This is a genomic window from uncultured Polaribacter sp. (assembly GCF_947503875.1).
Classification (GTDB): domain Bacteria; phylum Bacteroidota; class Bacteroidia; order Flavobacteriales; family Flavobacteriaceae; genus Polaribacter.
In genome coordinates this window covers 172,566-287,908 of record NZ_CANNFH010000001.1, presented here as the reverse complement: position 1 = coordinate 287,908, position 115,343 = coordinate 172,566, and the positions used below count along the sequence as shown (strand labels likewise).

At 30.4% G+C, this 115,343-nt stretch carries 99 protein-coding genes, 1 other RNA gene and 1 pseudogene (1 of these 101 only partly in view); 51 read left to right on the top strand and 50 right to left on the bottom strand.

What is annotated here, in order from left to right:
- The 3 genes in view from Q0684_RS01255 to Q0684_RS01245 are tightly spaced (at most 32 nt apart) and all read right to left on the bottom strand, a layout consistent with a single transcriptional unit that may run on beyond the window.
- Window positions 1–1,223: the 5' portion of a DUF5723 family protein gene (locus Q0684_RS01255; protein ID WP_299012228.1), read on the bottom strand. Its footprint begins 145 nt before the window's first position; only the first 1,223 of its 1,368 coding nucleotides appear in the window; it begins with the start codon at window positions 1,221–1,223; its stop codon lies beyond the left edge, outside the window.
- 1 nt (window position 1,224) lies between these two features.
- Complete coding sequence (locus tag Q0684_RS01250) at window positions 1,225–1,773, bottom strand: hypothetical protein (protein ID WP_299012227.1); 549 nt, start codon at window positions 1,771–1,773, stop codon at window positions 1,225–1,227.
- Window positions 1,774–1,805: 32 nt separating this feature from the next.
- Entirely contained in the window at window positions 1,806–2,489 is a 684-nt protein-coding gene (locus Q0684_RS01245; protein WP_299012226.1) for a YjjG family noncanonical pyrimidine nucleotidase, read from the bottom strand.
- 76 nt (window positions 2,490–2,565) lie between these two features.
- Between Q0684_RS01245 and Q0684_RS01240 the strand changes: the two genes are divergently transcribed.
- A complete protein-coding gene (locus Q0684_RS01240) occupies window positions 2,566–3,690 on the top strand; it encodes a glycosyltransferase family 4 protein (protein ID WP_299012225.1) in 1,125 nt (374 codons plus the stop codon).
- A 4-nt stretch (window positions 3,691–3,694) separates the two neighbouring features.
- Window positions 3,695–4,960 (top strand): polysaccharide biosynthesis C-terminal domain-containing protein, encoded by a 1,266-nt coding sequence (locus Q0684_RS01235; RefSeq protein ID WP_299012224.1) that lies wholly within the window; start codon window positions 3,695–3,697, stop codon window positions 4,958–4,960.
- Here Q0684_RS01235 and Q0684_RS01230 read toward each other — a convergent pair.
- Genes Q0684_RS01230 through radC form a run of 3 tightly spaced genes read right to left on the bottom strand, consistent with a single transcriptional unit; the run spans window position 4,930 to window position 7,846 of the window.
- Window positions 4,930–5,784, bottom strand: a complete 855-nt coding sequence (locus tag Q0684_RS01230; RefSeq protein WP_299012223.1) for a hypothetical protein — start codon at window positions 5,782–5,784, stop codon at window positions 4,930–4,932. The two genes, Q0684_RS01235 and Q0684_RS01230, sit on opposite strands and share 31 nt — an antisense overlap.
- Window position 5,785: 1 nt before the next feature.
- The gene (locus tag Q0684_RS01225) at window positions 5,786–7,090 is read right to left on the bottom strand and encodes a polysaccharide deacetylase family protein (protein WP_299012222.1); all 1,305 of its coding nucleotides are present in this window, start codon (window positions 7,088–7,090) and stop codon (window positions 5,786–5,788) included.
- Between the two features lie 60 nt (window positions 7,091–7,150).
- Window positions 7,151–7,846, bottom strand: coding sequence for a DNA repair protein RadC (gene radC, locus Q0684_RS01220; protein WP_299012221.1), 696 nt, complete (start codon window positions 7,844–7,846; stop codon window positions 7,151–7,153).
- Between the two features lie 205 nt (window positions 7,847–8,051).
- Between radC and trkA the strand changes: the two genes are divergently transcribed.
- The 4 genes from trkA (at window position 8,052) to Q0684_RS01200 (ending at window position 13,379) form a co-directional block, all read left to right on the top strand.
- Complete coding sequence (gene trkA / locus Q0684_RS01215; protein WP_299012220.1) at window positions 8,052–9,398, top strand: Trk system potassium transporter TrkA; 1,347 nt, start codon at window positions 8,052–8,054, stop codon at window positions 9,396–9,398.
- A gap of 1 nt (window position 9,399) precedes the next feature.
- Window positions 9,400–10,899 carry a potassium transporter TrkG gene (locus Q0684_RS01210; protein WP_299012219.1) on the top strand — a complete coding sequence of 500 codons (1,500 nt, stop codon included), beginning with the start codon at window positions 9,400–9,402 and terminating at the stop codon, window positions 10,897–10,899.
- A 286-nt stretch (window positions 10,900–11,185) separates the two neighbouring features.
- Window positions 11,186–12,325: a hypothetical protein gene (locus tag Q0684_RS01205; protein WP_299012218.1), complete on the top strand. Its 1,140-nt coding sequence runs from the start codon at window positions 11,186–11,188 to the stop codon at window positions 12,323–12,325.
- A complete protein-coding gene (locus tag Q0684_RS01200) occupies window positions 12,315–13,379 on the top strand; it encodes a nucleotidyltransferase family protein (RefSeq protein ID WP_299012217.1) in 1,065 nt (354 codons plus the stop codon). Before Q0684_RS01205 ends, Q0684_RS01200 begins: the two co-directional genes overlap by 11 nt.
- Here the strand turns inward: Q0684_RS01200 and Q0684_RS01195 are convergent.
- Window positions 13,376–14,728, bottom strand: a complete 1,353-nt coding sequence (locus Q0684_RS01195) for a Mur ligase family protein (protein WP_299012216.1) — start codon at window positions 14,726–14,728, stop codon at window positions 13,376–13,378. The two genes, Q0684_RS01200 and Q0684_RS01195, sit on opposite strands and share 4 nt — an antisense overlap.
- Before the next feature lie 355 nt (window positions 14,729–15,083).
- On the opposite strand from Q0684_RS01195, the gene Q0684_RS01190 reads away from it, so the two are divergent.
- The 4 genes and pseudogenes from Q0684_RS01190 (at window position 15,084) to Q0684_RS01175 (ending at window position 17,359) form a co-directional block, all read left to right on the top strand.
- Entirely contained in the window at window positions 15,084–15,329 is a 246-nt protein-coding gene (locus Q0684_RS01190; protein ID WP_299012215.1) for a hypothetical protein, read from the top strand.
- Between the two features lie 181 nt (window positions 15,330–15,510).
- Window positions 15,511–15,864 (top strand): annotated as a pseudogene (locus tag Q0684_RS01185) (hypothetical protein); the annotation flags it as partial.
- A gap of 90 nt (window positions 15,865–15,954) precedes the next feature.
- Window positions 15,955–16,398, top strand: coding sequence for a hypothetical protein (locus Q0684_RS01180; RefSeq protein WP_299012214.1), 444 nt, complete (start codon window positions 15,955–15,957; stop codon window positions 16,396–16,398).
- A gap of 667 nt (window positions 16,399–17,065) precedes the next feature.
- Window positions 17,066–17,359: a T9SS type A sorting domain-containing protein gene (locus Q0684_RS01175; RefSeq protein ID WP_366140172.1), complete on the top strand. Its 294-nt coding sequence runs from the start codon at window positions 17,066–17,068 to the stop codon at window positions 17,357–17,359.
- A gap of 70 nt (window positions 17,360–17,429) precedes the next feature.
- Here Q0684_RS01175 and Q0684_RS01170 read toward each other — a convergent pair whose 3' ends face one another.
- Window positions 17,430–18,437 (bottom strand): M28 family peptidase, encoded by a 1,008-nt coding sequence (locus Q0684_RS01170; RefSeq protein ID WP_299012213.1) that lies wholly within the window; start codon window positions 18,435–18,437, stop codon window positions 17,430–17,432.
- A gap of 121 nt (window positions 18,438–18,558) precedes the next feature.
- Between Q0684_RS01170 and kdsA the strand changes: the two genes are divergently transcribed.
- Both kdsA and Q0684_RS01160 read left to right on the top strand, forming a co-directional pair.
- The gene (gene kdsA, locus Q0684_RS01165; protein WP_299012212.1) at window positions 18,559–19,377 is read left to right on the top strand and encodes a 3-deoxy-8-phosphooctulonate synthase; all 819 of its coding nucleotides are present in this window, start codon (window positions 18,559–18,561) and stop codon (window positions 19,375–19,377) included.
- A gap of 220 nt (window positions 19,378–19,597) precedes the next feature.
- The gene (locus Q0684_RS01160) at window positions 19,598–20,551 is read left to right on the top strand and encodes a transglutaminase domain-containing protein (protein ID WP_299012211.1); all 954 of its coding nucleotides are present in this window, start codon (window positions 19,598–19,600) and stop codon (window positions 20,549–20,551) included.
- Here the strand turns inward: Q0684_RS01160 and Q0684_RS01155 are convergent.
- A complete protein-coding gene (locus tag Q0684_RS01155) occupies window positions 20,548–20,922 on the bottom strand; it encodes a DUF1801 domain-containing protein (RefSeq protein ID WP_299012210.1) in 375 nt (124 codons plus the stop codon). The two genes, Q0684_RS01160 and Q0684_RS01155, sit on opposite strands and share 4 nt — an antisense overlap.
- 49 nt (window positions 20,923–20,971) lie before the next feature.
- Between Q0684_RS01155 and Q0684_RS01150 the strand changes: the two genes are divergently transcribed.
- Together Q0684_RS01150 and Q0684_RS13500 are read left to right on the top strand one after the other, a co-directional pair.
- Entirely contained in the window at window positions 20,972–21,547 is a 576-nt protein-coding gene (locus Q0684_RS01150; RefSeq protein WP_299012209.1) for a hypothetical protein, read from the top strand.
- Between the two features lie 41 nt (window positions 21,548–21,588).
- Window positions 21,589–21,750, top strand: coding sequence for a hypothetical protein (locus Q0684_RS13500; protein ID WP_366140171.1), 162 nt, complete (start codon window positions 21,589–21,591; stop codon window positions 21,748–21,750).
- On the opposite strand, the gene Q0684_RS01145 is transcribed toward Q0684_RS13500, so the two are convergent.
- Window positions 21,747–21,971: a DUF3820 family protein gene (locus tag Q0684_RS01145; RefSeq protein WP_299012208.1), complete on the bottom strand. Its 225-nt coding sequence runs from the start codon at window positions 21,969–21,971 to the stop codon at window positions 21,747–21,749. The two genes, Q0684_RS13500 and Q0684_RS01145, sit on opposite strands and share 4 nt — an antisense overlap.
- Before the next feature lie 593 nt (window positions 21,972–22,564).
- Between Q0684_RS01145 and ssrA the strand changes: the two genes are divergently transcribed.
- Window positions 22,565–22,958, top strand: a transfer-messenger RNA (tmRNA) gene (gene ssrA, locus Q0684_RS01140).
- Window positions 22,959–23,139: 181 nt separating this feature from the next.
- Window positions 23,140–24,228, top strand: coding sequence for a glycosyltransferase (locus Q0684_RS01135; protein ID WP_299012207.1), 1,089 nt, complete (start codon window positions 23,140–23,142; stop codon window positions 24,226–24,228).
- Here Q0684_RS01135 and Q0684_RS01130 read toward each other — a convergent pair.
- Entirely contained in the window at window positions 24,199–25,068 is an 870-nt protein-coding gene (locus tag Q0684_RS01130; protein WP_299012206.1) for a glycosyltransferase family A protein, read from the bottom strand. The genes Q0684_RS01135 and Q0684_RS01130 overlap by 30 nt on opposite strands.
- Window positions 25,068–25,763, bottom strand: a complete 696-nt coding sequence (locus Q0684_RS01125) for an ATP-binding cassette domain-containing protein (RefSeq protein WP_299012205.1) — start codon at window positions 25,761–25,763, stop codon at window positions 25,068–25,070. The genes Q0684_RS01130 and Q0684_RS01125 overlap by 1 nt, the downstream gene beginning before the upstream one ends.
- A 161-nt stretch (window positions 25,764–25,924) precedes the next feature.
- On the opposite strand from Q0684_RS01125, the gene Q0684_RS01120 reads away from it, so the two are divergent.
- From Q0684_RS01120 to Q0684_RS01095, 6 genes are all read left to right on the top strand, one after another.
- The gene (locus tag Q0684_RS01120) at window positions 25,925–28,963 is read left to right on the top strand and encodes a tetratricopeptide repeat protein (RefSeq protein ID WP_299012204.1); all 3,039 of its coding nucleotides are present in this window, start codon (window positions 25,925–25,927) and stop codon (window positions 28,961–28,963) included.
- On the top strand, window positions 28,963–30,723 hold the full coding sequence (locus Q0684_RS01115; RefSeq protein ID WP_299012203.1) for a hypothetical protein: 1,761 nt from the start codon (window positions 28,963–28,965) through the stop codon (window positions 30,721–30,723). The genes Q0684_RS01120 and Q0684_RS01115 overlap by 1 nt, the downstream gene beginning before the upstream one ends.
- Window positions 30,724–30,830: 107 nt before the next feature.
- Complete coding sequence (locus tag Q0684_RS01110) at window positions 30,831–32,261, top strand: M20/M25/M40 family metallo-hydrolase (protein WP_299012202.1); 1,431 nt, start codon at window positions 30,831–30,833, stop codon at window positions 32,259–32,261.
- A 1-nt stretch (window position 32,262) separates the two neighbouring features.
- Complete coding sequence (locus Q0684_RS01105; protein WP_299012201.1) at window positions 32,263–32,625, top strand: MauE/DoxX family redox-associated membrane protein; 363 nt, start codon at window positions 32,263–32,265, stop codon at window positions 32,623–32,625.
- A 15-nt stretch (window positions 32,626–32,640) separates the two neighbouring features.
- Window positions 32,641–34,254, top strand: coding sequence for an amidohydrolase (locus Q0684_RS01100; RefSeq protein WP_299012200.1), 1,614 nt, complete (start codon window positions 32,641–32,643; stop codon window positions 34,252–34,254).
- 41 nt (window positions 34,255–34,295) lie between these two features.
- Window positions 34,296–35,096, top strand: a complete 801-nt coding sequence (locus tag Q0684_RS01095; protein WP_299012199.1) for an FKBP-type peptidyl-prolyl cis-trans isomerase — start codon at window positions 34,296–34,298, stop codon at window positions 35,094–35,096.
- A gap of 155 nt (window positions 35,097–35,251) precedes the next feature.
- Here Q0684_RS01095 and trpA read toward each other — a convergent pair whose 3' ends face one another.
- From trpA to Q0684_RS01025, 14 genes are all read right to left on the bottom strand, one after another.
- Window positions 35,252–36,019: a tryptophan synthase subunit alpha gene (gene trpA, locus Q0684_RS01090; protein ID WP_299012198.1), complete on the bottom strand. Its 768-nt coding sequence runs from the start codon at window positions 36,017–36,019 to the stop codon at window positions 35,252–35,254.
- A gap of 69 nt (window positions 36,020–36,088) precedes the next feature.
- Window positions 36,089–37,276 (bottom strand): tryptophan synthase subunit beta, encoded by a 1,188-nt coding sequence (gene trpB / locus Q0684_RS01085; protein ID WP_299012197.1) that lies wholly within the window; start codon window positions 37,274–37,276, stop codon window positions 36,089–36,091.
- Between the two features lie 76 nt (window positions 37,277–37,352).
- Complete coding sequence (locus tag Q0684_RS01080) at window positions 37,353–38,039, bottom strand: phosphoribosylanthranilate isomerase (protein WP_299012196.1); 687 nt, start codon at window positions 38,037–38,039, stop codon at window positions 37,353–37,355.
- A gap of 17 nt (window positions 38,040–38,056) precedes the next feature.
- Window positions 38,057–38,536 carry a DNA-deoxyinosine glycosylase gene (locus Q0684_RS01075; protein ID WP_299012195.1) on the bottom strand — a complete coding sequence of 160 codons (480 nt, stop codon included), beginning with the start codon at window positions 38,534–38,536 and terminating at the stop codon, window positions 38,057–38,059.
- A complete protein-coding gene (gene trpC, locus Q0684_RS01070; protein WP_299012194.1) occupies window positions 38,536–39,324 on the bottom strand; it encodes an indole-3-glycerol phosphate synthase TrpC in 789 nt (262 codons plus the stop codon). The genes Q0684_RS01075 and trpC overlap by 1 nt, the downstream gene beginning before the upstream one ends.
- Window positions 39,325–39,635: 311 nt before the next feature.
- Window positions 39,636–40,625 carry an anthranilate phosphoribosyltransferase gene (trpD, locus tag Q0684_RS01065; RefSeq protein WP_299012193.1) on the bottom strand — a complete coding sequence of 330 codons (990 nt, stop codon included), beginning with the start codon at window positions 40,623–40,625 and terminating at the stop codon, window positions 39,636–39,638.
- A gap of 155 nt (window positions 40,626–40,780) precedes the next feature.
- A complete protein-coding gene (locus Q0684_RS01060) occupies window positions 40,781–41,362 on the bottom strand; it encodes an aminodeoxychorismate/anthranilate synthase component II (RefSeq protein WP_299012192.1) in 582 nt (193 codons plus the stop codon).
- A 19-nt stretch (window positions 41,363–41,381) separates the two neighbouring features.
- Window positions 41,382–41,666 carry a hypothetical protein gene (locus Q0684_RS01055; protein WP_299012191.1) on the bottom strand — a complete coding sequence of 95 codons (285 nt, stop codon included), beginning with the start codon at window positions 41,664–41,666 and terminating at the stop codon, window positions 41,382–41,384.
- A gap of 103 nt (window positions 41,667–41,769) precedes the next feature.
- Window positions 41,770–43,161 carry an anthranilate synthase component I family protein gene (locus Q0684_RS01050; protein WP_299012190.1) on the bottom strand — a complete coding sequence of 464 codons (1,392 nt, stop codon included), beginning with the start codon at window positions 43,159–43,161 and terminating at the stop codon, window positions 41,770–41,772.
- A 585-nt stretch (window positions 43,162–43,746) separates the two neighbouring features.
- Window positions 43,747–43,998 carry a hypothetical protein gene (locus tag Q0684_RS01045; protein WP_299012189.1) on the bottom strand — a complete coding sequence of 84 codons (252 nt, stop codon included), beginning with the start codon at window positions 43,996–43,998 and terminating at the stop codon, window positions 43,747–43,749.
- A gap of 334 nt (window positions 43,999–44,332) precedes the next feature.
- Window positions 44,333–47,671: a bifunctional amidotransferase subunit GatB/aspartate--tRNA ligase AspS gene (gene gatB/aspS, locus Q0684_RS01040; RefSeq protein WP_299012188.1), complete on the bottom strand. Its 3,339-nt coding sequence runs from the start codon at window positions 47,669–47,671 to the stop codon at window positions 44,333–44,335.
- Entirely contained in the window at window positions 47,671–49,068 is a 1,398-nt protein-coding gene (locus Q0684_RS01035) for an amidase family protein (protein WP_299012187.1), read from the bottom strand. Before Q0684_RS01035 ends, gatB/aspS begins: the two co-directional genes overlap by 1 nt.
- 65 nt (window positions 49,069–49,133) lie before the next feature.
- On the bottom strand, window positions 49,134–49,382 hold the full coding sequence (locus Q0684_RS01030; protein ID WP_299012186.1) for a hypothetical protein: 249 nt from the start codon (window positions 49,380–49,382) through the stop codon (window positions 49,134–49,136).
- 354 nt (window positions 49,383–49,736) lie between these two features.
- Window positions 49,737–52,220 carry a glycoside hydrolase family 9 protein gene (locus Q0684_RS01025; RefSeq protein ID WP_299012185.1) on the bottom strand — a complete coding sequence of 828 codons (2,484 nt, stop codon included), beginning with the start codon at window positions 52,218–52,220 and terminating at the stop codon, window positions 49,737–49,739.
- A 559-nt stretch (window positions 52,221–52,779) separates the two neighbouring features.
- Between Q0684_RS01025 and gyrB the strand changes: the two genes are divergently transcribed.
- From gyrB to obgE, 8 genes are all read left to right on the top strand, one after another.
- Window positions 52,780–54,717: a DNA topoisomerase (ATP-hydrolyzing) subunit B gene (gyrB, locus tag Q0684_RS01020; RefSeq protein ID WP_299012184.1), complete on the top strand. Its 1,938-nt coding sequence runs from the start codon at window positions 52,780–52,782 to the stop codon at window positions 54,715–54,717.
- A 176-nt stretch (window positions 54,718–54,893) separates the two neighbouring features.
- Entirely contained in the window at window positions 54,894–55,937 is a 1,044-nt protein-coding gene (locus Q0684_RS01015) for a DUF6588 family protein (protein ID WP_299012183.1), read from the top strand.
- Window positions 55,938–56,070: 133 nt separating this feature from the next.
- Window positions 56,071–56,997 carry a malate dehydrogenase gene (gene mdh / locus Q0684_RS01010; protein WP_299012182.1) on the top strand — a complete coding sequence of 309 codons (927 nt, stop codon included), beginning with the start codon at window positions 56,071–56,073 and terminating at the stop codon, window positions 56,995–56,997.
- A gap of 102 nt (window positions 56,998–57,099) precedes the next feature.
- Window positions 57,100–59,211, top strand: a complete 2,112-nt coding sequence (gene recQ, locus Q0684_RS01005) for a DNA helicase RecQ (RefSeq protein WP_299012181.1) — start codon at window positions 57,100–57,102, stop codon at window positions 59,209–59,211.
- A 39-nt stretch (window positions 59,212–59,250) separates the two neighbouring features.
- On the top strand, window positions 59,251–59,847 hold the full coding sequence (locus tag Q0684_RS01000) for a hypothetical protein (protein ID WP_299012180.1): 597 nt from the start codon (window positions 59,251–59,253) through the stop codon (window positions 59,845–59,847).
- Between the two features lie 158 nt (window positions 59,848–60,005).
- On the top strand, window positions 60,006–62,996 hold the full coding sequence (secDF, locus tag Q0684_RS00995; RefSeq protein ID WP_299012179.1) for a protein translocase subunit SecDF: 2,991 nt from the start codon (window positions 60,006–60,008) through the stop codon (window positions 62,994–62,996).
- A gap of 285 nt (window positions 62,997–63,281) precedes the next feature.
- Entirely contained in the window at window positions 63,282–64,400 is a 1,119-nt protein-coding gene (locus Q0684_RS00990; RefSeq protein WP_299012178.1) for an adenylate kinase, read from the top strand.
- Between the two features lie 84 nt (window positions 64,401–64,484).
- Complete coding sequence (obgE, locus tag Q0684_RS00985; protein WP_299012177.1) at window positions 64,485–65,474, top strand: GTPase ObgE; 990 nt, start codon at window positions 64,485–64,487, stop codon at window positions 65,472–65,474.
- A gap of 140 nt (window positions 65,475–65,614) precedes the next feature.
- Here the strand turns inward: obgE and ade are convergent, their stop codons facing one another.
- Entirely contained in the window at window positions 65,615–67,234 is a 1,620-nt protein-coding gene (gene ade / locus Q0684_RS00980) for an adenine deaminase (protein ID WP_299012176.1), read from the bottom strand.
- A gap of 80 nt (window positions 67,235–67,314) precedes the next feature.
- On the opposite strand from ade, the gene Q0684_RS00975 reads away from it, so the two are divergent.
- Entirely contained in the window at window positions 67,315–68,061 is a 747-nt protein-coding gene (locus Q0684_RS00975; protein WP_299012175.1) for a peptidoglycan DD-metalloendopeptidase family protein, read from the top strand.
- Between the two features lie 138 nt (window positions 68,062–68,199).
- On the top strand, window positions 68,200–71,469 hold the full coding sequence (locus Q0684_RS00970) for an amidohydrolase family protein (protein ID WP_299012174.1): 3,270 nt from the start codon (window positions 68,200–68,202) through the stop codon (window positions 71,467–71,469).
- Window positions 71,470–71,476: 7 nt separating this feature from the next.
- Here the strand turns inward: Q0684_RS00970 and Q0684_RS00965 are convergent, their stop codons facing one another.
- The 8 genes from Q0684_RS00965 to Q0684_RS00930 all read right to left on the bottom strand — a co-directional run bounded on the left by Q0684_RS00965 (window position 71,477) and on the right by Q0684_RS00930 (window position 81,222).
- Entirely contained in the window at window positions 71,477–72,025 is a 549-nt protein-coding gene (locus Q0684_RS00965) for a 5-formyltetrahydrofolate cyclo-ligase (RefSeq protein ID WP_299012173.1), read from the bottom strand.
- Between the two features lie 10 nt (window positions 72,026–72,035).
- Complete coding sequence (locus Q0684_RS00960; RefSeq protein ID WP_299012172.1) at window positions 72,036–73,283, bottom strand: FAD-dependent oxidoreductase; 1,248 nt, start codon at window positions 73,281–73,283, stop codon at window positions 72,036–72,038.
- 17 nt (window positions 73,284–73,300) lie between these two features.
- Window positions 73,301–73,561: a DUF3781 domain-containing protein gene (locus Q0684_RS00955; protein ID WP_299012171.1), complete on the bottom strand. Its 261-nt coding sequence runs from the start codon at window positions 73,559–73,561 to the stop codon at window positions 73,301–73,303.
- Window positions 73,558–75,816 (bottom strand): DPP IV N-terminal domain-containing protein, encoded by a 2,259-nt coding sequence (locus Q0684_RS00950; RefSeq protein WP_299012170.1) that lies wholly within the window; start codon window positions 75,814–75,816, stop codon window positions 73,558–73,560. The genes Q0684_RS00955 and Q0684_RS00950 overlap by 4 nt, the downstream gene beginning before the upstream one ends.
- A gap of 34 nt (window positions 75,817–75,850) precedes the next feature.
- Window positions 75,851–76,861, bottom strand: a complete 1,011-nt coding sequence (locus Q0684_RS00945) for a 4-hydroxyproline epimerase (protein WP_299012169.1) — start codon at window positions 76,859–76,861, stop codon at window positions 75,851–75,853.
- Window positions 76,854–78,590: a DUF885 domain-containing protein gene (locus Q0684_RS00940; RefSeq protein ID WP_299012168.1), complete on the bottom strand. Its 1,737-nt coding sequence runs from the start codon at window positions 78,588–78,590 to the stop codon at window positions 76,854–76,856. The genes Q0684_RS00945 and Q0684_RS00940 overlap by 8 nt, the downstream gene beginning before the upstream one ends.
- Window positions 78,591–78,593: 3 nt before the next feature.
- Entirely contained in the window at window positions 78,594–80,177 is a 1,584-nt protein-coding gene (locus tag Q0684_RS00935; RefSeq protein WP_299012167.1) for an aldehyde dehydrogenase (NADP(+)), read from the bottom strand.
- An 88-nt stretch (window positions 80,178–80,265) separates the two neighbouring features.
- Window positions 80,266–81,222 (bottom strand): dihydrodipicolinate synthase family protein, encoded by a 957-nt coding sequence (locus Q0684_RS00930; RefSeq protein WP_299012166.1) that lies wholly within the window; start codon window positions 81,220–81,222, stop codon window positions 80,266–80,268.
- 254 nt (window positions 81,223–81,476) lie between these two features.
- On the opposite strand from Q0684_RS00930, the gene Q0684_RS00925 reads away from it, so the two are divergent.
- Window positions 81,477–82,316: an AraC family transcriptional regulator gene (locus tag Q0684_RS00925; RefSeq protein ID WP_299012165.1), complete on the top strand. Its 840-nt coding sequence runs from the start codon at window positions 81,477–81,479 to the stop codon at window positions 82,314–82,316.
- Here the strand turns inward: Q0684_RS00925 and Q0684_RS00920 are convergent.
- On the bottom strand, window positions 82,311–82,679 hold the full coding sequence (locus Q0684_RS00920) for an MmcQ/YjbR family DNA-binding protein (RefSeq protein ID WP_299012164.1): 369 nt from the start codon (window positions 82,677–82,679) through the stop codon (window positions 82,311–82,313). The genes Q0684_RS00925 and Q0684_RS00920 overlap by 6 nt on opposite strands.
- Before the next feature lie 46 nt (window positions 82,680–82,725).
- Here Q0684_RS00920 and Q0684_RS00915 point away from each other — a divergent pair, with 46 nt between their 5' ends.
- Window positions 82,726–83,706 carry a CorA family divalent cation transporter gene (locus Q0684_RS00915; RefSeq protein ID WP_299012163.1) on the top strand — a complete coding sequence of 327 codons (981 nt, stop codon included), beginning with the start codon at window positions 82,726–82,728 and terminating at the stop codon, window positions 83,704–83,706.
- A 29-nt stretch (window positions 83,707–83,735) separates the two neighbouring features.
- Here the strand turns inward: Q0684_RS00915 and Q0684_RS00910 are convergent, their stop codons facing one another.
- The 4 genes from Q0684_RS00910 to ruvC all read right to left on the bottom strand — a co-directional run bounded on the left by Q0684_RS00910 (window position 83,736) and on the right by ruvC (window position 86,600).
- Window positions 83,736–83,936, bottom strand: coding sequence for a DUF2007 domain-containing protein (locus tag Q0684_RS00910; protein WP_299012162.1), 201 nt, complete (start codon window positions 83,934–83,936; stop codon window positions 83,736–83,738).
- 92 nt (window positions 83,937–84,028) lie between these two features.
- Window positions 84,029–84,778, bottom strand: a complete 750-nt coding sequence (locus tag Q0684_RS00905; protein ID WP_299012161.1) for a cyclase family protein — start codon at window positions 84,776–84,778, stop codon at window positions 84,029–84,031.
- 59 nt (window positions 84,779–84,837) lie between these two features.
- Entirely contained in the window at window positions 84,838–85,965 is a 1,128-nt protein-coding gene (gene hemW / locus Q0684_RS00900) for a radical SAM family heme chaperone HemW (protein WP_299012160.1), read from the bottom strand.
- 80 nt (window positions 85,966–86,045) lie between these two features.
- Window positions 86,046–86,600 (bottom strand): crossover junction endodeoxyribonuclease RuvC, encoded by a 555-nt coding sequence (gene ruvC, locus Q0684_RS00895; RefSeq protein ID WP_299012159.1) that lies wholly within the window; start codon window positions 86,598–86,600, stop codon window positions 86,046–86,048.
- Between the two features lie 205 nt (window positions 86,601–86,805).
- Here ruvC and Q0684_RS00890 point away from each other — a divergent pair, with 205 nt between their 5' ends.
- The gene (locus tag Q0684_RS00890; protein WP_299012158.1) at window positions 86,806–87,615 is read left to right on the top strand and encodes a hypothetical protein; all 810 of its coding nucleotides are present in this window, start codon (window positions 86,806–86,808) and stop codon (window positions 87,613–87,615) included.
- A complete protein-coding gene (locus Q0684_RS00885) occupies window positions 87,612–88,739 on the top strand; it encodes a glycosyltransferase (RefSeq protein ID WP_299012157.1) in 1,128 nt (375 codons plus the stop codon). Before Q0684_RS00890 ends, Q0684_RS00885 begins: the two co-directional genes overlap by 4 nt.
- A gap of 187 nt (window positions 88,740–88,926) precedes the next feature.
- Here Q0684_RS00885 and Q0684_RS00880 read toward each other — a convergent pair whose 3' ends face one another.
- The 3 genes from Q0684_RS00880 to Q0684_RS00870 are packed head-to-tail and all read right to left on the bottom strand — an operon-like array spanning window position 88,927 to window position 90,296.
- Window positions 88,927–89,058 carry a hypothetical protein gene (locus tag Q0684_RS00880; protein ID WP_299012156.1) on the bottom strand — a complete coding sequence of 44 codons (132 nt, stop codon included), beginning with the start codon at window positions 89,056–89,058 and terminating at the stop codon, window positions 88,927–88,929.
- Window positions 89,059–89,082: 24 nt separating this feature from the next.
- Window positions 89,083–89,751: a tRNA (5-methylaminomethyl-2-thiouridine)(34)-methyltransferase MnmD gene (mnmD, locus tag Q0684_RS00875; RefSeq protein ID WP_299012155.1), complete on the bottom strand. Its 669-nt coding sequence runs from the start codon at window positions 89,749–89,751 to the stop codon at window positions 89,083–89,085.
- A 26-nt stretch (window positions 89,752–89,777) separates the two neighbouring features.
- The gene (locus Q0684_RS00870) at window positions 89,778–90,296 is read right to left on the bottom strand and encodes a DUF4920 domain-containing protein (RefSeq protein ID WP_299012154.1); all 519 of its coding nucleotides are present in this window, start codon (window positions 90,294–90,296) and stop codon (window positions 89,778–89,780) included.
- A gap of 117 nt (window positions 90,297–90,413) precedes the next feature.
- Between Q0684_RS00870 and Q0684_RS00865 the strand changes: the two genes are divergently transcribed.
- The 5 genes from Q0684_RS00865 (at window position 90,414) to Q0684_RS00845 (ending at window position 94,467) form a co-directional block, all read left to right on the top strand.
- Window positions 90,414–91,472, top strand: a complete 1,059-nt coding sequence (locus Q0684_RS00865; protein WP_299012153.1) for a branched-chain amino acid aminotransferase — start codon at window positions 90,414–90,416, stop codon at window positions 91,470–91,472.
- 99 nt (window positions 91,473–91,571) lie between these two features.
- Window positions 91,572–92,270, top strand: coding sequence for a hypothetical protein (locus tag Q0684_RS00860; protein WP_299012152.1), 699 nt, complete (start codon window positions 91,572–91,574; stop codon window positions 92,268–92,270).
- 5 nt (window positions 92,271–92,275) lie between these two features.
- Window positions 92,276–93,214, top strand: coding sequence for an MBL fold metallo-hydrolase (locus tag Q0684_RS00855; RefSeq protein WP_299012151.1), 939 nt, complete (start codon window positions 92,276–92,278; stop codon window positions 93,212–93,214).
- Window positions 93,215–93,313: 99 nt separating this feature from the next.
- A complete protein-coding gene (locus Q0684_RS00850) occupies window positions 93,314–93,853 on the top strand; it encodes a DUF4252 domain-containing protein (RefSeq protein ID WP_299012150.1) in 540 nt (179 codons plus the stop codon).
- 2 nt (window positions 93,854–93,855) lie between these two features.
- Window positions 93,856–94,467 carry a DUF1684 domain-containing protein gene (locus tag Q0684_RS00845; protein WP_299012149.1) on the top strand — a complete coding sequence of 204 codons (612 nt, stop codon included), beginning with the start codon at window positions 93,856–93,858 and terminating at the stop codon, window positions 94,465–94,467.
- Between the two features lie 132 nt (window positions 94,468–94,599).
- Here the strand turns inward: Q0684_RS00845 and gldN are convergent, their stop codons facing one another.
- The 6 genes from gldN to topA form a co-directional block, all read right to left on the bottom strand.
- Window positions 94,600–95,454, bottom strand: coding sequence for a gliding motility protein GldN (gldN, locus tag Q0684_RS00840; RefSeq protein ID WP_299012148.1), 855 nt, complete (start codon window positions 95,452–95,454; stop codon window positions 94,600–94,602).
- A 15-nt stretch (window positions 95,455–95,469) separates the two neighbouring features.
- Entirely contained in the window at window positions 95,470–97,005 is a 1,536-nt protein-coding gene (gldM, locus tag Q0684_RS00835) for a gliding motility protein GldM (RefSeq protein ID WP_299012147.1), read from the bottom strand.
- 41 nt (window positions 97,006–97,046) lie between these two features.
- Complete coding sequence (gldL, locus tag Q0684_RS00830) at window positions 97,047–97,688, bottom strand: gliding motility protein GldL (protein ID WP_299012146.1); 642 nt, start codon at window positions 97,686–97,688, stop codon at window positions 97,047–97,049.
- Window positions 97,689–97,716: 28 nt separating this feature from the next.
- Window positions 97,717–99,087, bottom strand: coding sequence for a gliding motility lipoprotein GldK (gene gldK, locus Q0684_RS00825; protein WP_299012145.1), 1,371 nt, complete (start codon window positions 99,085–99,087; stop codon window positions 97,717–97,719).
- A 105-nt stretch (window positions 99,088–99,192) separates the two neighbouring features.
- Window positions 99,193–100,353, bottom strand: a complete 1,161-nt coding sequence (locus tag Q0684_RS00820) for a formimidoylglutamase (protein ID WP_299012144.1) — start codon at window positions 100,351–100,353, stop codon at window positions 99,193–99,195.
- 36 nt (window positions 100,354–100,389) lie between these two features.
- Window positions 100,390–102,909, bottom strand: coding sequence for a type I DNA topoisomerase (gene topA, locus Q0684_RS00815; RefSeq protein WP_299012143.1), 2,520 nt, complete (start codon window positions 102,907–102,909; stop codon window positions 100,390–100,392).
- Window positions 102,910–103,111: 202 nt separating this feature from the next.
- On the opposite strand from topA, the gene miaB reads away from it, so the two are divergent.
- The 7 genes from miaB to groL all read left to right on the top strand — a co-directional run bounded on the left by miaB (window position 103,112) and on the right by groL (window position 109,808).
- Window positions 103,112–104,569, top strand: a complete 1,458-nt coding sequence (gene miaB / locus Q0684_RS00810; protein WP_299012142.1) for a tRNA (N6-isopentenyl adenosine(37)-C2)-methylthiotransferase MiaB — start codon at window positions 103,112–103,114, stop codon at window positions 104,567–104,569.
- A gap of 92 nt (window positions 104,570–104,661) precedes the next feature.
- On the top strand, window positions 104,662–105,888 hold the full coding sequence (locus tag Q0684_RS00805; protein WP_299012141.1) for a sigma-54 dependent transcriptional regulator: 1,227 nt from the start codon (window positions 104,662–104,664) through the stop codon (window positions 105,886–105,888).
- A 64-nt stretch (window positions 105,889–105,952) separates the two neighbouring features.
- Entirely contained in the window at window positions 105,953–106,459 is a 507-nt protein-coding gene (locus Q0684_RS00800; RefSeq protein ID WP_299012140.1) for an LptE family protein, read from the top strand.
- A 63-nt stretch (window positions 106,460–106,522) separates the two neighbouring features.
- Complete coding sequence (locus Q0684_RS00795; protein ID WP_299012139.1) at window positions 106,523–107,257, top strand: hypothetical protein; 735 nt, start codon at window positions 106,523–106,525, stop codon at window positions 107,255–107,257.
- A gap of 3 nt (window positions 107,258–107,260) precedes the next feature.
- Entirely contained in the window at window positions 107,261–107,593 is a 333-nt protein-coding gene (gene secG / locus Q0684_RS00790; RefSeq protein ID WP_299012138.1) for a preprotein translocase subunit SecG, read from the top strand.
- A gap of 176 nt (window positions 107,594–107,769) precedes the next feature.
- Window positions 107,770–108,045, top strand: coding sequence for a co-chaperone GroES (locus tag Q0684_RS00785; RefSeq protein ID WP_299012137.1), 276 nt, complete (start codon window positions 107,770–107,772; stop codon window positions 108,043–108,045).
- Window positions 108,046–108,170: 125 nt separating this feature from the next.
- Window positions 108,171–109,808: a chaperonin GroEL gene (gene groL / locus Q0684_RS00780; protein WP_299012136.1), complete on the top strand. Its 1,638-nt coding sequence runs from the start codon at window positions 108,171–108,173 to the stop codon at window positions 109,806–109,808.
- 301 nt (window positions 109,809–110,109) lie between these two features.
- Here groL and Q0684_RS00775 read toward each other — a convergent pair whose 3' ends face one another.
- A complete protein-coding gene (locus Q0684_RS00775) occupies window positions 110,110–111,657 on the bottom strand; it encodes a glycine--tRNA ligase (protein ID WP_299012135.1) in 1,548 nt (515 codons plus the stop codon).
- 152 nt (window positions 111,658–111,809) lie between these two features.
- On the opposite strand from Q0684_RS00775, the gene Q0684_RS00770 reads away from it, so the two are divergent.
- From Q0684_RS00770 to Q0684_RS00760, 3 genes are all read left to right on the top strand, one after another.
- Window positions 111,810–112,496, top strand: a complete 687-nt coding sequence (locus tag Q0684_RS00770; RefSeq protein WP_299012134.1) for a ComF family protein — start codon at window positions 111,810–111,812, stop codon at window positions 112,494–112,496.
- 54 nt (window positions 112,497–112,550) lie between these two features.
- Complete coding sequence (locus tag Q0684_RS00765; protein ID WP_299012133.1) at window positions 112,551–114,158, top strand: Ig-like domain-containing protein; 1,608 nt, start codon at window positions 112,551–112,553, stop codon at window positions 114,156–114,158.
- A gap of 88 nt (window positions 114,159–114,246) precedes the next feature.
- Complete coding sequence (locus Q0684_RS00760; RefSeq protein WP_299012132.1) at window positions 114,247–114,990, top strand: hypothetical protein; 744 nt, start codon at window positions 114,247–114,249, stop codon at window positions 114,988–114,990.
- Window positions 114,991–115,343: the final 353 nt, after the last annotated feature.

Here is a 115,343-nt window from a genome sequence, read left to right as displayed (position 1 = left end):
GAATAATCATCTACAGTATAAGTTAATTTGGCACGCAAGTTATTAGAAAATGCTTTTTCGTAAAACCCTGTAAACGCTATTTGAGGTGCTAGTGGTCTAAAAACCGAAAATAATTGCGCGCCAAAGGCATCTGTGTAATAATTATTTTGGTTATTATTGTAACAAACTTTGCTTCTTCGTTTACCAAAACTATATTTAACTGCCGTAAATAATTTTGCAGGTCTCAGAGAAACGTAGCCTTCTTCATTTTTTTCAGTATCTAATTGCTCTTTAAACACTTCATCTAACTCATCCCAATAATTGATATTTTCACCATTGAATTTTAAATCAATTCCGTCAAAAATAAAATCACCTTGAGTAACTGTATTGTCTATATTTTTATTATAGTTTATAAAGCCAAAATCTATTAAACTCCCAGAAAACTGTAATTGAGGGTTAACTTTATATGAAAATCCAACATCTACTCCTAAACCCAAATTCCCGGCTAAAAACGTATTTTTTAAATAGGTACTTGGTTCTCTTATAAATTCATTATTTTCAACAATACCCGCAGTTCTAAAGTTTACATTTAAATTTTGAAACCTGTGCGTAAAAATATTATTTTCACCCAAATTTGTTGTAATTGTACCTGTATTATTTCTAGATTCTAAGTTTACTGCAGAAGAATACAATTTAACCCTACCTCCTACTATTAACTTTTCGTTCACTTTTCTAGAAATACCAGCATGAATAACTCCTATAAGATCTACTTTATATAGTAATTGCGAAGCGCTAAAACTTCTATTTAAAAACGGTTGGTTACCCTTTCTGGCTAAATCTAAAACATCTTTTGGAAAATAACCTATAGCATCTAACTCCTGATAAAAACCAAAGCTGATATAATTTTTACGATCTACTCTAAAACCACCACTTAAAACTTCTATTTGTGTGTTTATTTTAATGTGATCTCTTGCGTCTGTATTTTGAATAAAGTTTGTGATTTTATCATTAATATTAACATTATCTGCAGCAAAAATATCTGATAACACAAAATTAGTAGCACCAATATCTGCAGATAAACCTGATAAAAGTGGAAGGCCAATATGCATATTATAGTTTACATCTGCTCCTGGATTTAATAATAAGGTTTGTGGCAATGCTGCAAAATCATATAAAGCAGGCCTATTTTGAGAAATACAAACAAAGTTTAAAAAGCATATAAATAATAACGTTATTTGTTTCATTCTAAATAGAAGTTTCTAAATGAACAGTTACCGCAGATTTTAATTCTAAGAAACCAGAATCTAAATTATCTATTGGTAAAGAAGTATTACCCAAACGAACACTGAGTAATACTTGAGTAACATTAATTATATTAGGGTTTTGCTGAATTGTTATAATTTCTTCTTGCTTAAAATCTATATTATTTGCAACAATATTTAATTCTTGAAATTCATGAATTGTGTTATCATCATCATCTAACAAAGTAATTTGAAGGTTAAAATCTCTATTAAACTGATTTACAAGTTCAAAATTAAATCCAAGTTGCGTTAAATTATCTCTTATAAAACTATTTTCAAAAACACGAAACTCTGTAAGTTCTTCTATTTCATTAGCACTACTTATACCTATAAAAGTATCTAGAGCCTCTGCTTCTAGTGCAAAAGAAACAAGGGCTACACTAAATACTGGTGCAACTTCATAATCATTTATCTGTTCAAAATCTAATGTCTGAGAACAGGATAATAAAAAAATTGAAAATATTAAATAACTTGTTTTTTTAAAAATGCTCATCTTTTATTTGTACCCTAAAAACGTAACCAAGTCTAAAGATATTGTTTTAATTGTAATAGACTATTAATGCTAGTAATGTTTTTATCAGTTGGTGTAAAATTATCGAACACACAATGTATGGCTTTTAAACCAATATTCATAGCACCTTTTATATCTGCTTCTAAACTATCTCCAATCATTATAGCATTGTTAGTTTTTGCGTTGGCAACTTCTAATGCATAATTAAAAACTTTAGGGTTTGGCTTTTTTACACCTACAGATTCTGAGGTAATAACTGCTTTAAAATAATGATCAATTTTAGAATTCTTCATTTTTTTACTTTGAATTTCTGCGAAGCCGTTTGTAATAATATGCAAAGTATACTTTGGTTTTAAATACTCAAGTATCTCTATAGTGCCTTCAAATAAATGATTAAAGTTTGATAAATTATCTATATATGCATCTGCAATTTTGTTTATTAAATTATCTTCAATTGTGTAATTTACAGCATCAAAAGCACTTTTTAAACGTTCATAACGCAATACTTCTTTCGTTATTTTTTCGTCTCTATAAAGTCTCCAATATTTTAAATTTAAAGGAACATAAATCTTAAGAAAATCTTCAATGGGTATATCAATATCATTTTCTTTAAATATTTTTTTAAAAGTAAGTGCAGAATTTTTTTCAAAATCCCAAAGTGTATGATCTAAATCAAAAAAAACGTGTTCTATCTTCATCTGCTAAAAGTATTACTTTTTAAGAATAAAGTAAGACATTCTGCGTTATATTTGCGTTAACCAAAACTACTTTTATTTGCACAAAAAACTAAACGTCTTATTTTTATGTGGCTGGTATCCTTCTAAAATATTGCCTACTAATGGAGATTTTATTCAGAGGCATGCAGAGGCAGTTGCGCTAAATAATAATGTATTTGTTTTGCATATTATCTCTAAAAATAACGCCAATAAAAAAACAACATTTACAAGCGAAACTGTTAATGGAGTACGCGCAAATATTGCATACATACCTTCTACTAAAAACCCGTTTTTAAAGTTCTTTTATTTTACCATGGCCTTTAAAAAACTTTTAAAGAATATTGGTAATTTTGATGTAGTGCACCTAAATGAAATTTATCCTTTTGGTATTTTTAGCCTTTATCTAAAATGGTTTCAAAAAAAGAAATACATTATTACAGAGCATTTTACAGGCTATTACAAAACTGAAAATATTTCTTTTTTTAAAAAGAAAATATGCCAAATAATTACGAGTAACAGTAGTTTTATTTGCCCTGTTTCTAAAGAATTAGAACAAAAACTAAAACAATTACATTTTAAAGGGAATTATAAAATTGTACCAAATGTTGTAGATACTAATTTATTTAAAGTTGGAGTTAAAAAACATGATTTCTTAAGATTAGTACATGTTTCTAGTTTAAAAAACAGTCATAAAAACATTAAAGGAATGCTGCGTGTTGCAAAACTTTTAGATGACAAATTAGAAAAATTTGAATGGAATTTTATTGGCAATAATGGAGAAGAATACAAAAATTTAGTAAGCGATTTAAATCTAAAAAATGGTGAAATTATTTTTTTAGAACACATTTCACAAAAAGCCTTGGTAAAGCATCTACAAGCGGCCTCAATTTGTATTTCTTTTAGTAATTTTGAAACTTTTGGCATTGTTATTCCTGAAGCTATTGCTTGTGGCACGCCTGTAATTAGCACAAAAACAGGAATTGCTTTAGATTTACAGGCCAAAGATTATTGCGAAGTTATTGCTATTAAGGATGAAAATGCATTATTAAAATCAATTTTAAACGCAGGACAAACATTTAAAAACATTGACGCCACAAAAATGCATTTGTTTATAAAAAAGCATTTTGAACAACAGGTTGTTTGTAAAAGCTTTACAGAATTGTATAAAAATCTGATACCATAAAAAATTGAAACTAATAAAATCTTTTATTCAGAATTTTTTAAAAAGAAAAGGCGGACATGTCTTTTTTGCTACTATCATTAGTAGAGTATTGTCTTTTTTAGCAGCTCTCTTTGCTTTAAAATTAATACCTAATAAAGAGTTGGGCGAAGTGCTTTTTGCGTACAATATTATACTATTTGTTTTACCTGTAAGCGGTTTAGGCTTACACCAAAGTTTTATAAGATATGGCGCGCTCTTAAATACACCTAACGAAAAAAACAACTTACTGGTCTATGTATTAAAAAAAGGAGTATTAGTTTCTGCATTTTTAATATTGCTAATTTCTATAATTAGCTATTTTATTAATTTTCAGTTTCCAAAAACAAAACTTTACTTAGTTTTATTATCTTTTTTAATAATACCCGCTTTTTTACTAGAGTTGATTAAAGCACAACTCCGTTTAAACCATAACAACAAAAAATTTGCCTATGTAGAAATTATACAAAGTATTTTGTTAGTTACAACTGTTGTAATTTTAAGTTATTTTTTTGAAGAATTGGGCTATGCTTTAGCTTTAGTTATTGCACCCATTTTAACTTCAATTTTATTTATAAATAAAATAAATATCAATTTTAAAGTACACGAAAAACTAGCTATAATTAATTTGAAATTTTGGAAATATGGCTTTTTTGCTAGTTTATCTAACGTAGTAACTCAACTGCTATTTGTAATAGATATACTGCTTATTGGTTACTTAATGATGAATACAGAAATGGTAACCAACTACAGGTATGTTTCTATAATTCCGTTTAGTTTATTGTTTTTACCACGCGTTTTTATGGCTACAGATTTTGTGGCTTTCACAGAAAAAATCTACGATAAATTATATATTTACAAGTATATAAAAAGCTATATGTTACTTTTTTTTGGCATTAGTATTGGCCTGCTCCTCTTTTCTTTTTTCTTTGGAAAAAAAATCATCTATCTTCTAGACCCAAATTTTATAATTTATACGGATACTTTTTTAATTTTAATGCTAGGTGTAACGGGTATCTTTATTTTTAGAGGTCTTTTTGGCAACCTACTTTCTTCTATAGGTAAAGCTCATATTAACTATTATATAGCTACTATTGCATTACTTTTTAATGTATTGAGCAATTATTATTTAATACCAAAATTAGGTATTAAAGGTGCTGCCATAACATCATCAATTTTAATGTGGTTTACTGGAATTTTATCTGCAATTTGGTTTTATTCACTTTATAAAAAAGTTCTTTTAAAGCAAGAATAAAGTTCTTCTTTAGCACCAAAACTTCTATAAAACTTTCCAATACTTGGTTTGTTTCCTCCTTCAAAATCGAATATTATTCCTGTTTTTTCATATTTTTTAAGAATCGATGAAATTAAAAAACTAGAAGCCTGAAAAGTTCTACCTTTATCTGAAAACGCAGCAAATAAATAGGTAATGCTATTGTTACTTTTTATAAATAAACCTCCTCCTAGTAATAAGCCTTCTTTAAAAACACCTAAAACTTCAGATTTGCTATTCTCTAAACAATAATTCTCTAAATCTTTTAAAATATTCTTTGCAATTTTATAATCGTAATTCTTAGTATAAATCTCTAATAATTTATCTAAAGTTATAGGTAAAACCTCTAGTTGATTTTTCTCAGCTACTTTAATGGCGTGTTTCCTTCCTTTAGAAAACGTTTTTTTTATTTCTAAATAACTCTTATCCAAAACAATAATATGATTTTTCAAAATCGTTAATTGCTTTAAAGAAGTATCTTTTACGTTTAAATTTAAGGTAACTTTTAAAAATGATTTGGGTATTTTATTTAAGAACTCTAAAATATCAGCTTTAGCTATTTTTTCCGGAGAAAAAACACCTAATTGCTGGCTAAAATCTGGCTGCGTACTATATTTAATTCCGTATTTTTTTTTCCAAGGAATTGGCATTACCGCTTTATAATCTTCTAAAACCAAAACATCCCAATGATCTGCAACAATATCTAAATACCAAGAAAAAGCGTATACCTTAGATTGCAATGCTTTTTCTACACATTTATTATACTTAATGGTATCTAAATCTTGTCTTTTAATATATTCAATCATCTTATGAAGTGGCTATTTTAAGCATAGACTCATACAATCTGCGCCAACCTTTCCAACGCAAATGGTCGCTTAAACTTTCATTATGAAACAAAGTAATAAAAACACCATTAACCGCTTTTACTTCGTTTTTTAAATCTCTAATTTTACCTAAAGATTGTTTTGGTGTAATTTTTAAATAATCATTTAAAGTAGTATCCATTACTGCAAAGGGAAACACTTTTAATGGGGTTTGAATTTCAAAATCTAAATCGTAAAAATAGAAAGGTGTGCAAGTACTTGCTCTAAAACCAACATTACTGGCATACCCCATAGAATAATCTTCTGCTATTTCTAAATCTATTAAATTTTGATAGGTTTCCGGCAAATTAAAACGCAAATAATGCTGCCTAGATCTTTTAACAGGAAAATTTGTAATACTTTCTAAACGTTCTTTTTCTTTTTTTAGCATGCCTACATTTTGCATCGTAAAATAAGAGGGATGTAGACCTACTTTTGCATAGTCAACCAAATTTTTAATTAGTAATTTGTATTTGGTTTTTGATGCTGAAATATTGGTATCAAAAGTAGTATAATCTCCAATAGAACAAAAAAACAAGGTATTGATATTGTATTTTTTTTGTCCTTCTAATATTTTTGAAAACGTATCAAAAGGATCTTTTTTAATTCTTAAAATTACCGCTAATCTATATCCAATAGTTAACAAACGAAACTTAAAAATATCATTTGCAAAACCACCTAAAGTTCTTATTAAACTTTTGTATTTATAGGCAAAGGCATTGTCTATATCTATAGTTGATAAAAATGAATATTCCCGCTTTTCTACAATTAAATCTGGAAATTTTTCTTGTAATTTTTCTAGTAGTTTATATGCCCAAATATCTACCACAGGTTTTTCTAAAAAACCATTTTTATAAGCCAAACTTTCGGCTGCTGTATATCTAGAATACCCATCTTTTACATGAGGTAAATATTCTTCATATCTAGAAATTAAGTAAAAACTAGCTGCAAAAATATCAAAAGGAATAGAAGATTTTGCACCTGCCACAAAAAAGCAAGGAACATTGTCCCATTTTTGAATATTTATCTCTAAATCATTCACACCTTGCTCAAATAATAAGGCATTACTTTTTACAAAAAACTCATTACCCAGAGCTGTTTTTGTATAGGTAATTTTAGGCCCATCATAAGCCACAAACTCTTCCACTTTAGTGGTAAAACTTACATTTATTAAAAGAATTCTTGTAAATATATGCTTAAAAATATAGCGAAATCTAGGTGTTATTTTATGCGTGTAAATTAATATCATTTTACTTTAGTTGGCAGGTTTCCAATAGAATTTCTGTTCGGTACTTAAATTTTAAATCTTTTATAAAATTCCTTCGTCTGCAAAGCTAAAATAAGCTTTTTCGGTGATTATTAAATGATCTAAAAGTTTAATATCTAAAGTAACACCTGCTTCTTTTATTTTTTGGGTAACTTGCTTATCTGCCATGCTTGGTTTTAATTTTCCTGAAGGATGATTATGACAAACAATTATACCTACACAAGCCAATTCTAAAGCTCTTTTAAACAACAAACGTACATCTACAATTGTAGCGGTTAAACCTCCTTTGCTTATTTGATATTTAGATAGAACTTTGTTTGAATTGTTTAAAAATAGCACCCAAAACTCTTCATGTTCTAAATCTGCAATAACAGGTTGCATTAAATTAAAAACAGCTGTACTACTTGTAATTTTAGGTTTTTCTAAAGCCGTTTCTAGCTGCCTTCTTTTCCCTAATTCTAGTGCTGTAATAATTGCTATGGCTTTTGCCTCTCCTATTCCTTTAAAAATACTTAAATTTTCTACAGATAATCTGGCAAGCTCATTTATATTTCCGTTTACAGATTGTAAAATTCTTTTAGCCAAAGCTACTGCACTCTCATCTCTATTACCAGAGCCAATGAGTATGGCTATTAATTCTGCGTCAGACAAGGCTGTTTTACCTTTTGCAATTAATTTTTCTCTTGGCCTATCATCTAAAGCCCAAGATTTAATGGTTAATTTTACTTCCTTTTCCATTTTTTAAAAATACAAAAAACAACTTACTTTAGGTAAAGTGATAAAAAACTGAAATTAAACATATAAAGTGCTGGTTCTAATTAAAATGTAGTCCTAATTTTTAATTTAGTAAAATTAAAATTTCTTGCCCCAGTAATTCCTTTGGTTATTTTTTTGTGGAGATAACTTCTTATATCTTTGCAAATTATTGGCTATTTATTAAATTATGAAGATTATTATAGCGGGTGCAGGAGACGTAGGTTTCCATTTGGCAAAATTACTTTCTTACGAGTCTCAAGATACTTTTATTATTGATACTGATGGAGAGAAGCTAAATTACATTAACAATCATTTAGATGTAATTACAAAAAAAGGAGATGCAACATCTATAAAATTACTTAAAGAAATTGGTGTAGATTCTGTAGATCTGCTAATTGCTGTAACTGAAAGTCAAAATACAAACTTTACCATTTCTGTAATTGGGAAATCTTTAGGCGCAAAAAAAACAATTGCAAGAATTGATAATCCTGAATTTTTAAACGAGTGTGAAGTAGATTTTAAGCAATTTGGTTTAGATTTTATGATTTCTCCGCAAGAATTAGCGGCTAATGAAATTAAAATGTTACTCAACCAATCTTCATTTAACGATACTGTTTCTTTTGAAAGTGGAAAATTTAATGTAATGGGAACCTCTTTGGGTTACAAATCTCCGCTACTTAATTTAACTGTAAAAGAAGGTAAACAAAAATTTGCAAATGTAGATTTTACTACCATTGCTATTAAAAGAGATAATATAGCGCAAACTATTATTCCTAGAGGAGATACTAAATATCAATTAGACGATCAAGTTTATTTTTCTGTACCTAATTATCACGTAAAAGAGTTGTACCCAATTATTGGTAAAAAACAATTCAATATAAAAAATGTAATTATTTTAGGCGGAAGTAGTATTGGAGAAAAAACGGCTAGAAACCTCTGCAAAGATAATTTTAAGGTTAAATTGATTGAAAAAAATAGAGAAAAAGCAGAAATTCTTGCAGATACACTAAGCCATGCCCTAGTTATAAATGGAGATGGTAGAGATTTAGAACTTTTAGAAGAAGAAAACATTAGAGAAACGGATGCTTTTATTGCAGTAACCAATAACTCTGAAACCAACATAATGTCTTGTTTGGTAGCAAAATCTAAAGGTGTTAAAAAAACAATTGCGTTGGTAGAAAATATGGATTACATAGATATTTCGCAAACCATTGGTATAGAATCTCTAATTAATAAAAAATTAATTGCAGCTAGTAATATTTTTAGACACATAAGAAAAGGTGAAATTTTAGCTTTAGCCAACTTACATAATATAGATGCAGAAGTATTTGAATTTGAAGTAAGACAAAATGCAAAGGTTACTAAAAAACCAATTAGAGACTTAAATTTTCCTAGAGAAGCCGTTTTTGGGGGAATTATTAGAGATGGCAAACCTTTAATTACCTCTGGAAGTATGCAAATAAAAGATGGTGATAAAGTAATTGTATTTTGTTTACCAGAAGCTATAGAAACTGTAGAAAGCCTATTTAGATAAAATGGGAGCTTTAAACACTAAAATTATTTATCGTTTTTTAGGAATAACAGCCATTTTAAATGGTCTGTTTATGTTTATTGCGGTTCCTTTTAGTTTGTATTATGATGAACCCGAGAAATGGGGAATTTTAAATGCCGGAATTATCACCATTTTTATTGGACTAATTTTGTACTTTACAAACAAACCTAAAAGTACAAATATTCATAAAAAAGAAGGGTATTTAATTGTTACTTTAGGATGGCTAACTCTTTCTTTTACAGGAATGTTACCTTATTTACTTTCTGATGCCATACCAGACATTTCTAATGCCTTCTTTGAAACTATTTCTGGTTATTCTACAACAGGATCGTCCATTTTAACAGATATAGATGGCACATCTAAAGGAATTCTTTTTTGGAGAAGTGCTACACATTGGATTGGTGGAATGGGAATAATTGTGCTAACTGTTGCTATTTTGCCACTTTTAGGAATTGGTGGTATGCAACTGTTTATGGCTGAAGCTCCAGGCCCATCTGCAGATAAATTACACCCAAGAATTACAGACACCGCAAAAAGATTGTACTTAATATACGTTACACTAACTTTAGTTGAGTTTTTATTACTAAAACTTGCAGGAATGACTTGGTTTGACGCCATAAATCATGCCATGGCAACTATGAGTACTGGTGGTTTTTCTACAAAAGGTGCAAGCGTTGCTTTTTATAACGACAAGCCTTTTATACAGTACATAATTACCATATTTATGTTAATTGCTGGTACTAATTTTGTACTTACTTATTTTGCTTTAAAAGGTAAAATACAGAAGGTTTTTAATAGTGAAGAGTTTAAATATTATTTCTTTGGTATTTTAGGCGTTTCTGCGATAATTGCTGTACTTATTACCTTTTTTCAAGATCCAAATCTACAAACCACTCTTGCACATCCAAAAGTTTTAGGAAATGTAGAAAGTGCTATAAGACATTCTTTATTTATGGTTACCTCTGTAGTTACAACTACTGGTTTTGTAACCGCAGATTTTACCATGTGGAATTTCTTTGCAACCGGTATTTTCTTTGCTTTATTTTTTACGGGTGGCTCTGCAGGCTCTACAAGTGGTGGTGTAAAAGTGGTTAGACATATAGTAATGTTGAAAAATAGTTTTTTAGAATTTAAAAAAGCCATACACCCAAATGCTATTATTCCCGTAAGGTATGATGGCCAATCTGTAAATGAAAATATTGTTTTCAAAATTTTGTCTTTCTTTATTATTTACATGCTTATTTTTATTTTGTCTTCTGTAATTTTAACTCTTTTTGGTTTAGATTTTATGTCGGCAATTGGCGCAGCTGCATCTTCTTTGGGTAATATTGGCCCAGCAATTGGTTCTGTAAGTCCTGTTGATAATTTTGCGCATTTAAGCAATAGTGCAAAATGGTTTTGCTCTTTTCTAATGCTTATTGGTAGGCTAGAATTATTTACTGTTCTCATCTTATTTACACCGTTTTTCTGGAGAAAAAATTAGTAGATATTACCCCATATATAACTCCATTTTTATAGAAAAAAAGTATATTATTCTCTTTGAAATACAATTGAAGCATACTATAGTAGATGTTTATTAAGTATTAAGTATTTTATTGCAAAAGTTTTTATTTTTTTTTAGCGAATCTTATTTCACTAAAAGTCCCAAGATCATATAAAGTAAAAACAATACTGCAAGATCTAAGGTGTAAATAAATTATTGTGTCCACTTTATTTTTTTGAAACCTTTTTAACTGTATTTTTATGGAAAATAACTATTTTTATTTTTAATGGAAAAACAAACAGATTTCTTATTTAAAACAATAGAAGACAAAACAATTGCTTGGTTTAAAAACAGTAATGACTATTTGGTTTTAGAAAACACGGCAGCAGATATTATTAAAAGATTACACAAAGGTATTTCTGTTAAAGAAATAGCCAGTGCTCTATCTAAAAAATTAGCAGTTCCCTTAGATAAAACTATAGATTTTGTTTTAGATTTAGAAACCAAAATATACAATACAAAAACAATTGTAAAAACCAATATAGAAAACGATTATAGAGACATCACACTTCCTAAAAGTTTCCAATTCACCAAATATTACAAAATAAACAATCTTGTATTTAAGGTAGAATTTTCTACAGAATATGAATTGTATTTAGTACACCCAAAATTTGCACATTTAGCGACTGAAAATCTGGAATTTATCTCCCATACTTTTTCGGTATTTCTAGAAAATAATGCAGTTATTTTATACGTAAATTCCCTTTTTATTGGAGCATGGCATAAGAAAGAAATTCATTTTTTTCAAGGGAAATTTTCTATGGAACTCATTCAGAAAATTCATCAAAAACAAGAAAAAGAATGGATGGGCGTTTTTCATGCCTCTGCTGTTTCTAATGGTGAAAAGTCTATCTTATTTTTAGGTGATTCTGGAAATGGCAAAAGCACTTCTTTAGCCCTTTTACAAGCAAATGGTTTTACATGCTTGGCAGACGATTTTGTGCCCATAAGCGCTGCAAATAAAGAGGTATATGCTTTTCCTGCATCTATCTCTATCAAAAAAAATAGTTTAAAAGCCTTACTGCCACTATATCCTGAATTAGAGCATTCAGCCGAATTTCATTTTAAAAGATTAAATAAAATTGTACGTTATTTACAACCAAATAACAACAACTTTAAAGCTCATTTACCTTGTAAAGATTTAGTTTTTATTAAATATGATGCAAAGAGCAATTTACTAGTAGAAAAAATAGCGAACCTTGATGCTTTTCAACAATTAGTTCCAGATTCTTGGTTATCACCAGAGCAAAAAAATGCAGAAATATTTTTAAATTGGTTTCAGTCTTTAAATTGCTACCAAATTACGTATGCTAATAATAAGAAAATGATTGATACAGTTTCTAAAATATTTAATAATGAACTATAAAGAAACGCTTTTTTTTGTTGCCAAATGTTTAACCATTTTTTTTGAAAAAAAGAATAAAAAAGAAATTGAAGAACAACTAAAAAATGAAGAAATAGATTGGGATGCTGTTGTTAAATTAAGCACAGAACATTACGTTTTTCCTGCATTGTATTGCAATTTAAAAAGAGCCAATTTTTTACAGTATTTACCTGAAGAGTTGGTAAATTATATGGCACATATAACTACTTTAAACCGAGAGCGAAACCAACAAATAATTGATCAAGCTAAAGAAATAAATCAACTCTTATTAGAAAATAATATTACTCCCATTTTTTTAAAAGGTACTGGTAATCTTTTAGAGGGTTTATATGAAGATATAGCAGAGAGAATGGTTGGTGATATTGATTTTCTTGTTGCTAAAGAAGATTGTAACAAAGCTTTTGAAATACTTAACAACTCTGGTTATAATAAGTTAACTGAACTTTATGACGACTTTAGACATTTACCTAGATTAACATCTGCTAATAAGATTGCAGCTGTTGAAATTCATCGTGAAATGATTAAAGACAAAAAAGCCTCTTTTTTTAACTTAGATAGTATAAAATCTACCGTTATTAGTAAAAATAACTGCAAAATACTGTCTCCAGAAAATCAAATTAAACTTACTATTTTCTCAAAATTTATAAATGATGATGCCTACATTTTAAAATCTATTGGTTTAAGACCAGCTTATGATACGCTCTGTATTTTTTATGCCTCTAAAATTAATTTACAATTAATTGAAGAAAAAAAAATGAAAAAAGAACTAAACACTGGTTTACGACTTTATGCTACAATTTTAGACAAACCCAAAAAAATGTTTTTTTTTCCTGATGATGAAAACAAAAAGTATGTAGATAAAATAATAAAAAGTTTAGATAAAAATAATTCTAAAAATAAATTGTACACAAGATATTTATTTATATCAGAAAGATTTAAAATTTTAGTAAAGGCATTGTATAAAAAAAACTATTTTAATTTTGTTTTAAGCAAAGTTTTTGAAAGAAATTGGTACAAAAGAAGATTTGGTATCTAAATCAAACGCTTAACCTCTTCAAAATCTAACCCACCATAATTACCAGAGCTCATTAAAACCACTGCAGATTTTTCTAAATTCTGATTAAATAAAAAGTGCTTAAATTCTTCTGGATTAGTATAAATAATCAAATCATCTCGTTCAAAAGCATTGGCTATTTGTTGTGCTGTAACTTCTTCTAATTGTTTAATTTTAACTGCGTGTGGTGAGTAAAAAACAACTGCTTTATCTGCAAAATTTAATGCTCCTTTATATTCTGCCAAAAACTCTGCATTTAAACTAGAATAGGTATGTAATTCTAAACACGCCAAAACTGTTCTTTTTGCGTATTGCTCTTTTACAGCTTTTGTAGTTGCTGCAACCTTAGATGGCGAATGTGCAAAATCTTTAAAAACTACAGTAGTATTACTTTCTGCAATCTTTTCTAAACGTTTACTTGCTCCTGAAAAACTGGCAATTGCTTCATAAAAATCGTCTTCATCTATACCCATATGCTGACAAATCCATTTGGCACCTGCTAAATTTTGAAGGTTGTGTTTACCAAAAATTTCTAAAGGTAAATCGCCTTCTTCCGTTTCTAAATAAGTAATTCCGTTTTCTATAAAATGTTTGGGCGTTTCATAAGGATACTTCTTAATATGATTTGTAGAAGATTCTACAACATCTTTCACGTTTTCATCTTCTATATTATACACCATACTTCCGCCATTTATCATGGCATCTGTAAAAATAGAAAACTGTTCTTTATAATTTTCAAAAGTTGGAAACACATTTATATGATCCCATGCAATACCGCTTAACAACGCAATATTAGGTTTATATAAATGAAATTTAGGCCTCATATCTATTGGCGAACTCAAATACTCATCTCCCTCTAAAACTATAAAATCGTTTTCTTCGGTTAAATGCACCATGGTTTCAAAACCTTCTAATTGTGCACCAACCATATAATCTACTTCTCTTTCGTGATAATTTAAAACGTGTAAAATCATAGAAGTTATGGTTGTTTTTCCATGAGAACCACCAATTACAACTCTAGTTTTGTCTTTAGATTGTTCGTATAAAAACTCTGGATAAGAATATATTTTTAAACCTAATTCTTGGGCTTTTAATAACTCTGGATTATCTTTTTTTGCATGCATTCCTAAAATAATAACATCTAATTCTGATGTTAATTTTTCTGGAAACCAACCAAATTCATTTGGTAATAAACCATACTTTTCTAAACGAGATTTAGAAGGATCATGAATCGTATCATCACTTCCTGTAACTTGGTATCCTTTTTGGTGTAAAGCAATAGCTAAGTTGTGCATTGCGCTACCACCAATAGCAATAAAATGAATATTCATTATAGAGAATTTAAGCTGTAAAAATACAAAAGCTCAAAACAATATTTGTCATATTTAGAACGAAACTCAATCGAAAATTAGTTTTACGCGTTTTAATGCATGGTTTACTCATTTTAAATTGTATTGCTTATTAAATTAAACGTGCTTTACAAAACTAAATCTATTTGTTTATGATAAAATAAAAGCCACACTTATAGTCGTTATCCTATTTTCTAGCATTTCTAACGCGCAGCAAAAATTTGAAGATTTATGGCTAACGGTAGAAAGATTAGAAGTTGATAACTTACCAAAATCTGCATTAGCAATAGTAAAAACTATTTACACAAAGGCAGAAATAGAAAATAATGCACCTCAATTGATAAAATCGCTTTTATATCAAAAAAAATTTGCACTAACATTAGAGGAGAATGCACAACTTAAAGTAATTACAAATTTTAAAAAACACATTGCGAAAAGTAATTTTCCAACAAAAAATGTTTTGCAAAATATTTTAGCCAATTTATATTGGCAATATTTTACACAAAACAGATATAAATTTTATAGAAGAACAACAGTTGCTAGAAACTCAGTAAGCTCTTCGTCAGACTCATCAAGTCCTTAGTCAGACTCAAGACAGGACTTTAGAACTTGGGATTTAAACTCACTTTTTAAAGAAATACCCATCTATTTTAATGCTTCTTTAGCGAATGCTGAAAAACTTCAAAAAGTACCAACAAGAGATTTTTCCGCTTTTTACAAATCCAAAAAGAATCTAAAAAATACAGATTTACCTTATTTGATTTATTACAAATAAAACAAAGTTAAAAGTGGGCGATTTAATTACAGTAAGAATAGAAATTAGTTCAGATAGAGATATGTAATTTATTCACCTAAAAGACATGAGAGCCTCTGGTGTTGAACCTATAAATGTACTTTCTAAATGCAAATAGCAACACAATTTAGGATATTATGAAAGCACTAAAGATGCTACAACAAATTTCTTTTTTAATACGTTACCAAAAGGTATTTATGTTTTTGAATATGATGTAAGGGTAAACAATGCTGGTAATTTTAGTAATGGAGTTACAACGATACAAAGTATGTATGCACCAGAATTTAGCAGTCATTCTAAAGGTGAGCGCATAAAAGTAAATTAGAATGAATATTAATCAAAAAAAACACAAATCTTATAATTTTATACCAATTAAAAATATACTTTCGTATATCTAAAAATTATAAAAAATATTATGAAAAAAGTATTCGTAATCTTAAGTCTAGTATTTGCAGCAACATTTGCTGCAAATGCGCAAACAATTTCAGACAATGCAATTGGATTGCGTTTTAATGGAGGAGATGGCTTAGGCGCAGGTATTTCTTATCAAAAGAAATTAAAAGAAAACAATCGTTTAGAAGTTGTATTAAGTTTAAGAGAAGAATTTAGCAGCATTAAAGGAACTGGTTTATATGAATGGGTTTGGCCATTGGAAGATAGATTTAATTGGTACGCAGGTTTTGGTGCTGGTTTCGATTCTGGATTTTCTGCCTTATTTGGAGCTGGCGTTGTTGGTATAGAATATAACTTTAAAGTACCTATATTAATTTCTTTAGATTATAGACCAGAAGTAGGCATTACTGGTAATTATGATGGTTTAGGCAATAGTGTTGCATTATCTGTGAGATATCAATTCTAGTTTTATTGCTTAGAAATAGTAAATCCCATTCAAAATTATTTTTTTTGAAAGGGATTTTATTTCAAACAAAAAAACTATTGAACTCTTTTTAAAAGAAAACTACGTTTTAACAGCAGAAAACTGCACAATTTTTAAGGAAAAACACACAAAAAAAGGTGTTTTATAGTATTGGTTTTATTCATTTTTAACTATTTTTTATATTTTATAAAAAACATAAAGAAGCATGTTTAGGGGCAATTGGCAGTTCTACAGGACCAGATTTACAATTTGAAGTTTATGACAGTAATAACAATTTACTAGATCCTTTTATTGGGCCATGTAATGCAATTGTTTCTTGGTGTAAAAACCAACCTGACTACTATGCTCCAAATATAAATGTTGCATTAACACATAGTTCTCCTCCAAAACTTAATACTTGTTCGCAAAAAGAAATCACCAATATTAGAAACGATTTTTTATAAAATTCTAATATTACTTTAGCCGCCTACTTTAAGAATCAAAAAGCGAGTACAAATCCAAATTACAACCTAACTGGCCCAGGAGGATTTAGTATGGATTGGAATAAAAGTTTTACAAATAATTTTGACAGTTCTTTTTGGTTTTGGCCCATAAGCAATCTAAGTAATTTAGGAGCATATACTTTTACGGTTACCTATAAAGGCAAACAATTGCGCATAAATTTAATGTAGTAAGCGTATTAAATGTAACTTCAGAAAATATAAAAGAATTTAAAATAGTTACCAATCCTTTAAGAGATGTGTTAAAAATAAACACCCTCAACAATACAGATGTAAAAGATTATAGTACAATTATATACAATAATTTAGGGCAAGAAATTTATAAAAACAATGCATTAACAACTAATTTAAATGTTCAGTTCTTAAACACAGGTTTGTATATCGTAAAAATATACAGTAAACTAAATAACGCTTCTAAATCTTTTAAAGTGATTAAAGAATAGTTCTTTTTAAAATAATAAAATTACAAACTAAATCTGTTTCCTAAAACACTTGCTCTTTTAGGAGGCAGATTTAGTTTTTTAACACTACCCTACTTGGTGTATCTGTGCCATCTATTATACTTTTAGTTCCTTTGGCCACAGCTTGTATGGTTTGTGTAATTACTGTCATATTTAAAGTTTCTGCTTCATCAGATAACTGATGATAATCTGGATCTACATCTATTGGTGTTGTAGAAAATGTATGCGAAGGAACACCTAATCTTGCTAAAGACGCATTATCTGATCTAAAAAATAAATTGTACTTCTTGTAAGGATCTGGAAATAACTGATAACCTGTACCTTCTAAATTTTTCTGAATAATTTTACCAAAATCACTTCTTTCAAAACCGGTTAACCAAGCTGTATTTGGCCCAAAACTTGGTGTTTTGCCAATCATTTCTAAATTAATTCCTGCAACAAATTTACCAGCATCAATTCCTTTACCAAAGTGCGTAGAGCCAATTAAACCCATTTCTTCGGCTGTAAAAGCAGCAAAAACTATGGTTCTTTCATTACCAATTTCTTTAAAATATTTTGCTAATGTTAAAACTCCTGCAACTCCAGAAGCATCGTCATTTGCACCGTTGTAAATTAAGTCTCCTTCTCCACTTTCTTTTTTTCCTAAGTGATCATAGTGTGCAGAAATAATTACAATTTCGTCTTTTTTACTTTTTCCTTCTAAAACACCAATAACATTAAAAGCTTTAATTTTTTCTTTAGTTCTTCTGGCTTTAAAATCAAAATTTTGTCTGTATGTTTCTAAACCATTAAAGGTAGATAGACCAATTTTCTTAAACTCATTTTCTATGTAAACCGCTGCTTTTTCAATACCTGGCGTACCTGTTTTTCTTCCTTCCATGTCATCAGAAGCCAAAGTGTACAAATGTTTTCTAACCAAATTAGAGTCTATTACAACTTCAGACTTAGCAGATAAACCTGCTTTTCCGGTTTTGCCATCTGCCCCGCCTTTTCCTATATTTATAGAAATGCAACCCAAAACAGAAACTATAATCGCTAATAAAATACTTGCTTTTTTCATTTAAAGTTAAATTAGGCTATAAAGGTACTACTTTTAGTAATTATAAAAATCATTAACGCTTTAAAATAAAGCTACAGAAGTAACCATAAAAAATATGTATTTTTGCCCAAAAATAGATTAAATGATTCTTTCTGAAATTCCTAATATAAAAAACACCGATGCTAATAATTTCTTTTTGCTTTGTGGCCCTTGTGCCATAGAAGGTGAAGAAATGGCTTTAAGAATCGCGGAAAAAGTAATTAAAATTACTGACAAACTAGAAATTCCATATATTTTTAAAGGAAGTTTTAAAAAAGCAAACAGAAGTAGAATAGATAGTTTTACAGGAATTGGCGACGAAAAAGCCTTAAAAATTCTTCGCAAAGTTTCAGAAACTTTTAATGTGCCAACAGTTACTGATATTCATGAAGTTTCAGACGCTACAAAAGCTGCGGAATATGTAGATGTTTTGCAAATTCCTGCATTTTTAGTACGTCAGACAGATTTGGTGGTTGCTGCTGCAAAAACAGGCAAAGTAGTCAACCTAAAAAAAGGGCAATTTATGAGTCCTGCTGCCATGAAACATGCCGTACAAAAAGTAAAAGATGCTGGCTCTAACAAAGCGTGGATTACAGATAGGGGCACCATGTTTGGTTACCAAGACATGATTGTAGATTTTAGAGGAATACCAGAAATGCGCGCCTTTGCACCCACTGTTTTAGACGTTACACACTCTTTACAGCAGCCAAATCAAACTGCAGGTGTAACTGGTGGTAGGCCAGAAATGATTGAAACTATTGCCAGAGCAGGCGTGGTAAATAATGTAGATGGTTTATTTATAGAAACCCATTTTGATCCTGCAAATGCAAAATCAGACGGTGCAAATATGTTACATTTAGACAATTTAGAAGCACTTTTAACAAATTTAGTAACTATTAGAAAAACCATAAATAGCTTGTAAAATTATTGCTTTTTGGGCGTTTTAACAGGCTTTCACTACTCGCTTTTTTTCTATATCCTGAATTAAATTCAGGATCCAGAAAAAAGAGCTCAAACAGGTCGTTCAATCCCTAACGCAAAGTCGAAAGCTTCAATCCCTAAAGTAAATTCGATGTATTCATAAAATTTCTAACAAAAAAGGCACAATAATTGTTTAACAAAAAGTGTAAACTTTATAAAATATGAAACAATTTCATTTGCTTTTTTTATTCATTAGCATTGCTATAAATTCTCAAGAGTATGCTAAAGTAGATCATCTTGTTTTAAACTACCCAAGATTTACTAAAGTAGAAAACCTTGCTAAAAAAATAGAGAAAGACTTTTCTACAAATAAAGAAAAAGCAAGAGCCGCCTTTATTTGGTTAGCAAATAATATAAATTACGATTTAGAGGAATATTACAACCCCAAAAACAGACGCTACAGTTTTAGATATCGCAATGAAACTGAAAGGCTACAAAAAATACAAGAAGCCAAAGAAAAAATTGTAAATATTGCTTTTAAAACTAAAAAAGGCATTTGCGAACAATACGCACAAGCTTATAAAAAAATTTGCGATTTGCTAGAAATAGAGGCAACAGTAATTAGTGGTAATGTTAGAAACAGCGCTAACGAAATTGGCATTATTAAAAATAAAACTAACCATGCTTGGAACGCAGTAAAAATAGACAACAAGTGGTTGTTATTAGATGCAACTTGGGCTGCAGGCTCAATAATAAATGGCAAATGGATTAAAAGTTACAATAATTACTTTTACAACATTCCCAAAGAAAAAATATTTAAAACCCATTTACCAGAAGAAAGTATTTGGATTTTACGTTTTGGACGCATAACAACAAAACAGTTTTATAATCAACCCATTTACAACCAAGGCTTATTAAATTCTAAAGCAGAATTATTAACTCCTAAAAATGGAACAATTGCTCCAGACAAAGAAAACAACATTCAACTAACTTTTGAAAATTTTAATGAAAACGCAACGCTTATTTATAATTTTACAGGAAATAGAATCGCTAAAAAACCTTTAAAAGAAATAGTACGTAATACCACAATATTTACCATACCAAACGCCAAAAGAAATTCTGAATTAAATATTTTTATTAATGGTAAAATTGCATTGCAATACAAAGTGCTTTAAAGTTTCTTCTTATAAAAACCATTCCCTTTCAATTTAAAAGCTTCATCTAAAACAGATAATAAAATGGTTTCATTAATATCTTCAATAGCAAAATAGCGCAAAGATTTTACCACTTTTCTATTGTCTGTAATTAAGTGCTCGTTGTATTTTTCTAAAGGTTCTTCTAACCAAAAACCTACATCTACAAATCCTTTTTTTTGAGATGAATTTAAATAACAAAAAGGTTTATTTTCTAAATAATAAAAAGGCAATTTCCATTTGTATTGCAAATCTACATCAGAAAAATTGCGCTCTATTAAAATTTGCAAATGCAATAAAATATTTTTAAAAGGCTCTGGCTGATTTAAAATATGTGCTTCTGCCGGTTTCATTAACTAAAAATTAGATGTGTTTTGTATATTTACCTAAGTTATAAAATTTATGATAAACGAAGACTTTACCACAGAAGAAAATAAAAATCATTTTAAACTAGCGGGTTTTACAAGTATTTTAATAGGTGCTTATTTTTTAATTTCTGGTTATGCGATAGAAACTATTTTAAACGGCTTTTTAATTGATGACAATCCATTAGCCATGATGTCTCCAGAAATTATAGAAATGGTAATTATAACCATTGCTATATCGCTATTTCTTTTGGTGTCTTTTACTCTTTTTTTTAGCGCAAAAAGAAAAGCTAAAAGAGAAAACGATAAACTTTGGACTGGCAATTCTAAAAATGTCGCTAAAAAATATATTTTTCTAAATAGCATTACTTTTATAATTCTTATTTGTTTGCTAAAATTTGGGGAAATCAATCTTATAACTCCAGTTTTTCTTATTCTTCACGCTCTTTTATTAGTGCTCTTTCATTTAAAAGAAAGAAAAGGACTTTTAATATTGGCAGGTGTTTGTTTATTATTTGCAATTATGTGTTTTGTAATGCCAAATTATTGGTCTTCGTCAATTTCAATTTTAGGTATTGGTTACATGGCTTTTGGCATTAATTATAGAAAATAAAACGTGCTTATATTTCATAAAAAACACGTTTTAGTTTATGTATTGAGTTTTTGCAGCTAAGTAATTTACAAAATTATTTTCCAGAAAAATACGCATACTATTGTAAGCTTGTTTTAGCTACTTCTTTTAGTTTTTTAGACTTACTTGCTTATACGTTTGGTATAATTTCTATAATATTTATAGAAAATAGTCTTAACAACTAGCTAAAATCTCGTTTAATTTTACGAATAATATCTTCTAAACCATTTAATTTTAATTCATAAACCAAGGCCATTTGTTGACCTAACTTCCCTTTTGGCAATCCTTTGTTTTTATACCAAACAATATAATGTTCTGGTAAATCTATTAAGAATCGGTCTTTAAATTTACCAAAAGGCATTTTGGCTTTAGCTAAATCTATTAAAAATTGTTGATTTTGTTCCAAAAAAAAATATTTTTATGTGTCTTGTAAAGGTCTTAATTTAGGTTTGGTAATTGCTATTTTTAGCTAAAGATTTTTAATTTTATTTTTTCTTTAATACTAGCAGTTGTAATACTTCTAACTTTTTGTACTTTTGCAGACCGCGTTAGGGATTGAGCCTTTCGCTTTCGCTCAAGACAAGCTCATTGTTTGCGTTCTTTTGTGTAATGTAATGGAACAAAAAACGAGTAGCGAAAGCCCGACCACACTTTTTCTGTGCGGTAACGCCCTAAAAAATGGTATTATTTTGTACTGTTTTTTTTATGTTCTTTGAAAAAATATAATGAGAATCAATTCTGTTACTCAAATTAGAAATTTATGATTTTTAACTTGTCTATAAATTGTTTTAACGGATAATTTAAATATTAAAATTGAATAAAAATATCCCGAAATAAATTCGGGATCAATTCGATTACGCAAATTAGAAATTTATAATTTTTAACTTGTCTATAAATTGTTTTAACAGATAATTTAAATAGTAGAATTAAAGGAAAGTATCCCGAAATAAATTCGGGATCAATTCGATTACGCAAATTAGAAATTTGCTATCTCATTGAGGGGACGACTGGTTTTGACAGCAAGGTCAGTGAATTTGTAAGCATACCGAGTTATGAAATAACACTCGTAAAACCTAATTTCAACTTTTTAAACGGCGAAGATAACTACGCTTTAGCTGCATAATTCGAATTATAGTAGAATTTGCCTAGGCGCACAAGGTGCGCAAGCTTTATGTCCACGAAAAGCCTTGGTTTATGGCGTTTCATTTTTGGGCATCGTAAAAATAAACATAGAAAACCTACTACTTCGTTAGGTTTTTGAAAGTAAAGAAGTTAAGCTTAAAGTGGATTGTTCTTAATCAGCTTTTGGTCGAAAATTAAGTAAGAACTAAGTATGTAGAAAGCTTTTTGGCTGCTTGTTTGGACCCGAGTTCGATTCTCGGCGTCTCCACAAATTAAAAAAATCCTTCAAATAACTTTGAAGGATTTTTTATTTCTCAATAATTGTATTTTAATTGAAAAAAATGTAATTTTAAACAAACTTACTCCCACCAAACCTTAAAAACAAAACTTCTAAACAATAATTTTTACATCAAAAAAATTAATTGTTTTATATTGCCAATAAATACTGCAACTTGAAAAAAATAATAGTTTCTGTTACCAATGATTTAACTACAGACCAACGTGTTGCCAAAGTTTGCGATTCTTTAAAATCTGCTGACTTTGAAATATTACTAATTGGCCGCAAACTAAAAAATAGTTTACCACTAGAAAGAGACTATAAAACAAAAAGAATTCGCCTACTCTTTAACAAAGGTTTTTTGTTTTATGCAACGTACAATTGTAGATTATTTTTTATCTTATTATTTACAAAAGCAGATATTTTACTTGCTAACGATTTAGATACTTTATTACCTAATTACCTAGTAAGCAAGCTAAAAAAACAAAAGTTAGTGTATGATAGTCATGAGCTTTTTCCTGAAATCCCTGAACTTGTACATAAAAAATTTGTGAAAAATATTTGGTCTAAACTAGAAGGTTTTTTTGTACCTAAAATAGAAAACTGTTACACGGTTTGTGATAGTATTGCCAATTATTATAAAAACAAATATCAAACAAAATTTAAAGTAATTAAAAATTTACCTTTACAAAAGAATAGAACTAAAACGGATACTCTTGCATTTAAAACAAATCATAAAAAAATAATTTTATATCAAGGTAGTGTAAATTTAGGGAGAGGTTTAGAACTTATAATTGAAACAATGCCGTATTTACCAAATTATGTTTTGCTAATTGTTGGTACTGGTGATATTATAGAAGATTTAAAGCAGTTGGTTCAAGATAAAAACCTACAACAGCAAGTTAATTTCTTAGGTAGAAAAACACCAAGTGAATTGCAACAAATAACTCCTATAGCAAAGCTAGGCATTAGCTTAGAGGAAGATTTAGGTCTAAATTACAGATATGCTCTACCCAATAAAATATTTGATTACATACAAGCAGAAGTACCCATTTTAGTGTCTAATCTGCCAGAAATGAAACAAATTGTTACACATTATAATGTTGGCGAAATTGTACAACACAGAAAACCAGAAAAGCTTGCGGAACAAATTAAAAATCTAGCAGAAAAAGATTTTAAAGCTGCGCTTAAAAATGCAAAAGAAACATTAATTTGGGAGCAACAAGAAGATAAACTACTTACTATTTTTAAGAATTTGGTGTAAGTAGGACAAACGAAAAGCGTTAAAAACAACTAAAGAATTACTTTGAATAGCTACGTTTTTCCAATTAAAATTCAGTAAAAAAGTAAGTTTAAATCTTTTTAATTTAAAATAGGCACGTGTTAAATTAGTATCTGAAAAACTAAGTTGATTTTGCTTTAAAAGAAAGTTTAAATTGCGAAGAGCCATAGCTGTTTTATTTACAAAACTTTCATTAGAATCAATTCCCAAATGGTAAATCTCATTTTCTATTTGTACAATTTTACAGGATGATTTTTCTATTTCTTTAGCAAAAATTAAATCTTCGTAACCATACTTAGTAAGTTGCTCATCAAACAAAACAGTATTAAACGCTTTTTTATGGATTAAAAAGTTTGCGGTAAAAAAATACTTATCTGGCCTTTGTTTTCTTATTGCAATCGCAATTTCTTCGTGCTTTTTGCCATAACTATAACGCAGTAATTTTTTATGCTCTGAATATGCTTCGTATAAAATTCCGCCACAAAAAATATGTTTGCGCTCTTTACAACAAGAAATATAAGTTTTAATAAAATTTTTGTTTGCTGGTTTTACATCAGCATCTAAAAAAAGTAACCAATTGTATTGGGCGGTTTTTGCTAATAAATTACGAATAGCACTTCTACCAATATTTGTTTCTAAACTTTTAAAAACTGCATAAGAAAGTGTATTTATTGCTTCATTCTCTTTATTTATAGAGGCTTTAGAGCCATCATCAAAACAAATAATTTCAAAAGAAATATTTTCTAAAACTAATTGCTGATGCAATTCTGTAACTAAAGGGAACGCATTGTAATTATATGTAGGTATTAAAACAGAAAGCATTATACTTGTGCTTTTTGCTGCTGTTGGGCAACTTCAAACAAAGCACCACCTTCGCACTTAATTGTTTTTTGTTTAAACTTAACAATAAGTTGGTAATCGTGCGTAGCCATTAAAATAGTTTTTCCGCTTTTATGAATGTCATTTAACAATTCCATAACTTCCATAGAGGTTTTTGGATCTAAATTACCTGTTGGCTCATCTGCTAAAATTAACTCTGGATCGTTAAGTAAAGCTCTTGCAATAGCAATGCGCTGCTGCTCGCCACCAGAAAGTTCAAAAGGTTTTTTATAATATTGCGTTTTCATACCCACTTTTCCTAAAACCTCATATATTTTAGTTTTCATTTCTTCTTTGTCTTTCCAGCCAGTAGCTTTTAAAACAAAGTTTAAATTCTCAAAAACAGTTCTATCATTTAATAGTTTAAAATCTTGAAAAACAATACCAATTTTTCTTCTTAAAAAAGGAATATCTTTTTCTTTTAAATTTTTCAAATTGAAGTCTACAATAGAGCCTGTACCTTTTTGTAAAGTTAAGTCTCCATAAAGTGTTTTCATTAAACTACTTTTTCCACTTCCTGTTTTTCCTATCAAATAAAAGAAATCGCCTTTATTAATAGTTAAATTAACATTAGACAATACCAAATTATCTCTCTGATATATTTCTGCTTTCTCTAATTTTAAAACTGGTTTTTCCATATAAATAGTAGTTTTTACAAACTTATAAGTTTCTAACGATTTTTTACTATGAATTCATAACAATTCTTACTTTTGACAAAATTGTTATTTTAATTTTTACAGATTCATCCAACAAAATAAAAAATTTTGCGTTAATAATTTTAACCAGAAAAAATAAATGTATGACTTTACGTTTTTTTATAAACCTACTCTTTCTCAATTGTCTTTTATGCACGCCCTTTATTAGTTCTGCACAACAAACTATTGCAGATACTGGCAGTCTAAAAGAATATACAAATGCAATGCAACTCTATAACCATAAAGCCTATGCTGTTGCACAAAAAACATTTACAAAGGTAAAAACAAACACCAAGCTTAGTACTAATATTAAAGCAGATGCAAGCTTTTTTGAAGCCATGTGCGCCATCAAATTAAATCAACCTAATGCAGATAAAAAAGTAGTTGCTTTTGTTGAAGAATACCCAAATAGTCCTAAAAAAAACATCGCTTTTTTTAATGTAGCTAACTATTATTTTGCCAATAAAAAAGCAGCGTATGCTTTAAAATGGTTTCTTAAAATAGATACAGCTGAACTTTCTATTGAAAATAAAAAAGAATTAAACTTTAAAACGGGCTATGCACTGCTAGTTACCGGAAATTTAACCAAAGCAAAAAACCGATTTCTACCGCTAATTAACGATGCTAAATATGGAGACGATTCTAGATATTATTATGGCTTTATAGCTTACAAACTGGAAGATTATGGAGTTGCTGAATCTACCTTAAAAGAAATTGCCGACAACGAATCTTACCGCGCAGAAATTTCTTATTATTTACTAGACATTAGTTTTAAAGCTGGTAAATTTAAGCGTTGTGTAGCTGTTGGTAAAAAATTATACCCAACAATAGACAGAAAATTAAAATCTGATGTTGCTAAAATTATAGGTGAAAGTTATTTTAATTTAAAACAATATGCAAAAGCTATACCCTATTTAAAAGAATATAAGGGCAAAAAAGGAAAGTGGAATAATACAGATTTTTATCAATTGGGATATGCCTATTATAAACAAAACGACTTTAGAAATGCCATAGCTAATTTTAATAAAATTATTGATGAAAAAAATGCAGTTTCTCAAAATGCATATTATCACTTGGGGGAATGTTACATGAACTTAGACAAAAAACTAGAAGCATTAAATGCTTTTAAATCGGCCTCTGAGATGAGATTCAACAAAAAGATACAAGAAGATGCCGCTTTAAATTATGCAAAACTAAGTTATGATGAAGGAAACCCTTTTAAGCCCGTGGCAGAAGTTTTACAAAACTATTTAAAAACGTACCCAACTTCTGCAGCATACAAAGAAATTAACCTTTTAGTAGTAACCTCTTTTTTAACACAAAATAATTTTGATGGTGCCTTGCAATTTTTAGCAAAAAAGAAATCAGCACAAAACACAAAACTAAGTAGAGAAGTATCTTTGTACAGAGGTTTACAGTTGTTTAACCAAAGTAAATACGAACAAGCATTACCCTTTTTTGCAGAAAGTAAAAAGGCAGACGCTGCTATTATAATACAAAAAACGCAATATTGGGAAGCAGAAAGCTTGTACAGATTAAACAATTATAAAGAAGCTTTAAATAAGTTTTCTAATTTAAATGACATTTTAAAATCTAAAAAATCAAAAGATTTTAAATTGATTACCTATAATATGGGCTACAGTCTTTTTAAATTAAAAGAATACAACAAAGCAGCAAACATGTTTACTACATTTTTACAAAAAGATAGTATTACAGATGCAGTAAAATATGATGCTTTAATTCGTTTAGGAGATAGTTATTATGCGAGTACCAATTACAATAAAGCTATAAATAGCTACAAAAAAGTTACAGATAATGCTGGTTTAGGTGCAGATTATGCACAATATCAAATAGGTATGGCTCACGGTTTTTTAAACCAAGACAATCAAAAAATTACTGCGCTTAAAAATGTGGTAAATAACTACCAGGTTTCTAACCTAAAAGATGATGCGTTATACCAATTAGCCAACACGTATTTAAAGTTAAAAGATGTTGAAAACGCAAATAATGCATTTGATAGATTAGCAGAAAAACATCCAAAAAGTATCTTTTTACCAAGAGCTTTATTAAGACAAGGTTTGCTTCTTTTTAATAATAATAAAAACAAAGAAGCTATACTACGTTACAAAGAAGTGGCTGCAAAGTTCCCAAACTCGCCAGAGGCTTTTGAAGCCGTTACAAATGCAAGAAATGTGTATATAGATGATGGTAATTTAGATGGTTATGTAAATTGGGTAGGTACTTTAAAATTTGCAAATATTACCAATCAAGAATTGGATGATACTAGTTTTGCAATTGCCGAAAAAAACTACAGGACATCTAAAAATGAAAAAGAAATTATTAAAAAACTACAAAAATATATTAAAGATTTTCCTGAAGGAAAAAATGCCATAAAAGCAAACTATTACTTGGCTGATACTTATTTTAAAATAAAGAACTTTAAAAAAGCGAAACCTTATTACGATTTTATTGTAAACAAAGCACAATCTAATTATACAGAAGAATCTTTAAATAAATTAGCACAAATATATTTAAACGAAGGAGATTTTAAAGCAGCCTTACCACTTTTAAAACGATTAGAATCTGAGGCTTATGTATCTGAAAACATATTATTTGCACAAAGTAATTTAATGAAAGGATATTTTGAAACAGAATCCTACAGTAATGCTATTAATTATGCCAAAAAACTATTACAAAAAGACAAATTAGAACTACAGATTAGCAAAGATGCTAAAGCTATAATAGCCAGATCTTCCATTAAAACAGAAGATTATGATACTGCAAAAGAATATTATAATATATTAGAAGAAAATGCCAATGGCGAATTAAAAGCTGAAGCGTTGTATTACAATGCTTATTTTAAAAATAAACAAAAAGACTTTGAGGCATCTAACAAAATAGTACAAAAACTAATTGCAAATTATAGTCAATTTAAATATTGGGGTGTAAAAAGTTATGTAATAATGGGTAAAAATTATTACGGTTTAAAAGATGTATACCAAGCTACTTTTGTTTTAGAAAATGTAATTGCAAACTTTAAAGAATACGAAGATGTAATTACTGAGGCACAATTAGAACTAAAGAAAATTAAAGAAAACGAAGCCAAAAGAAATAATTCAATCAATCCAGAAAAAAAGAAGTAATGAGAAAGCGTTTACCACTTCTTGCAATACTATTGGCTTTTATTTCTTTGCAAGCGCAAGAAAAAAAGAAAGATACCTTAATAAAGCCAGAGGTTGTAAATATAGAAACCAAATACAACCCAAAAATTGCTAATGTTAATAAAATTAAGACCAATCCTAAAATAGAGTTACTGCATAAAACCAAAAAGAAAAAACTAGACTACACTATTTTTTCTGCTCCTGTTGCTTCTACGTTTTTACCTAAAACAGGTGTGGTAAAAGGTATAAATGTTGGTGTAAGAGAGCGTATTTACAATAACTATTTAGCTGCAGGCTATGGTAACTTTAATACCCCTTATGGAGAGTTACAACTGTATCACCACACTCGTTTTAATAACGAATTTGGTATAAATGCAAAATACAACGCATCTTACCAAAAAATACAAAACACTATTTTAAATAGTACTTTTTCTAATTTTAACGCCAGCGCTTTCTATAAAAAAGAAACCCGTTATTTTGATTGGAAAATTACTGCTGAAACGCAACTAAACAGCTACAATTGGTATGGTTTGCCAGAAATAGATTTTACTAAAAACACTATAAATAGTATTGAAGAAGCACAAATGTATACTTACGCCAAATTAGAAAACTATTTTAAAGTATATGATTCTTACATAGATAGCGCTAAAATAAATTTTTCTTTTTTTAGTGATGCATTTAATAGTAGCGAAATATTAGCAAATTTTAATGTCAATCTAAATTTTCCATTAGATTTCATTAGTCCAAAATTAAACGAAATTTCTGTAGCAACAGACTTAGAATATCTAAAAGGTTTTTTTAGTCAAAATTACAGCAAAACAAGCAGTATAAATTACAATCAAATTACAGCGAGAATAGACCCTAGTTATACACTAAATTATTTAGGTTTATTTCTTAAGGCTGGTGTAAAAACTGCAATTTCTCTAGATCCAGAAAATGATGCCAATAATGTTTTAGTTTTTCCAGATATATTAGCGAAACAAGTAATTTTAAAAAAACACATAAACCTTTATGGCGGTATTACTGGTAACCTACATACCAATACATATCAAGAATTTGCAGAAGAAAACCCTTTTATCTCGCCTAACTTGTTTATCACTCAAACTGCAGAAACTGCAAACTATTTTCTTGGTTTAAACGGTAATATTACAACATCTTTAAATTACAATATAAAAGCAGCTTATAAAACTGAAGAGGACAAGCCTTTATTTGTAAGAAACAATTCTAAATCTAATGGAGTTACAAACACCTTTAACAATCAGGTTTTAAAAGGATATGAATTTGGAAACTCATTTACCGTTTTTTACGATGATATTAATACAACACAATTCACTGCAGAGATGGAGTACTTTTACAATAAAAACTTAACTTTTTCTACTGGTTTAGAATTTAACAATTATACAGTTACAAACGCTTTAGACAGTTACAATTTACCTGATTTACAAGGTGTTTTTTTAGCAAAGTATAAAACACAAAAGTGGTTTGCAACTACCAATATATTTTACGTAGCTGCACGTACAGATGTCCTTTACAATTCAGAATACCCAAGTGCAATATCAAGTTTACAATCGCTAAATGCATTTGTAGATGTAAATTTAAATGGTGGCTATCACTTCAATGATAAATTTTCTGCTTTTCTTAGGTTAAACAACATTTTAAATACAAATTACCAACGCTTTGCAAACTTTAATGTACAAGGTTTTCAGGCTTTAGGCGGTTTTACCTATAAGTTTGATTTTTAAAAACTAAAAAATACTAAAGCATACCATTAAAAAAAATCGATTTAATAATTAATACAAATCTTCTTCGGTTCTTTTTGTGTACATTTAGCCTACCAAATCAACCAAAAATGAAAAAATTTTTATCTTTAATTGCTCTTTCTTTGTATTTAGTTTCCTGTAACACAAATCAACCAAAACTAACCAAAACAGGGCTTACTAAAGAAGAAAAAATAGACTCTACAAACATTAAAACCTTATTTAATAGCGCTTTAACTCAAGGCAGATCTTATGAATGGTTAAGAGATCTTACACAAAATATTGGTGGTAGATTATCTGGTTCTCCAGAAGCTGCAAAAGCAGTTATTTGGGGAGAAAAACTAATGCAAGAAGTTGGCTTAGATTCTGTTTGGTTGCAACCTGTTATGGTACCTCACTGGATTCGTGGTGAAAAAGAAATAGCTACTTATACTACAAATGGAACACAAAAAAACGTACCTATTTATGCTTTAGGCTTTTCTATTCCAACTCCTAATACAGGTATTTTAGCAGAAGTTATAGAAGTAAAAAGCATAGCAGAAGCAGAAGCTTTAGGAGAAAAAGTAAAGGGTAAAATTGTCTTTTTCAACAGACCTTTTGATGATACTTTAATAAACACATTTAGCGCTTATGGTGGCTGTGTAGACCAAAGAGTAAATGGCGCAAAAGTTGGCGGTTTATATGGCGCTAAAGGTGTAATTGTGCGCTCTATGACCAATTCAATAGACGATTACCCTCATACAGGAACAATGTCTTATGCAGATTTACCTGTGGAAAAACACATACCTGCAGCTGCAATAAGTAGTAAAGCTGCAAATATTTTAAGTGACGATTTAAAAAAAGATCCAAACTTAAAATTTTACTTCAAACAAAGTTGTAAAACATTACCAGACGCACCTTCTTTTAATGTTGTTGGTGAAATTAAAGGTGCTGAAACACCAGAAAATATTTTTGTTGTTGGCGGCCATTTAGATTCTTGGGATTTGGGCGAAGGCGCACATGATGATGGTACAGGTGTTGTGCAATCTTTGGAAGTTGCTTATCTCTTCAAAAAAAATAATATCAAACCAAAAAATACCATTAGAATTGTATTTTTTATGAATGAAGAAAACGGAACTAGAGGTGCTAAAAAATATGCAGAATTGGCAAAACTAAATAAAGAAAACCATATTGGAGGTCTAGAATCTGATGCTGGTGGACATACGCCTAGAGGTTTTTCTATTGATGCAAATACAGCCAACACCAAGTTATTACAAAGCTGGAAAAAATTACTTGCTCCTTATGGCTTGCATGATTTAGACAAAGGTGGTTCTGGTGCAGATATTTCTCCACTAAAAGCAGAAAACGTTACTTTGGTTGGTTATAGACCAGATTCTCAACGTTATTTCGATTACCATCATACAAGCAGAGATACTTTTGATAAAGTAAATAAAAGAGAATTAGAATTAGGTAGTGCTTCTATGGCAAGCTTAGTGTATTTAATGGATAAATACCTATACCACAATACACAAGTAAAACCATAAAATGCAAGATTTATCCTTATTATTAAGAATACTATTCAACTTTATTTTCTGCTTTGCAGGAATAATGCACATTATAAAACCTAAATTTTTTAAGAATTTTATACCAGAATTTTTACCCAAATTAGCAGTAAATTATGTTTTTGGTATTGTTGAATTTTTACTTGGTTTGGGTTTATTTTTTACAGATACTGTAAAAATAGCAGCAATAGGTATTTTAGTTTTACTTACTATTTTTTTACCAATACATATTTGGGATGCTACAAAAATTAAACCTGCTATTGGTAGTAAACCTATAGCCTATGTAAGAATTCCAATGCAATTTTTATTAATGTATGGTGCATATATTATTTACTTACATGCTTAAAATAAAACTTTAAAAATGAAAAATACAATTCTATTCTCCCTGCTTTTTATCTTTCTAATTTCTTGTAAAAAAGAAATGGTAGATTTAATTGTAATCAATTCAAACAGTTACACTGTTAATTCTAATTTTTCTAAAGCTGCAGCTTTTGCTGTAAAGGATGGTAAGTTTATTGCAGTTGGCAAAAATGAAGAAATTACAGGAAAATACCATTCTGAAAATGTTTTAGACGCCCAAAACAAAACTATAATCCCTGGTTTAATAGATGCACATTGTCATTTTTACAGATTAGGTTTACAACAGCAAAAAGTTTCTTTAGAAGGTACAAAGAGTTATAATGAAGTTCTAGAGAAGTTAGTTGCCTTTCAAAAAGAAAAAAACACGAATTTTATTACGGGTCGTGGTTGGGATCAAAACGATTGGGAAGTAAAAGAATTTCCAACAAAAGAAAAATTAGACAGTTTATTTCCAACAATTCCTGTGGCCATTACAAGAGTTGACGGCCATGCTTTATTGGTAAACCAAGCAGCATTAGATTTATCTGGTATTACAAAAGATACCAAAGTTTCTGGTGGAGAAATTATCGTCAAAGACGGAAAAATGACAGGTGTTTTAATAGATGCTGCAATGGACTTTATAAAGTTACCAAAAACTAGCAAAAAAGAGGCAATACAAGGTTTATTAGACGCACAAAAAATTAGTTTTTCTTACGGTTTGACCACTGTTGATGATGCTGGTTTAGACCAACCAACAATAGAATTAATAGATAGTTTGCAACAAACTGGCGATTTAAAAATGCGTATTTATGCCATGGTTTCTGGTGATAAACAAGCTCAAATTGACTACTATATTAAAAAAGGGATTTATAAAACAGATTATTTAAATGTACGCTCTTTTAAAGTTTATGGTGATGGAGCTTTAGGCTCAAGAGGTGCTGCAATGCGAAAATCGTATTCAGATAGAGCAAATCATTTTGGTGCTTTAATATTTCCTCCAGAAAGATATCGTGAAATTGCAAAACAAATTGCTGCTTCAGATTTTCAAATGAACACACATGCCATTGGCGATTCTGCAAATACTTGGATGTTAAAAACATATAAAGAAGTTTTAAAAAATGTAAAAAATAGGCGTTGGAGAATTGAACACGCACAGATTATTTCTAAAAACGATTTCAAAAATTTTGATAATATTTTACCTTCAGTTCAACCCACACACGCTACTTCAGATATGTATTGGGCAGAAAAGAGAGTTGGTAAAGACAGAATAAAAGGAGCCTATGCATTTAAAGATTTACTAAATCAATATGGTAAAATTGCTCTAGGTACAGATTTTCCTGTAGAACAGGTAAATCCGTTTTTAACTTTTTATGCAGCTACAATTCGTAAAGATTTAGACAATTATCCTAAAAACGGTTATCAAACAGAAAATGCATTATCTAGAAAACAAACTTTAAAAGGGATGACTATTTGGGCTGCTTATGCTAATTTTGAAGAAGATGAAAAAGGCTCTATTGAGGTTGGTAAATTTGCGGATTTTGTGATTTTAAATCAAGACATTATGGAGGTTGAGGGTAGTAAAATACCAGAAACCCAAGTATCTCAAACTTATTTAAACGGTAGTAAGGTTTATTAAAATATTTTCTAATTACATTTGTAATAAATACTCAAATCAAAATGAAAAATTATCTAATTTTATTTTTATCAATCGCACTGTTTTCGTCTTGTTTGTCTAACGAAGACGATAAAATAGTCGCAGAAACTGAAACAGATATTATAGCATACATAGAAAACAACAACTTAGAAGCTACCAAAACAGCATCTGGTTTATATTATGCAGTTACTAAAGAAGGCACAGGACAAAGCCCTGTTCCTACTTCTAATGTTATTGTGAGCATTAAAGGTTCATTTTTAGACGGGACTGTTTTTAGTGAAAGTAGCGCTAGTGGTAATCCTGTAAGATTAAGGGATCAAATTTTTGGTCTAATAGAAGGTTTACAACTTTTTAAGGAAGGTGGAGAAGGCACCTTACTAGTTCCTACAGAACTTGCGTTTAATGATGGAAAAGTTTTAATTTTAGAAATAAAATTGATAGACGTAATAGATAACGAAGCAGATATCTTAGAATACATTGCTACTAATAATATAGATGCTGAAAAAACAGCATCTGGCTTGTATTATGTAATAAATAAAGAAGGTAATGGAGAACGTCCTAGCAGGAATTCTTCGGTAACAGTAGCCTACAAAGGTTATTTATTAGATGGTACTGTTTTTGACCAAAGTGATGCAGCAGGAATTACTTTTAATCTTAATTCAGTAATACCTGGTTGGACAGAAGGAATACAGTTATTTAAAGAAGGTGGAGAAAGCACTTTAATTATCCCAAATGAATTAGGGTATGGAATTACAGGAAGACCACCCTCTATTCCTGGAGGTGCTGTTCTAATTTTTGATATAAATTTAATTAAAGTAAATTAAGACATAAAACAGCTATCTAAAAAGTGTTTTCTGTCTATCATTTCCACTTTATTGAGAAATCTAAATTGTAAAATTTTTACTGAATAGATTTTTCGGCTCCATTTTATTTCGCTCAAAATGACAAACTTTAGTACTTTTTAGATAGCCTCTTTCTTTTAAGCTATTATTGGTTTAATAAAATCATCTATTTTATCAATACCATTTTGCCCTAAATTTTTAATAAAGGCAGAACCTATAATTGCACCATTTGCGTAATTACAAGCTGTAGTAAATGTTTGTTTATCAGAAATACCAAAACCAACAATTAATTTACTTTGCAAGTTCATATTTTTAATTCGATCAAAATATGCAATTTGTTGATTAGAAATCTCTCCCTTTGCACCTGTAATTGAAGAAGAGGCTACTACATAAATAAAAGCATCTGTATAACTGTCTATTTTTCGAATTCTTTCTTCTTCTGTATTGGGTGTAATTAAAAACACATTGGTTAAGCCATATTTATCAAACAAAGCTTTGTAATGATTTTCAAATTCTACCATTGGTAAATCGGGTAAAATTAAAGTGTCAATACCACATTCTACCACTTTCTGACAAAATTTATCTTCACCATATTTAAGCATTTGGTTTAAATACCCCATTAAAACCAAAGGTGTTTTATTGGCATCTTTAATAGTCATTAACTGCTGAAAAACAATATCTAAATTGATACCATTTTCTAAAGCTTTCTGGCTACTGTCTTGTATTGTTGGTCCATCTGCCAAAGGATCCGAATAAGGTAAACCAACCTCAATAAAATCTACACCACTTTTTTCTAAGGATTGAATAACGGTTGCTGTATCCTCTAAGGCAGGATAACCACAGGTAAAATATATAGATAAAAGATTTTTATCTTTTTGCTGAAATAATTGCTGAATTGAATTCATTTTATTTGGTTGTTGGTTTTTGGTTTATAGTTGTTGGTTTTTTGTATTAAACTTTCAACTTTAAAACTTTTACTCTTCCTTTAAATGCTTAATAAACGTTTCTAAATCTTTATCTCCTCTACCTGATAAATTAATAACTACCACTTGGTCTTTTTTCAAATCCATTTTTGGTAAAACAGCTAAAGCGTGAGCGGTTTCTAAAGCAGGAATAATTCCTTCTATTTTAGTCAATTCGTAAGCAGCTGTTAAGGCTTCTTTATCTGTTGCATTCATAAATTTAGCACGTTTGCTTTCATATAAAAATGCATGTAAAGGTCCTACTCCAGGATAATCTAATCCTGCAGAAATAGAATACGGTTCTACAATTTGCCCATATTCATCTTGCATTAAAATAGTTTTAGAACCATGAATAATACCAACTTCACCCAATTGAGATGTTGCTGCACTTTCACCAGAATCCACTCCTAAACCAGCAGCTTCTACTGCAATTAACTCAACATCTTCATCATCTAAATAATGATAAAAAGCACCAGCAGCATTAGAACCTCCACCAACGCAAGCAATAATGGTATCTGGATTCTCTTTCCCTGTTTTTTCTTTTAATTGCCACTTCATTTCTTCAGAAATAATAGCTTGTAACCTAGCAACCATATCTGGATGTGGTGCTGGCCCAACAACAGAACCAATTAAATAAAATGTTTCAGGATTCTGAATCCAGTATCTTATGGCCTCATTTGTGGCATCTTTTAAGGTTTTAGAACCAGAAGTTGCAGGTACTATAGTTGCACCTAACATTTTCATACGCGCAACATTTGGCGCTTGTCTTACAATGTCTTTTTCGCCCATAAAAACTGTACAATCTAAACCCATTAAAGCACAAACGGTAGCTGTTGCTACACCATGTTGTCCTGCACCTGTTTCTGCCAAAATTTTAGTTTTACCCAATTTTTTAGCAATTAGAATCTGTCCAATAGTATTGTTGACTTTATGCGCTCCAGTATGGCATAAATCTTCTCGTTTTAAATAGATATGTCCACCATATTTTTCAGACAAACTTTTTGCCAAATACAAAGGGGTTGGTCTGCCTACAAAATCTTTTAGCAATGCTTTGTATTCTTTTTGAAATTCTTCAGATTCTATAATCTGAATATAATTATCTGCCAATTCTTTTACATTAGGATGCAGTAATTCTGGAATAAATGCACCTCCAAATTGACCGAAATAACCGTTTTCGTCTGGTTGAAATTTTGATTTCATATTTTTATAATATTAGTTTGTCATTTCGACTTTATGGAGAAATCTAATCAATAACTTAATTACAGATTTTTCGACTTCATTTCATTTCGCTCAAAATGACATTTTCACTAAACTTTTTTAATTCTTGAATATTCTTAACTCCTGGTTTACTTTCAAATTTACTATTTACATCTAACGCGTAAATTGGTAAATTAGAGTTTAGCACTATTTTTAACTGTTCTAAATCATCTAAACCAATACCTCCGCTTAAAAAGAATGGTTTTTCATAAGGATAATTTTCTAAAACTGTCCAATCAAATTTAGTTCCATTTCCGCCTCTTTCTTTTCCTTTGGTGTCAAATAAAAAGAAATCTACAACCTCTAAATAAGGCTGTAAAATATCAAAATTAAAAGTATCTTTTATTCCGAACACTTTTATAATTTCAACATCATTTCTAGCAATGTAATGTTGATTTTTCTTCTTTTTAATTGATTTATTTTCTTCAATATATAAAGCTCTATTCTCAGCTAATTGTTTTTTTAGTTCAATTACATACTCAACAGATTCATCTCCGTGCAATTGTATAACTTCTAAACGATATTCTTCTACCAAAGAAATTACAATTTCTATATGCTCATTTACAAAAACACCTGTTTTCTTAATAGCATTTGGCAATTCTGGAATAATTCCTTCAAAATTACGTTTTGATTTTTCATAGAAAATAAAACCCAAATAATCGGGTTGCAAATCTGCAACTTGCTGCATATTTTCTGTGTATTTCATTCCGCAAACTTTCAACTTCATAGTATGGCTTTTTTCCAATTATTTAATTTTTCTCTAAACGAAAATCTTGTATTTGCTGGACTTGTAGACAAAACAGTTTCATAAATAATTCCTTCAATTTTAGTAAAATGTTTCTCATATAAATCATGAGCTTTTTGTCCGTTAAAAATTACCTGTTTTACTGATGGATACATTTCAACAATTTCGTTTATCGGGTTTGGAACTTCATTCTTTACATTCTGAGCTCCAGGTCTAACGCGTTCTCCAAACTGACAAATGTCCCAAATTGCAATATGATTTCGTTTTAAAACATCTATTCTTTCTGCATAATTTTTACTATAAACTTCTTCTGTTAACTCGTAAATAATTTTCCAAAATGCATTTCCATTATTTGCATAATATTCTTCTTTCCTTAACTCCATATTACCTGGCTTGGTTCCTATAATAAAAACAGTAGGATTTCTAGGTAAAATAGGATCTAAAGAAACTCTTTCCATTATCTAATTTGATCTATAAATTCTTGGCAAGCTTCTCCAGGGTTTTCTGTTTTCATAAAGTTTTCTCCAATTAAAAAACCTTGAAAACCAAATTCTTTTAAACCTGTAATAATTTTTGGATCAGAAATGCCACTTTCTGAAACTTTTAAACAGGTATCTGGAATTTGATTTGCCAACTTAATGGAATGTTCTAAATCTACTTCGAAAGTCTTTAAATTTCTGTTATTAATTCCGATAATCTTGTTATCTAAATCGTTAATTTTATCTAATTCTTCTTGCGTATGCACTTCATATAAAACTTCCATACCTAAGTCTAATGCTAAGTTTCCGTAGTTTTTAAGTTCTGCGGATGTTAAGCAAGATGCAATTAATAAAATAGCATCTGCACCAATAGCTTTTGCTTCTACAATTTGAAAACCATCTACAATAAAATCTTTTCTTAAGATTGGTTTTTGTTGATTGATAACTCTAGCTTCCATTAAATCTGCCATTGTACCTCCAAAAAAAGAAGTATCTGTTAAAATAGATTGTGCAGATACGTTTGCATCTAAATATCCATTAGTTACCTCTGCAATGGTTGCTTTATCGTTAATAATTCCTTTAGAAGGCGACTGACGCTTATATTCTGCAATAATTCCTGTAGAACCTACTTCTAACAAAGATTTCTTTAAAGAAAATGCAGTTCTACCAAAACTTGGGCTTTTTACCAATTTCTGAACAGGAATTTCTGCTTTTATTTTAGCAATTTCCTTCTTTTTAAATGCGATTATTTTATCTAAAATTGTCATTTGTATTCTAATTTGTCATTGCGAGGTACGAAGCAATCTTATATTTAATTTAAAGATTCCTTCAATCGTTCCTCTTTCGGAATGACATTATTTATTTATTATTTTATTTCTATATCTTATAAAAAAGTAAACTATAATTCCTACAATTAAACCAATAATAGTCTGCTTTATGGGCTCTTTTGTTTGTATACCAATTGCAGTTCCTATTAAAAGGAAAGCTGGAATAATTAAAATTAAATTTTTCTTCTTTTTTGTCATTATTTGTTTTTCAAAACTCACAGGTTTTAAAAACCTAAAGGGTCTTGTACTTTTTATAAACTCACTAACCTCTCTAAGGTTTGTTTTGCCTTCAAACCAAAAAGCGAATCTTTAGCTTCTGCAAAAGCAGTTTCAAAAGATTTTGTTTCATCTACAATTGTTAAAGCAAAAGCGGCATTTGTTAACACTACATTATTTTGTGCTTCTGTACCTTTTCCTTCTAAAATTGATTTAAATATTTTAGCAGCATCTGCAACAGAAGTTCCTCCAAATATTTCTGATTGCTGAATTCTTTTTTGCCCTAAATCTTCTGGGTTTATAATTTGCTCTCCGTTTTTAGTGAATAGTTTAAATCCGCTAGTTAAAGAAATTTCATCATAACCATCTAAGGCATGAATAATTCCGTAATTGATATTTTCTTCTTGTAAAATATAATTGTACAAACGTGCAATTTCTAAATTAAAGGTACCTAACATGTGGTTTTTTGGTGAACTTGGGTTTACCAAAGGCCCTAACATATTAAAAAAAGTTTTCAACTTTAACGCTTTTCTTGTTGGGCTAACAGCTTTCATGGCAGGATGAAATTTTGGCGCATGTAAAAAACAAATATTTGCTTTTTCTAAATGTTCTTTTAAAACACTTTCATCGTTTGTAAAATTGTACCCAAAACTTTCTAACATATCAGATGAACCCGATTGTGAAGAAACTGAATAGTTACCATGTTTGGCAACTTTTTGTCCTGTTCCTGCAACAATAAATGATGTTAAAGTAGATATATTAAACGTATCTTTTCCATCTCCTCCAGTACCTACAATATCTATAGTATTATAATCTGAAAAATCTACTTTTATGGCCAATTCTTTTAATGCATTTCTAAAACCAGAAAGTTCATCTACAGTAATTGGACGCATCATAAAAACCGTCATAAATGACGCTAAATGGGCATCATTGTATTTTTCTGCAGCAATATCTTTTAAGATTTGTGTTGCCTCAGATTTGGATAATCTTTCGTGGTTGTATAATTTGTTTAAAATTGCTTTCATTGTCCCCTTTTAATTTCCCTATTTCGACTTCGCTCAATACAAGCTCCAAGGAAAACACTCTTATGTTAATTTTATACTCTCTGTTTTTGCTTTTTTCTGAATTTGCTATTACCCACTTTTATCGCAAACTTGCTAGTTCCTTCCCTTTGGGAAGGTTAGGATGGGCTTGCGTTTTTTATAAAATTCGTAACCAACTGCTCACCAACATCTGTTAAAATAGATTCTGGGTGAAATTGTACCGCAGAAATATTATACGCAACATGTTCTATAGCTTGTATTAATCCGTCTTCGTCTCTTGCTGTTACTTTTAGTTGGTTTGGAAAACCTTTATCTGTTGCTGCCCAAGAGTGATAACGTGCTGCCAAAAATGTTTCTGGAACATCTTTAAAAATCACTGCATTTTCATCTGAGACCTTCATTTCTGTGGCAACTCCATGAAAAACTTCATCTAAATTAATAATTTCTCCACCAAAAACTTCTGTAATTGCTTGCAAACCTAAACAAACGCCAAAGATTGGTTTTTTACCTGCATAGGTTTTGATTACCTCTTTTAAAATTCCGGCTTCGTCTGGAATTCCTGGTCCTGGAGACAACATAATGATATCGTAATTACCAACGGCTTCTATACTAATTTCATCGTTTCTAAAAACTGCGGGAAAATTTCCTGTAATTTTTTCTACCATGTGTACCAAATTGTAGGTAAACGAATCGTAATTGTCTAATATTAATATTTTCATTTTTTTGTTGTGTAATCGTTTAATTGTGGATTTGTGTAATTGTTGGTTTCCTTAAATTTTTAAAAATCTTAAAAGCAATAAAAAATAGTAATATAACATTTAAAATCCACCAAAAATAAAATCCTATATACGCTATTTTTTGACCTGTAGTCATACTTTCTAAACTCCAATATTCACCTAAACTTTCATCATAAAAATCTTCATATGATAAAATTACAAATCCTATAATTATATAAACAATTAAATCAATTAAGATAAATAGTATTCCTAAAATGATATTTTTAATTGTAAATATTTTTTTCATATCTCAATATGCGTTAGGGATTGAACGACCTGTTTGAGCTCTTTTTTCTTTTTCAGAAAAAAAGCGAGTAGTGAAAGCCCGTTAAAACGCCCAAATACATATCTTATATATTTTCTGCTAAAATTAGCGCTTTTTTTAATGCAGCTAACTTGTTATTTACTTCTTGTAATTCCTTTTTTTCGTCTGAATGAATTACGATTCCTGCGCCTGCTTGATAATACAAAACGTTGTTTTTACTTACAAAAGAACGAATGGCAATGGCCAAATTTACAGAGCCATCTAAACCAATAATACCCACTGCACCGCCATAAAAGCCGCGCGATTGATTTTCATACCTATCTATTAACTGCATGGCTTTGTATTTTGGAGCGCCACTTAGGGTTCCTGCTGGAAAAGTATCGCCCACAATTTCTATGGGATTTCCTTTTAACTGACCAGAAACTGTGGAAACCAAGTGAATTACATGGCTAAAATACTGCACTTCTTTAAACACTTCTACCTCTACATTATCTGCATGTTTACTTAAATCATTTCTTGCTAAATCTACCAACATTACATGTTCTGCAGTTTCTTTTTTATCTGCTGATAATTTTTTACCTAACTGAATGTCTTTTGCCATATCGCCAGTTCTTCTAAAAGTACCTGCAATTGGATTGATAGTGGCTTTACCTGCAGAAATTTTAATTTGTGCTTCTGGTGAAGAACCCATTAATTTGAAAGAACCGTAATCGAAATAAAACAAATAAGGTGATGGGTTTATAGAACGTAAGGCTCTATATACATTAAATTCGTCTCCTTTAAATTTTTGTTGAAATTGGCGCGATAAAACCAACTGAAAAACGTCTCCTCTTTTGCAATGTGATTTTGCTTTTCTTACATATTCTATAAATTCGTCTCCTTTTACATTTGAGGTTTCTTCGCCATCAATTTCGAATTTCTGTGTATTGAATGCTTGTGCATCTATAATGGTCTGAATTTCTTGAATTCTTGATGCTGTGCCTTCTTCAATATTTTCTATCAAGGTCATTTCATCATTAAAATGATTGATGGCAATGATAAATCTGTAAAAGCTATACTGCATTAAAGGTATTGCAGATGGCGCCTCTTTTACTTTTAATTCTATATTTTCGAAATATTGAACAGAATCATAAGTTGTATAACCATACAAACCGTTAAAGGCTTTTAATTCGGCCGGACAATCGATGTCTATTGCTTTGCTATAGTTCTCAAAAATTTGATTGAAATTTCGGCCAATTTTCTGGTTTTCTAACTGCGTTCCATTATGCGAAAAGCTTAAATGATGATTTTCTGCTTTTATAGAAACTACAGGATCTATAGCAATAAAAGTAAAACTTTCGTCTTTACTATGATAGTCTGAACTTTCTAATAAAAGTGTGTTTGCATATTTATCTCTAAAACGCAAATACAAGCCTACAGGTGTTACTGTGTCTGCAATTTTAGTTTTTGAGATGGTTTTAAATTGTATTTTATTCATAACTGATTGTCAGTTCGAGCGCAGTCGAGAACATTTTATTTTGTTCTTCTTTTAATGACCTCTCGACTGCGCTCGAGATGACATTTTGATTTTATTAGTTCTATATTATGCAAAAAGGCTTATCGTGAGATAAGCCTTTTCTATATTTTTAACATACAGGTTTCTTCTCACTTATTAAATAAGAGAGTTCCACCACCATGTATTTTTTGTTGTTTTTTGCATTGTGATACAAAAATAAGATAGATTTTTAAATTGAGCAATAAATTAGTTCTAAAATTACTCTACGTTTCTAATATTATCTGGACTTCTATAGCTATCAAAAACTTCAAGAATGATAATTGAAGTTTTATTTTCTACATAATAAACCAACTTAAAATGTCTTATTGGTATTCTTCTAAAAGGTTCGCCTAAAATTTCATCAACTTGATATTGCTCTACAAATTCTATTTATTTACTCGCCTTTAGTAAATCTTGCTTTACATTATTAGCATTGACCTTAGACTTGGTTTTAAATAAATTCTTTTGTAAATATATTTTAAATCTGCCTTTGCTTCATTAGACCAAACTATTTTTATTTTGGGCATTTTACCAGTTTTCAGATTCTTTCTCTAAATCTTCAACTGAAGTAAAATTACCTTCTTTTACTGATTGTAAAGTATTTTTTACCCTATCAATATAAAGTTCTTTTGTTAAGGGTTCACCCTGAACAGTGTACGCAACAATTTTCTCTTTGGACAATTGAATTTCTAAAAACTCCTCAAAACGACTGATCAGATTTACATCTTTAATTTCGTCAAAACGTTCTTTAAAAATATTTTTTCTAGTTGTTAAGTCCATATTTAACTGTTTTACACAAATATAAGTTATTTTAGAGAATTATAAATCTCTAATAATCCTCTTTAAATTTTATAATTATACCAATTAAATTTTAAAATGATGCATAAATAAATTGAATTATTTTTTTCTTTATCAAGGCAAAATTTTTAATCATAGCCTTAGCTATGGTTTAAAATTTTAACGCAGATAAAGGTAAAAAGAAACTATTTATATGGGTTATTTTACTGTTTAATTGGTATTAATTGGTTGAATAAAAAAATCCTGCGAGGTTTTAAAAACCTTGCAGGATGATTCCTTAATAATTAAAAAAACTAAAATAATTTCAGCTTAAAAATTATCTTATAATTTTTACATTCATTTCCTCTACTTTTTTATCTGATAAAGGTGATGGTGCATTAAACAATAAATCTTCTGACGAACCTGTTTTTGGGAAAGCCATTACTTCTCTAATGGATGCTTTTTTCTCTAAAATCATCATTAAACGATCTACACCCCAAGCAATTCCACCATGAGGTGGTGCTCCATACTGGAAAGCTTTGTACATTGTACCCACACTTTTTAGCATTTCCTCTTTATTATAACCCATGTTTTTATAGGTTGCTTCTAAAATTTCTGCTTTATGTGCACGTACAGAACCTCCACCAATTTCGTAACCATTTAAGATTAAATCGTATTGTTGGGCAATTATTGCACCTATCTCCTCTCCTTCTCCAGTCATGTGCTTTTCTAAATCGTAAATTGCTGGCATAGAAAACGGATTGTGTGTAAACGTCCATCTACCTTCATCTGTTTTTTCAAACATTGGAAAATCTACTACCCAAGCAGGTTTTAATTCTTTAGGATTTATCAATCTTAGAATACGCCCCATTTCTTGACGAACAGCATCTAAAGCTTTGTTTGCAGTTGCATAATCTGCAGCAGAGAAAAAGACAATATCACCAACTTGTGCATTGGTTTCTTTAATAATATTGGTTGCAATTTCCTCGCCTAAAAACTTAATTATTGGCGATTGTAAATCGTTTTCATTTACAATAATGTATGCCAAACCACCTAAACCGTTTTGCTGTGCAATGGCAGTTAAGTTTTCAATTTGCCCTTTAGACATACGTTTGTTTCCTTGTTCTTTTGCAGAAACCTTAATACATTTTACAATTCCGCCTTCTTCAATTGGTTTACTAAACACCTGAAAAGTAGTATCTTTTACAATTGCTGTAATGTCTTGCATTTGCAAACCATAGCGTAAATCTGGTCTATCACAACCATATTTATCCATTGCTTCTTTGTAGGTAATTACCTCAAAAGGATGTAAAATCCATTTTTTACCATAGATTTTCTTAACAATTTCATTAAACATTTTGGTGTTTAAATCTATAATCTGTTGCATACTTGCGTATGCCATTTCAATATCTAATTGGGTAAATTCTGGTTGTCTGTCTCCACGAGAATCTTCATCTCTAAAACAACGTGCAATTTGGAAGTATTTCTCAAAACCACCCACCATTAGCATTTGTTTAAACTGCTGTGGTGCTTGTGGTAAGGTGTAAAAAGAACCTGCTTGTTTACGTGTTGGTACAATAAATTCTCTTGCACCTTCATCTGTACCTGCAGTTAAAATTGGCGTTTCTATTTCTAAAAATTCTTCTTCGTCTAAGATATCTCGCATCAATTTTATCACCTTATGGCGATTTACAATTGCTCTACGAACATCATCATTTCTATGATCTAAAAATTTGTATTCAAACCTTACTTTCTCGTTACTTTTAGCAGCTCTTTTAATTTCAAAAGGCAAGGTTTTTGCCAAATTTAAAATCTCTAAAGTTGCCGTTTCCAATTCTAATTTACCGGTTCTTAAACCTGCATTATAATCGTCTTCATTTCTTTGCACAACAACTCCTGATACAGAAATTACGGTTTCTGGTTTTAGTTTTACCAATTCGTCTAAATTAGGGAATGTTTCTCTACTTAAACGTACTTGAAAAATTTGGTAACTAGAGTCTCTTAAATCGATAAACATCAACTCTCCATGATCTCTTACACTAGCTACCCAACCTGATAATGTAACTTCTTGCTGAATTGATGCTTCTGATAACTCTGATATTTTGTGTGTTCTGTAATTGTCCTTAATAATTATCGGAGTTTGTTGCAGTTCTTCAATAGCATCACCTTTTTTAGCCTTCTTAGCGTTAGCTTTTGGTTCTTGAGTTTTAGTATTTGGCTGGTTGTCAACAGTTGTAGACGAATTGCTAATGGCGCTTAAAATCTCTTCACGAATCACTTTTCCTGAAGCTCCTTTACCAATAATAGCAATAACTTTACCCACTAAAATTCCTGCTTTGCCTTGATTTCCTGCTTTTATATCATTTGCAATTGCTTCGTTTGCTGAAATTACGGTAGCAACAGCATCTTTTATTTTATCTTCAGATATGGTATTGTCTTCAAAATACTTGTTATAGTCAAAATTACTATCTTTTAAGTAAGCTGTTATTCCGTTTTGTACTAAAACAGATGTTATTTTATCGGCTTTAAATAATTGAAAAATTTCCGTTAATTGTTTTATATCATGAATATTCGCATATTCATCTGCACCAATATTATTCACTAAGGTTTTTGCAACAAAAGACGGATCTTTAATTTGATTATTAATGGCTACAAACGTTTCTGAACGCAATGCATCTGCCGTAAAAAACTTTGCGTCTTGAGGTAAAACACCACCTTTTATTAAAATAGATTCTACTGCAAACGGTAAAGAACTGATATCAACATCTATACTTTCAACAACATTTTTAATATTTACAAAAGGTAAATCTGGTTCAGAAATAAAACGATAATCTGCCTCAAACTCCTTTTTACGCATGGTTTTGGTTTGCTTTAAATCTGCATCCCATAAAACCGTGGTTTGGTCTGGTCTAAACGCTTTATTTTCTATATAATAATTTAACTGTTTTTCTATTTCTTCCTTTAACGCATCTACCATAAACTTAAACGAATTCAAGTTTTTGATTTCTGTTCTAGGATTTAAATTGTAGGTATGTTTTTTTCTAAGCGATACAGAAACATCAGATTTAAACTCCCCTTTTTCTAAATTTGCTTCAGAAATACCTAGATTTTGTACAATTCTTTGAATGTATTGTGCATACGTTGATGCATCTTCTATATTACGAATACAAGGTTCTGTTACAATTTCAATTAAAGGTACACCTGCTTTGTTAAAATCTACCAAAGAAATTTTCTTTTCGTGCATTAATTTTGCAGCATCTTCTTCAATATGAACTTGCGTTAAATTTACCGTAAACTGAGAACCATCATTTCTAAAACAAGATACTTCTCCATCTGGAATTACAGGATTATGAAACTGTGTAATTTGAATGTTCTTAGGATTATCTGGATATTCATAATGTTTTCGATCCCAAGAAATTACTTCGTTACTAAAAGTAGATTTCACCGCTTTTCCAAAGTAAATAGCTTTGGTAATTGCTTCTTTATTTATAGCTGGCAAAACACCCATTTGTCCCGTACAAACTGAACAAATATTATGATTTGGTTGTTCTATTTCTTGATTAGGACAAGAACAAAACAACTTGGTATTTGTATTTAAACGCACGTGTGTTTCTAAACCAATTACTAACTCTAAATCGTGCTTTTTTAAAAGCTCATTTAATTGTTCCAATTCCATTATAGTGTATCTTTTAAGAAGTTAGCAAACTTCAAAACAAGTTCGTCGTTATTTTTTGCTGCTGTAATTTGTAAGCCTGTTGCAGTTCCTTGTGGCACAGTTAACGTTGGTAATTGTCCCAAACTAAAACCAACTGTATAAGCATCTGATAAGTACATTGCTAAAGGATCTTTTAAACTATCGCCAATTTTTGGCGGGTTATTTGGTGTTACCGGTGATAAAATAATATCAACTTCTTTAAAATCTTTCTCGAAGTTTTCTGAAATCTGATCTCTTAAATTCAGTCCTTTTAAATAAATTTCATCGGAAAAACCTTGAGATAACACTTGATTTCCACCAACAATTCTACGTTTAGTTTCTTCAGAAAAATTTTCTGAACGTGTAATAGAATAGGTATCTTTTAAATTATCGCCTTCTATTCTTGCACCGTAATTTGTACCATCTAACCTAGATAAGTTAGAGGCTGTTTCTGCCATTGCCAATGTATAATAGGTAGAAACCAAAGTATCTGATTCGAAAAAATCTAATTCTTTTACTGTAATTCCTTTGGCTTTAATTTTTTCTATGGATGCTAAAAAATCTGCTTTTACCTTAGCATCAATCGCATCATTTTCTATAAAGTTTTTAAAATAGCCAACAGTTTTTATTTCATCAGTATTTAAAATAGTGTCTTCTAGTATTTCTTTTGATGCATAGGTAGTTTGGTCTTTAACATCTTTACCACTCATTACATTTAGCACAATTCTAACATCTTCTATAGATTTTGCAATAGGCCCAACACAATCTGTAGAAGAGGCGTATGCTAATATTCCAAATCTAGAAATTCTACCATAGGTTGGTTTTAAACCATATACATTATTGTACCCTGCTGGTTGTCTAATAGAACCTCCTGTATCTCCTCCAATAGAAAAAACGGTATATTCTTTAGCTACATTTACAGCAGAACCTCCACTAGAACCTCCACTAACTAAATCTGGATTTACAGCATTTTTTACGGCTCCAAAAATGGTGTTTTCAGAAGATGAACCATGCCCAAAACTATCTCCGTTTTCTTTTACTAAAGGTATTGCACCAGCATCTAATAATTTCTGAATTGCAGTGGCCGTGTAGGAAGATTTGTATTGTTTTAGCAAATCTGAACTTGCAGTTGTATACGTTCCTTGAAGCATATAAACGTCTTTAACACCAAAAGGAATACCTTCTAACAAGCCAATTTTTTCTCCGTTTGCAATTTTAGCATCTACTTTTTTAGCCAATGCTAAAGCCGTTTCATCTAACAAAGAATTTACTGTATGATGTGTGTTCGATTTTAATAAATCTAACTTATTTTTTATCAACTCTAAACAAGATATTTCTTTATTTTGAAGTTGATCGTGTATTTTTCTGATGTTACTCATACTTATTATTTTTTAGTTTTGTTGCTATTTCTAACAACTAAAAACCAATAACTAAAACCGTGTTTTTATTCCTCTATAACTTTTGCAACTACTAAGTAGCCATTTTTTTCTCTTGGAAAATTTTCTATAATGATGTCTTTTTCCGCTTGCGGACTATGAACCACAACATCTTCTCTTAAATTATTTAAAGAAACTGCATTTCTACTTACAGTATTGGCTGTTGTAGCATTTGTGCTTTTTATTACGTCAAATAATTTACTAACAGCTTCAGATTCTTTTGCTCCTTTAATACTCGACAAAACGTCGACAGTCATTATTTTAGTCATTTCTTTATTTTTAGAGTTCCTGAAACATACTTCTACAAGCGCAGTAAAAAGTTCAGGATAAAAAAAAGCCTTCCAAAATCTGGAAGGCTTTATTTATATATTTTATACAACAACCTTCCTAACCCTAAAAATTAGGATTATTGAAATTACGATTGTTGTTATTTATGAAATTCATTTTAAAAATATTGGTGTCAAATATATAGTAATTTGCATAGTTGACAACATATTTTTAATAATTAATAAACAGTTTTAAATAAACAATAATTTTTAGGAGTTTTCCTTATAGAATATCCATTAAAATAAAGTTTAATCTAAAAAAATTAATATATCTGTAAAACAGTTTTATTTTTTTAATATTCTTCTGGTTATAAAACCATTATCTGTTGCCAGTTTAACAAAATAAATACCTGTATTTAAATTGGAAACATCTATACTTTTTAACTGTTCTTGGGCATTATTATTTGCCGAAAACACCAATTTGCCTTGAATAGAGTAAATAGAAACGTTTTTAATTTTTCTAGAACCTGAGTTTACAAATAATTTATCTTTAGTTGGGTTTGGATACAATTGAATAAGATCTACTATATCTTTTTCAGACTCATTTGCCACAGAAAGTGCAGCACCTTTGTTTTGGTAATTCTGTAAAGCATTTACTGCATACATTAATGGTGAATTCCAATTAATGGTAACCTCATTAGAAGCATAAGAACACCATGTTTCTGAATAAGATTTTGCCCTTACACTACTAGGATATGCACAATCATCTTGCTGCCCTGGTTGTGGCCCACCAGCTAACATTCCAGGTACAGGATCTGCAATATTGTCTGCTTCAGAAATTCTGTGGTGTGGATTCATTGGAGTTTTGGTACCAAAACCAGTTACAAAAGAAAATCCTGTACCATTTCTTCCTAATAAATAATCCATTGCAATATAGGCTGCATTTAAATATTTATCATCTTGGGTTAATTCATACGCTCTAATTAAATATAAAACTTGATTCCCAGCAACTCCATTACTTCCCCAAACATAATCGTTCTGAGCCATAGTAGTTTTCATTGCAGAATTATTTACATTATTTTCTAAAATATCTGCCATTAATAACAATCTTTTTCTGGCCTCTGTTGTGTTAATATCTGATGCTATTTTTGATGCATGATGATTTATAGAATACAACGCCAAAGCACTAACGCTTTGCCAATTAGGCACTTGATTATTCATAGAAAAAACATTAACTGCATTTTTGTAAATATTTTCTTTTGTAGTTATAAATAATTCTGTTGCTGCCCATAAAAACTCATCACTTAAATTTGTGTCTCCATATTCTCCTGTTACAACATCACTTGGGTTGGTAAAAAACACATTCGGATTTGCCAATGCCCAAGCATAAGCAGATTTTGCAGCAGTAATCAATTTTGCTTTGTAACCAGGTTTTTGCGTTTCAAAATCAGTCATAATTCTAGCTGCAGTAGCTGCTACAGCTGCAAAATTTAAAGCAGCTGCCGTACTTTTTTTAACTACGTATCTTTCTAAATTATATTGATTTGGCATCACAATTCCACTAAACCCAAGTCCTGTTAGTTTATGATATACACCACCATCATTGGGATCCTGCATAGTCAACATCCAATCTAAATTATAAAAAGCTTCATCTAAAATATCTGGTAAATTATTGCTAGACTCAGGTATATTAAAATCTTTAGAACCATAATATTCTGGAAAATGTTCGTAAGCAGCTAATAAAGTATAGGTAGAAATCCCACTATTTACAACGTATTTATTGTAATCTCCAGCATCATACCAACCTCCTGAAGAAGAGATTCTGGTGTTTACAGGTCTTGCACTAGTTGCTGCAGAACTATGCACTCTTACATTTGTATCTGGTATTCCTGTAGTTCTTGTCCATTTATCGCCAAACTCTGCGGTTACTGAAATACTGGCTCTGTTAAAATAATAGTATTTAAAAGCCGCTTTTGCCAAATCTTCATAAACTTCTTCACCAATAGTGATTGTTTCTTTAACGTCATCTATTTCAACCACATATTCTCCTGCTAAATTTACAGATGTAAAATCTATATGCGCTACATGTTCTTGAGCATCTGCCCACAAAATAGATGCTCCTGTTGTGCCATTGGCAACAACTACATCACTATTATTTTTGATGGTATAATTTAAATTAGCGAAAGGTTGTGCAGAATTTACACTTAAAATTTTAGTTCTGTCTACAAAATACCCTACTTGATTATATCGTATTTCGTAATTTGACGGCTGAGCACCTTCTTCAAATGGCGCCCCAATAGAAAGCCAATCAATAGTAATTTTACCAGTATAAGCGCCTACTCCTGGCCTTGCAAAAATTGACAAATTTGTAATTTTTGAGCTATTTACCACACAAGGACCATTTGTACAAGGACCACCAAAAGCGCCATCCAAAAACTTGCCTGTAAAATCAAACTCGTAAACCGCGAAACTTGTTCCAATATTTACAGATGTAGCTTGTAAATTTGTAACATATCCTGTTTCATCTTGCAAATCTATTCTAAACTCTAAACCTTGATTTGCCTTTGCCTTAATATATAATTTAGGACTTACAGATAGATCTATAGTTTTAGAAACACCTGCATCATGCATAGTATAAGTCATAGCTGCCCACATACCTCCAGAACCATTTCCTGAAATTTCTAAATTATTGTCTACAATCTCAAAATCAAAAGCTGAAGATTGTGCTATGCTTATAATATTATCATCAAAATTATCTACATAAATTGGATTTTGAGCGAAACTAACTGCCGATAAAATAAAGAGATAAAAAAAGTGTAATTTTCTCATAACTGAGTTTTTTTTTTATAATTGAACAGACATATTATAAAACCAATCAAACTTTAAAAATGAACGAGGCTTTAAAGTTTGTTTTCAAAAATACGCATAGTTTGTTTACCAAATAATTGAATATTAAGTTTTGTTTTACAAAGTTTTATAAAACTTCAATAAATATTCAAATATTTTTTACTGGTAACTTAATGCGTACTAGTATGCACTGCGATCTTAAAAGGATAATAATTTAAAAAATCTTTCGACAACCAATTAAATTTGACAGTTCGTAATCGATAATCGTCATTATTCACATTAAATCACTTTACAAAATTTACTATTTAAGCTATTAATTCGTTTTCAACATTTCAAACAATTGGTAATTTTACAAAAATCTATTTTAAAATGATTTTTAAGCCATTTAAGCCACTATTGTGTTTTTAACAAATGTTGATAATTTTAGAAGTAAATTGCTAAAAAAGCTTGAAATAGTATTTTAAAATTGTAAATTTGAGATATAGAAATATTGTTGCAAACAATTTTCCATCAACCTTAAAATTAACAAAGTACTTATATAATGAGCGACGAAAGTAAAAAAAATTATGATGCCTCCAGTATTCAGGCATTAGAAGGTATGGAGCATGTAAGAATGCGTCCTTCTATGTATATTGGAGACGTTGGTATACGTGGTTTACACCATTTGGTGTATGAAGTAGTAGATAACTCTATTGATGAAGCAATGGGTGGCTATTGTGACACGATTGATGTGACCATAAACAAAGACAATTCGATTACAACCAGAGATAATGGACGTGGAATTCCTGTAGGAATTCACCAAAAAGAAGGCGTATCTGCATTACAAGTAGTAATGACCAAAATTGGTGCTGGTGGTAAATTTGATAAAGATTCTTACAAAGTATCTGGTGGTTTGCATGGTGTTGGGGTAAGTTGTGTTAACGCACTATCTGACCATTTAACAGCAACCGTTCATAAAGAAGGTAAAATTTGGCAACAGGAATATGAAAAAGGAAAAACCTTATATCCTGTAAAAACAATTGGCGAAACCGATTTTACAGGTACAATTGTTACTTTTTTACCAGATAAATCTATTTTTACACAATCTACAGAGTACAATTACGAAACATTAGCAACGCGTATGCGTGAGTTGGCGTATCTTAATAAAGGGATTACCATTACTTTAACAGATAAGCGTAATACAGATGATGAAGGTAATTTTATTTCAGAAACATTTCATTCTGATGAAGGTTTACCAGAATTTATAAAATATTTAGATTCTACACGTGAGCAATTAACCTCTTCTGTAATTTCTATGGAAGGTGAGAAAAACGGAATTCCTGTAGAAGTAGCAATGGTTTACAATACTTCTTATGCAGAAAATTTACATTCTTACGTAAATAACATTAACACACACGAAGGTGGTACACACTTATCTGGTTTTAGACGTGGTTTAACAGGAACACTAAAAAAGTATGCAGATGAATCTGGATTGTTAAAAAACGTAAAGTTTGATATTGCTGGAGACGATTTTAGAGAAGGTTTAACAGCCATTGTTTCTGTAAAAGTTGCAGAACCTCAGTTTGAAGGACAAACCAAAACAAAGTTAGGAAACAGAGAGGTTACTTCTGCGGTATCGCAAGCGGTTTCAGAAATGTTAACAGATTATTTAGAGGAAAATCCTAACGATGCTAAGACCATAGTTCAAAAAGTAATTTTAGCTGCTACTGCAAGACACGCTGCACGTAAAGCCAGAGAAATGGTACAACGTAAAACAGTGATGTCTATTGGTGGTTTACCTGGTAAATTATCTGACTGTTCTGAAACAGACCCAGCACAATGTGAAATATTCTTAGTTGAGGGAGATTCTGCAGGTGGAACAGCAAAACAAGGTAGAGATAGAAACTTTCAAGCAATTCTTCCTCTACGTGGGAAAATTTTGAACGTGGAAAAAGCAATGCAACATAAGGTATTCGAAAACGAAGAAATTAAAAACATGTTTACGGCTTTAGGAGTTTCTATTGGTACAGAAGAAGATCCAAGAGCTTTAAATTTATCTAAAGTACGTTATCATAAAGTAGTTATTATGTGTGATGCCGATGTAGATGGATCGCATATTGCTACCTTAATATTAACTTTCTTCTTTAGATATATGCGTGAAATGGTAGAGCAAGGTTATGTTTACATTGCAACACCGCCTTTATATTTAGTTAAAAAAGGACAGAAAAGAGAATACGCTTGGGATGACAATCAGCGTGATTTGATTGCACAGCAAATGGGAGGTTCTGTAAATGTACAAAGATATAAAGGTCTTGGAGAGATGAACGCAGAACAACTTTGGGACACTACAATGAACCCAGAATTTAGAACTTTACGTAAAGTAGTTATTGATAGCCCTACAGAAGCAGATAGAGTATTCTCTATGCTTATGGGAGATGAGGTACCACCTCGTAGAGATTTTATTGAACGCAATGCAAAATACGCAAATATTGATGCATAAAATTTAATAAAACAAATTATAAAAAGCTCTAATTAACTTTAGAGCTTTTTTTATTTTGAAAACTTATCGAAACAGGGAAAAACACCTTTTTACGAAATACCTAAAACTCTCTCTACCATGATTTAATACTAATTATATATATTTGTTAAGAAATATTAAAAAAAATACATTTTAACATGAAAAAGATTATTCTAACATTATCAGGTGTTTTCCTTTTAACCGTAAACACAAAAGCTCAAAACGGTTTCGAAAACGCGCTTTTATCAGACGCTAGAGATGCTAAAAATTTAATACAAGCATACTTTCAGCCAGGCATGGAGGGCTTTATAAACGCCATGAACAGTGGTTGGTATCACACAGCAAAAGTGCATAAAAAGTTTGGTTTTGATATCTCAATTGGTGCCAGCGCTGCTTTAGTGCCTTCAGAAAAAGAAATGTTTAACATTGTTAGCGTTCTAGGAAGTAATTCTAATATCACCTCTAATTCTGCAACAGCATCTACCTTTGCTGGTCCTAGTAATAGCACAAGAATGAGTGTTAATAGAAATATTAATGGACAAGATGTATCTGCAGAATTCGATTTCCCAGGAGGAGTTACAGGAGATTTACCTGTTAATGGTGTACCTGCACCAATTGCGCAACTAAGCGTTGGCTTACCTTGGAAAATGGAAGCAATGGTAAGAGTAATACCAAAGATAGATCTTGGTGAAGACGAAGGAACTGTTAACATGTTAGGCTTTGGAATTAAAAAAGAAATTACAGACTGGTTTGGGCCCTTAGACAAAACACCTTTACATGTTTCTCTTTTAGCAGCATATACAACTATGAATGTAGATTATGAAATTGGAGATGTAAATACTGATGTTTTAGAAGTTAGAAACGGATTAACTAATTTTAATTTAACTGCATTTACAGCCCAAGCAATAGCCTCTCTAAATTTCCCTATTATTAATATTTACGGAGGTGTTGGCTACAACAGTGGTTCCTCTTCTTTTGAAATGACAGGAGACTTTCAAGGTGTTTATCAAACAGGTTTACCATCTCCTAATAACACTGTTAGGCAAAGATTACTTATTCCCTCTAATCTAAACTTTGAATCTAATGGCTTTATGACTACAGCTGGTTTAAGATTAAGCTTAGGTTTTTTAAAGATTTTTGGCTCTTATACAATACAAGAATACAATACAGCCAATTTAGGCATTGCTATTAGCATTAGATAAAAAATAAATTATATTTTAACAAAATAAGACATCTTGTTTAGATGTCTTATTTTTGCTTGAAATTAACAATAAAACTACCTTAAAGTTGTATTTTTACCCAAAAATTTAACATCACAAATAAAAATTTAAAAATATGAAAGTTACAGTAGTTGGCGCAGGTGCAGTTGGTGCAAGTTGTGCAGAGTATATCGCCATAAAAAACTTCGCAGCAGAAGTAGTTTTATTAGATATTAAAGAAGGTTATGCAGAAGGTAAAGCAATGGATTTAATGCAAACAGCTTCTTTAAATGGTTTTGATACCAAAATTACTGGTAGCACTAGCGATTATTCTAAAACTGCTGGTTCTGACGTTTGTGTAATTACCTCTGGTATTCCAAGAAAACCAGGTATGACTCGTGAAGAATTAATTGGTATAAACGCCGGAATTGTAAAAACAGTTTCTTCTAGTTTAATTGAACACTCTCCAGAAACTATAATTATTGTAGTTTCTAATCCTATGGATACTATGACCTATTTAGTACACAAAACTACAGGCTTACCAAAAAACAGAATTATTGGTATGGGTGGTGCATTAGATTCTGCACGTTTTAAATACAGATTAGCAGAAGCTTTAGGTGCGCCTATTTCTGATGTTGATGGAATGGTAATTGGTGGACATTCAGATAAAGGAATGGTACCTTTAACAAGATTAGCTACTAGAAATTCTGTACCTGTTTCAGAATTTATTTCTGAAGAAAGATTAGAACAAGTAAAGCAAGATACAAAGGTTGGTGGTGCAACATTAACTGGTTTGTTAGGTACTTCTGCTTGGTATGCTCCTGGAGCTGCTGTAAGTGGTATGGTGCAAGCTATTGCTTGCGATACTAAAAAAATATTTCCATGTTCCTCTCTATTAGAAGGTGAGTTTGGTTTAAGTGATTTATGTATTGGAGTTCCTGTGGTATTAGGAAAAGACGGTATAGAAAGCATTGTAGAAATTAATTTAAATGATGCTGAAAAAGCACATTTACAAGAATCTGCAGCCGGAGTTTCTAAAACAAATGGTTTATTAGAGTTATAGACTTTAGACTTTAAATAAAAATTAAAAAATCCAGCTTTTGCTGGATTTTTTATTATGCATAATTCAACAAAAAACTTCATTTTTGTAGTATAATTTTATTCCTTGAAAACAACAGCAAATACACTTTTAAAAAAAGTTTATGGTTATGATAACTTTAGACCTTTACAAGAAGACATCATCAACAGAACTATAGCTGGTAAAGATAGTTTTGTTTTAATGCCAACTGGTGGTGGTAAATCTATCTGTTTTCAAATACCTGCATTATTGTTTGACGGAATTACAATTGTAGTTTCGCCCTTAATTTCCTTGATGAAAGATCAAGTGCAAGCTTTAAAAGCAAACGGCATAAAAGCAGATTTTTTTAACAGTTCTATTACGCCTCAAGAGGAAAATGAAGTTATTGAAAAGGCAATAAAAGGAGATATTCAATTGCTATATTTATCACCGGAAAAATTAATAAATGTAAGCAGCACCTGGTTAAAATTACTAAACATAAAATTAGTTGCCATAGATGAAGCACATTGTGTAAGCATGTGGGGGCATGATTTTAGACCAGAATACACCCAACTAAAAACGTTTAGAAGATCTTTACAAAATGTGCCTTTTATGGCACTTACTGCAACTGCAGACAAATCTGCTAGAAAAGACATTGAAGCACAATTAGGTTTACAAAACTCTAAATTATTTATCTCTTCTTTTGATAGAAAAAATTTAAGCATAGAAGTTCGTGGACAAGTGCCTAAAAAGAAAAAACTGCAAGAAATTGGCAATTTCATCAACCAAAGAAAAAATGAAAGTGGTATTATTTACTGTTTGAGTAGAAAAAACACAGAAGAAGTTGCCAGTTATCTAAAAAAAGAAGGACATTCTGTTACCTTTTATCACGCAGGAATGAACTTTGAAGAAAGAGAACAAACCCAAACCGATTTTATAAATGATGATGTAAAAATTGTTGTGGCAACCATAGCCTTTGGTATGGGAATAGATAAATCTAACGTGCGTTATGTAATACACTATAACTTACCTAAAAATTTAGAGGGGTATTACCAAGAAATTGGAAGAGCTGGTAGAGATGGTTTGCCCTCTGAAACCATCTTGTACTATAATATGAGAGATTTTGTATTGTACAGTCAGTTTGCAGATGATGGTGCAAATGCTACCATGCAAAAAGAGAAGTTGAATAGAATGTTGCAATTTGCAGAAGCAAAATCTTGCCGAAGAAAAATATTGCTCTCTTATTTTGGCGAACATTTAACCGAAAATTGTAATAATTGTGATGTTTGCTTAAATCCTCCCAAAGATTTTGAAGGAACTGTTATAGCACAAAAAGCTTTATCTGGAATTGTAAGAATGCAAGAAAAAGACGGAATTACAATGCTAATTAATGTTTTAAGAGGAAGTAACAATGCAGATATTCATGCCAAACAATATTATACTTTAAAAACGTATGGTGTTGGTAGAGAAGTTTCGTTTTTTAATTGGCGAGATTACATCATTCAAATGGCAAACCACGGTTTGATAGAGATTATGTACGCAGAAAATTCTGCATTAAAAATTACACCAATTGGCTGGCAAGTTTTAAAAGGCGAAAAACAAATCCGTTTAACCACGCCAATAGAAAAAACTGAGAAAAATGCAGAAAAAAAACAACTAAAAATCACTTCACAAGGTGAAACCAATACCAGTTTATTAGCCGAATTGAAAAAATTGCGTTTGTCTATTGCCAAAGAAGAAAAAATGCCGGCTTACATTATATTTAATGACAAAACATTAAAACAAATGGCTAGTGAATTACCCACAACAGAAAACGAATTCTTATCTATTTCTGGAGTTGGAACCAATAAAATGGAAAAATATGGAGATGATTTTATGGCAGTAATACGTAAATATAAAAACGTTGCAAAACCTAGAAAACAATCCACCACTTTAAAAACCTTTGAATTATACAATAAAGGTTTAGCGCCTATTGCTATTGCACAAGAGCGAAATTTATCGATTACTACTGTCTTTTCTCATCTTTCGCAATTGTATACAGAAGGTAAAAACATCAATTTAGCACAATACGTTACTAAAGAAATTATAGAAAAAGTACGCGTAGTTTTTAATCAATTCAATAGAAAAATAGAATTAAAACCTATTTATGAAAAATTGAATGAAGAGATTACTTATAGCGAAATAAGAATAAGTATTACACTTATCTTAAAAGAGAATTAAACCAACAAAAAACCAATCTTTTTTACATATATTTGAAGAATGAAAGCAAAATGGTACCTAAGTACACTACTTTTTATTTCGCTATGTTTTGGAGCTTTCCAAGAACAAGTATATGAACCTAATCAAGAAATTGTATTAGAGTTTGTAGACAATAGTGATAAAAGCACTGCTTTAACCATTAATAAGGTTAAAGAAAAACTTTTAGCAATTGGTGCTATCAATATTAAAATTAAAAAAAACCATAAAGGACATTTAAAAATTGGCTACTACAGTACTTTAGATGCAGAGTATATTAAAGATTTACTTACAGAAAAACAGCAATTAGCTCTACACGAAAAATCTAAAGAAAGAGAAAATAACGATTCTTATTCTAGCTATAAGATTGATGTTTATGAACTAAAAGATCAAATAGAAACTTCTTCTACATCAAATGATGCTTTCGTTATAGAATTCAAATACCAATCAGATCGTTTCACAAACAATCAGTATTCAGATTTTTCAAGAAATTTAGAATATCAGGCAAATCAAAATTTTAGTCATGCCTTTAAAATAAGTAAAAGCAATCCTTTTACTAAAGATTACACTTCACATAAAGAACCAGAAGTTAGAGCTGGCCCAAGAAAAAAGCTTTCTTAAAAGAGTGTATTACAATACTCTTTTACAATTAATTATCTAGTATTGGTGTGTCCAGAACGCATCACCCAAAACAAACATTAAAAACATTGTCAGGTTTTACGAGTTGGTATATATTTGCTCGTTTTTTATTAAAAAAAATCAGACTTAAAAATTATAAAATGCAAAACAAAGGACTTATTAAGGTATTTGCTCTACTATTTGGTTTAGTTAGTTTATACCAATTATCATTTACGTTTTTAGCCAATAAGGTAGAAGACGATGCTGTGGTTTATGCAGAAAGCAAAGCAACCACTGCTAGAGAAAAAGCAAATTTCGAAAGAAAATATTTAGATAGTGTTGCCAATAAAGACATTATAGATTTAGGTGTTGCCCAATATTCTTACAACGATGTAAGAGACAAAGAAATGAATTTAGGTTTAGACCTAAAAGGTGGTATTAATGCCATTTTACAAGTTTCTGTAAAAGAAGTTTTAAAGAGTTTATCTAACGACTCTAAAAATGAAGCATTTAATAATGCTTTAGCAGCAGCAGATGTAAAACAAAAAAGTAGTAATGCAAATTACTTAGACTTATTTTTTGAAGAATTTGAAGCAATTGCTGGAGATACAAAATTAAGTGATCCTGCTATTTTTGGTACCAAAGCTTTAAGCGAAAAGATTTCTTTTGATGAAGCAAATGCTTCTGTAAAAGAAACCTTACAAGAAGAAATTAACAGTTCTATTGGTACTGCTTTTGAGGTATTAAGAAGTAGAATTGATAAATTTGGGGTAACCTCTCCAAACATTCAAAGAATTGGTAATTCTGGTAGAATTCAGATTGAATTACCGGGTGCTAAAGACATTGAGCGTGTTACAAAATTAATTACCAGTAAAGCAGAATTACAGTTCTGGGAAGTATATACAAATGCAGAAGTACAAGGTTTCTTTTTCTCTGCAAATGCGAAAGTTGCAGAATTATTAAAAGAAGATGTTGACACTGAACAAGTAAAAGATACTGCTAAAAAAGATGACATTGATGATCTTTTAGGTGAAGCTGTAGACTCTACAAGTGTTCAAAAAAACTTATTTACATTTTTATTACCTAATGTTGCGCAATCTCAACAACAAATGAGTTCTTTAGTTGCACAGGCTAGGGTAAAAGATACTGCAAAGGTTAATGAACTACTAGCTAGAAAAGAAGTTAGAGATTTATTACCAAATGAATTACGTTATGTAAAATTCTTATGGGACTACAAGCCTTTTACATCTCCATCATCGCCTACGGCTGAAGATGATATAGAAATAGAACCTATTATTAATCTTTATGCTATTAAATCAAATAGAAATGACAAACCCGCTATTGAAGGTGACGTTATTTTAGATGCTGGTCAAGTTTTTGACCAATTAAACAAGCCAGAAGTTAGCATGACCATGAATAGTTCTGGTACTAAACAATGGAGTAAACTAACAGGAGAAAATATTGGTAAGTTTGTGGCCATAGTTTTAGATGATTACGTGTATACTGCACCATCAATTAATCAAAAATTGGGTAGCATGTCAAGTATTTCTGGTGGAAGTATGACTGTTGCTGAAGCAGAAGACATTGCTACTGTATTAAAAGCAGGTAAATTACCAGCTGCTGCAAGAATTATTCAATCTGCGGTTGTTGGACCTTCTTTAGGGCAAGAAGCAATTGATGCCTCTTTCTTATCTTTTGGATTGGCTATTTTATTAGTTTTAATTTGGATGATTGTATATTATGGTAAAGCAGGTTTATTTGCAGATGTTGCCTTAATTGTAAATATCTTATTCATCTTTGGAATTTTAGCTAGCTTTAATGCTGTATTAACGTTACCTGGTATTGCTGGTATTATTTTAACCATTGGTATGTCTGTAGATGCCAACGTAATTATCTTCGAAAGAATTAAAGAAGGTTTAGGTTTAAAGAAAGGTTTAAAGCAATCTGTAGAAGAAGGTTTCTCTGTAAAAGGAGCATTATCTGCAATTATAGATGCTAACATTACTACTTTATTAACAGGTATTATTTTATATGTTTTTGGTACAGGACCAATTAAAGGTTTTGCATTAACCTTAATGATTGGTATTGCAACTTCTTTATTTACTGCCGTATTTATTACACGTTTATTAATTGATGGCGCTGTTAATAAAGGCACTAACTTAACATTTAATACCTCTTTATCTAAAGGGTGGTTCCAAAATATAAATGTAGAATTCTTAAAGAAACGTAAAATTGCGTATGTAATTTCTGGAGGAATTATTATTGCTGGTTTAATTTCTATTTTTTCTATCGGATTAAAGCAAGGTGTAGATTTTAAAGGAGGTAGATCTTATTTAGTTCGTTTTGATCAGACAATGGTGCCTACAGATGTTGCTAATACACTAAAAGATGCTTTTGGTTCTGCACCAGAAGTAAAAACATACGGTGAGGCAAATCAATTAAAAATAACAACGGTTTATAAAATTGATGATGAAGGACAAGAAGTAGATGAAGAAGTACAAAATGCTTTATTTACAGGTTTAAAACCGTATTTAGGAAACACTACTTATGAAAGCTTTAAACCAGGTTTTGAAAAATCAGGAGCAGGAATAATGAGTGCAGATAAGGTAGAACCTACCATTGCAGATGATATTAAAACCTCTGCTTTGTACGCAGTATTTGGTTCTTTATTAGTTGTTTTCTTGTACATTCTACTACGTTTTAGAAAAATATCCTATTCTATTGGAGCTGTAGCAGCTGTTTTTCATGATGTATTAATTGTATTAGGTGTATTCTCTATTACTTATAACTTTATGCCTTTTGATATGGAAATTGGCCAATCTTTTATTGCTGCCATATTAACTGTGGTTGGTTACTCTTTAAATGATACCGTGGTAATTTTTGATAGAATTAGAGAATTTGTAGGAGACTACAAAAACAGAGCATTAAGTGAAAATGTAGATAAAGCTGTAAGTTCTACCTTAGGAAGAACTATAAATACATCTTTAACTACCTTAATAGTAATGATTGCAATTTTTGCCTTTGGTGGAGATTCTATTAAAGGATTTATGTTTGCACTTATTGTTGGTGTAGCTGTAGGTACGTATTCATCTTTATTTGTGGCAACACCAATAATGTATGATGCTACTAAAAAAGAAGACAAAAAGAAATAATTATACGCTACAAGATTTTAAAATCTTGTAACTTTTAAAACCGTTTTTCAATAAAATACTGAAACTAGTTCAGTGTAGTTTGAAAAACGGTTTTATCATTCAATAGCAAGACCTTATATTTGCATAAAATAGAGTTGTAATTACGGTAACAAATTGTGGCCACAAAAAAAATATAAATCCTTTGAGATTTAAAAATACGATTAGCGATATATTAAAAATGATTTTTGCACTCGCAAATTGCGACTACAAAACTAAAAGTATACCTATTTTAAGGTTTAGAAAATAATGAGCATTATCAATTTACACGATTTATATTTTAAACCTTTTATTAAAAAGGAAGAAATACAACAAATTGTAAAACAACTTGCCTACCAAGTAAAACAAGATTTACCAAAAGGTGAAATTCCTATTTTTGTAGGTATTTTAAATGGTTGTTTTTTATTTGCTGCAGATTTCATAAGAGAATTCCAAGGAAATTGTGAAGTCTCTTTTGTGAAACTAGCCTCTTATAGTGGCACAAAATCTACTGAAAATGTAAAAGAATTGGTAGGTTTAAATGAAGATTTAACAGACAGAACAGTTATTATTTTAGAAGATATTATAGATACTGGCGCAACACTGCAAGAAATTTATAATATATTCAGAGATAAAAATGTAAAACAACTAAAAGTAGCCTCACTTTTTTTTAAACCAAATGTTTTTAAAAAAGAATTACCCATAGATTATATTGGTAAAAGTATAGAAGACAAATTTATTATTGGCTACGGATTAGATTATAACGGATTAGGTAGAAATTACCCAGAAATATTTCAATTAACAACAGCACCCAAAATGAAAAACATTGTATTATTTGGCCCTCCAGGAGCAGGAAAAGGAACACAAGCAGAATTTTTAAAAGACATGTACAATTTAGTACATATTTCTACTGGAGACGTTTTTCGTTTCAATATAAAAAATGCTACTGAATTAGGTTTACTAGCAAAAAAATATATGGACGAAGGAGATTTAGTGCCAGATGAAGTTACCATAAATATGCTAAAAGCAGAAGTAGAAAAAAATGCAAACGCTAATGGTTTTATTTTTGATGGTTTCCCTAGAACAGAATCACAAGCAGAAGCTTTAGATGCTTTTTTAGCAGATAAAGGAGAGCAAATAAACGGAATGGTAGCCTTAGAAGTACCAGAAGATTTATTAGTAGAACGTTTGCTAGAAAGAGGAAAAACTAGCGGGAGAGCTGATGATACCGACGAAGGTAAAATCAGAAATCGTTTTAACGAATACAATACAAAAACTGCTATTCTTAAAGATTATTTCGCAGAACAAAACAAATATTATGGAATTAATGGTGTAGGTTCTATTGCAGAAATTACCAAAAGAATTGCAGAAGTATTTAATAAATTGTAAAATGTGTAACTGTTTAAGCGTTTAACTGTTTAAACGTTTCAAACACAATTACACTTGTAAACAATTACACAACTACACATAAAGATGACCGAAGGAAATTTTGTTGACTACATAAAAATATACGCATCTTCTGGAAAAGGTGGGCAAGGTTCTGCGCATTTACACAGAGAAAAATACATTACCAAAGGTGGACCTGATGGTGGAGATGGTGGACGTGGAGGACACATTATTTTACGTGGCGACAAAAATATGTGGACGTTGTTTCACCTAAAATTTAAACGTCATTTTAGAGCAGAACATGGTGGTGCTGGGAGTAAAAGTAGAAGCTCTGGGCACGATGCAGATGATATTTACATAGATGTACCTTTGGGAACCATTGTAAGAGATGCAGATACCGATGAAATTTTACACGAAATTACAGAAAACGGTAAAGAAGTAATTTTATTACCTGGTGGAAAAGGTGGTTTAGGTAACTGGAATTTTAAATCGTCTACAAACCAAACACCAAGGTATGCACAACCTGGTATAGATGGACAAGATGGCTGGTTTAGAATCGAATTAAAATTATTAGCAGACGTTGGTTTGGTAGGTTTCCCAAATGCAGGTAAATCTACACTTTTATCCGTTTTAACGGCTGCAAAACCAAAAATTGCAGATTATGCTTTTACTACGCTTAAACCAAACTTAGGTATTGTAGAACATAGAAATCACTCCACTTTTGTAATTGCAGATATTCCTGGTATTATAGAAGGCGCCGCAGAAGGTAAAGGTTTAGGGCATCGTTTTTTAAGGCATATAGAACGTAATTCTGCCTTGTTATTTTTAATTCCTGCAGATTCAGATGATATTCAAAAAGAATACGATATTTTACTAAACGAGCTTAAAAAACACAATCCAGAATTGTTAGATAAAGAACGTTTGCTGGCTATTTCTAAATCGGATATGTTAGATGACGAATTGCAAGCTGAAATTAAAGCTGAATTGCCAAAAGGTGTAAAAAGCATCTTTATTTCTTCTGTTGCAGAAATTGGTTTGCAAGAATTGAAAGACAGACTTTGGGAAATGTTGAATTAAAATGAACTTTAAATTTCGCATAAAACGCAGTGGAACATACAAATCCTTTAAAAAACTAGTATCTTTTTATTTTAAATAGCAAGATTTCGTCACAAGACAGAAATAACCAACAGGCGACAAACTTAGAAACTTTAAAACTACTAAACCTCCAAGGATGTAAATTCAAAAGTATCTCCATTAAATAAGCCTTTGTCGGATAATTTTAAAGAAGGTATTACCAACAACGCCATAAAAGACAAACTCATATAAGGGGCTCTTAATTTACTTCCCATTTGTTTTGCCATTTTATCTAATGTAGCATACTGTTTACCAATTTCTTTGGCTGATTTATCAGACATAATTCCTGCAATGGGTAAAGCAACTATTTTTTCTTCTGTGTTAGAAACTGCGCATACTCCTCCTCTATTTTCTATGATTAAATTTACAGCCTTACAAATGGCTTCATCAGAAACACCAACGGCAATTATGTTATGAGAATCGTGCCCAACAGAACTTGCAATAGCACCTTCTTTTAACCCGAAATTTTTAATAAAAGCAATTGCTGGTGTATCGTTTTTATAGCGATTTACAACTGCCATTTTTAAAATATCTGTAGTTGTATTTGAAACTAAATTTCCATTTTCTATAAGCGTATCTGCTTCAATTTGGTTGGTTACCAATTCGCCATCCAAAGCTTCTATAACTCTTATTTTTCTAGCTGATGATTCGAATCTAAAATCTTCTATCTTCTTTTTATCCGTATTAAAGTTATTCAGTACTTCAAAATCTACATGTTTTACAAAACTTTCTCCATTTTTGGCAACCAATTCGCCATTGATATAAGTTTTTAAAACACTAAAATTGGTTAAATTATCAACTACAATAAAATCTGCGAAATCTTCTTTTTGCAACAAGCCAACATTTAAATTATAATGTTTAACAGGATTTATACAAGCTGCTTGCAAGACTTTAAAAACATCAATTCCTTTGGCAACTGCTCTTTCACATAACTGATTGATATGACCCAACAACAAATCATCTGGATGCTTGTCATCTGAACAAAACATCATATTTTGGTAATTTTCTGGCAACAGATCAATTAAAGCCTCAAAATTTTTGGCAGCAGAACCTTCTCTAATAATTACCTTCATCCCTTTTGCTAATTTTTCTTTAGCTTCATCAAAAGAAAAACATTCGTGATCTGTAGAAATACCTGCAGCAATATATTTGGTTGCATCTTTTCCTCTTAAACCAGGTGCATGACCATCAATGGGTTTGTTGTTATTTTTTGCATGCTGAATCTTCTCCAATACTTCTGCGTCCTCAAATAAAACACCAGGATAATTCATCATTTCTGCGAGATATTTAATATCAGGATTCTCCATCATGAGTTTAATATCATCACCATTTATAGTAGCTCCAGCACTTTCAAAAGAAGTAGCTGGCACACAACTTGGTGCTCCAAAATTGAATTTCAACGGAACTTTCTTTCCGTTTTCAATCATAAAATCAACACCTTTTACACCTAAAACATTAGCTATTTCATGCGGATCTGAAACGGTTGCAACTGTACCATGGGTTACTGCTATTTTTGCAAATTCACTTGGCACTAGCATAGAACTTTCTATGTGAATGTGGGCGTCTATAAAACCAGGTAAAATATAGTTTTCATTATTATGATTTGATTTTCTGATTTCTAAAATTTTGCCATTTTCAACCTCTACTTCACCTTTAAAAATGGTCTTTTTTAAAATATCAACTATATTTCCTTTGATAATCATAACTTATATTTTAACACAAATTTACAAAGAATAACATTTGTAAAAAGTGCAATTTGTAAAGATTATATTATTTTTAATTTATGAAATTACCAAAGGCACATCAAGACTTTAAAAACAAATATGGTTTTGTAAAGCACCCGAATTTTGAGGCTTTTTTAGAATGGTCTTCTAAAAATACATTTTCATTAAAAACCTTATTCCCAACTATTAAAAAAGAAGAAATGCATCATATTGATTTAAGCACAACTACTAATTTTATTGGCGGAATTGAAGAATTTAATAATATTCCGTTTTTTCAAACAAAAATAGAGGCATTACAAAAACAAGTACCCAATAAAATAATTACTGGCGGTTATTTAGAAAAGCGTGCGCTTTACACATCAGATTTATATGTTAGAGAAATTAACGGCAAAACAGATCGAAGAAACACTCATTTGGGTGTAGATTTTTGGTTGCCAGAAAACACACCTGTTCATGCAATTTTAGATGGTGAAGTTGTTGGAATTGATAACAATAATGAGCACAAAGGTTATGGTGGCGTAATTATTCTAAAACATACTTTAGCAAACTTTAATTTTTATACTTTATACGGACACAATACAATTGCTAGTGTTTTTCAACACAAAATAGGCGATTTTATTAAAAAAGACCAACAAATTGCAATTTTAGCCAATGCTAAAGAAAACGGAGACTGGGCAACACATTTGCATTTTCAAGTAATGCTAGATCTATTAGATTTTAAAAACGATTTTCCTGGAGTTGCTTTTGAAAGTGAAGTTGATATTTGGAAAACCATTTGTCCTAACCCAAACTTGCTGTTTCAATAGGAAGGGTTAATTGTGCCTAAAAAACATAAAATCATATAAAAAAGCTAACGAAAAGTATAATCTTAAATATTTTATGAAATAGAAGTAAAATAGAATCCCTACATTTATCATAACAAAAATTTCAAATAAGAGAATCTTATGTTTAAAAATATATTTTTAATATTCATTATTGCTTTTACTTTACAAATAAGTGGTCAAAAAAAAGCAAAAAATTGGGATGTTAACAATCCACATGAAACGTGGTTATATAACACTTTTCAGTTAGAAACAGATGAAGGTACTTGGATGAATTTAGATGTTTCTCCAGATGGTAAAACCATTGTTTTTGATTTACTCGGTAATATTTATAAAATGCCCATTTCTGGAGGAACAACAACTGTTTTACGCAGTGGTTTGGCTTATGAAGTACAACCCAGATTTAGTCCTAATGGAAAATACATTTCTTTTACAAGTGATGCTGAAGGTGGCAATAATATTTGGGTGATGACTGCCGATGGTAAAAATGCAAAATCAATTACAAAAAAAAAGTACCGCCTTTTAAACAATGCAGTTTGGACACCAGATGGAAAATCTTTGGTAGCCAGAAAACACTACACCTCAACACGTTCTGTTGGCGCTGGAGAAATGTGGCAATATCCTATTTCTGGAACAGCTGGTTTGCAATTAACCAAACGAAAAAACGATCAACAAGATGTAAATGATCCTTCTATTTCTGCTGATGGTAACTATTTATATTATGCAGAAGACATGTATCCTGGTGGTTTTTTTCAATACAATAAAGATCCAAACAAACAGATTTATGTAATTAAGCGTTATAATTTTAAAACCGGAGAAACAGAGCAAATTACAGGTGGTCCTGGAGGTGCAGCAAGACCTGCAGTATCTAAAGATGGTAAATTACTAGCCTTTGTAAAACGTGTAAGAACAAAATCGGTTTTATACATTCACGAACTAGAAACAGGTAGAGAATACCCAATTTATGAAAACCTAAGCAAAGACCAAAGTGAAGCTTGGGCGGTTTTTGGGGTATATCCTCACTTTACATGGTTGCCTAATAACAAAGACATTGTTTTTTGGTCTCAAGGAAAAATCAATCGCATAAATATCGACACGAAAAAAGTTACACGTATTCCTTTTCAAGTAAATCAAGAAATTAAATTAGCCAAAACACACCGTGTAAAACGTAAAGTTTTTGAAAATCAATTTTCTTCAAAAATGATTAAAGATGTACAAACTACTCCAGATGGAAAAACAATTGTTTTTACTTCATTAGGGCATATTTATAAGAAAGAATTACCTAATGGAACACCTATTAGAATTACAAATTTAACCAATTTTGAAGCTGAACCAAGCTTTTCTGCAGATGGAAATTCGGTTTTGTTTGTTACTTGGAATGATGAAGAATTGGGCGCTATTTACAAAGTAAATTTAGATGGTTCTGGTTTGGTAAAAATCACAAATGAAAAAGGAATTTACAGAACGCCAAAATACGATGCATCCAATAGAAAAATTGTCTACAGAAAAGAAGCTGGAAATGGAGATCAAGGATACGATTTTACCAAAAAAACAGGAATTTATATTGTAAATTCAGACGGAACATCGCCAAAAAGAATTGCTAAAACAGGAGAATTCCCAATGTTTTCTGCAGATAATAAAAGAATTTTCTTTCAAACGGGTGGCGCGTTTTTTGGCGGATTAACAAAACACTTAAAAAGTATTGATTTAGATGGAGAAAATGAAAGAAGTCATTTTTCATCAAAACTTGCCAATAGATTAGTTCCTAGTCCAGATAACAATTGGATTGCTTTTATCCATCTTCACAAATTATATATTGCACCATTTGTTTTAAATGGTAGCGAAATAAATTTAGATCAAAAAACAAAATCTTTTAAGGTAGAAAGTTTGTCTGAAAACGCAGGAATTAACTTGCATTGGTCTAAAAACAACAAACAAGTTTTTTGGACTTTAGGCGATGAATATTTTTCAAAAACAATAATCAATAATAGTACAGATCCTTTTGCCAAAACTAATTTGGATGCAGCAGAAAGCATTTCTACTAAAATTAATTTGGTTTATAAAGCAGATGTTCCTGAAGGAAGAATTGCCTTTAAAAACGTTAGAATTATTACTATGGAAGATGATGAAGTTATAGAAGATGGTACCATTGTTATTCATAAAAACAAAATTGAACAATTAGGCAAAAGAAGAAAAGTTGTTATTCCTGCTGGCACAAAAATATACGACTTAAAAGGCAAAACAATTATGCCTGGTATTGTAGACGTGCATGCACATGTTGGTGCTTTTAGAAACGGATTAAGCACACAAAAACATTGGCAATTTTACGCAAATTTAGCTTTTGGAGTTACTACTTCTCATGATCCTTCTGTGCATACTGCTGCTGCTTTTACACTAGAAGAATTGCAAAAAAGCGGACAATTAGTAGGTCCAAGATTGTTTTCTACCGGTTTTATATTATATGGTGCAGAAGGCGATTTTAAAGCTGTTGTAAACAATTTAAAAGATGCTCGTTTTGCTATTGCAAGAACCAAAGCTTTTGGTGCAAGATCTATTAAAAGTTACAACCAACCTAGAAGAGAGCAGCGCCAACAAATTATGCAAGCTGCAAGAGAACAAAGAGTAAATGTAGTACCAGAAGGTGGCTCTAATTTTTACTCTAATATGAGTATGATTTTTGATGGACATACAGGAATTGAACACAATATACCTGTAAATCCGGTTTATAAGGATGTTTTATCGCTATGGAAAAACAGTAAAACAGGCTACACGCCTACATTAATTGTGAATTATGGTGGAATGAATGGCGAATTTGAATGGTATCAAAAAATGAATGTTTGGGAAAATGAAACACTTTTAAAATACACACCAAGATATGTGGTAGATACACGCTCTAGACACAGAACTATGGTACCTGAAGAAGAATATAAAAATGGCCATATTTTAAGTTCTGAAACAGTTACTGCACTAGCCAATGAAGGCGTAAAAGTAAACTTAGGTGCTCATGGACAATTACAAGGTTTAGGAGCGCATTGGGAATTATGGATGTTGCAGCAAGGTGGATTAAGTAATCTAGAAGCGTTAAAAGCAGCAACGATTAATGGAGCAGAATATCTAGGTACTGCTGATGAAATTGGCTCTTTAAAAATTGGAAAATTAGCCGATTTAATTATTATGGATAAAAATCCGTTAGAAGATATTAAAAATTCTAATTCTGTAATTTATACGATGGTAAATGGGCGTTTATATGATGTAAATACCATGAATGAAATTGGAAATTATGATACCAAAAGAACCCAATTTTATTTTGAACAAAATGGCTACAATCAAGGTTTTCCTGTAGACATGAATACCAATAGTTTTTTAACACCTAAATGCAGTTGTCACGAATAAATAACAATTATTTTGGATAAATTACTTTATCTAAAGTAACATCAAACACATTTAAATCATTAATTTTAGCAATCGGTTTAAAGAAATTTAAACCGATTTTTTTACAATCTTTTCTACAATTTGATAGAAAACGATCATAAAAACCTTTGCCATAACCTACTCTATAATTACTTTCATCAGAAATTAAAAGCGGCACAAAAACTAAATCTAGTATCTCTTCAGAAACTTTTATTGCATTTATAGGTTCTGGAATTCCGTATTTGTTGCGTTTTATTTGGGTGTCTTTTTCTAAATAAAAATGAGTTAAAGTATTCTTTTTAAAATCACTTTTAGAAACCACAATTTTAATGTTTTTACTTCTGAAATAATTAATAATTGGTTTGGTATCTATTTCTTTAAACTTTTGAAGCGATAAAAAAATATGAATGGTTTTAATTGAAGAAAGATCTAAATCGTAAATTTGATTATAGATGTTTTCTTGAAACTTTAGAATTTCATCAGAAGTTAAATCGTTGCGTTTTTGCTTGTAAATTTTTCTTAGTTCAGATTTTATCATTGTTATAAAATTAAGAAAATCTATCCACAGAAAAAGGATATAAATTTAAAGAAGATGATTTATCAGAAATAATTTCAGAAACTAATTTACCAGTTGCTGGCCCTAAACTCCAACCCATCATTGCATGCCCTGTTGCAAAAGTTACATTATTGCATTTAGATGATTTACCAATAAATGGCAATCCGTCTGGAGAACAAGGCCTTAAACCACATTGTGCTGCTTCTTGTTCTTTATTTGAAAGTGTAATTTCTGGATAAAAATCTTTTACAGAATTGGCAATTGCCCCTACTCTAACAGGATTTATTTTGTGGTTAATTCCGCCAATTTCCATAGTTCCAGCGAAACGTGTAAATCCGTTCATAGGAGTTACAGCAACTTTTGCTTCACATAAAATAGCAGGAATTGTAATATTTGTTTCATTTTTAATATTAACGCTATATCCTTTTCCTGCTTGAATTGGAATTTTCACACCCAATTTCTTCGCTAAATTTTGCGACCAAGCTCCAGTTGCAATTACAAATTCGTCTGATTTTATACTTAAATTGGTTGTTTTTATTTGAGTTATTTTCTCATTAGAAACAGAAATATCTAAAACTTCTTCATTTTCTAAAATACTAACTCCGTTCTTTTTTAAGTACGTTTTTATTTGAGCCATAAACTCATTTGGTGTCATGTGCGCATCTGAGTGATAGTAAACTCCTCCTTTAATATTTAAGTTTACTTTTTTTTCTATTTTCTGAACTTCTTCTTTTGATAAATTTTTTACTTTTAAACCTTCTTTAATGGCTCTTTGACCTGTTTCCCATTCTTCTTCACCAGCTTTTTCAGTTTTATAATACATCATTAGACCTTTTTGTTGATAATGAAAATCGAAATCTCCCGAAGCTTTTAAATCTGCATATAACGCTCTACTTAACAGGTTAATGTCTTTAATTACAGGAATAGATTTTTCTACTTTAGATTTTGTTGCCGATTTTTTAAACGCAAAACTCCATTTTAAAAAATCTAAATCTAAACGTGGTTTCACATAAAATGGACTGGCAGAGTTTAGCATCCATTTAATGCCTTTGTTTATCATTCCTGGAGCAGCCAAAGAAATAATATGACTTGGTGTAATATAACCAGCATTTACATAAGATGCTCCACTAGAAAAATCAGATTTATCTATAACAGTAACTTTATGCCCTTCTTTTTGAAGGTAATAAGCAGTGCACAAACCTATAATGCCACCACCAATAATAATTACGCTTTTTGCCATGTAAATGTTTAAAATAATTATTTCACTAATTTATCCACTGTAATAATTCTAAATGTGTTAGAATTTACAGTTATTTTAATATTAAATTTCGTGTTAGAAACATAAAAATTCTTTCCTATTTTTTCGAAATTATTTTTGTTAGTTTCTTTGATTATTTTTTTGATAAAGTGTTCAATTTCTTTAACAGAAAAATTAACCCCTAATTTCTTATTGATTCTTTGATATACTAATGGTGTATAACAATGTTTTTTTAAAATTTCGAGTTTTTCTAATTTCACAGATTCATATTAAAATCCCAGATTGGTTCTTGTCCTAAGAGATGTTCAATAAAATAATTCCACCTTTTTTTCATAAAATAATCTCTGTAAAGACCTGTGTAACCATGTCTTTGACTTGGTAGAATTAACAAATCAAACTCTTTATCTGCCTTAATTAATGCTTCTGCTAATTTAAACGTGGCAGAAGGATTTACATTATCATCTAAACCACCATGAGCTAATAATAATTTTCCTTTTAAATTATGTGCATTTGTAATATTAGATATTTGATGATAGGTTGAATCTACAGGCCAACCTTGGTACATTTCTGGCCACCAAGCTTTTTCCATTCTAAAATCATGATCTGCAGAACTTGCAACACCAACTTTGTAAAAATCTGGAAATGCTAATAATGCTCTTCCTGTATCATAACCTCCAGCAGAATGTCCATAAATTCCAACTTTATCAATCGCTATAAAAGAATATTTATTTGCTAAATATTTTATAGCCAGCACATGATCTTCCAAATTATTTCCCATATTTTTATATGAGAAATCTCTAAATTTCTTAGATCTTCCTGCAGTTCCTAATCCATCTATTCTAACCACAATAAAACCTAATTCTGCAAGTGCCTGATTAGAAAATGCATTGTTAAAAGATTTTGGGAATCTTTGGGTGTGAGGTCCTGTATAGGTTGCATCTATAATTGGATATTTAATAGAAGCATTAAAATTTGTCGGTTTCCAGAAAGCACCATAAATAGTTGTTTCTTCGTCTTTTGCAGTTAAAGAAAATACGGTTGGTTTTTCCCAACCTTTATTTACAACCAAATCTATATTTGCTGTTGTTAACGTTGTTAGTACTTCTCCTGTTTTTGTGTTTCTTAAAACGGTTTTTGTTTCAGTCTGAATGTTAGACATATTATCAACAAAATACTTACCATTATTAGAAAATGATACTTGATGATGCAGATTTTCTGGAGTTAATAATTTTTCATCACCCTTAAAATTAACACTATATAATTGCTGATGATAAGGATTGCTCTCTTTTTCCTTTCCTGAAGCTAAATAGTAAATAATTTCTTCTTTTTTATCTATATGTACAATGTCATTAACTACATAATTATCGCTAGTTAGCATTGTAGTTTTATCAGTTTTAAAATCATACAAATACAATTGCCTCCAACCACTTCTTTCAGAATAAAAAACAAGTGAATCATCATTAATCATTTGGTAGTCAAAATTTTCTACATTGGTTTTTGATTTTTCTGTGATTAAACTTTTATGGTTTAGAGTATTTAAATTGATTTTAATTACCTCTTCTTTTTTAAAGCCTCTTTGTCTGTTTGTAGCCAATAAAACCCCAGATTTATTTGTCCATTGAATGCTAGAAGAATTGATGTGAGTTGTAGTTGGTAAGGTTGTTTTTACTTCTCTCTTTTTATCAACATTATAAAAAACAGGTGTAACCATTACCATTTTATCATCTCCAGGAGAACCTCTAAAATAAGATACTAATTCTGGTTTAAAAACCTCGTCTTTACTCCAATCTAACAAATACATTTTTTCTGCATTTCTAGTATCTACAATAGTTGTAGCTATATATTTAGAGTCTTTAGACCAAGTTAAACTAAAACGTTTTGGTCTCTCTCCATTTTCGCCATACATTTTGTCAAACCAACCATAATAAGAAGCGTATTCATAACCTTTTTTTCCAGCAGTACTTAATTGGTATTCTTTATTAGTTTGAGTAGATTTTATAAATAAATTATAATCTTTAGTGAAAGCTAGCCATTTTCCATCTGGAGAAGTACTTTCAAGTTCATTTGTTTTTCTTAAATCTTCCTTTTGGTTCTCAGTAATTTTATAAGAAGATAAATGAACACTATAGTTTTTATCCTTAAACGTAAATGAAATTTCTTCTTCTGTTTTTTGAATGTTTGTTAATGATAAATCGTTGTCTTTAATTGTAACTTCTAAAATTTCGCTTAAAGATTTCGCTAATTTAGAATGATCAAATAATGCTTCAACTTTAGTTGGATTTTTAAAATCAACAGTTTTGTATTCTTTTTTATTTTTACTGTAATCTACAAACCAAAAACCTGAATGATCTTTAAACCAATTTACATTTGTATTTAAATTAAAAACTTTTTTATTATTATAATTAGCATATAAAAAGCCTATTGCATTAGCATAATTATCTTTGGTTATTTTCTTTTTAGTATCGCTACAATTTATCAATAAAAAACTAAAAAATAATAGTAATATGTTTTTCAAATAATTCATTTTTTAAATTTAAAAGTTTTACAAATCAAATTACACTAAAGCCCAACGCATAGGGATCATCTTCTGTATCTATAGTAATTGTATTTTGCCCAAATATTTTTGCCCAACCTTTTATGCTTGGTACAATTGCTTTTTTATTTCCAATAATAGTTTCTTTTTCTACTTTGCCAATAAATGTACTTCCAATAAAACTTTCATGCACAAATTCATCTCCAACTTTTAATTTTCCTTTTGCATATAATTGTGCTAATCTTGCAGATGTTCCTGTACCACAAGGACTTCTATCTATAGCTTTATCACCATAAAACACCGCATTTCTTCCATCAGAGTTTTCATTAATTGGGGTTCCTGTCCACAATAAATGCGTTACATCTCTAATACTTTCATTTTCTGGATGTATAAACTGACTTGGGTATTTTTTATTGATGCTTTCTCTTACAACTTGTGAATACTGAATAATTTTAGAGGATGTAAAATCTTGAATTCCACTAAAGTTTTTTTGTGGATCTATAATTGCATAAAAATTACCTCCATAAGCTACATCAAAAGTAATTTCACCCAATTCTGGGCAATCTACTATTAAGTTTTCTGCTGCTAAATAGCTTTTAACATTGGTTAGTTTTACCCATTCTACTTTGTTGTTCTTCAAAGAATATTCAATTTCTACCAAACCTGCAGGCGCTTCCATTTTTATTTTTCCAGGAATCTTAGGCGAAATTAAACCTTCTTCAATGGCAATTGTAATTGTACCAATGGTTCCATGACCACACATTGGCAAACAACCAGAAGTCTCTATAAATAAAATGGCAAAATCGTTTTCTGGATTGTGTGGAGGATATAAAATACTTCCACTCATCATATCATGACCTCTAGGTTCAAACATTAAACCTTTTCTAATCCAATCATATTCTTTCAAAAAATGAAGTCGTTTTTCATTCATGGTTTTGCCTACCAATTCTGGACCTCCACTTTTTATAACTCTTACAGGGTTTCCACAAGTATGCGCATCAATGCAAGCAAAAGTGTGTTTACTCATCTTTTATTTTGTTTATATATGTATAAACTCGCTCTTCTAAAATTGCCAAAGTAACAGTGCCTTGTTCTAAAATTACTTCGTGAAAATCTCTAATATCGAATTTTTCTTTCAACTCAGTTTCTGCCTTTTTGCGTAATTCGCGTATTTTTAATTCACCAATTTTATAGGATAGTGCTTGTCCTGGCCAAGAAATATATCTATCTGTTTCTGTATTTATTTCGTGCAGAGAAAGTGCAGTGTTTTCAGACATATATTTTACAACTTGTTCTCTTGTCCAGCCTTTTGCGTGAATTCCAGTATCAACTACCAATCTGCAAGCACGCCACATTTCGTAAGTAAATTTCCCAAATTGTTCATAAGGTGTGGTGTACATTCCCATTTCGTCTGCTAAAAATTCAGAATATAAACCCCAACCTTCTCCATAAGCAGATAAGTACAAATCACGTCTAAATTGCGGAATAGAATCTCCCAATTCGTTATTTAAACTTCCTTGCAAATGATGTCCAGGAAAAGCTTCATGCACTGTTAAAGAAGGCAATGTATATAAAGTTCTGCTTGGTAAATCGTATGTATTTACCCAATAATAACCTGGGTCTGTACTTTCTTTTGATGTGCCAATATAACGTCCTCCAGTATATTTAGGAGCAATTGCATCTGGCACAGGAGCAACTCCATAAGGTTTTCTTGGTAATGTTTTAAAGAATTTTGGCAATTGTGCATCCGCTCTTTTTGCCATATCTCTGGCAATCATTATAAGTTCTTTTGGTGTTTTTGCGTAAAATTGTTCATCTGTTCTTAAGAATTTTAAAAAGTCTGCAAAAGAACCTTTAAAGTTTAAGTTTTTAATTATTTTCTGCATTTCTGCTTTAATTCTTGCAACTTCTTTTAAACCAATTTGATGAATGTCATCTGCAGTATATTGTGTACTTGTGGTATAAAAATTAATTCTATTTTGATAATAAGCTGCACCATTTGGTGTTTCTGAAACACCTAAAGAGGTTCTTGTTTTAGGTAAATATTCTGTTTCAAAAAAGGTTTTAATCTTTCTGAATTGAGGAACTACCGTTTTTTCAATTGAAATTTTTGCAACTTTTAAAACCGAATCTTTTTGAGTTTTACTTAAACTTTGTGGTAAGTTTTGAAATGGTTTGTAAAACGGACTTTTAGTAAAATCATTTACAATATGATCATTATATGTAGATTCATATCCTTTAAAAATAACTTTAGGTTGCGAAACGCCTTTTGCTAAACCTTCTCTTAAATTTACAAAATGCTGATTCACAAACTCTGGTAAGCTATTCAACTTTTTTAAATATTCTTTTACTTCCCAGTAATTATTTAAAGGTCTTATTTGGTAATTTAAACTACTATGAAAACCAGAATCTGATAACAAAGGGTTTAAAAATTGTTCAAACTTGTAATAATCGATTTTATCTTGTAAAACGAATTTTAATAATTGATAAGAAATTTTTTCAGTTTCAGAAAGTTCTTCAAAAACAACACAACCAAAATATTGCATCTGGTTTTCTGCATACGCTGCTTCTGCTTTGAAGTGCTCTCTGGTATAAAGTCCTAAAGGATATTCATTTCTATCAAAAGATTCTCTGTTTTGGTAAGATTGAATAATGACATCCAATTCAGTTGAAGAATTACCACATTTTTCTCCTACATTATTACAAGAACTAAAAATTGCTATCAATAGAAATAAACATCCTTTTAAAACCTTCATATTTTAAATTTTATTTTTAGTTCTTTCTCCTTCCACAGTTCTAAAAATTGAGTTTGGATTTTCATTTTGCAACTCTTTAGGCAACAAATTATTTGGCCAATCTTGATAACTAAATGGTCTTACCCAACGTTTTATAGAACTAATACCAACTGCTGTAAACCTACTATCTGTAGATGCAGGATAAGGACCACCATGCACCATAGATTCACAAACTTCTACGCCTGTTGGAACTCCGTTAAAAATAATTCTTCCCACTCTATTTTGCAAAGCTGCAATTACAGATTCATAATTGTCAATTTCATTTTCATCAGAAATTACAGTTCCTGTTAATTGCCCTTCTAAATGTGCAATTGCTTCTTCTAATTCAGCTTCATTTTCACACTGAACAACCATAGAAAATGGACCAAAAACTTCTAAATGTAAAGTTGGATTTTCCAAAAACGATTTCCCACTAACAGAAACAATTGCTTGATTTGCATAATTATCTTGCAGCTCAGATTCGTAATTTGCTGTAATAGCAACATTTTTTTGAGAAACTATTTTTTCTTTATTTGCATTGTACCCTTTTTTGATGTTTGGATGCAACATACAAGAAGGGTTAATATCCATAATTTCTTGTGACAATGTATTTACAAAAGAGCTTAAAGCATCACTCTTAATACCTAGTAATAAACCTGGATTTGTACAAAACTGACCAGTTCCTAAAGTAATAGAACCTGCATAGGTTTTTGCAATTTCTTGATTTCTATTTTCTAAAGCTTTTGGTAAAATAACTACAGGATTTATACTGCCCATTTCTGCAAAAACAGGAATTGGTTCTGCTCTTTTAGCTGCTGCATCTAATAACGCTCTGCCTCCTTTTATACTTCCTGTAAAACCTACAGCTTTTACTTTTGGATGTTTTACCAATTGTTGCCCAACTTCTATTCCACTAGAATTTAAGTTCGAAAAAACGCCATTTGGCATTCCTGTTTTTTGGGCTGCTTTTACAATTGCAGATGCTACTAATGCTCCTGTACCTGCATGCATTGGATGCGATTTTACAATTACAGGACAACCAGATGCCAAAGCTGCAGCAGTATCTCCACCAGCAGTAGAATAGGCTAAAGGAAAATTACTTGCTCCAAAAACCACCACTGGTCCTAATGGAATTAGCATTTTTCTAATATCCGATTTTGGCATGGGTTCTCTATTAGGTTGTGCAATATCTATGGTTGCTTCTACCCAAGAACCTTCTGCTACTAAATTGGCAAAACTTCTTAATTGTCCAACAGTTCTTCCTCTTTCTCCTTTTGCTCTTCCTTCTGGCAAACCTGTTTCTAAACAATACGTTTTTATTAATGTATCATCTAAAGCTAAAATTTCGTCTGCAATTGTGTTTAGAAATTCGGCTTTTTTTGTTCCAGAAATAGTTCTAAATTCTTTAAATGCAGTTGTTGCTAAATTTACAGCTTCATCAATTTCTTGTGAAGTTGCTTCTGTAAAAACTGTTTCATTTTCTAGGTTTAATTCTGGATTAAACGTGGTAAATGTATTACTCCCTTTTGCTGATAATTGATTTCCTATATAATTTTTTCCTGTAATCATCTTTACTTATTTTTTTTATTTTTTTTTCAAACTTATAGTCTATTTGCTATAAAAACAAAGATTTCTCATCTTTGAGTAATTGAAAGAATCAACTTATTAAGTCCAAAACTTCTAGTCTTTCTTTTGCTAAAATATATCTTGCACGCACATCATCAATTTGCTGTTGCGTTAATTTCTTACCAAAAGTACGCAGTCCTCCAGCAACATCATTCTGATGAATTCCCATAGCAAGTTTAAGATATTCTAAGAGTAGTGGCTGAGCATCTAGATATGATAAAGAATTTAAAGCCTGAGAAATTTTGTTTGCCTCAGCCCATTCTCCATTTAAAACATGCTCTTGCATAGTAACACTTGCTTTTGGAAAGATACAACCAACACCTGTAATTCCACCACAAGCTCCAGCAAGTCCTGCATGCACAGTAACTGTGTCTACTCCTGCCAAAACTTTTAAATCTTTGTTTTCTAACATCAGGGTTTCAATAATTGAAACATCTATAGTAGATATTTTTAGAGCTGTTACTTTAGGAAGTATAGAAAGTCTCATAAGAAGATCAGTTGAGAGCGCATGATAACCTGCTGCATCAGGATTGTTATAAGGCATAATTGTTACACCTACGTCTTTTGCAGTTTTTTCAGAAAGTGCATAATACTCATACATTTCTTTTTCAGTGGGAACTTGCTTTGTTTTTGGTGGCATTACCATAACTGTATCAACTCCAACTGTTGCAAGACCTTCAACAATTTTAGCAAGTTCTTCCTTAGTTTCTGCTGCAGCTCCACTTATCAAAGGAACATTGTATTCTTTAGAAACTTCAGAAAGTGATTTTAGTAAAGAAAGACGCTGTTTAGAACTTAGGTAACTATTTTCACCTAGAGTCCCAGAGCCAACAAGTCCACTCATGCTACTTCCTCCTTTTCCTTGTGCTTTTAGAATACCTGCTGCCTGTTTTTGTGTCTCGTTAAAGTCAATTTCAAGATTGCCAGATTTTGACTCTTTTAGCCATGTAAACACAGCAGGCATTACACCATTCCATTGTATACTCATAATTTTGGTTTTGATATTCGTAAAATTAAAAAGTTAACAATTATTAAAATAATGATTAATTAATCACTATTAATATTATATTATCCATTATTACAGTATAATACTTATTTTTGAATATTTTTGTATTATACCTTACACCTTACAGCTTCATAAGTTGAATTTGTGATAACTATTATTAGTTTCTAAATTAGTTTTTGATACAATTCCGATGAAAAATCGAAATCACTAAAACTGACATTTTAAAAAAAGTACAAGTGAAAGTTTATCCCTTTAAAATACCAAAACCTGAAAAAAATGCCCTGATTTATCAAGAGGATATTGAAATGGTTTTTTATGACAAATTGCATCAGCACAATGAAATTCAGATTAGTTTTATTGAAAAAGGGAATGGAACTTTGCTAGTTGGTGATCGTATTTCTAGTTATGCTGAAAATGACATTTTTGTAATTGGAAGCAATTTACCTCATGCTTTTAAAAGTGATAAAAGTGCCAATAAATCATCTAAAATGTTGAGCTTATTCTTTACCAAATCTTCTTTTGGTGAAGCGTTTTTTGGCTTGAATGAACTTGCAGAAATAAATTCATTTTTTTTAAAATCTGAACAAGGTTTACGGATTAAAAACAAGAAAGTAAAAATTATTGAGCATTTTATGCAACTTAAAAAAGCATCTAAATTAGAACGTTTTATTTTATTATTAAAAATTTTAAAACTGATAACCGTTGCTCAAAATGAAGCGCTTTCTAATTTTGTGTATCATAAAACCATTTCTGATATAGAAGGAAGAAGAATGCGCACTATTTTTGAATACACTATTGACAATGCACATCAAAAAATAACTTTAGAAGAAATTGCAAATGTTGCAAATATGACTAAAAATGCATTTTGTAAATATTTTAAAAAAAGAACTAATAAAACATTTGTTAGTTTTTTAACAGAGGTAAGAATTGAAAATGCTTGTCAGTTTTTAACATCTAAAGAAGAATTTTCTATTTCAGAAATTGCATATAAAGTGGGTTTTAATAATATTTCTAATTTTAACAGACAGTTTAAAGAGGTTAAAAAAATAACACCTTTAGCTTTTCGAAAATTATAACGCTGCTAATTCTTTCTGCAGTTTTTTAGTTAAGCCCTTCACCACCAAATCATAAGAATGGTTTACAAGTTCGAAAACCAACTCATCAGCAACATCACTAGTATTTATTGTAACTGTATTCCAATGTTTTTTATTCGAATGAAAACCGGGTTTTACACCTTCGTAATTGTCTCGTAATTCTATGGCTTTTTCTGGGTTACATTTTAAATTTACACTTTCTTCACCTTTTTCCCACTTACGCAAACTAGATAAAGCAAACATTTTACCCATCACTTTAAAAACCAATGTTACCTCATCAAAAGGAAAATGTTCTGTAGCTCCTTTTTTTTGGATGCAAAAATCTCTTAATTCTTCAATATTCATTTTTAAAAAGTATCTTTATAAAACCAAATCTACAATTTATTTTATAATGGAAAATGAATTTTTAAAACGTACATCGCTTATTACATATTCAGCAGAAAATTATCAAAAAAACAATTACAACACAATTTCTGATATTATTTTAAGTAATAAAACCAATACAATTGAGTGGTTAAATACGTATGGAAATAAATATACAGAAATTTTTAAATCTATAGTTTCTAATAATAATTTAGATGATTTCTTATTGAAGTTATTTATGAATGAAGAACATTCTAATAAGGTAATCTTATTAGATGATTTGGTTTTTGTGTCTACACGTGTTTTAATTACTGAAAGTGAAAGTTTAGATTCTGAACAAATGTTATTTATAGTTTCTTCTAGTTATTTGTGGAGTATACAAGAAAAAGAAGGCGATTATTTTGATTGGATTCGTGAGCGTTTAGAAGGTAACAAAGGTATTGTTAGAACAAAAAAAACAGATTACCTTTTGTTTTTAATTTTGGAATCTATTGTAGATAATTACCAAGAAACCTACCTAAAAAATGCAGCATTAAGTGCAGATAAATTGAATTCTACAGAGGTAAAACCAACTCCAGAATTTACTTCTTTGGTTGAAAAAAGAAAACAAGAATTGTTTAATTTTAAAAAAGCGACTTTAAGTTTAAGAGACACCATAATTAAACTTGAAAAAATTGAAATTAATAATTTTGATATTAAATATTTTAGCGAATTAAAAGAACAGACCAATAATTTAGTATCTAGTATAGACTTTGAATTGCAAGAATTAGAAAGTAAAATAAATTTAATATTTAGTATTCAGGGTCACAGGTTAAATGAGGTAATGAAAACACTTACCATTTTGTCTGTAATTTTTATTCCGCTTACTTTTTTGGCGGGAATTTACGGTATGAATTTTACTAACATACCAGAGCTAAATTGGAAATACGGTTACTTTATTTTATTAGCAGTTATGGTTTTGGTAACTTTTGGAGCAGTTTGGTATTTTAAACGTAAAAAATGGTTTTAGTTTGTATTTAAATGTCTTCTAACAATTACTTACCCAATACTGCTCATAATTTCTTTTGCAACTACCATATCTTTCTCACTCAATTGTAATTGAACAGTAGATACATTTGGCATTAATTGCGCAATAAATTCATTTTTTAAATAGCATTGTACTCCTTCAGATTCTAATTTACCTTTTAAAATACTTATTTCTGTTTCGTTGTTTGACTCTTTAATTGTAATTAAACGCATAGAATTATTTATTCAAATGGGTTATTGTAAAATTTATTTTTGGTTCTATTTTTTACTTTAAATAAAAACAACCTAAACTCATTAATAAACTATTACTTCTCAATTTCGTACAAAACAGGTTTACTAGGTGTTGCATCATTCTCAAAAGGAGCAATCATTAGGTTTAATAAATATTCCCCATCTTCCACATCATTAGGTACATAAATTAATTCTGTAATGGTAGCATCCATTCTCACTTTCCCTGCTGTATTCCAAAAAGCGTTATGAGATAATAATCTTCCATCATCTTTTTCCTTATCTACAGAGGGTAAATCAATTAATAAATGCTTAATGCCTTTTTCTCTTAAATAAACAGCTGCTTTTTCAGACAAATAGGTTGGATTTGTGTTGGAATAATCTGTGCTTTTTTTGTCTTCTAAATTGGGCAAAGTACGTATTACAATTGCATCTCTTTTTTTATTTTTTAACGCCGTTTTTAATTGTTTTACTCCAATTAAAAAATCACCATTATGAAACAAAGGTGCAATAGTTACCACTTCTGCCAAAAAGATAAAATATTTTAAATTTTTATTTACTGAGTGTAATTCTTTAGTAATATGCCCAACACATTCTGTATGCGTAATATGAGAATGTGGGTTAAAATGAATGTTATTAAAATTTACAACAGCCCCATTTGCTACACTAATTTCGTATCCTTCTTGCGTTTCTGCAGAAATTTCTGGTGCTTTTGTATACCATGCATTTACATTTTGTTTTTTAGGGTTTACAGGTATAGAAATATCTATTGGTTTAGATATATTTACAGTTATTTTTCTAGAGTTGTATTCTACTATTGCTTTCATATATGCTGAACTTGTTTCAGTATCTTTTTAATTATTTTGCCTTTTTGTGTTCTTTTCCTTTACTCTAACATAAATAAATCAGATGCAATTCCGTCTACCAAGAATTTACCTTTTAAGGTAGCTTTTAAAATATCGTTTTCAATATACAATAATTCTTGCTCGATATATTTTTTAGTTTCTTTCTTTAGATAATTTATATACTTTTCTCCAAACTCTGTTTGAATTCTTATGAATGAAACGCCCCAAATGGTTCGCAAGCCTGTCATTATATATTCATTGTAAACATCTGTCTTAGATAAAATTTCTCTTTCTATTGGCAGCTTTTCCCCTTTTATACTCTTAATATAAAGCGTGTTATTTCTAACATTCCAACTACGTTGTTTTCCATTAAAGGAATGTGCAGAAGGTCCAATACCTAAATAAGGCTTCCCCAACCAATAAGAAGAATTATTTTTACTGAAAAAATCTTTTTTACCAAAATTAGACAATTCGTAGTGTACAAAGTTTGCTTTTTCTAATTCTTCTAATAAAATATAAAACTGTTCTTGTGCTTTTTCTTCGTCTACATTTTTAATTTTGCCTTTGGCAATTAAACTTTCTAAAGCTGTTTTTGGTTCTACAGTTAAAGCATAACTAGAAATATGAGGAATGCCAAAATCTAGCGCTGTTTGTATATTTGTTCGCCATTCTTTATTTGTACTATCGGGTATTCCATAAATTAAATCTAAAGAAATATTGGTAAAATATTGCGTTGCAATTTCCAAACATTTTTTAGCTTCGTTTGCATTATGTGCGCGATTCATCAGTTTTAAATCTTTCTCAAAAAAAGATTGAATACCAATACTTAATCTATTTATTGGAGATTTAGAAAGGCCAATAATTTTTTCTTTAGATAAATCATCTGGATTTGCTTCTAGCGTAATTTCTGGGTTACTTGCAACTTTAAAATTAGTGTAAACAGCTTCTATTAAGGTATTAATTTCTTCTGTTGATAAAACACTTGGTGTACCACCACCAAAATAAATAGTTTCTACAATTGTATTTTGCAACTCGTCTTTTCTAAGTTCCATTTCTTTTATCAACGCAAAAATCATTTCTTCCTTTTTCTTTAATGAGGTAGAAAAATGAAAATCGCAATAAAAACATGCTTGTTTACAAAAAGGAATGTGAATATAAATACCGCTCATTAAAAGTTTTCTGTTTACAGTTTCAGTTGGCAGTTATTACACAGCAAATTTACTTATATTATTAATCATATAATTTCTTTCTACTTTTTAACCCGTTTTTCATTCTGTTTTACAAAACTTGCCCAACCTGTGTAATTCTTTCCACCAATTACTTTTCCAGAATTGTAAAAATGACAAACAGCAGCTGCCAAACCATCTGTAGCATCTAAATTTTTTGGTAATATTTTTAAGTTTAAAGTAGATTTTAACATTAACGCGACTTGCTCTTTACTTGCACTTCCACTACCTGTTATTGCCATTTTAATTTTCTTTGGCAAATACTCTGTAATTGGTATTTCTCTAGACAAACCTGCAGCCATTGCCACGCCTTGTGCCCTACCCAACTTTAACATAGATTGTACATTTTTACCAAAAAAAGGTGCTTCAATAGCAATTTCGTCTGGATGGTAAGTATCTATTAACTCTATAGTACGCTCAAAAATTAATTTTAATTTTAAATAATGATCGTCGTATTTTTTTAGAATTAATTCGTTCATTTGAATGAATTCCATCTTTTTTCCTACTACTTTTATAAGTCCAAAACCCATAATTGTAGTTCCAGGATCTATCCCTAAAATAATTTTTTCTACTGCCACAATCTTAGATTGTTTTTGTGTTTATCAGCTTTATTACTGATGATTATTTATTACTTTGCAAGTTATGTACAACTCGCTTTCTTACAAATCTAAACAATTCTTTTGGTTGTTTATAAAACTAAGTATTGTATTTGGTTGTGCATTTTTTATTTATTTTAAACTCGCAAATAATAACCAACTTAAAATAACAGATTTACAGTTAAAAATGACAGAAAACAACCTGTTTTCTTTTAAAAATTGTCTTTTTTTAAGCATTTTCTCCATTTTTAACTGGTTTTTAGAAATTGTAAAATGGCACACTTTAGTAAATTTTATTTCTAAAATTTCTTTTTTTACGGCACTTAAACAAAGTTTAGCTGCTTTAACTACTTCTTTAATTACACCCAACAGAATTGGAGAATATGGTGCAAAAGCAATGTATTTTGATAAAAATATTCGAAAAAAAATTCTGAGTTTGAATTTAATTGGCAACCTACATCAGCTTTTTGCGACTTGTTTGTTTGGTGTTTTAGGCCTGTTTTACTTTTTAAATACACAACAAATACATTTAAAAGAATATTTATTTTCTAAACTTTTACTATTTGTGGTTATAATTGTTTTAGGAAGTGTTTTTGTTTGGAAATACGTTTTAAAAAAGCAAAAGTTTTTAAGTGGTTTTAAAGTGGTTTTAAAGTTACGACAACACTTAAAAATTAATTTAGTCGCTATTGCACGTTATCTTGTTTTTGCACATCAATTTTACTTTTTATTATTTATTTTTAAGGTTGATGTTACTTATGTAAACGCAATTTCTGCAATTGCCAGTATTTACTTAATTAGCTCTTTTATACCAATGCTTTCCCTATTTGATGCAGTTTTAAAAAGTTCTGTTGCTATTTTTATCTTCAGTTATTTTAAGGTAGCTGAACTGACTATTTTAACAATTACTACCTTAATGTGGATTTTAAATTTTGTAATTCCTGCAATTTTTGGCAGTTATTTTGTGCTTACTTTTAAACCAAACATAGCCAAATGATTTGGATAATTATTTTTCTATTTTCTTGTTATGCTTTATTGATATTAGCTTTAACGTTTGGTTTTAATAAAATAAAACTATTTAAACCAAACCATTATAAAGCGCAAACTAATTTTTCAGTAATTGTTCCGTTTAGAAACGAAGCTGAAAATTTACCTTTACTCCTAAAAGCTATAGTTGCCTTAAAATACAACTTCAATTCAGTTGAATTTATTTTTGTTGATGATGATTCTAATGATGCATCTGTTGCCATTATTAATAATTTCTTTACGTCTGATAGGTTTTTAAAAACCGTGAATTTTAGCATATTAAAAAATTTACGAAAATCGAACTCGCCAAAAAAAGATGCCATTGCAACTGCAATTTCTAAAGCAAAACACAATTGGATTGTAACCACAGATGCAGATTGCATTTTACCAGAAAATTGGCTGATTACTTTAGATAATTTTATAGTACAAAACAAGCCCAAAATGGTGGTTGCTCCAGTAAATTACAAAGTAAATGATACTTTTTTAGCACAGTTTCAGTTGCTAGATTTTATGAGTTTACAAGGTAGTACAATTGGTGGTTTTGGTATTAATTTTCCGTTTTTATGCAATGGTGCAAATTTAACTTATCAAAAAGAGGCTTTTCTCAAACTGAATGGTTTTGAAGGGAATACTTCTATTGCCAGTGGAGATGATGTTTTTCTATTTGAAAAATTTAAAAATGTAGATAAAAAAGCGGTTCAGTTTTTAAAATCTAGAGATGCAATGGTTACTACTTTTCCTGTAAAAACAGTTGGCGCATTAATAAACCAAAGATTGCGATGGGCATCTAAAACAAGTAAATTAAAATCCATAAAAGTAAAATTAATTGGTTTATTGGTGTTTTTGGTGAATTTAATAAGTATTTACAGCTTATTTTTATCTGATAATGAATGGGCTGCCTTTTTACCAATACTTGCAAAAATGCTTATTGATTTGTGGTTATTTGTGCCAACTATTGCGTTTTACAATCACAAAAAAAGTTTTGTAAAATGGTATTTTTTGAGTGCACTTGTTTATCCTGTTTTTAGTGTTTTTATTGTTTTTAAATCGCTGTTTTCTAAATATAACTGGAAAGGAAGAAGTTTTAAAAAGTAAGAAAATTGGCAAACAGGTTTAGCCTAGATTGAAGTGGCATCCTTTTTATGCTTTCGCCCAAAAGCTAGGCATAAGAATTAAAGAATATATTTTTTTAATAAACCTAATGCTAAAATAAATAAGGCATAAAAAGATATAACGGAAAGCTGGAACCTGCCTGCCGGCAGGCAGGATAGCTTCTAAAAATTTAAAACCAAGCTTTTATTAAATCTTCTGCCTTAAACCAAAGCAACAAAGCCATAGCTAGTAAAAATACTAAGAAAAGTCCTTTTTTAGGTTTTGTTTTTTTGCGATTACCAAATTTTCTTTTAAACTCCATTTTTTTGTAATTCTGTGCTATTTCTTAAGCGTTTTTTGTTGTAATTTTTCTAGCACGTAACATTTCTCTTTTTCCTGGAGGACCAGGCAAACGTTCTACCGTAAAACCTACGGCTTGCATTGCTCTTCTTACACTTCCTTTTGCTGAATAGGTTACCAAAATACCATTTTCTGTTAGCGAATTGTACATTTTTTGGAAGATTTCTTCTGTCCATAATTGTGGTTGTACTCTTGCGCCAAAGGCATCAAAATAAATTAAGTCGAACACATTTTGATCTGTAATATCTTCAAAAAACTGCTTTCTTTTGGTTAGTAAAAAGCTATCTGAAATTTTATGTTTTTCTTCCCAAGAAACTTCATGAATTTGGTTGAAAGCATCCGTCTGTTCTTCGGCTTTTAAAACCGATAAAAAATTCATTTTTTTTACTTCTTCTTGGGTTACAGGATAGGCTTCTACACCATAATAATCTATTGGTTTTTGAGCCTCTAAATAGGTTATAAAACAATTTAAACCTGTACCAAAACCGATTTCTAAAACAGCTACCTTGTCTTTTGTTACTTGTTTTAAACCACTTTCTATAAAAACATGGTAGGTTTCATTTATAGAACCATTTTTAGAGTGGTATTGCTCGTTCCAATCTGGTAAATGTATGGTAGAAGAGCCGTCTGAAGTTATTAAAATTTCTCTTTTCACAAAAAGCTGTGTTTTAGTAGTAATTTTTATTTTGCAGCTAATAAAACGCCATTTGCTTCAAAAGCAAATTCTTTTTTAGGTGCTGTAATTTTTGCTATTTCTGCTGCTGACTTTCCTGCATCTTCAGCATAATGTTGTAATTCTTCTACAGGCGTAATTTTTACAAATGCCTTACCTTCGACAATTACCGCTTTGTTTTGCGAATCTAAAGGCATAAAAAAACCGTAATCTTTAAAACGTACCATAGTTTCTGTTTCGTCTGCTAAAGGCAACTTCATCCAACATCCTTTTTTAACGCAAACTTCCTTAATTGTAGAAGTAAATTTTACGTTTACAGTATCGCCAACATTCAGGGTTTCAAACTTTGCTAACATTTCTTTAGAAGTCAAAAAGTTTTCTTGAGAAATTTTGTCTCCAAATGACGTAAATTCCGCTTTTTGTGCAATGTGATCTGCACTACTAGTCTCCTTATTTTCTTTTTTAGCTTGTTGACAAGCAGATAAAATTAAGAGAAATACAAAACTAAATTTAAGTATATTTTTCATTTGATAAATTTTTACTAAAAGAATTACAAATGTAATAAATTTAACGCAAAACTGTATTTTTGATATCATAACAGATTGATAAATTGTGTACATTTGTTACAACGTAAAAGATAAAAAATGAGTGCAGCAATAAAAATAAATCGTGTAACCGAATCTAGAATAGCATCTGTAGATTTTAATAATTTACCTTTTGGTAGTGTTTATTCTGACCATATGTTAGTTTGTACATTTAAAGATGGTAAATGGGAAACACCTGTTATAGAACCTTTTGCACCAATTTCTTTAAGTCCTGCTGCGAAAATTTTTCATTACGGGCAATCTATTTTTGAAGGTATGAAAGCCTATAAAGATACGGATGGAAATACACTTTTATTTAGACCTACAGACAATTGTGCGCGTTTAAATAAATCTGCAGAACGTTTGGTAATACCTCAAATTCCTGAGGCTGTTTTTATGGATGGTTTGCAAACCTTATTAAAAGTAGATGAAGCTTGGATACCAAAAAATGAAGGAAGTTCTTTATACATTAGACCTTTTATGTTTGCATCTGGTAATGGTTTTCATGCGTCCCCAGCAGATGAATATAAATTAATTATTTGCACTGCACCTTCTGGAGCTTATTTTGCAGGAAAAGTAAAAGTTTTAATTGAAACAAAATATGCACGTGCTGCAAATGGTGGTGTTGGTTTTGCTAAAGCTGGTGGTAATTATGCTGCTCAGTTTTATCCAACGCAGTTGGCGATAGAAAAAGGCTACAACCAAGTAATTTGGACAGATGACAATACACATGAGTATATTGAAGAGGCTGGTGCCATGAATATTTTTATTAGAATTAATGACACATTATTAACAAGCCCCACAAATGACAGGATTTTAGATGGAATAACACGTAAAAGTATCATTCAGATTGCTAAAGATAGAAATATTAATGTAGAGGTTAGAAAGGTTTCTGTAGCTGAAGTTATAGCGGCAGCAGAAAGTGGCGATTTAAAGGAAATGTTTGGTGCAGGTACAGCTGCCGTAATTTCTCCTATTGCAGGATTTGGTTACCAAGATAAAGATTATGAGTTACCAACATTAGAAAAACCTTTTGCCAATACTTTAAAAACAGCTATTACAGATATACAAACAAATAAGGCAGAAGACCCTTATGGTTGGCGTGTTGTTGTAAAATAAATTTATTGTAAATCATAAAATTAATTAAGCATCAATTTATTTTGATGCTTTTTTTTTATCTTTAAAGAATATATAAAGTTCCTAGACAGATAAAATCTTATGTTTTTCAAGAAAAATATTCTTTTAGTTTTAATGTTTGTTTGCATTTCTTGCTCAAAAAATGAAACACTTTTTGAAGAAAAAACAGAAAACATAAACTTAGCCTACACCATAGATTTAAAAGATAAAAAAAACAATATTTTGTTTGACTTTGGCATTTGGATGTTTAAAAACAAAGAACCCAACCAAAATGGAATTGCCAATTGGTTAAACATACCACACCAAAATAAAGAAATTTTAGAACCTATAAATGTACTTTGGATAGATTTAAAATCTAAAAACGAAGAAGAAGCAACCAATGCTATTTTATTTTTTTTAAAACAAAACGGTTTAGCAGAAAGAAAAGGGTCTTCCACTGGCTATGCTACTTTTTTTGAAGATTACCAATGGAAAGAGCAATACAGAGAAACATGGTCAGACAAGCAAGATCCTATTACTGTAAATAATCATGGTAGAATTTTTGTAGCGCATAAAACAAAATACCAAAACCAAGACAAAGATTTTTTTGTTTCTACAGGCGCCTTTAGTATTGAAGATGAACAACACTTATTTGTATCTTTTAAAGAGGCACAAGAGCAATTTAAAGTTTTAGAAAATTGGCGTTTGCATGCAAATGCTTTAAAGGTTGGTAATATTATTAACACAAATAACATAAGCACTTTTGATCGTGAAGGGGTTAAAGTTTTTATATTAAAATAGTTTTTATGCAAAGTAGAATTTTACTTCTTTTTTTAGTGTTTTTTTTGGGCTGTAAGCAAAAGACCAAAGTAGAAAAAAAAATACACAACCAGTATATAACTGTATTAGGAACCGTACAAGATGCAGGCTACCCGCAAATTGGTTGTAAAAAAGACTGTTGTATTAATTTTTACAACGGCAAAAACCAAAAGCACCATGTAGTTTCTTTAGGGTTGATAGATAGAGAAAGTAAACAAAAATGGTTGTTTGAAGCAACACCAGATATTACCACGCAGTTAAATAATTTAGAAGAAACACATTTAAAAAATGCAAACATAATAGATGGTATTTTTCTTACACATGCACATATTGGGCATTATACAGGTTTAATGTATTTTGGCAGAGAAGCACTTGGTAAAAAGGAAACTCTTGTATATGCAATGCCAAAAATGAAACATTTTTTAACAGAAAATGCTCCTTGGAGTCAGTTAGTTCAATTAAAAAATATTGTGCTAAAAGATTTAGAAAATAATAAAGTAATACAGCTAACTTCTGCTATAAAGGTTACTCCTTTTTTAGTACCACATAGAGATGAATTTTCCGAAACAGTGGGTTACAAAATGGAAGGGCAAAATAAAAGCATTTTATTTATTCCAGATATTAATAAATGGCATAAATGGGAGAAAAATATTGTAGAAGAAGTAAAAAAAGTGGATTATGCTTTTTTAGATGCCACTTTTTTAAAAGATGGAGAAATAAATAGACCTATGTCTTTAATTCCACATCCTTTTATAACAGAAACCATTGCTCTCTTCAAAAATGAAAGTTTAGCTACTAAAAATAAAGTAATTTTCATCCATTTTAATCATACCAATCCTACTTTGCAACAAGTATCAAAAGAAAGAAACCAAATAGAAGAACTTGGTTTTCAATTTGCTTTTGAAGGTATGCGAATTGGTTTATAAGTTTATTAAAAATTGTACTTTTACATTAAATTACAAGGTTATATTTCTTGCCATAAAATTAAATTGATAAGAGGAATTGACTTTTAAAAACCATATCACATGAAAAGGAAATATAAATATCTATTCACTTTTTGCTTACTTGTTTGTTTATCATGTGGCGCAAATCATTCCTTTAGAAACTTTTACAACGCTCATAAAAATGATAGGGATACTACTTCTTTTCAGGCACCAAATTTCATGTACAGTATTTTAAGAAACGTATCTCCAGAAATGGGTAGTTTTTTTCAGAATATAAGCAATGTGAAATTCATCACCTTTAATAATATTACTAGAGGAAAGCAACTGCAATTGTTTAAAGAAATTAATACCATAACAACAGGTAATTTTACAGATATGATTCTTAGCAACAGCAGAACACAAACAAAACTTGTATCGGTTAAAGAAAACGGACCAGTGGTTACTCAGGCTATTATTTTTAATTCAACTTTAAATAAAACCACTGCCTTTTATTTAAGAGGTAGTTTTGATCCTGAAAAATTAAGAAGTCTTTCTGAAACCAAACAATTTGACAATTTATCCAATACATTATTACTAAAACAAAATAATTTTCTAAATCCTTCTTTTAATCCGAATCAATAAAAATGAAAAAAATATTTATTCTATTAACTATTTTCTCTCTAATTTCTTGTAATTCTCAAGGCAAAAAACCCATTCCTGGTGTTACTGAGTATCAAAAGAACTTGAATATGCAGTTTAAAGATGCTTCTCGCTCTCCACTTAAAAAAAGAGATTTAAAAAAGTTTGAAAAATTAGACTTTTTTAAAGTTGATTCTTCTTTTGTGACAGTAGCCAATTTACAAAAAATAGAAAATGCGCCTTTATTTAAAATGGCAACCACTACAGATAGGACTGCTTTTTACAAAGAATATGGTAACTTATTATTTATGCTTAAAGGAAAAGAGTTTCAACTAACCTTGTACCAAAGTCAAGAAGATTTAGAGAATGAAGATACAAAGGATTTACTTTTTCTACCTTTTACAGATAACACCTCTGGTAACGAATCTTACGGAGCTGGAAGGTATATGAATCTTTCTATAAATGATATTACAAAGGATAATACCATTGTACTAAACTTTAACAACACTTACAACCCTTATTGTGCTTATAACGAGTTATTTTCTTGCCCTTTAACACCTAGAAAAAACCACATAGACATTGCTGTAAAAGCAGGTATTAAAACGTTTAAAAAATAGTGAGAAGTGAGAAGTGAGAAGTGAGAAGTGAGAAGTGAGAAGTGAGAAGTGAGAAGTGAGAAGTGAGAAGTGAGAATAAAAAAACGTTTGCATTTGCAAACGTTTTTTTATTCTATAAAGTTATTTGTAAAATTAATAATTCCACATATCAATCTCTCTGTTTCTAATATCTTCTTTTATTTTGTTGGCTTCTAGTAATTGAAATAAAGAATTTCCTCTTACATAATCTTCAATTGCTCTGTTACCATATATATTTTCTTCTCTAATGATAGTAGAACTAAATCTACGTGCATTTAATAAATGATCGAAAGAAATTGGGTGAGAGGCATTTTTAGGATTAAAAACTTTAGCATCATGAAGCACTTCTCTTGCTGATGGGAAAAAGACCCAAAAAAGCTCATAAAGCTCTTCGTCTTCAATCTCCTCAACTCCTAAAGTTTGTACATCTTTACCCATTGGCGCTAATGCCAATAACCTATATTTTAATTCACCTTGTCGCTTATCAAAATACCAAACTCCTTTTATCATATAACCAGCAACATCTTCCGTTTGAATTCTAAAAGTATCTGAATACCCGTTTTCATCTCTTACATTTATTAAACGCTGATCTATTTCTTGCTGTGTTATTTTAGAAGTAAAAAAAGAATCGTCATAAGCCTCTTTAATTTTACCTTGCTTAATTCCTTTTATTAAGGTATGAAACAAAGATCTTCTTGAAGTAGAAATACTTGTAGTGTCTATTGGAAAATAATACGGTAAATTTATTTTTTGATTTAAATCTATAAATTCCCAAACTACTTTAGACCATAATATATCTCTATCATCTACATAACCATAAGGTATTGGCCCATCATTATCTGCTGCCAGTTGTTGCTGACTTTTAACACCTATTTGATCTACATTTTTTGCGTTTAGTAAATTTGCTTGCGCATTTACCAAACCTGTAGTTAAAATAGCGAAAAAGAAAAATATACATTTTTTAATCATAACTCTATTTATTTTCTAGTTACTTAACTCTATACTTACAGGTATAACCTTCTTCAACTTATAAGAAGAATTCCCAATAATTGATGCCTTTATATCGTAAACCGTAATTACATCTCCTCTTCTTGCCTTCGATAATGCTTTTTTAGCTTGTGCGTTAAATCTATTACCGTTTACTATAACTGTAACTTGCCCAGGTACTTTAACTTTAAAGCTATTTACTTTTAAATTTAAATCGAAAACAAAGTCTGGTAAACCAGCACCAATAGGTGTATTAGCTACACTAGCTTTAGGCATTCTTACCACACCAAATTGGCCACGAGCAGAACCCATAGCTGCAGGTATATCTTTTATTCTAAAAGTTTTTGGCGTATTAATAGGTTTTCCATCTGGTAACTTTCCAGAAACATTAATAGTTACACTATTTCCAGATCTTGGACTTAATGAATAACTACTACCTTTAACTTGTTTTAATCCAGGAGCACTTGCTTTAACTTTATTTGCAGGAATACCAGGTATAGATATTGTTAACGGATTCTGAACACCTCTGTACACAACATTCATCTTATCTGCTGAAACTACCGCAGAATTAGGTTTAGAAATTACTGAATAAGAACTTTTAAATGGCACAGGAACCTCTTCTCCGTTTTCCATGAAAAATATTGTTCCTTTAATATCTTTTTCTCCAACAGAACCTGCACGTAAATCTAGAACTACACTTCCATCTTTAAAATTATTATAAGGTTTTCCGTTTAATACAACACGAGTTGGTTTTAAACTTGGATCATATCTTCCTAAAACGACACTACCATTTACTTGATCTCCTGGATAAAAAGCATTTTTATCTAATTGTACTATACCATTATAATTGGTCATCGAAACTTCACTTTCTAACTGACCACCTAATAAATCTGCTATAATATCACTCTCAGTATTTTTAATATCCGTTTGAATTTGTGTAAAGTTTGTCAAAGAAGCAACCATTGGAAAGCCTTCATACCTTGCGTTTAAAAAACGAACTTTAAGATTCGTTTTACTATTTACCACCTCATCTGTATTAAATCTATTTTTAATTCCTGGAGCAAATTTACTATCAGTTCCCAATACATTTAACATATTTTCTCTAAATGCATTTCTTTTGTCTAAAAATTCTTGACCTTCTGCAGTATATTTATCACCCTTAAAAAAATAAGTATCCAACCAATCTGTTTTATCCATGATCTCGTAATCATTTTTATCTTCAATATCAGCTATCAATTTAGTTTTTAAATCTGCGATATAAGAAAAATATTCTGACGAATACTGCTGGATTTTATCTGCTTTTACTTTTAATGGTCCAAATTTATCTGGTTGTTCAGATGCTTTAGTTGCTAAATTAGCATAAGCTAATGTGTTTTTTTCTGTAGTAGACGTATTACCATCTACCAGTTTTGAATTTGTATAACCAAAAGCTGATAAAACTTCTTTATCCATTTGCATTGCTAACATCGCAATAAAAACAAGATACATCAAATTAATCATCTTCTGTCTTGCGGACATTTTTCCTCCTGCCATTCGAATTAGTTTTTAAATTGTTAATTGATTAATTGAACTAATTATTTAGACATTGCTGAAAGCATACCTCCATAAACCCCATTTAATGAAGATAAATTGGTTGCTAAAGCAGCCATTTGTGCTTGTAATTTCTCTGTATTTTCTACCATTGCAGAATTTAATTCTGTTTGTTTACCAGAATTTTCTACTTGTACTCTGTAAAGATTGTTTAAAGACTCCATTTGCAATGCGGCTTTAGACATTTCTTCATTATACTTGTTTGTAGATGCTACAGACTCGGATGCTGCAGATAAGCCTTGTGCTGCGCTTTGAAAATTTTTCATACTGCTGCCTAAACTTTCCATTAAGCTAGAATCAATTTTAGCTTCTTTTAATAAGTTATCTAGTTTTTGTGACAACATACCATCTGCTCCTAACTTCTTTTGTTCTTTTTTAGAGGCTGGTGCTTCTGTTGCTAATTCTGGATATACTTTAGACCAATCTAAATCTTCTTCTGGAGCTTCAAAAGCTGATAAAAAGAAAATAACCGCCTCTGCAACCAAACCAATTCCCAAAACTAAAGCTCCGTTTATAGGTCCAAAGCTTATGTGATTTAACTTAAATAAAGCTCCTAAAATTACAATTGATGCTCCTACGTTATAAGCTATATTAAATAATCTTTTTTTTGTACTAGACTGTGCCATAATTTTTCTTAAATTTTTATTTTTATTGTTAGTTAGTTGTTCCTATATAATTTTGTACGGTTCTAAAACCAATGTAGCTTCTTGCAGTATCTGCATATTCAAAATCTCTAGATCCTACTTCTAAGAAATAGGCTACATCTTTCCAAGAACCACCACGTACAATTTTTCTTTTATTTTTTCTATCTTCCACATTAGGGTTCATGGTAGAAGCCATGTAGTAAGAAGACAAGTTGTAAGCGGTGTTAGTCCATTCAGACACATTACCTGCCATATTATACAAACCGTAATCATTGGCGTTAAATGATTTAGCTTCCATTGTATACAAAGCACCATCTGCTGCATAATTACCTCTTACGGGTTTAAAGTTTGCTAAAAAACAACCTCTATCGCTAGTTGTACCTCCTGTTCCCCATGGGTAAGTAGCAAACTCTAATCCACCTCTTGCTGCATATTCCCATTCTGCTTCTGTAGGCAATCGAAAATCAGGTACTTGTGTTGCATTTTTTCTACCACGTAGATAATCATTTTTCTTTTTTGTTCTCCAATTACAAAAAGCATTGGCTTGCCCCCAAGTAACACCAACCACTGGATAATCTCCATAAGATTGATGATAGAAATAATCTTGATGCATTGGATCGTTGTATGAATAATTAAAATCTTTTACCCAAGCAGTTGTATCTGGATAAATGTTTAAAACCTCTACTTGGACAAAATCTTTTCTGTTTCCTCCTTTTCTTGCAGCATTATCTCTATCAAACCAAGAATATCTATACTTCAAATATTTGGTATTAAATGTTCTTATTCCATCTACGGCTTCCTCTCTCGAGATAAACAAAGAGTCCATAACTTCTACATAATCTATATCTGGATATTCTTCTTTTTTCCAAACCAGCTCAGTATCCCAGTTTAATGGTTTTATAGAATCTATACCATCTCCTAAACTCCAGTAATTTTCGTACATGTATTTTTGATAAGGCGTAGCATCAGTAGTATCTATAGTTGCAAATGCATAATCATGTATACCTCCACTTGGCCCAGCACCTGCAGGATCTGGCGTAGATGTAATTGCCGCAAATTCTTGCTGATAACCTAGCTTCGTTCTAGTAACTGAATCTCTAACCCAATGTACAAATTCCTTGTACTCATTATTTGTAATTTCTGTTTCGTCCATAAAATAGGGCCTAACAGTAACTGTTTTTGTTGGCGCATTCATGGTACCAATCACATCTTGATCTTGCTTACCCATTGTAAATGAACCTCCTGGAATTAAAGCCATACCAAATGGCTTTTCTGAAAACCATTTCTTTTTAACCTTAATCCCCACTAATTCTCCTCTATCATTAGAGCCACAACTGTAAAAAACTGCTATTAAAAGTGCAAATATTGCTGCTTTCTTCATATTATAATTTATCTTATCTAAAAAGTTCGTAAACCTATTATATTTTTTGCTAAAAAACAATCTTACAATGGTATTTTAACGTAATGATTTTTTTAAAACGTAAAACTACACCAATTTCTTCATTGCTTTGTACCATTTTTCTGGTATTATTTGGTTTATTGCCTCAGTATAGTCTTTATAAGTACATGGTATTAACGCATGTCTTTTGTATTTATTATTAGATAGAATATTTATTTCTATCCACCATCTGCCAGACTTATTACTTTTATAAAACGTAAGCGGTTCATCATCATTTAATAAAACCGTAAATTTTTGGTAATTATCTTTGTTAGAAAAAGGGTAATCTTTTACTCTATAGTTTACGCCTTCTATAAAATACCAAATCATTTGCGCTATTAAATGTGCTGTTTGCCCATCTCTATCTAAAGTTGCATTATATTCATAAACACCAAATGACGAAACTTTATCACTTATACCTGCATATCTGGCAATTGCACAAATCTCTTCGCCATAAAAACCATTTGGAGATGCGTTATAATTAGCAGGCGCTTCATTCTGACGAATAGCTCCAATATCTATAGACACAATATCTGCACTTCTAAATGCTGGCTCTATATTTTCCAATTGTTTTGCGTTACCTAATCTATAGGTATCAAAAAATAAATTGTCTAATAATTCAATTTCATCTTTAGAATTTAAATACGTTTGATACCCAACATTGCAATAATTAAATAAATTATTGGGTTCTTGCATTATAATTTTACTCAAGTAAGACTGAGACGTAAGTTCATCTTCTAGATTACCAAGATCAAATCTACTATCTACAGTTGTAATATTTACGGTTTGCTCTAAAGCATCATACGCTCTATAATTAACGTAGGTAATATCTTGCCCACCACCAATAATAATTGGAATTATCTGTTTTTTTAAAAGTGAAGTAATTATTTCTGAAACTGCAAAATAAGTATCTGAAACCTTATTGCCTTTTTGCACATTACCTATATCTGCGATGTTTGTCTCCCACTTTCCGGGATACAATTGATACAGTTTCTTTCTAATATTTTCTAGATCTTGCCCACAGCCCGTGTTTCCCTGTGAGTTTCTATCTTCTTGAACTCCAAAAACTACAAGCTTTACATCTTGTAAGTCTGGAAAACCTTGTTTTTCTGTATAAATTTGAATGTTCTGCCCAAAAGGCAAATCAGATTGTAGCATTGCGTCTGCTATAACCGATTCTTTTACAGGAGTCAAAAAATCTGAATTCATTAAGCTAGTTTAAACACCCTGCAAGATAAGAAAACCTTATTTCTTTTTAGCTGTTTTTTTTGCTGTTGTTTTCTTTTTTGCAGCTGCTTTCTTTTTTGGTGCTTTTTTCTTTGGCGTTTTAGCTTCAATCATTTTTACAGCCTCTTCTTTAGAAAGCTTTTCAATTTCTGTAGTTTTAGGTAATTCTATTTTAATTTTACCTTTTAAAACATTAAAACGGCCCCAACGTGCTTTTTCTACGCGAATACCAACATCTTCCCAATTATGAATAACTTTGTCTATTTCTTTCTGCTTTTTTACTTCAATCAACTCAATAATATCGTCATCAGAAAGGTTATCAAAATCGTATTTTTTATTTACGTTGATAAACATCGAATTCCATTTTATAAATGGCCCAAAACGTCCTACTCCTTTTTGCACAGGTAAATCTTCATAGTGATAAATTGGTGCATCTGCTTTTTGTTTGGCAACAATTAATTCTTCTGCCCTTGCTAAATCTACTTCCATAGGGTTTTCGCCTTTATCTAAAGACACAAACATGCTTCCAAAACGAATATAAGGTCCATAGCGTCCGTTAGAAACAATTACTTCTTCATCTTGAAAAGTACCTAACGTTTTTGGTAATAAAAATAACTCTAAAGCTTCTTCTAAAGTAATTGTACCTAAATTTTGATCTTTATTTAAGCTCGCAAAAATTTTTTCTTCATCTTCTGGCGCACCAATTTGTGCAATAGGCCCAAATTTACCCAAACGTACTAAAACGGTTTTTCCACTTTCTGGATGTTTTCCTAGAATACGTTCTCCGCTTTCTCTTTCTGCGTTTTCTTTAACATCTTCTACATTTTCATGGAATTTGTTATAAAAATCTTTAATCATTTCTGTCCAATTCTCATCACCTTCAGAAATATCATCAAAAGAGTTTTCTACTTTGGCCGTAAAACCAAAATCTAAAATATTAGAGAAATTATTTACTAAGAAATCGTTTACAATATTACCAATATCTGTAGGGACTAACTTATTTTTATTCGCGCCTGTATTTTCGGTAAGCTTTTTATTTTCGATAGTTCCATCGGAAAGAATTAACTGCTCGTATTTTCTTTCTACACCTTCATTATCTCCTTTTTCTATATAACCTCTTCTCTGCACTGTAGAAATTGTTGGTGCATATGTAGATGGTCTACCAATACCCAATTCTTCTAATTGTTTTACTAATGAAGCTTCTGTAAAACGGTAAGGTGGACTCGTAAAACGCTGCGTTGCATTTATAAAACTATATTCAAGTGCATCGTTTTTCTTTAAATTAGGCAACATTCCTGCTTGCTCTTCTCCATCTTCATCATCATTTCCTTCTAAATATACTTTTAGAAAACCTTCAAACTTAATCATTTCGCCATTTGCTGTAAAAATCTTTTCGTTTTCAGAATTTTCAATCTTTACATTGGTTCTTTCCAATTGTGCATCACTCATTTGCGATGCTAAAGTTCTTTTCCAAATTAAATCATACAATCTATTTTGGTCATATTCTGTATCTATACCATGCATTTTCATGTTGGTAGGTCTAATGGCTTCATGGGCCTCTTGTGCTCCTTTTGCTTTCGACTTAAAAACACGTTGTTTGCTATATTCTGCTCCGTAATAATTGGTAATTTCTTCTTCAGCAGCATCTCTTGCATCTACAGATAAATTTACACTATCTGTTCTCATGTAGGTAATTAAACCGGCTTCATACAAACGTTGTGCAACTTGCATGGTTTTACCTACTGGAAAACCTAATTTACGTGATGCTTCTTGTTGTAATGTTGATGTTGTAAATGGCGCTGCTGGCGATTTTTTAGCTGGCTTTTTAGTTAAATCTGCAATTGAAAAATCCGCATTTGCACAAGAAGTTAAAAATGCTTCTGCTTCTTTTTTAGAATCGAAATTTTTAGGTATAGTCGCTTTAAACTTTTTTCCTTCTAAATTTTTAAATTCTGCAACTACCTTATAATGCGTTTGTGCTTTAAATTCTTGTATACTTCTTTCTCTTTCTACAATTAAACGTACAGCAACCGATTGTACACGTCCTGCAGATAAACCTCCTTTTACTTTTCTCCATAAAACAGGAGAAAGTTCATACCCCACCAATCTATCTAAAACTCTACGCGCTTGTTGCGCGTTTACCATATTATAGTCGATATCTCTAGGATTTTCGACTGCTTTTAGAATGGCTTTTTTAGTAATTTCATGAAAAACAATACGTTTTGTATTATCGTCTTTTAACTCTAATTGTTGTTGCAAGTGCCATGCAATAGCTTCTCCTTCTCTATCTTCATCACTTGCTAACCAAACTGTTTCTGCTTTTTTAGAAAGTGTCTTTAATTTTTTAACAATGGCTTTTTTATCATCAGAAACAATATATTTGGGATTAAAATCTCCTTCTACATCTATTCCCAATTCTTTGGATGGTAAGTCTGCAATGTGCCCATAACTAGATTCTACTTGAAAATCTTTTCCAAGAAACTTTTCTATGGTTTTTGCTTTTGCGGGTGACTCTACTATTACTAAATTCTTTGCCATGTATCTTTTTTTTACACCGATTGCGCATTAAAAATACGCCTATTTCAGTTTGCAAAAGTAGTCAGTTTTTTGTTAAAAAAAATTTTTTCTTCAATTTTACCAAAATTATTAACAGAAAACACAAATTATTTTTTCTGCCAATCTGTCAGAATGAAATAAAATTGGTTGTATCTTTGCAATCTTATATGTGATTATTTGAGAGATGCAAAACGTGGAAAAAGTAATAGACGAAAAAGTACAAGGAAAAGCACTTGTTACTGAACATAAAAAAGAAAACACCAAGAAATTATTCATAGAAAGCTACGGCTGCCAAATGAATATGAATGATAGTGAAATTGTAGCTGCAATTTTAGATAAAGAAGGATATAACACTACCCAAATTTTAGAAGAAGCAGATTTGGTTTTGGTAAATACTTGTTCTATACGAGAAAAAGCAGAAACCACTGTTCGTAAGCGTCTACAAAAATACAACCGAGTAAAAAGAGAGGTTAATAAAAACATGAAAGTAGGTGTTTTAGGCTGTATGGCAGAACGCTTAAAAGAAAAGTTTTTAGAAGAAGAAAAAATTGTAGACCTTGTTGTTGGGCCAGATGCTTACAAAGATTTACCCAATTTATTAGATGAAGTTTCTGAAGGTAGAAATGCCGTTAACGTAATTTTATCTAAAGATGAAACTTATGGAGATATTGCGCCTGTTCGTTTAAATTCTAACGGAGTTTCTGCATTTGTATCTATTACCAGAGGTTGTGATAATATGTGTACGTTTTGCGTTGTTCCTTTTACAAGAGGAAGAGAACGCAGTAGAGATCCTAAAAGTATTTTAGAGGAAATTGGGCAAATGGTAGACCAAAATTTTAAAGAAATCACCTTACTTGGGCAAAACGTAGATAGTTTTCTTTGGTATGGTGGTGGATTAAAAAAAGACTTTAAAAAAGCCTCTGAAATGGCGCAAGCTACGGCTATTGGTTTTGCTGAATTGTTAGACATGTGTGCTACAAAATACCCAAAAACACGTTTCAGATTTTCAACATCTAATCCACAAGACATGCATTTAGATGTAATTCATGTAATGGCGAAACATAAAAATATCTGTAAGTATTTGCACTTACCTGTGCAAAGTGGCTCTAACGCAATGTTAAAAGCTATGAACAGACAACATACGCGAGAAGAATATATGATTTTGGTAGATAATATATTTAAAATTGTTCCAGAAATGTCACTTTCTCAAGATATGATTGTTGGTTTTTGTGGCGAAACAGAACAAGATCATCAAGATACGTTAGAGTTGATGCGATACGTAAAATACGATTTCGGTTTTATGTTTGCCTATTCTGAAAGACCTGGAACTTTAGCAGGTAATAAAATGAAAGATGATGTGCCTTTTGAAGTTAAAAAAAGACGATTGGCAGAAGTAATTGAATTGCAACAAGAACACGCTTTATACAGAACACAGCAACATTTAGGCAAAACAGAAGAGTTTTTAATTGAAGGTACTTCTAAGAAAAATCCAAACCAATGGAAAGGTAGAAACACCCAAAATACAGTGGCAGTCTTTGATAAAGGGAACTACAAATTAGGAGATTTTGTAATGGTTAAAGTAGAAGATTGTACATCTGCAACATTAAAAGGTACTGTTGTTGGGTATTCTGATAATAATTAATATTCAGTAAAAAAGTTACAAAGTAAAAAGTTTTAAAAGTTACCTATCTTACTTCAAAACTTTATAAACTTTTAACTTTAAAAACTATTGAAATGGAAAATTTACAAGCAATAAAACAACGTTTTGGAATTATTGGAAACGATATTCACTTAAATAGAGCTTTAGAAAAAGCCGTACGAGTTGCTCCTACAGACATTTCTGTTTTGGTAACTGGAGAAAGTGGTGTTGGTAAAGAAAATATTCCGAAAATTATACACTCGTTATCACATAGAAAGCATGCAAAATACATTGCTGTAAACTGTGGTGCCATACCAGAAGGAACTATTGATAGTGAACTTTTTGGACACGAAAAAGGTTCTTTTACAGGAGCAACACAAGATAGAAAAGGATATTTTGAAGTTGCGGATGGCGGTACAATATTTTTAGATGAAGTTGGCGAATTACCTTTAACAACACAAGTGCGTTTGTTACGTGTTTTAGAAAATGGAGAATTTATTAAAGTTGGTTCTTCTAAAACCTTAAAAACAGATGTAAGAATTGTAGCTGCAACTAATGTAAATATGCAAGCTGCCATAGAAAAAGAAAAATTTAGAGAAGATTTATATTATAGATTAAGCACCGTAGAAATTAATTTACCAGCTTTAAGAGATAGAAATGAAGACATTCATTTGTTGTTTCGCAAATTCGCATCAGACTTTGCGCAAAAATATAGAATGCCTGCCATTCGTTTGGAAGAAGATGCTATTTACGCCTTACTAAAATACCGTTTTCCTGGAAATATTCGCCAGCTAAAAAATTTAGCAGAGCAAATTTCTGTAATTGAAGAAAGTAGAACAATTTCTGCACTTAAGTTAAAGCAGTATTTACCAGACAACTCAGGTAACTTGCCTGCTATTGTTGGCGGTAAAAAAGAAAACGATTTTTCTACAGAAAGAGATATTATGTATAAGATTTTATTTGATATGCGTAATGACATCAATGATTTAAAAAAGTTGACGCTAGATTTGATGAAAAATGGTAATATTGAAGAAGTTCAAGAAGAAAATCATCATCTTTTAGAAAAAATATACTCAGATCAAGAATTAAAAGAACATGATATTGAGGTTTTAAATATTCCGCAAAAAACCAACAATACAGAACAGGAATACGATTTTATTGAAACTATAGAAGAAGATGAATCTTTATCTTTGCAGGATAAAGAAATAGAAATGATTAAAAAATCATTAGAAAAAAACAACAATAAACGGAAACTAGCAGCAAAAGAATTGGGTATTTCAGAGCGAACGTTATACCGAAAAATTAAACAATACGATTTGTAATAAAAGTATATCATCTAAAATACTATAAAACTCAAACTTTGAAACTTTGAAACTTAAATACTAAATGAAAAAATACATATACATTTCTTTATTTTCAATCTTTGCAATTGTCTTAACAAGTTGCGGGTTTTACTCTTTTACAGGAGGTACTGTAGGTGATGCAAAAACGGTACAAATCGATTTTTTTCCAAACCAAGCGCAATTAGTAGAACCAACTTTAAGTCAGCAATTTACCATAGCTTTACAAGATTTATTTACAAGACAAACCAATTTAAATCTAGTACCTAATAATGGAGACTTACATTTTAGTGGAGAGATTACAGGCTTTAGAATTACACCTATGAGTGCAAGTGCAAACCAAACCTCTGCACAAAATAGACTTACCATAACTGTAAATGTTAGGTATGTTAACAAATTAGATGAAAAGAAAGATTTTGAAAGATCTTTTTCTTTTTATTCGGATTATGCTGCAAATGCACAGTTAACTGGCGGAGTGCAAGAAACTGCTTTCGCAGAAATACTAGAGCGTGTAACACAAGATATTTTTAACGCCTCTGTTGGGGAGTGGTAGTTTTTAGTTTTTAGTTTTTAGTTTTTAGTTTTTAGTTTTTAGTTTTTAGTTAAAATAATATATTTGAAAAGAGATACTTTTATACAATTATTAGAAAGCAAGGGCAATATTCAGCAAGTAGAAACTGCAGAATTAAAGTCTATTGTAGAAGAATTTCCTTATTTTCAAGCGGCAAGAGCGTTATATTTAAAAGGGTTAAAAAACACCGATAGTTTTAAGTATAATAATGAGCTTAAGCATACCGCTGCTTACACCACAGATAGAACTATCTTATTTGAATACATTACCTCTGAAGATTTTAAAAACAAAGAAAATATTCATCAACAGATTTCGGAAAAAATTACAAATACAATTGCTTCTTCAGAAAAAAAAGTAGATGAAAAAAGTAATGTAAAGGTACAAAGTAATCTAAAAAAGGATTTAGATATTGGGAAACCACTTTCTTTTACTTCAACAGAAAGCCATTCGTTTAACCAATGGTTGCAATTATCTACCCAAAATAAGGTGATCAGACATTCAATTAAAAAAGAAAAGAGTACAGAAACCCTAATATCAAAATTCATAGAAAATAATCCTAAAATAGAACCTCTAGAAAAAGGAAAAAGTATTACCATACCTATTGCTGAAAACAAGCAAGATGATGCTTTAATGACAGAGACCTTGGCCAAAGTTTATTTAGAACAAAAAAAATATGAAAATGCAATGCAAGCTTATAGAATTTTAAGTTTGAAATATCCAGAAAAAAGTGGTTTCTTTGCAGACCAAATTAAAAGAATAGAAATTTTACAAAAAAAATAAATCATGAGTTATACAGCTTTTTTAATATTAATTTTGATTGTAGCCATAGCTTTAATACTAATAGTTATGGTACAAAATCCTAAAGGTGGAGGTTTATCTTCTTCTTTTGGCGGTGGTGGAGCACAATCTTTAGGTGGTGTACAAAACACAAATAAGTTTTTAGATAACACAACTTGGACTTTAGCAATTGCCATGTTTGCACTAATATTATTAGCTAATTTTGCAATTCCTAGAAGTGGAGATAACAATTTTCAATTAAATGAAACATTGGAAGGTGTAGAAACTACAACAACTCCAGTAGAAGCTCCTGCAACAACGGATGATGTTAAAGAGTAATAACATCTAAGATAAAAATTAAAATGCCAACGTAAATGACACGTTGGCATTTTTTTTTGCTTAAAACTAAACTAAAAAAACAATCAAAGTAAAATTGTCAGATTTAATGGGTTGGCATAATTTCTGACTATTTAAAGACATTAAAAATAATTTAATTATTAAAATTTTATATACAAATGAGTGTAAACATTAAACCTTTAGCAGACAGAGTTCTTGTAGAACCTGCACCAGCAGAAACAACAACAGCATCTGGACTAATTATCCCAGACAACGCAAAAGAAAAACCACAAAAAGGTACTGTAGTTGCCATAGGTAATGGTAAAGTTGATGAACCACTAACCGTTAAAGTTGGAGATACTGTGTTATATGGAAAATATGGTGGAACAGATTTAAAATTAGATGGCGTAGATTATTTAATGATGCGTGAATCTGATATTTTGGCAATCATCTAAAATCCCATCCTAACCTTCCCAAAGGGAAGGAATTAGAAAGTTTGTCTAAAAATAAACAACAAATATACAATTCATTCCGAGTGAGAACTTTTGAACTTTAAACTTGGAACCTTAAACTAATAATAATGGCAAAAGATATAAAATTTGATATAGAAGCTAGAGATGGCTTAAAACGCGGAGTAGATGCATTAGCAAATGCAGTAAAAGTAACTTTAGGTCCAAAAGGGAGAAATGTAATTATTTCTAAAGCTTTTGGTGCGCCAACAGTTACTAAAGATGGTGTTTCTGTAGCAAAAGAAGTAGAGTTAGAAAATGAGCTAGAAAACATGGGAGCTCAAATGGTAAAAGAAGTGGCTTCTAAAACTAACGATTTAGCTGGTGATGGAACTACAACTGCTACTGTTTTGGCACAAGCAATTGTAAAAGAAGGCTTAAAAAATGTTGCTGCAGGTGCAAATCCAATGGATTTGAAACGTGGTATTGATAAAGCTGTAGAAGTTATTGTTGCAGATTTAGAAAAGCAAACGCAAAAAGTTGGTAATTCTTCTGATAAAATTCAGCAAGTAGCCGCTATTTCTGCAAATAACGATAGCGTTATTGGAGATTTAATTGCAACTGCTTTTGGTAAAGTTGGTAAAGAAGGTGTAATTACTGTTGAAGAAGCTAAAGGAACAGATACGTATGTAGATGTTGTAGAAGGTATGCAGTTTGACAGAGGTTACTTATCGCCTTATTTTGTTACTGATGCAGATAAAATGATTGCAGATTTAGAAAATCCCTATGTTTTATTATTCGATAAGAAGATTTCTAACTTACAAGAAATTTTACCAATTTTAGAGCCAGTTTCTCAGTCTGGTAGACCTTTATTAATTATTGCAGAAGATGTTGATGGACAAGCATTGGCAACTTTAGTAGTAAATAAATTACGTGGTGGTTTAAAAATTGCTGCTGTAAAGGCGCCAGGTTTTGGAGACAGAAGAAAAGCAATGTTAGAAGATATTGCTATTTTAACTGGTGGAACAGTAATTTCTGAAGAAAGAGGATTCTCTTTAGAAAATGCAACTTTAGATTTATTAGGTACTGCAGAAGGTATTACTATTGATAAAGACAATACTACAATTGTAAATGGTTCTGGAGATGCAGATGCCATTAAAGCAAGAGTAAGCCAAATTAAAGCACAAATAGAAACGACTACTTCTGATTACGACAAAGAAAAACTACAAGAACGCTTGGCTAAATTAGCTGGTGGTGTTGCTGTTTTATATGTTGGTGCTGCTTCTGAAGTAGAAATGAAAGAGAAAAAAGACAGAGTTGATGATGCATTACACGCTACAAGAGCTGCTGTTGAAGAAGGCATTGTAGCTGGTGGTGGTGTTGCTTTAGTACGCGCTAAAAAAGTTTTAGAAAAGTTAGCTACAGAAAACTTAGACGAAACTACAGGTGTACAAATTGTAAATAAAGCAATTGAGGCACCTTTAAGAACTATCGTAGAAAATGCCGGTGGTGAAGGTTCTGTAGTAATCAACAAAGTTTTAGAAGGTAAAAAAGACTTTGGTTATGATGCAAAATCAGATCAATATGTAAATATGTTAGATGCTGGAATCATCGACCCTAAAAAGGTAACACGTGTTGCTTTAGAAAACGCAGCTTCTGTTGCTGGAATGATTCTTACTACAGAATGTGCATTAATAGATATTAAAGAAGATGCTCCTGCTGGTGGTGGAATGCCTCCAATGGGTGGTGGAATGCCAGGAATGATGTAGGCAGCGAATCGCTGCAGATAATTATTTCGCTGTTGTGTAAAATGATTTTATCAATTTTGAAGTAATTTATCTGAATTAAAATAAAACTTTTCTCTTTTCTGTCATTTCGACTTTATGGAGAAATCCAATAAAAAAATCCGTTAGAAATTTCCTAACGGATTTTTTAGTTATAAATCAAAAAAAAGACCTCACAAATTTTAAAAGCCTGTGAGATCTATATAATTATAATTTAAGTCTGAGTGAAACCGCCAACTGAATACTGCCAACTGAATACTGATGACTGAGAACTGAATACTAAAACCTAATTCTCCATCTTCTGAAGCCAAGTTTTTACATCAACTTCTGCTTTAATTATATCTTTTAAATCTGCAATAGCCACACGTTTTTGCTCCATTGTATCTCTATGACGTATGGTAACAGATTTATCTTCTAAAGAATCATGATCTACAGTAATACAAAATGGTGTACCTGCAGCATCTTGCCTTCTATAACGTTTACCAACCGCATCTTTTTCATCATAAAACACATTAAAATCCCATTTTAAATCGGCAACAATTTGTTTGGCAACTTCTGGCAAACCATCTTTTTTAACCAATGGAAAAATGGCTGCTTTATATGGTGCTAAAACTGCTGGCAATTTTAATACGGTTCTTGATGTTCCGTTTTCTAAATCTTCTTCTTGTAAAGCGTTAGAAAAAACAGCTAAAAACATTCTATCTAAACCAATAGAAGTTTCTACCACATAAGGCACATAACTTTTATTTTCTTCATGATCAAAATACTGTAATTTCTTCCCAGAATATTCTTCGTGCGCTTTTAAATCGAAATCTGTTCTAGAGTGAATTCCTTCTAACTCTTTAAATCCAAATGGAAAATTAAACTCAATATCTGCTGCTGCATCTGCGTAATGTGCTAATTTATCATGGTCATGAAAACGATAATTCTCTGCTCCCATTCCTAAAGATAAATGCCATTTTAAACGCGTTTCTTTCCAAGAGTTATACCATTCTTTTTGTGTACCTGGTTTTACAAAAAACTGCATTTCCATTTGTTCAAACTCGCGCATTCTAAAAATAAATTGTCTTGCAACAATCTCATTTCTAAACGCTTTACCCGTTTGCGCAATTCCAAAAGGAATTTTCATACGACCTGTTTTTTGTACGTTTAAAAAGTTTACAAAAATACCTTGGGCTGTTTCTGGTCTTAAATATACTTGAGTAGAACTTTCTGCAGAAGCACCGATTTGGGTACCAAACATTAAGTTAAACTGCTTTACTTCTGTCCAGTTTTTAGAACCAGAAACAGGACAATTAATACCTAAATTTTCTATTAATTGTTTAAAACCAGCCAAATCACTTTCTTCTTGAACTCTAGTTAATTCTAAAGTAATCTCGTCTATTTGTTTTTGACGACGCAATACATTTTGATTGGTAGCTCTAAATTCCTCTTCATTAAAGGCATCTGCAAAACGTTTTTTTGCTTTGGCAACGTCTTTTTCTATTTTCTGATTTATTTTTTCTCTAAAATCTTCAACCAAAACATCTGCTCTGTATCTTTTTTTAGAATCTTTATTATCTATTAAAGGATCATTAAACGCATCTACGTGCCCAGAAGCTTTCCAGGTTGTTGGGTGCATTAAAATAGAAGCATCAATACCAACAATGTTTTCATGCATTTGCACCATTGCTTTCCACCAATAATCTCTAATATTCTTTTTTAACTCCACTCCGTTTTGAGCGTAATCGTAAACCGCGCTTAAACCATCATAAATTTCTGATGATTGAAATACATAACCGTACTCTTTTGCGTGCGATAATACCTTTTTAAATTGATCTTCTTGTTTTGCCATAATGCCGACAAAGATAAACGTTTACAGAAATTTTTCAAGAAAAAAAGTAGTTCATTTTAAGACCTCTAAAAGCGTAATAATTTGACATAATAGAATAATGATATTAAATAAAAACCTCAATTTTATGTATCTTTAAAACAAAAACTATAAAATTGAATTTCCTAAGCGATTTATTTCACCTCTTCTACCCTAAATTATGTGCCAATTGCGAACATTTGTTATTAAAGAATGAAAACGTAATTTGTACTTTATGCAGACACGATTTACCTGAAACAAACTTTACCAATTTTTCTAATAATAAAGTTACGCAAACATTTTATGGCAGAGTTTCTATTGAAAAAGCATATGCTTTATTATTTTTTAGAAAAACAGGTATTACAAAGAAGTTAATACATGAATTAAAGTACAAAGGAAATGAAAATATTGGTGTGTTTTTTGGCAATTGGTTAGGCGAAAAACTGAAAGAAAACAAAGAATTTAAATCGGTAGATTACATTGTACCTGTTCCCATTCATAAAAAAAGAAAACTAGAAAGAGGTTATAACCAAGTTTACAAACTAGCTAAACAACTGAGCAAGCATTTAGAAAAACCACTTGCAAGCAATATTTTAGAAAGAAAATTTTCTGATACTACCCAAACTTTTAAATCTAGATTTGACAGATTTTCTGATTTAGAGCACAAATTTTACATAAATAATACTTCTTCTCTTGAAAATAAACATATTCTATTGGTAGACGATGTAATTACTACAGGTGCAACTTTAGAAGCCTGCGCCAAAGCATTGCAAAAAACTAAAAACATTAAAATAAGCGTTGTTACTATTGCCTTTACAGAATAAAAATTATCTTTTAAATGAAAAATATGTTGTTACTTTGTATCAAATTTATTTTTTGTGAGACTCTATTTTAAGTTTTTATTATTTACTACAAGCATTATATTATTTATTAATTGTGCAAAAACAGGCAGGCCAGATGGTGGTCCTAAAGATGAAAAAGCCCCCTTGTTTGTAATCTCTGAGCCTCCTTATAAATCCATTAACTTTAATAAGAAAGAGATTAAACTTTATTTTAATGAATTTATAAAACTAAAAGATTTAAACAAACAATTAATAGTTTCTCCACCACTAAAAAATCCGCTTTTAATTACCCCACAAGGAACGGCAAGTAAATTTCTAAAAATAGAAATAATAGATACCTTAAAATTAAATACAACTTATATTTTTAATTTTGGTAATGCTGTAGAAGACAATAATGAGAGTAACGTTTTAGAAGGATTTAAATACATATTTTCTACGGGTACATATATAGATTCTTTAACCTCTACTGGTATAATTTCTGACGCATTTAAAAACACCAAGCCCAAAAGAATAGATTTGGCATTGTATAAAATTGATAGTACCTATACAGACTCTATAATTTATAAAGAAAAACCAAACTATGTAACTACGGCTATTGACACCACAGGTTTTAGATTTACAAATTTAAGAAAAGGCAAGTATCTTTTGATAGCTATAGAAGATGCCAGTAGCGATTATATTTTTGATCCAAAAGTAGATAAAATTGGTTTTTATACAGATACGTTACAATTACCTAGAGATAGTATTATAGCAGAAAACATAAGGCTTTTTAAAGAAATACAACCTTATAAATTTAAAAGAGGAAAAGAAATTACAAAAGGTAAAATAGAATTTGGTTATGAAGGTAAAATAAAAGATTTAAAAGTAAATTTACTCTCTAAAGTACCCGATTCTTTTAAAAGCGTTGCAAAATTAGATTTAGAAAAAGACACCTTAAATTACTGGCACACACCCATAGATGCAGATTCTTTAAACTTTACAATTTCTAACGCTAACTTTATAGATTCTGTAACTGTATTTTTAAGAAAAAAGAAAATAGACTCTTTACAATTATCAGCTTCCACTAATAGTGTTTTACATTTTAGAGATACTTTTTTTATAAAAAGTAATAATCCAATAATACACGTAGACACTACCAAAATTATATTTACAGATAAGGATACAATAAATGTAGACTATCGCAAAATGATATCTAAAAAAGAAAACAAAATAGGGTTATTATTTAAGAAAAAAGAAAAAGAACGCTATAAATTACAATTATTACCAGGTGCTATAAGAGATTTATTTGCTGTAAAAAATGATACATTAAATTACAACTTTTCTACTAAAGAATTTGAAGATTATGGAAGAATAACTTTACAAGTAGTAAATAATAAGAATTACAATGTAATAGTAGATTTACTCGCTGATAAAGATAAAATTATAGAACGAAACTACATAAAAAGCACAGAAACACTAATATTTAAACAATTAGAACCTAATAAATATACTTTTAGAGCCATTATTGATAAAAACAATAATAGAATTTGGGATACAGGTAACTTTTTAAAGAAGCAAATGCCAGAAAAAGTGATATACTTTTCAGAAATCTTAAATGTAAGAGCTAACAATTTTTTAGAAGGAAATACTTTTACAATTGAATAATTTGCTATACTTTTGAGTAATTAGCTTAACCCTAAGGCAATTGAAATTACCGATACTAACAATACTGTTTATTTTTTCAATTTTTAAATTGAATGCTCAGTACTTAACACACGATGTTGGGGTATTTCTTGGCTCTACCAGTTTACAAACCGATTATGGAGAACGAGGGCATTTACCTAGTGAATTAAATAATAATAATTTATCTATTACTGTTGCGCACTACTTATCTTTTTACAATAATACTTTGCGTTGGGATCCAAATGATATTTTACAAAATCATTTAATGGTAAAAACAGCTATACAATATGTTACCAATACAAAATTAGAACATCATGGTATTTTTGCCGAAAAACAATCTCCGGAAGGTGAAAGACTAAGAGCCATGAGAGGAGGCGTTAATATATTAAATCTGAGTATGAATGTAGAGTACTTTTTAAAACCTTTAGAGGAATTTGTATATCAAGCATCAGACATCTCTTTTAACCCTTTTGTAAGTTTTGGATTACAATATTCATTTTACAATAACTCATTAGAATCTACCCTTGGAGATTGGAGACAAGACATTACAGTTTTACCTATTAAATACAGAAATGAAGACTTCTTATTTATTGGGTCTGGTGAATCTTTAGGAGTTAATATTGGTATTGGCACGCGATTAAAAATAGCCGAAAAAATAGATTTAGTTGCACAATATAATTACACTTATTTTCTTTCTGATAAAATTGATGGCCTACAAACAGATCGTGTAGAAAACAGAAATAATGAATGGGCACTTGATATACAATTAGGTATTGTATATCATATAAACTTTAGTGGCCCATTATTTTATTAAACTTCTAATTGAATGAGTCAATTAAAAGTTAACGCAGCGCTTAAAGTACAGGCGCTTTTCTAATTATTTAAATAAAAATAGATAAATCAAGGTTTTTGGTTGATAAAATAAAAAGTTTATCATCAAAAGAAATTAAAAAGGGTAAAAAGTGATTTTAAGGAATAATCCTATCTTAAATTTAAAAACACTCATTTTACAGCAATTATATAAGTAAAAAAAAGCAAATAATTCACTTGTAAAAAAAGGTTTTTCTTTTGGACTGCGCTAGCAATTTATTAAGATTAAAGACAAGATTATAATTGAGAAAGGAAGATAAAATATGTAAATTGTTAATTAAAAATACGGGGCTTTAA

What these genes read in the sequence shown, in the direction of transcription:
- Q0684_RS01205 (WP_299012218.1), top strand. Translation starts at nt 11,186, where the DNA reads ATGGAAAAACAAACAGATTTCTTATTTAAAACAATAGAAGACAAAACA.
- Q0684_RS01060 (WP_299012192.1), bottom strand. Translation starts at nt 41,362, where the DNA reads ATGAAAATATTAATATTAGACAATTACGATTCGTTTACCTACAATTTG.
- Q0684_RS00885 (WP_299012157.1), top strand. Translation starts at nt 87,612, where the DNA reads ATGATTTGGATAATTATTTTTCTATTTTCTTGTTATGCTTTATTGATA.
- Q0684_RS01055 (WP_299012191.1), bottom strand. Translation starts at nt 41,666, where the DNA reads ATGAAAAAAATATTTACAATTAAAAATATCATTTTAGGAATACTATTT.
- Q0684_RS01110 (WP_299012202.1), top strand. Translation starts at nt 30,831, where the DNA reads ATGAAAAAATTTTTATCTTTAATTGCTCTTTCTTTGTATTTAGTTTCC.
- Q0684_RS00940 (WP_299012168.1), bottom strand. Translation starts at nt 78,590, where the DNA reads ATGAAGGTTTTAAAAGGATGTTTATTTCTATTGATAGCAATTTTTAGT.
- Q0684_RS00930 (WP_299012166.1), bottom strand. Translation starts at nt 81,222, where the DNA reads ATGAGTATACAATGGAATGGTGTAATGCCTGCTGTGTTTACATGGCTA.
- Q0684_RS01170 (WP_299012213.1), bottom strand. Translation starts at nt 18,437, where the DNA reads ATGAAAAAAGCAAGTATTTTATTAGCGATTATAGTTTCTGTTTTGGGT.
- kdsA (WP_299012212.1), top strand. Translation starts at nt 18,559, where the DNA reads ATGATTCTTTCTGAAATTCCTAATATAAAAAACACCGATGCTAATAAT.
- Q0684_RS00850 (WP_299012150.1), top strand. Translation starts at nt 93,314, where the DNA reads ATGAAAAGGAAATATAAATATCTATTCACTTTTTGCTTACTTGTTTGT.
- gldM (WP_299012147.1), bottom strand. Translation starts at nt 97,005, where the DNA reads ATGGCAGGAGGAAAAATGTCCGCAAGACAGAAGATGATTAATTTGATG.
- Q0684_RS00855 (WP_299012151.1), top strand. Translation starts at nt 92,276, where the DNA reads ATGCAAAGTAGAATTTTACTTCTTTTTTTAGTGTTTTTTTTGGGCTGT.
- Q0684_RS00905 (WP_299012161.1), bottom strand. Translation starts at nt 84,778, where the DNA reads ATGAAAGCAATAGTAGAATACAACTCTAGAAAAATAACTGTAAATATA.
- Q0684_RS00870 (WP_299012154.1), bottom strand. Translation starts at nt 90,296, where the DNA reads ATGAAAAATATACTTAAATTTAGTTTTGTATTTCTCTTAATTTTATCT.
- Q0684_RS00960 (WP_299012172.1), bottom strand. Translation starts at nt 73,283, where the DNA reads ATGGCAAAAAGCGTAATTATTATTGGTGGTGGCATTATAGGTTTGTGC.
- Q0684_RS00785 (WP_299012137.1), top strand. Translation starts at nt 107,770, where the DNA reads ATGAGTGTAAACATTAAACCTTTAGCAGACAGAGTTCTTGTAGAACCT.
- secG (WP_299012138.1), top strand. Translation starts at nt 107,261, where the DNA reads ATGAGTTATACAGCTTTTTTAATATTAATTTTGATTGTAGCCATAGCT.
- Q0684_RS01080 (WP_299012196.1), bottom strand. Translation starts at nt 38,039, where the DNA reads ATGAAATACACAGAAAATATGCAGCAAGTTGCAGATTTGCAACCCGAT.
- trpC (WP_299012194.1), bottom strand. Translation starts at nt 39,324, where the DNA reads ATGACAATTTTAGATAAAATAATCGCATTTAAAAAGAAGGAAATTGCT.
- topA (WP_299012143.1), bottom strand. Translation starts at nt 102,909, where the DNA reads ATGGCAAAGAATTTAGTAATAGTAGAGTCACCCGCAAAAGCAAAAACC.
- Q0684_RS00945 (WP_299012169.1), bottom strand. Translation starts at nt 76,861, where the DNA reads ATGAGTAAACACACTTTTGCTTGCATTGATGCGCATACTTGTGGAAAC.
- Q0684_RS00910 (WP_299012162.1), bottom strand. Translation starts at nt 83,936, where the DNA reads ATGCGTTTAATTACAATTAAAGAGTCAAACAACGAAACAGAAATAAGT.
- ade (WP_299012176.1), bottom strand. Translation starts at nt 67,234, where the DNA reads ATGATTATCAAAGGAAATATAGTTGATATTTTAAAAAAGACCATTTTT.
- Q0684_RS00800 (WP_299012140.1), top strand. Translation starts at nt 105,953, where the DNA reads ATGAAAAAATACATATACATTTCTTTATTTTCAATCTTTGCAATTGTC.
- Q0684_RS00775 (WP_299012135.1), bottom strand. Translation starts at nt 111,657, where the DNA reads ATGGCAAAACAAGAAGATCAATTTAAAAAGGTATTATCGCACGCAAAA.
- Q0684_RS01125 (WP_299012205.1), bottom strand. Translation starts at nt 25,763, where the DNA reads ATGGAAAAACCAGTTTTAAAATTAGAGAAAGCAGAAATATATCAGAGA.
- trkA (WP_299012220.1), top strand. Translation starts at nt 8,052, where the DNA reads ATGAAGATTATTATAGCGGGTGCAGGAGACGTAGGTTTCCATTTGGCA.
- Q0684_RS00915 (WP_299012163.1), top strand. Translation starts at nt 82,726, where the DNA reads ATGGAAAATGAATTTTTAAAACGTACATCGCTTATTACATATTCAGCA.
- Q0684_RS01045 (WP_299012189.1), bottom strand. Translation starts at nt 43,998, where the DNA reads ATGGACTTAACAACTAGAAAAAATATTTTTAAAGAACGTTTTGACGAA.
- gldK (WP_299012145.1), bottom strand. Translation starts at nt 99,087, where the DNA reads ATGAAGAAAGCAGCAATATTTGCACTTTTAATAGCAGTTTTTTACAGT.
- Q0684_RS01115 (WP_299012203.1), top strand. Translation starts at nt 28,963, where the DNA reads ATGAGAAAGCGTTTACCACTTCTTGCAATACTATTGGCTTTTATTTCT.
- Q0684_RS01245 (WP_299012226.1), bottom strand. Translation starts at nt 2,489, where the DNA reads ATGAAGATAGAACACGTTTTTTTTGATTTAGATCATACACTTTGGGAT.
- Q0684_RS00935 (WP_299012167.1), bottom strand. Translation starts at nt 80,177, where the DNA reads ATGATTACAGGAAAAAATTATATAGGAAATCAATTATCAGCAAAAGGG.
- obgE (WP_299012177.1), top strand. Translation starts at nt 64,485, where the DNA reads ATGACCGAAGGAAATTTTGTTGACTACATAAAAATATACGCATCTTCT.
- miaB (WP_299012142.1), top strand. Translation starts at nt 103,112, where the DNA reads ATGCAAAACGTGGAAAAAGTAATAGACGAAAAAGTACAAGGAAAAGCA.
- trpA (WP_299012198.1), bottom strand. Translation starts at nt 36,019, where the DNA reads ATGAATTCAATTCAGCAATTATTTCAGCAAAAAGATAAAAATCTTTTA.
- Q0684_RS01160 (WP_299012211.1), top strand. Translation starts at nt 19,598, where the DNA reads ATGAAACAATTTCATTTGCTTTTTTTATTCATTAGCATTGCTATAAAT.
- trpD (WP_299012193.1), bottom strand. Translation starts at nt 40,625, where the DNA reads ATGAAAGCAATTTTAAACAAATTATACAACCACGAAAGATTATCCAAA.
- Q0684_RS01180 (WP_299012214.1), top strand. Translation starts at nt 15,955, where the DNA reads ATGAAAAAAGTATTCGTAATCTTAAGTCTAGTATTTGCAGCAACATTT.
- Q0684_RS00880 (WP_299012156.1), bottom strand. Translation starts at nt 89,058, where the DNA reads ATGGAGTTTAAAAGAAAATTTGGTAATCGCAAAAAAACAAAACCTAAA.
- gatB/aspS (WP_299012188.1), bottom strand. Translation starts at nt 47,671, where the DNA reads ATGGAATTGGAACAATTAAATGAGCTTTTAAAAAAGCACGATTTAGAG.
- Q0684_RS01050 (WP_299012190.1), bottom strand. Translation starts at nt 43,161, where the DNA reads ATGAATAAAATACAATTTAAAACCATCTCAAAAACTAAAATTGCAGAC.
- Q0684_RS00805 (WP_299012141.1), top strand. Translation starts at nt 104,662, where the DNA reads ATGGAAAATTTACAAGCAATAAAACAACGTTTTGGAATTATTGGAAAC.
- Q0684_RS00845 (WP_299012149.1), top strand. Translation starts at nt 93,856, where the DNA reads ATGAAAAAAATATTTATTCTATTAACTATTTTCTCTCTAATTTCTTGT.
- Q0684_RS01095 (WP_299012199.1), top strand. Translation starts at nt 34,296, where the DNA reads ATGAAAAATTATCTAATTTTATTTTTATCAATCGCACTGTTTTCGTCT.
- Q0684_RS01195 (WP_299012216.1), bottom strand. Translation starts at nt 14,728, where the DNA reads ATGAATATTCATTTTATTGCTATTGGTGGTAGCGCAATGCACAACTTA.
- Q0684_RS01130 (WP_299012206.1), bottom strand. Translation starts at nt 25,068, where the DNA reads ATGCTTTCTGTTTTAATACCTACATATAATTACAATGCGTTCCCTTTA.
- groL (WP_299012136.1), top strand. Translation starts at nt 108,171, where the DNA reads ATGGCAAAAGATATAAAATTTGATATAGAAGCTAGAGATGGCTTAAAA.
- gyrB (WP_299012184.1), top strand. Translation starts at nt 52,780, where the DNA reads ATGAGCGACGAAAGTAAAAAAAATTATGATGCCTCCAGTATTCAGGCA.
- secDF (WP_299012179.1), top strand. Translation starts at nt 60,006, where the DNA reads ATGCAAAACAAAGGACTTATTAAGGTATTTGCTCTACTATTTGGTTTA.
- gldL (WP_299012146.1), bottom strand. Translation starts at nt 97,688, where the DNA reads ATGGCACAGTCTAGTACAAAAAAAAGATTATTTAATATAGCTTATAAC.
- Q0684_RS00865 (WP_299012153.1), top strand. Translation starts at nt 90,414, where the DNA reads ATGAGTGCAGCAATAAAAATAAATCGTGTAACCGAATCTAGAATAGCA.
- Q0684_RS01155 (WP_299012210.1), bottom strand. Translation starts at nt 20,922, where the DNA reads ATGAAACCGGCAGAAGCACATATTTTAAATCAGCCAGAGCCTTTTAAA.
- radC (WP_299012221.1), bottom strand. Translation starts at nt 7,846, where the DNA reads ATGGAAAAGGAAGTAAAATTAACCATTAAATCTTGGGCTTTAGATGAT.
- Q0684_RS00965 (WP_299012173.1), bottom strand. Translation starts at nt 72,025, where the DNA reads ATGATAAAATCTGAACTAAGAAAAATTTACAAGCAAAAACGCAACGAT.
- Q0684_RS01035 (WP_299012187.1), bottom strand. Translation starts at nt 49,068, where the DNA reads ATGAGTAACATCAGAAAAATACACGATCAACTTCAAAATAAAGAAATA.
- Q0684_RS00860 (WP_299012152.1), top strand. Translation starts at nt 91,572, where the DNA reads ATGTTTTTCAAGAAAAATATTCTTTTAGTTTTAATGTTTGTTTGCATT.
- Q0684_RS01075 (WP_299012195.1), bottom strand. Translation starts at nt 38,536, where the DNA reads ATGGAAAGAGTTTCTTTAGATCCTATTTTACCTAGAAATCCTACTGTT.
- Q0684_RS01225 (WP_299012222.1), bottom strand. Translation starts at nt 7,090, where the DNA reads ATGATATTAATTTACACGCATAAAATAACACCTAGATTTCGCTATATT.
- Q0684_RS01105 (WP_299012201.1), top strand. Translation starts at nt 32,263, where the DNA reads ATGCAAGATTTATCCTTATTATTAAGAATACTATTCAACTTTATTTTC.
- Q0684_RS01100 (WP_299012200.1), top strand. Translation starts at nt 32,641, where the DNA reads ATGAAAAATACAATTCTATTCTCCCTGCTTTTTATCTTTCTAATTTCT.
- gldN (WP_299012148.1), bottom strand. Translation starts at nt 95,454, where the DNA reads ATGATTAAAAAATGTATATTTTTCTTTTTCGCTATTTTAACTACAGGT.
- Q0684_RS01210 (WP_299012219.1), top strand. Translation starts at nt 9,400, where the DNA reads ATGGGAGCTTTAAACACTAAAATTATTTATCGTTTTTTAGGAATAACA.
- Q0684_RS01120 (WP_299012204.1), top strand. Translation starts at nt 25,925, where the DNA reads ATGACTTTACGTTTTTTTATAAACCTACTCTTTCTCAATTGTCTTTTA.
- Q0684_RS01230 (WP_299012223.1), bottom strand. Translation starts at nt 5,784, where the DNA reads ATGATTGAATATATTAAAAGACAAGATTTAGATACCATTAAGTATAAT.
- Q0684_RS01015 (WP_299012183.1), top strand. Translation starts at nt 54,894, where the DNA reads ATGAAAAAGATTATTCTAACATTATCAGGTGTTTTCCTTTTAACCGTA.
- Q0684_RS01025 (WP_299012185.1), bottom strand. Translation starts at nt 52,220, where the DNA reads ATGAGAAAATTACACTTTTTTTATCTCTTTATTTTATCGGCAGTTAGT.
- Q0684_RS01030 (WP_299012186.1), bottom strand. Translation starts at nt 49,382, where the DNA reads ATGACTGTCGACGTTTTGTCGAGTATTAAAGGAGCAAAAGAATCTGAA.
- Q0684_RS00970 (WP_299012174.1), top strand. Translation starts at nt 68,200, where the DNA reads ATGTTTAAAAATATATTTTTAATATTCATTATTGCTTTTACTTTACAA.
- mdh (WP_299012182.1), top strand. Translation starts at nt 56,071, where the DNA reads ATGAAAGTTACAGTAGTTGGCGCAGGTGCAGTTGGTGCAAGTTGTGCA.
- trpB (WP_299012197.1), bottom strand. Translation starts at nt 37,276, where the DNA reads ATGAAATCAAAATTTCAACCAGACGAAAACGGTTATTTCGGTCAATTT.
- Q0684_RS00990 (WP_299012178.1), top strand. Translation starts at nt 63,282, where the DNA reads ATGAGCATTATCAATTTACACGATTTATATTTTAAACCTTTTATTAAA.
- Q0684_RS01250 (WP_299012227.1), bottom strand. Translation starts at nt 1,773, where the DNA reads ATGAGCATTTTTAAAAAAACAAGTTATTTAATATTTTCAATTTTTTTA.
- Q0684_RS01000 (WP_299012180.1), top strand. Translation starts at nt 59,251, where the DNA reads ATGAAAGCAAAATGGTACCTAAGTACACTACTTTTTATTTCGCTATGT.
- Q0684_RS00820 (WP_299012144.1), bottom strand. Translation starts at nt 100,353, where the DNA reads ATGAATTCAGATTTTTTGACTCCTGTAAAAGAATCGGTTATAGCAGAC.
- Q0684_RS00975 (WP_299012175.1), top strand. Translation starts at nt 67,315, where the DNA reads ATGAAATTACCAAAGGCACATCAAGACTTTAAAAACAAATATGGTTTT.
- hemW (WP_299012160.1), bottom strand. Translation starts at nt 85,965, where the DNA reads ATGAGCGGTATTTATATTCACATTCCTTTTTGTAAACAAGCATGTTTT.
- Q0684_RS01200 (WP_299012217.1), top strand. Translation starts at nt 12,315, where the DNA reads ATGAACTATAAAGAAACGCTTTTTTTTGTTGCCAAATGTTTAACCATT.
- Q0684_RS01150 (WP_299012209.1), top strand. Translation starts at nt 20,972, where the DNA reads ATGATAAACGAAGACTTTACCACAGAAGAAAATAAAAATCATTTTAAA.
- Q0684_RS00920 (WP_299012164.1), bottom strand. Translation starts at nt 82,679, where the DNA reads ATGAATATTGAAGAATTAAGAGATTTTTGCATCCAAAAAAAAGGAGCT.
- Q0684_RS00890 (WP_299012158.1), top strand. Translation starts at nt 86,806, where the DNA reads ATGACAGAAAACAACCTGTTTTCTTTTAAAAATTGTCTTTTTTTAAGC.